Source organism: Pontibacter pamirensis, assembly GCF_010015475.1.
GTDB classification, from domain to species: domain Bacteria; phylum Bacteroidota; class Bacteroidia; order Cytophagales; family Hymenobacteraceae; genus Pontibacter; species Pontibacter pamirensis.
Window position 1 is genome coordinate 1 of sequence record NZ_SSNI01000017.1, and the last position, 115343, is coordinate 115343.

Genomic DNA, 115343 nt, shown 5'->3' on the forward strand with positions numbered 1-115343 from the left:
CTTTCTCCTGCAGCCATTCCTCCTTTTGGAGCTCGGCCTTTATCCGGGCCTCGCATTTGGCTATCTCGGTGTCAAACTTCTTTATCACCTCCTTGTGGGATTTGATGACAAAGGCCTGCGGCTCATGCGCGGAGAGCAGAGCGCTGAGCCTGTTGAGCAGCACCGTCCGCTCTTTCTTGAGGTCGGTGCAGTGCCTGGTCAGTTCCCGCAGGGCCTTGAACACCGGGGCCGGCGGTTGCCAGGCGGGCAGCTGGCGCTCCGCCCCCAGCCGGGCGATGACTCTGGCGTCGATGCGGTCTGTTTTGCTTTTGACGTTGAGGCTCTTGCCGAAGTGCTTGACCTTGTTGGGGAGGACAACTGAAACATTCTGCCGGATCCGGTGCAGGTGATAGGCCAGAGGCTCATAGTAAATACCCGTGGCCTCCATCACAAAGTTTACCGGCAAGGCAGGAGTTGTCTGCTTGCTCAGGCCATTTGAGCAGTTGGTTGAAGCCCCTGATGCTGTTGTCAAAGGATGCCACCTGGGAGAAGCACAGGCCGGAGTTGGGGAAGAGTTTGCAAACGCAGGCGGTGAAGCTCTTTTTGGCGATGTCGATGCCCACGCACTGTCTTTTGATCTGTTCCATAGCATGAGTGGTTAAAGTGAGCGACCTTCTTTCTCCCTCGTCTTGCCTTTTGTCTTACACTTGCTTATCCACGGTGATAGCATTAAGTACTGCCCAGACTCTCGGAGAAAAGGTAAGGGGGGAATGGAGCTTCCTTTTTTACGGTATAGTATTGCAGACTTACCTGGCCCTCAGTCTCTCATTCCCCTTGGTCAATGCACCTAGTCTAACTACGATGAAAGGACCATTTTAAAACCTTACATAAAAGTAAAAGGCCTCCAGCGTAAACTGGAGGCCTTTCGTGTAGCCCGTAGGGGAATCGAACCCCTGTTACTAGAATGAAAATCTAGCGTCCTAACCCCTAGACGAACGGGCCTTGTTGCTGTATTGCGATGCAAATATAGGAGGCTGTTTTTTAATTACAAGGGTTCCAAGGGAAAAATATCTCTTATTAGCTGAAAACGCTGATACACAGGTCGAAAATTTATAAACCGCACTGCTCCATCTTCTGTCACCACCTTACGAGGTCTGCCTATTTCTCAAAAGAAATCACGCTGTACAACTCAGGCTCTAAAAAAGGCCCTCCGGGGTGACTGCCCGTATAGTCAAAGTTAATCCAGAGATTGCCTCCTGTTTCGTGGAAGTGTATCTTGCCGCCGGCAATTTCATCCGGGAACAGTGTGCGGATGGCAAAGCTTATCTTCTCTAAATCATCAACAGTGCCAATCTTCACCTCTGTATACATGTGGCTTGGTGATATCACCACGCGGGCTTCGCCACCAATCGCCATGACAGAAGATGCCATCAGAATGGCGTAGTCATCGCAGTCGCCAGCCAGCAGGCCCATACTTTCTATTGGCGGAGAGTAATAATCCATGCCAAGCGGATCGTTCACGTACTTCCAGTTCAGGCGGATATATTTGAACAGAGAGAAGTAGCGGGTCAATTTGCCAAACTTCTGGTAGTACTCATCATGAAAATACCGGGTAGAGTTTTCTACGGCAAAAGCGCGGACTCTCGGGTCATTCGGTTGCATAGCGCTCTTTACCCGCTGATTCTGGAAATAGGTGCCGCGCACCGGTTTAAAGTAGGAAACCTTGTGGGGGTTGCTCGTCATGTTCACCAGCAGGGCGTTGTAGTCGTCGTACAGTCCTTCAAAAGTTTGGTTTTTGAAGGTGCTGTTAAAGCCAAACAGTCCTAAAATACTCACAAACAGGAGCAAAGTCAGTTTGGGGCTGTACCGGGTGACAACGACTGAGATAAAAGCAGAAAACAGGAGGCACAGCAGAAAGTGCAACTCGTAATCCATGGAGTTGTAAGGCGGAACATAAAAGCTAAACAATACCGCCATCGGGAACACAATGATGATCTGGATGAACCGCATGGTGAGGTTCATTAAGCGTAAAGAATGTAGAAACTGCAACATATGTTTCTAATATAAGGGTTTAGGCGGTATAGACAACTAAATCCTGCACAAGCAGTGGAAAAGCATCCTCATTAGCTATAAGTTATAACGCAAAAAACATTCCTTGTTTCACGCAGCCGCCGCTTTTTTTTGATTTTTATATTAACAGGTGGTGTCTATATAAATCAAAGGTTTTGAGACAGAAAAAATTCCCTGATTAAAGGCAAAGTTTTATAGCTGATTTAACCGCATTTTTAGATGAAGCAATCCTGGTGCCGTAATTGGAAATACAACTTAAATCCGGTTCGCTAAATCATCCCTATTCAGTTCATTTTAAAGCAACTACTTCATTTCCTTTTGCTGCAGAATCATCATAAGTAAAAAGCACCGCAGTCAATTTTCTCCTATGATGAAAGGAGCCACTTCTCAGAAAACAGGAATAGGCTGCATAGGTTTAAGAAAATTTTTTCTTTTCTAAAAGCATGTTCACTTCGCTCTCATTCAGAGCTTGATTTAAGATAGCGAAACAAGAAGAAATTTGCAAGCTTATTACCCTTGTTATCCGATGTGTAAAGTTCTTCTTTTGTGCCTTCGTTTGCCCCTTGTTGGTCTTCAGAACCGGGAGGAAGTGCTAACGCCTTGTGTTATAGGAAACAATGCAGGCGCTGTGCCCGGGCGGACAATGAAATGGCTTTAAACTGCTGCGCCACCTGCTATACTTAGCAGGTGGCGCAGCAGTTTAAAGATTATAAATCAGGTAAAATTATGGTGGAATAAAAGTCGTAACCGTTCAGGAGTACGCGTTTATATGTTGTTTACTGCACACCGGCAATTTCACTTACTGATACTGAATGTACAGGGGCTTCGGATTTAAAGAGAGTAATTCCTCAGGTGTCATCAGGCGCCCCGGTGGTTTTTTGAGGTCATTTTTATAAAATATTTTAAATCCCGTAAACTGCACAGGCTCTTTCTGGATGTAGGCGCGGTATGTGTCTTTCTTGAGCACAGGACCACCCCAGCCATCCATGTGCATAACTATTTGCACCTCCGGCCTTAAGGTAATGTTCTCTGTGTTGGTCACCATCCCCTGTGTGAAACGGTGTACCACAAGTATCTTAGGCGGCAGGTTGTGCTCTTTGGCTAAGTCAGCCAGGTACTTTGTTGCGTAGTTGATATCTTCGGCATCATACGTGCCAATGCGGCGGCCAGGTACTCCTCCTCTTTTCATGGAAAATTCAGGGTCTATACCCAGGTGTACGTGGGGCAATTTCAGGTATTTCTCCAGGGCAGGTATTTCCTCCTGTAATGTGCTCTGGCCTACCTGTATGTCCAGAAAGACAATAGCATCGCGCTGCTTGGCTATTTCCAGTACGTCGTCAATCATCTTGTCTGCCATGCGGAGCCTGTACTTTCCACCGGCGCTGGGATGCCCCTGCGCTGTTACCACAATGGCGTGCAGGGCTGGCTGCACTGGTGTACCTGGATCGGCTTCGTTCCATTTGGCCACCTCTTCGTCGAGCTTTTGCAGCATCTGTTCCGGGGGCAACTCTCCCAGTATGCCCATGCGCTTTGACAGCAGGTTGCCGTAGTAAGCAATAATGCGTTTTTGAGGCATTATTGCGCCTGCTAAAGGCCTTGGCCCCGGGTAATCATAGGCAGCGGTGTCTGGTATTGGTGTTTCCTCTACAGGGGCGGGGGCAGCAGCTATGGTGTCCTGCGGCTGTGCACTGCTATCTGCCGGCACGGCAGGAGCAGTAGTATTCGAATCTGCCTGTGCAGTAGCAATAACAGCTGAGTTAGTGTCACGGTCCTGGGTGCAGGCGCTTGTCAGCATCAAGCCGCATAGTAGTGCAGCTGCTCTGGAGGTATATTTTTTAAATTGAAAACGGGTGCTTTCCCCGTTAACAGTTGTTACTGGAAATATGTGTAGAAGGGTATTCTCACAAAACAATCGGCGCAGATTCATCAAAAATTATAATAGGTGTATAAGGTAGTGTTGAATATAGCTGTTTTACGGTTAGCCTGCTACAAAGTGTACATTTACTTAGTGAAAAAATCAGGAATGAGTGTAGTGCCGTTTCAGCCACTGGCTTAATCCGGATAGTCCTGGGAACAGCACCCGTTCTGTTATGTTGGCCTGGTCCAGTTTGTCGCGTACTTCCCATTTAAGTTTAGCAGGTATTATCACCCTGAAATAAAGTTCCGGGTGTTGCGTGAGCCACTGGCTCAGTCCTGCCTTCACATCCGACATCAGCGAGAAAAGGGCATACTGGTGTACTATTCGGGCATCAAGGGAAGGGGGCTCCAGAAAAACAACAAAATCTTCCTCCTTAAAGCTCTTCAAGGCCTTCAGAGAGGGCGCTATCGGTTCCAGCACTTCAGGCGTGAAAACGTTGGAGCCTTCTTCTTCCAATCCCCGCTTCAGGGGCGCAGGAAGATACTCGCTTGTTTTAACGTAGTTGATACATACCACACAGCCATCATGCTCATACTTAGACAAATCTTCTGTTGCGAAATGCAAGGCTACATAAGGGGAGTAGGTCCAGTCTAACAACCGCGTGGGCAGGCCGTGGTGCTGGGCAATAGCCAGCCAGTTCCAGATAGAGTCATCGGTAGGGTTGGAGTTGTTGTATGCATATTTCCGGAAGTTCCGGAGCAGGTGCGGTTCCAGCTTTTCATACTGGCTGCCAATGCGCATAATGCTGGTACTCAGGTCAAAGCTCTTGTTCCAGGTTCCGCGGTAAACGTAAGAGGACCTGAACCGGTTGATGTTCTCGTCCCAGGTATGGTCAAATAAAATCTGTTGCAACTCTATCCAACTGTCCACCACAATGTCTTTTCCCAGTTCCATCTCTGTGCCTTGTCTTTAAAATAATAAAAAAAATATGCTATGCGATTACATACTTCTATAAGTGCTATATGTTACACCTGCTTTGCCAGTAATGGGTTTGGGTAAATAAATAATAAGTTGAAGTTAGTGGTTTAAATATTTGTAAATAAGTGAGTTATATAAATTAAAGGGGTGCGTCTATAATATTATGTTATTGTACTATTTATATTATCAATTATACGTATCAATTGGAAGCAGCTCAATATTACGTGCTTTTTATATAGAAAACTGATAGGTAAGGGTCCCGTAATTTCGGATATGTTTCATATATAAATACAAAAAACTATGTTTTACCATGATAACAAACTACAGTACACAGTGAAAGTGGACAAACCTAATCCCGCTTTCGCCAATATGTTGCAACAAGCTATTGGGGGTATCGAAGGAGAGATAAGAGTCTGTATGCAGTACCTGTTCCAGGCCTGGGGCTTCAGAGGTGATGTAAAGTACCGCGATATGCTGATGGAGACAGGTACCGAGGAAATTGCACACATTGAAATGCTGGCTACCGCAGTTGCCCTGAACCTGGAGGGAGCACCACAGTCCCTGCAGGAAGAAATGGCTAAAGATAAGGTAATCGGAGCCGTGATGGGGGGTATGAACCCACGCCACGTATTGTCTGCTGGTATGAGTGCCATGCCTGTAGACTCTAACGGTGTTCCTTTCAACGGATCCTGGGTAGTGGGTAGCGGAAACATTGCCGCTGACATGTATGCCAACGTAATGGCCGAATCCACAGGAAGGCTGCTGGCTACCCGCCTTTGGGAGGCTACTGATGACAAAGGCATGAAAGATATGCTGGCTTTCCTGATTGCCCGCGACACCATGCACCAGAACCAGTGGCTGGCAGTGCTCGAAGAGCTCGGCGGACTGGAAGGGGTGCACCCGATTCCGAACAGCTTCCCGCAGGCAATGGAAAACCAGGAGGCGAACTATACCTTCATGTCGACTAGACTGGATTGCAAACCGGAGACTGACGGACGTTGGACACACGGGAAGTCTTTGGATGGCAAGGGCATGTTTAAATATGAGCTTGGCAGACCGCAAGGCCAGGAGCCGGAACTGGCAGCGCCTGCTCCGAAAGGACATGCTCAGAAAGAGCAGATGATGGGATCAGGAGCCAAAGGTTTATTTAATAGAGTGAAGAAAAACCTATAGGCATTTGTTATAGCCAATGACTTGTACAAAAGCGGAGGGAACAGCAGTTCCTTCCGCTTTTGTATTTTGACGGACCAATAAACTCTTTTAAATCAACATCCGGTATTTTTTGGTCTCCTTTTAAGGTAGGGCCGTTTTATTTTAGCAAATCCTCTACTTAAGGGTTAGGCTGTTTTATTCTCATCCGAAAGGCTTTACTGTCCTTAACTACGGAGCGAGCGAAGACACTCGCTCTATAAAAGATGAATGCAAAAGTCCTACCTTAAAAAGGGACTTTATTACAGATAGGCAATCCTCTCATAATCATCAGAACAAATCCAGCTGCTTGCCGCTGCGGGTGCAGAAGTGGCTGTAGTTATACGGCTTTGTACTGCGGTGCTGCATATACTTCTGCTTGCTCATCCGGAACAGGTTTGCAATGGCCTCTGCAAACTTGCCTTCGCCGCGCATGCGGGTGCCAAAGCGACTGTCGCTTAGCTGCCCGCCGTGGCAATCGGCAATCTGGCGCAGCACCTTTTCTGCCTTGTCGGGGAAAGCCTCCCGTATCCAATCCTCGAAGATAGGTCCAATGTTCCCGTTCAGGCGCACGATGGTATAGGCTGCGTTGCAGGCGCCTGCCGCTGCAGCCTGCCGGATAATCTGCGGGATTTCTGAGTCGTTGAGGCCCGGAATGACAGGGGCTACCATTACGTTTACTGGCAAACCGGCGGCACTTAGCTGCCGCACTACCTCCAGGCGCTTTGCCGCCGTAGCTGTCCGTGGCTCCAGTTTCTGCCGTAGTTTCTCGTCCAGGGTCGTGATGCTAATGTTTACGTGTACCAGGTCCAGCTTATTCAGTTCCTGCAGCAGGTCCAGGTCCCGGAGGATGAGCGCGTTTTTTGTAATGATACTAACCGGGTGGCGGTACTGCAGCAGCACCTCTAAGATCTGGCGCGTCAGTTGCTTCTTTGCCTCTATTGGTTGGTAGCAGTCGGTGTTTCCTGCCAGCATGATGGGCATCACCTGCCAGTTTTTGTTTTCCAGCTGCTTTGCCAGTATCTCAGGTGCATTCTCCTTTACAATTATCTTCCGTTCAAAGTCGAGGCCTGCGCCATAGCCCCAGTATTGGTGCGTGTTGCGGGCGTAGCAGTAGATGCAGCCATGTTCGCAGCCCTGGTAAGGGTTCAGGGAATAGCTCAGCCCCAGATCCGGGCTGTCTACCTTGTTTACGATTTTCTTTGGGTATTCTTTGAAGAATTCGGTGCTGGAGTTAGACAGCATCGGCTCATCCAGCCCCTCCACATGTTCCGATACATACTCCTGTTTCAGGTAAGGATTGGCGGGGTTTAACTGCGCGCCACGGCCTTTTATATATTCCTCTGCTTTCATAGTTGTTTTACGATTTGCTAATATAATTAGTTTACTAATATAATTGGTGATGTAGCTTCTGATTTATATTCTTTCTGATCTTCCTATTTGCTTTCACGAACCCCTGAACACAGCTTTAGAAACATAAGCCCCGCCACACCGTAATCCTATGCAACAGGCTTCAGTGCCTGCGCAAAGCCTATTCTAACTACAGTTAGTGCCAAAAATAAAAAACTATGAAACAGGAATCCGGAGCCACACTACCCATCTGGGACAAAAACATAACACTACCTAGCACCAAGCATCTGCCCGAAAACATGACATGCGATGTATGCGTGATAGGAGCGGGTATAACAGGACTCACGACAGCATACCTGCTGGCGAATGAAGGAAAACGTGTTATTGTGCTGGAATCTAAGAGTATTGGCGGAGGTGAAACAAGCCGTACAACTGCCCACCTTTCCAATGCCCTTGACGAACAGTATTACAACCTGATAAAGACTTTCGGCGAAGAAGGAGCAAAGCTTGCCTGCCAGAGCCATGCAGCTGCTATTGATAAAATAGAGGAGATAGCGAATGATGCCAGCATCGACTGTGATTTCGCCCGTGTAGATGGGTACCTGGTGGCACACAACAAGGAGCAGGAGAAGTTTGTGCTACAGGAACTGGAAGCCCTGCAGCAGATGGGTTGGGACGAGGTGGTATTGCGGAAGGAGAGTCCACTGAGTTCGCTGACAACGCTCCCTAACCTTCATTACCCGAACCAGGGGCGTATCCATCCTATGAAGTACCTGGCAGGCCTAGCAAATGCTATCATAGAAAAAGGAGGAAAGATATTTACGAATACGCATATTGTTGACTTCAAGAGCGGGCCTGTTACAACCGTGGTGTCAGAAACGGGCCATGCGGTATCGGCTAACCACCTGGTGGTGGCTACTAACACACCTGTAAATGATAAGGTGACCATGCACACCAAATTGATTCCATACCGCACTTACGCTATAGCGGCGAGGGTTCCGAAGGATTCGGTGCCCGATGTGTTGTTTTGGGATATGGACGAGCCTTACCACTATGTCCGGTTGCAGCGTAGCGAAGGGGAGGATGTTGACTATGACGTCTTGATTGTTGGCGGCGAAGATCACAAGACAGGGCAGGACGACCAACTGATGAAACACTTCAGAGCACTGGAAAGCTGGACACGCATGAAGTTTCCGATGGCTACGGAAGTGGACTACCTCTGGTCGGGGCAGGTATTTGAGCCTGTGGATGGACTTGCCTATATTGGGCGCAATCCCGGCGACTCAAACGTATACATTGCTACCGGCGACTCCGGCCACGGCACTACGCATGGCACCATTGCGGGCATGCTCATCACGGACCTTATCATGGACCGCAAAAACCCATGGACTGGGCTATACGACCCAAGCCGAAGTGGCTTAAAAGCTGCCGGCGACTACATGAAGCACAATGTGAATGTGGTGGCGCAGTTTAAAGACTATGTAACGCCTGGAGAGGTAGAAGATCCGATGGAGGTAACCCCCGGCACCGGCCGCATCATGCGCGACGGCACTACAAAGGTCGCCGTATACTGCGACCAGGATGGCGTTCGGCACAAATTCTCTGCTATATGCACGCACCTGGGGTGTGTCGTAAATTGGAACGAAGTTGAAAGCTCCTGGGACTGCCCATGCCACGGCTCCCGCTTCGACCCACTGGGGAAAGTGATTACAGGACCGGCTACCAAAGATTTAAAAGAGAAAAAGTAAAAGCTCCTTTAAATATAAATAATAAGCCTCTGTTGTATGGATACAGCAGAGGCTTATTATTTATGCGTTAATTTGATACCAAATTTCATAAACTAGGTTCTATAATGTTAGGTAGTATGCAATCTGTCTAAGCTGGCGTTGAAATTGTTCATCCTGCGGCATCTCACCCAGTGTTTTATAGTATTAACTCAAGTTGTGATTTAATATTCGCATCTGTAATGAACCCACCATTAACCCTTCCCGGGCTAATTTTGTAGTGAAAAATTCAGAGACTTTAGGATACTTGAAATCAGCAAATACGACTTCCTTTTTTGTCATCCTGGAAGGATCTTGTGGGCAAGCCGCAAAGCTTTACTTCCCAGGGGTAGGGACCTTCGATGTAGGAGGGGCAGGGGCAGGTCTTTAACGGTAGTGAAACAGGTATATGCTCATATCACAATGAGTTTTAGTCTTAGCTCTCAAGGCCGAGAGGCCTCGTCTTGGGGGAAGGGGCCCTCCTTAAGGGCATCACGCTGATAGTTTTTTTCGATGGGGCGCTGCCGCGCGAGCGGCACCAAAAATCTCCAAAGGCGCTCAACCCAAAGACTGGAAACCCCTTCACTACGTGCTGACGAGTAGAAAAGGATTGATTTTAAGGAAGAAGCTTCATGTGAATTGGTCAAAGCTGTGTTCATCAATTTATTGTTGTTACCAGGCACTGATGACACAACCATAGCACGCCTACTCCTTCAGGCTCCTGCTCTTTCGGACTTCTTAGTCCGAAAGCTAGCTGATGGGGATTTCCTAATCCCCGTACTGGTGATTTTGTTAACGTGGATTAGGAAATCCAGAACAGCGGTACGCAACCTCAATAAGAACTCAAAAGTTTCAGCTTACTTATACGACTCCAGTGCTCTCAGACGCTGGGCGATGGTGGCTGCCCACTGACGCTCTCTTTCTGCGTTCACCCCATGTTTAGAGGCAATATCAAAAGCATCCTGATCGGCTTTCCATTTCGTGAAGGCACGACTAACGGTGCCGTTTAGTTCCTCTTTCAGGTTTGTGCAGTTCAGTTTCTGTAACTCCCTTCGTAACAGCCTGGCGTGTACCTCCGTAAGGTCAAAGTGAAGCTGCTCATGCTTCAGCAGCTGCTGCGACTTCTTGTTCTTTGTCCAAGACTCTGTTGGCAGGAACACACAGTTCACCTCGTAAGTGAACCCTTGATTCTTGCAGTTGGCGTTTACGGCTAAGTTTGCAGCGGTTAAGGCATGGTGCGGATTGCCATCATCAGGCTGGCCTCTGAAATCTTCCCAGGACAAGCGGCGGTTAGCAGACCAGATAACCTGATCTACCACAATTTTTTCTACTGCAGGTGCAGTGATTTTACTTTCCTTTGCTGTAGTAGCATCAGGGAAGAGGAAAGGAAGCAGTATTCTTGCCCACATTGACAGGAATAAGGTAAAGGTGTACATTTTACTCCGGCTAAATTTAAAACATGCTAAACATAGTTGTTACGAGCCAGGGTGTAGCAAGAGCGAGTAAAATACCTAACCTCTGCTTTACGTGTGTATCAGGCGGCTGCTTAAGGCGCGGAACCGGAACGTAAGCAGCACAGCAGCTACTGACAAACCTGTTAACAGTCCCATCCAGATGCCGTTGACCCCGAAATCTGTTTTAAAGCACAGGAAATATCCAACTGGCAAACCAACTCCCCAATATGCTATCAGCGAGATCAGGCTCGGTACCTTTACGTCTTCCAGCCCGCGCAAAGCACCCAGGCCTACCACCTGTATGCCATCCGAAATCTGGAACAGGGCCGCTATCACAAGCAGGGAAGACGCAATACGTATCACCTCCGGGTCGTTAATGTACAGCATCGGAATCAGCTTACTCCCAAGTATCATCAATAACCCGCTACAAACCATAAACCCAACGCCCATCACTAAATTGCTGATGCCCGCCATGCGCATAGCTCTGTAATTGCCCAACCCTTTCTGATTGCCCACCCGGATGGTGGCTGCTGCCCCTATGCCACTCGCCATCATGTATGTCACGGAGGCCACGTTAATGGCTATCTGGTGGGCGGCCAGTTCTTTGGCACCCAGCCAGCCGATCATAACAGCAGAGAAACTGAAGGCTCCCATCTCAAAAATCATTTGACCAGAAATGGGCAGACCAAGCTTGAAGATGCGGTACATGTGGATGAAAGACAGGTGTCGCAGTCGCAGGAAATGATGATAAACTACAAATCGTTTCCCATACATCACGTACCCCGCCATCATCATGGCCATCACCACACGAGAGATTAGAGTTGCCCAGCCAGCACCTACCAGTCCCATTGGCTCGAATCCTAATTTACCAAAAATTAAAATATAATTGAGAAAAATATTTAAAGAATTTGCAACAATTGAAATCCACATGGCTTGCTTCGTGAGCGAGAGGCCTTCGGCAAATTGCCGGAAGGCCTGAAACACCATCAGCGGCACCATAGACAGGAAAAGGATGTTGATATAGGGCACTGCCAGTTCCACGACGCGGGGCGGCTGGTCGAGCAATGTGATGTAGGGCGAGAGAAAGTAACCAGCTATAAAAAGCAGAATACCTAACAACACGTTAGACACAAGCCCGTTTAGCAGCAGCAGCGAAATACGGGTGTAGTTTCTGCGGCCATCTGCTGCCGCAATTAAAGGTGTGATGCTGTACGACACCCCCAGGCCAAACACGAGCGTAATGGTAAAAATGCTGTTGCCAAGCGAAGCGGCCGCCAGGGGCAGCGTGCCAATCTGACCTACCATCAGGCTATCGAAGACACTTACCATAATATGACCCAGCTGGCTCAGCACTACCGGATAGGCAAGGGTAAAGTTTCTCGAAAAGTGTTGTTTATAAGTAAAGGAATCCATGGGTTACGGTAAATCATAAATCGGCCCGCAAAAGTAGCGCTTTTCTGCGGATGCAGCGTGGTATATTCGGGAGGTTGTGGGAGTGGGAGAGAAGTGAGAAATTATCTATTGCGCTAGCGTCACTACCTCAATTTGCTATCACGGAGCCTTCGGCAGCTTTAAAGCGCAACATGTAAATATTGGAAATCAAAATGATAAGAAAGTCTTTGTTCTAACAGCCCACTCATTGCTTTTGAGCCAAAGTAGTTTCATTGGGAAAGTTTCTACCAAAACAGCCTCTGCAACTTAAAGCTACAGAGGCTGTCTCTATTTAAATACAAATCAAATCTTTACTAAACCACCGGCCTGGCATACGCCTGCGCGTCTTCCAGGCTAATCTCGTGGCCGCTCATGATTACGAGGCGCTCTACCACGTTGCGGAGCTCGCGCACGTTGCCGCGCCAGTCGAGTTGCTGCAGAAACTGCACAGCTTCGGGGGTAATGGTTTTAGGTTTGTTGCCGTAGTCGTTGGCGATGTCGTTGAGGAACTTCTGCACCAGGTCCGGGATGTCTTCGCGCCGGTCGTTGAGGGCTGGCACGTGAATCAGGATAACGCCCAGGCGGTGGTAAAGGTCTTCGCGGAAGTTTCTGGCTTCAATTTCCTCCAGCAGGTTTTTGTTGGTGGCCGCCACCACCCGCACATCCACCTGTATGTCTTTGTCGCCTCCTACGCGTGTAATGCGGTGCTCCTGCAGGGCGCGCAACACCTTGGCCTGCGCCGACAGGCTCATGTCGCCTACCTCGTCCAGGAAGAGGGTGCCGCCGTTGGCCTGCTCAAACTTACCGATGCGCTGCTTCACTGCCGAGGTGAAAGAGCCCTTTTCGTGGCCGAACAGTTCGCTCTCAATCAACTCGCTCGGAATGGCGGCGCAGTTTACTTCTATTAAAGGGCCGTTGCTGCGGTTGCTGTTCTCATGTATGGCACGGGCCACCAGTTCTTTCCCGGAGCCGTTCGGGCCCGTGATCAGCACGCGGGCATCGGTGGGAGCTACCTTTTCAATGGCTCCCTTCACACGCCCGAGCGCAGCAGAACCGCCTACCATTTCGTAGGTTTTGGAGATTTTCTTTTTCAGGATTTTCGTCTCCGTCACCAGGCTGGATTTATCCAGGGCGTTGCGCACGCTCACCAGCAGGCGGTTCAGGTCCGGTGGCTTCTGCAGAAAATCGTAGGCTCCTTTTTTGGTGGCCTCCACGGCCGTGTCGATAGTGCCGTGGGCGGAGATCATGATGAAAGGGGAGTCCGGGGAAATTTCCATTGCTTTCTCCAGGACTTCAATTCCATCCATACCCGGCATTTTGATGTCACAGAGCACCGCGTCGTACTTCGACTTGGAAATCAGTTGCAGTGCTTTTTCGCCATCTTCGGCCTCGTCTACAGTATAATTTTCAAATTCAAGTATTTCTTTCAGTGTGCTACGGATGGCCCGCTCATCATCTACTATTAATACTTTGGGCATAGTTTTATTTTGTTATCAGGATGAATACACTGTTTAAATTCCATTTTGCAAGCGCAAAACAAGACACAAAAAGCAGTCTAAGTTTATACATTTTCAACGGCTTATTAAGGCAGCTGTTCGTTTTTACGCAAAAGCCCCTGTTACGATACCGCTTCAGGAGCCTGTAAAAGCCCTGCCAGATAACAACGTTTTATTCCTGATGTAAATTAAGCGTGTGCTTCAACTGGTTCGGAAGCTTTTAACAAAGGTGCTTCCTTCTGGTAAATCAAAAGGTACCCGCCTTCACAGCCGTTCATAGATTCCACGTGCTGTATGGCTGTATCCAGAGATTCCTTTGCGGTATGGCACAGGCCGTCGGCACTTTGGTTGATGTAGTTGCAAAACCTGTTTTGCCCCTCATGCGGGACGTGCTTTACAAAACTGTTCGCTTCTTCTTCTGTTATGTCATCATAAGCCAAAGCACATGCGACACCTATTCCTTTGGATTCGCACAAAGTTTTAGCCCGCTCCACTTCCTTCTGGCTTCTAAAGGACAGCATCATAAATCCTGTTCGAAGATCAATACATTCCATAAAATTTAAGCTTAATTAGTAAAATCGAATTGATAATATGTGGTTTTAATAGCAAGGGTAATACTTGTAACAGCTTCGTTTAGTTTTATTTAGCATGTAAAATTAGTTGCGGCGGCATCTGATTTTATCAGATATTTAGACTAAAAGTGCTTTATCTCCTGGTATACCTGCATTCAGGGAGTGTGGATTTTGTGCGATTTTATTTCTTAATTTCTAAAGCAAGGTAGAGAAAATTGCCAAACATAAAAGCTTTAGCAGAGAAAATAAATGGAATTCAATTCTCTGGTGGTGCAGCTGCTTTTAAACTTGTTGCATTCAATGCAGGTGGCACGGGCTAAGTGACGGCGGCCGGCTACCGTAAACAGGGCAGCCAGGGCTCGTGAAGCCAGCAGCAACAGGAAACGAACAACGGGCAACGAACAATAAATAAAGAAATTTCGCTTTATTGGCTCTGAAAACAAGCACTTCCTATGCAGCACCACATCCTGCGCCCGCGCCAGGCCCTGAACAAGGCTTACTTACGACTTAAAACTTCCCGCACCGACATAGAGCAGTTCAAAATAGGGCTGCGCACGCTTCTGGACAGCATTAACCTGCACGAAAGCGAGGAGCACGCCAAAAACCATCTGCGTGATTTTCTGCAGTCGGTTTTTTATGTTAAGTATGACATCAACACTAAAGGCAAAACCGACCTGGTGATTCATACCGGTGCGACCACCAAAACCAAAGCCGGGGTGCTGCTGGAGGTGAAGCGGCCCACCAACAAAGCCGATATGCCCGCACCGGACAACCTGAACGCGAAGGCGGTGCATGAGCTGCTGCTATATTATATGTGGGAGCGCGTGCAGGACAAGAACCACGACCTGCGCCACCTCATCGTCACCAGCGTGCACGAGTGGTTTGTGTTTGATGCCATAGAGTTCGACCGGTTGTTTTACCGCAACACACAACTCAAGAAGGCTTTTATTGACTGGCAGGAGGGGCGCAAAGCCAGCACCAGCACCGACTTCTTCTACAAAGAAATAGCCGCGCCCTTTATCGCACAGCTGCCGGAGCAGCTTACGTTCACACAGTTTAATTTGCTCGACTACAAAAAGCCGCTGCTGAACAAAGACATGAAAGACGATGTGAAGCTGGTGGCGCTGTATAAACTGCTCTCGCCGGTGCACCTGCTCAAAGAGCCTTTTGCAGCCGAACAATTTGAAGAGAATAGTAGTCCGGTATGTTATGCGAATGTAAAAGGGTTGCGGGAAGGGTTTGAAGGAGAGTGGTAATCAAAAAATTGAAGCGTTATAAATTTATTCTGATACACTATTGATTATAGATATCTGAGTAGAATATTCTACAGTAAATTAGTATTCAGTTAGTTATGTATTCCTGTTTCATTTAACTGACAGGCATAAAATAAAGCAAATTCTCATGATGAAGTTTATTTACCAGAATAAGGAATATTTACTAGCGGAATTAAAGGAAGAACAAAATGCTTTTGAAAAAGAGCTGGAGGTGCCTGATTACCTGAGAAAAGTTGAACATCTAAAACTGTTAGGTTTTGACTATGGGTATTGTATAGCTTATGATTTCTTCGATGACTTGTACAGCCAAGTAACTTCTGCCAGATATGCTTTACTTATGGGGCACAAAAAATTATATGATTCCAATTATATTAAATGGAGCAGTGGTGAAATTGGGCAGTAATAGGATAAGATATCAATTTCTGAAAAATTCTATTGTTTGGTATAGTGCATCTTACGAAATGCTATGGCAGGCTTTATGGTTTGGTTTTTTCTTGTTTCGAAAAAATAATTTTATCATCAAGAAAAAGCCTGTTACGTTTTATGATATAGAATCCAAGGATATATATCAACAGCTACTAACATTATGTACTTATCCTAATTTAGAAAGAGCTTTGCTTAAAGTTTCTACAGATCATTCAGCTTTGTTATTGGATAACCTACGAAAATTTCATGAATGCGAGGAGCAAAAAAGAGTGAAAATATGGGTGAATAAGTTAAAGCATAATGGAAACTTGAAGGCCAAAGAACTTTACTACAAAGACAGTATTGAACTGGAAGAAGGTAAGTTCAATTCAAATTACACTGAACCAGAGGTTGTAGCTATTGATGAAATGGTAAATGTTTTAAAAGGGTATCATATAAAATTTTGTGAACTTGTTCAGTATGTATATACTTTCTTTGACTTTGCGTCCTTCATTCCTGAAGATCGTAAGGTAAGGCGTATGGATGTAAGAGAGTATAAGAAGATAGTAATTGAGTAATGTGTTAGTGACTGCCAATAAATTATAGATGGAGGCGGAGATAGACCTGCTGGTGTACCGCCTCTACCACCTCACCTACGAAGAAGTACTGCTCGTAGAGCCTGAATTTGCCATGCTGAAGGAGGCGTATGAGGCGTGCGTTGTGATGGAGGAGCAGCTGAAGTCATGATGTTTAAATTAATGACTATATGATAATTAAGGTCAGTACAGGCTGCTGAGGGGTCTTTGGTAGTAGGGCTTGCCGGAGGAATAGCCATATTGTTTTATAAAAAGCTTATTTCCAGTCATTTAATTGCTGCATTCGTATAAGTAAAGGTATATTTTTCCTCATTATCATGAAAAACAAGATACTTTTATTATCATTAGTAACCGCCCTGTTTTCAGTAGTCGCCATGCCCGCTGTTGCACAAAGCACCGAAACAAAACAGGAACGGCAGTCAGCCAAAGCCGATGAAAAGCGTCTGAATGATGCCGTGGATTTAAGAGTAGATACTAAAGCCGATTCGGAGGCAGCCAAAGCAAGTCTGAGAGAAGCGAAGCGCGCAGAGAAAGATGCAAGAATTGCCCGAAGAGAAGCCAAAAAAGCTGCCAGGATGGAAGCCAAAACGCAGAAAAGCCGCATCGAAGCTGACAAACAAGCCCGCAAAGCTGCCAAAGCCACCGAAAAGTCAAACAACAACTAATGTAGGCGCTGGCCACGTTTAGGCAGCTGGTGCACCACACATATTAATAGAGCTCTCCCAGACATATTTGTCTGGGAGAGCTTTTTTGATTCTAGTGAGCCTACAAGATCCTTTACAGGTCGAAAAAAATGTAGCATGGAATAGCCCTACTCCTTCATTGCCGAAGCTTCTTCATATAATATCAATCAGTAATACTTATTTACTATTCTTATACACTTAAATAGATCGGACTTACAGATAGTAATACCACTACTTCACCCAGTTAATCAAGTATATACGACCGTAATTTACATTACTCGTATTTAGTATAGTAAGTATAAATAACATGTACCACTAAGTACTGAGGTTATGCTGCTATATACATTGGATTACATGGTTGCTGTAGATGAAGAATACCTGACGATACACTATAATCGGGATGAAAAATTGATGTGGAACCAGTGGCAAGGCGCTATACCCAGTCCGCAACTGCGGGAGGCAATGATTTCGGCCTGCCAGTTTATACTGGCAAACGACGTGGAGCTTATATTGGCAGACTTCACCCGGATGTGTGCCCCAACAGTGGAGGACCAGGTATGGATAGGCAAAAACTCCGCTGAACTGCTGCAGCATAGCAAACTGCGGAAGGTGGCGAACCTGATGGCCCGGGACATTTTTCAGCAGATGGCCATCGACAATATCTACGATAAAGCATCTGAACTACCGATGCCCTGCGAATCCAGGACTTTTGTTTCGAAATTTGACGCCATGGAGTGGTTGATGGCAGACGGAAGCGACTGAATACGGAGTCTAGCTACTCTTCCGGGGGTAGGGGAAATGCCGTCAACTTAAGGTGAAACAGTAGCTAGACTGTCATTTCGAATGCAGTGAGAAATCTGGGTTATTTCATGGCCCTGCAACATTTCAGTTTTCTCACTGCTACGCAGGTCCCTTTCGACTCTCGTATCAGGCATGTTCGAAATGACAAAATAAAGCTTAAGTTGACGGCATTGACCCTAGCCCCTCCGAGGAGGGGAATATCAGCTACAACAAAACTAATCACAACTTGAGTTACATTAATTTAAAATGGTCCTGCACCAGCTACGATGCCATTTTGCTGGTACAAACGCTGGCGTTGATGAAACTTTTAAGCGTGACATAGTCATAGGAATTATGCTCAATGGAGGACACGTCATAGAAGAAGATACGGAGAGAGGTTATCAGTTCCTGTATCAGGGCTACCTCTTTACTGACTCCGGAGCCTTCCGGCAATATAAGTACACCCTCTTGCTGGATATATACAGAGAAGGATCTGATGTTGCCACTTTCAACCAGTGCTTCATATTGGAGCAGCGCTGCATTAATTTTTTCGGTCATGTAAGCTTGTTCCATATAGTAGTGGCAGACTTATATCTGTCAGGTATTCAACGTATGTTCCTGAGCATAAAATTCCGAAATTTATACTGCTTTTGCGTGCGTGTGAATACTGAAAAATGACTAAGTATAAATAACAAATCGAATGTAATCAACTGAATTACAAAAGGGTATGCGGCTGGTGCAATAGCAGCTGATTAGCTGTGGGCAGGGCAACATAATTGGATGCTGTTTATGCCCTCGTTATACCATTATAAGTACGAAATGAGAAACAACAGCCTGTGAATTTCCTACTGAAAGCATCCTGAAGCCTTACTTTGCTTTAGAGCAGCAAAATATCGATGCGGTGGGCGTGCACCAACTGGTCGTGGGGCGACCAGGCAAAAATGGTGAAGCCGCCATCCTGCGAAGCCACGAGCGCAAAAGCATCCCGCTGGTCGTGCACGAACTGCGCTGCTGACAGGTGCCGGGTGCCGCCGTTCTGCGATGGAGCAATTACGGTAGGGCTGCTGCCAACCACCGGTTCTGTTACCACCACCTTCTCCACGGGGCTGCTTCCCTGGGGCCTGCCAATTTTTGAGCCGAACGCGAGCAGCTCATACTGGTCGCTGATAACGGTTGCCCCGTCTACTGCCGTTACACCCGCAATGCCCTCCACCGCTTTGTTGAGGGCACTCTGCCATTCGCTCCCGCGTTGTTCTTCCTCGTTTTCCCGCATTAATTCTGAGATCTTGTCAAAAGCAGGTGCTACAGAATACAGGATAGGATGTATAATAGACTTCCGCCAGGCCTGCGTGCCCGCCGGTACTATCAAAAGCGTACCTCCGCGCTTGTGGGCGCGCATCGACACGGCGAGCTGTACCAGCACATTAACAGAGTCTCCCCACGGGGAGGGCGAGGAAAAGCCGAGCAAGGTTGAGAGGAGGGGAGGGCTGTGCTGCAGAAATATTGTTTGCTCTTCCAGCACCTTTACCTGGTCTCCTTTTAGTACTGCAATGTTAGCGAACTTACCCATTCCGCCTGTTCTGCGGTACTTCACCACCAGCAGCCCCGGCTCCGACACATCCAGCACAAGGCACAGGCTTGGGATTTCGCGGGTGGCACCCCATACATACAGTTCATCTTCGTATTGCCATACCCCCAGGTGTATGCCGGGCCGCTCCACAGCTGGTGCAAGTTTTACAAGAACAGATGGGTTTAGCGGAAGCCGGTGTTCCAGCAGCAGCGGCTGCCCCGCGAGTTCGGGCGGGAGGAAGGCGAGGGAAATCTTTGGGGAGTGGCCTTCTTCCCGCCGCAGGCTCGCCCAAAAGGCAGTGTCGATGAGAATTTCTATTACCTTGGCATCAGGCTCTGGTGCCATTTTCTCTTCATTACCCTGGCGCGATGCAGCAAGATGACGCACAAAATGGCCTTCTACTGTTTTAGCCACTGCTTTGGCCGCTCTGTAAGTCGTGTGGTGTTTTAAAGGCATAGTTTTGCCGGTGTTAAAAGACAATGGGTGCCCTTAGGTTTTATATAGAACATGTTATTTCGAACACAGACCCTTTTCCATTTTCCCCTTGTACTTCCATCTTCCCCTGCAGGAGCTCTACCCGGTTCTGGATGCTGCTTAAGCCAATACCTTTCATTTTATTAAAGTCTTCTTTACTAATGCCAATACCATTGTCCTCTATGCGCAGGTAAATGGTAGCATCATCACACGTTATAACAATATTGGCTTCAGTTGCCTGTGCGTGTTTGATGATGTTGTTCAGCAGCTCCTGTATTATCCTGTACAGCGACAGTTCCACTGTATAGTCGAGCCGGTTTTCAATACCTTTTACTTCCAGGCTGATTTTAAGACCGGAACTGCTGATGCGCGAAATAATTTCTTCCACGGCAGTTTTCAACCCAAAAGTTTTCAAAACAGCTGGTGTAAGTTCAGAGGATATATCACGCGTAATCGTAACACTCTCTGAGAGCAGCTTATCTATTGTTTCAATTGTTTTCTCTTGCTTCGTGTTCTCCGCCTCCAGGGTGCTGAGGTTTAGCTTTGTTGCGTATAAAATCTGGCCGAGCCCATTGTGTAAGGCCTCCGAAATACGGCTTCGCTCAGCCTCCTGCGTTTGCAGAATGGCACTCAGGACCTCACGCTGCTGCAAGAGCCGAAGTTGTATGTTAGCTTCCTCCGCATCTTTCTGTACCTGTATGTCGGTGGCGGTGCCAATCCACATGGTTATTGTGCCAGCCTCATTCCTGATTGGAACATCTTTAATCAGGTGCCAGCAGTACTGGTTTAAAGCTTTGTTGAAAATACGTGCTTCGGCATTAAATATCTCCCCGGTTCTCAGCGAAATCATATAATCTTGTAGGAGTTCTTCCCTATCATCAGGATGAAAAGCATCTTCCCAGCCCCAATTAACTGATTTTTCCTCCGTTAGTCCGGTATAATCGTACCATAGCTGATTGAAAGAGGTGTTTTCGCCAGTTGGTGAATTTGTCCAGGTGATATGCGGTACAGCTTCCAGCAGGGTGCGGAAGCGTTCCGCATTGGCTATATTTTCTTCCTGCTGTTGCTGCAGAGCCTGTTCGTATAGTTTGCGCTCGGTTATGTCGTGCAGGGTCAGCACCAGGCCATCATCAAACTTAACGGCTACCAGGTGTAGCCAGTGCTGCTTGTTTTTATGCTGCTGCGGTAGTTCCTTATCCAGTTGCTCGCCTGTTTCCACTACTTTAATCAGACTGCTGAAAATGCCTTTCTCCAGTAAACGAGGATATTCTCCCCAGAGCGTTTTACCCACTAGTTTGCCTGCAGGGTGGCCGATGAACTCCTGTGCTTTCTGGTTTAATAAGCTAATGGTGAAGTCAACAATAGCCTTACTTTGGTTCCGGACCGCTTTTAGGGCAAGAATGGCATTCGGGGAGCTGTCCAGGATACCTTCGTGCAGCAGGTGCAGGTTTTTCAGCTCGTTTATCTGGATAAAGATGATGATGGCACCGTCAATCTTCCGATCCTGCGTGATGTAAGGCAGGATGCGCATCTGGTACCACAAGCCGCGTTTGTCCTGCACCTCTTTTTCGAGTGTATGATGGGTGGCGATGACATCCCGTACATCGTCAGTCAGCCTGTCGTAGCGCAGGTTATTGGATATATGGAATATGGAACGCCCGATGTCACTTTCTATCATGTTAATCAGGCGTATTGCAGCAGGCGTAAACTTCCGGATAACCAGCTTGCGATCCACAAATATCTGCCCGATTTCGGTGCTTCGGAAATAGTTGTTCAGGTCGTTGTCGAGCTCTACCAGCGCCTTTATCTTATACTGGTGCTCAGAGTTGATGGTATGCAGCTCTTCGTTCAGCGACTGCAGCTCCTCGTTGGTGCTTTGCAGCTCTTCGTTAGAAGATAGCAGCTCTTCATTTGTGCTTTGCAGCTCTTCGTTTGCCGTCTCCAGTTCCTCTACTACGGCCCGCAAATCTTCTTTCGTATGCTGTAGTTCTATTTCAAGTTCCTGTACCCGTTGGTCATATTGGTTATCAGCAAAGGGCACCTGCTCGTTCACGTTAAGCGGTTTGCTTGGCTCTTCTTCTGAGAATAACACCAGTATAAATTTCTGGCCGAAGTTTCTGTCCCCCAAGTGCGGCTTCACCACTATGTTTATATGACGGAGGCTATTGCCATCACGCACCTGTATGTTATGGGAACTTAGTTTTTCCTTTTCATGCATGGCTCTGCGCAGCATGGTTCCCAAGGAAACGGCCAGGTCCTGCGGCACCAGTTTAAGCAGGTTAAATGTAAAGTTGCGCTCAGGAAGGTCCAGGTAGTTCTTAAATTGACCAGCCCCGTGCAGCACATCATAATTTTCATCAATATATACAGCGGCGTAACCATACTCCTCCAGTACCGTCTCATTGAGTAGCTCGTTGAAACTGTGATATAACAGTTGCTTTGAGGACAGGTCACGGGTATAGCTTGGGACAGCTGACGGAATGGGCCTCTTAAGCAGGCCACTGCCCGAAAACGTTTCAGTCATGCCCAAGGAGCGGCCAGGCTCCGTGTTGCGGAAAATTTTCCACTTTTTATTTACCTCCTCAAAGTTTTTCCGGTCGCCGATGCTTTCGCTGGAACCGAGGAACAGGTAACCATAGACTTGCAAGGCATAATGAAACTTATCGATGACCTTTTTCTGGAGCAAGGGGTTGAGGTAAATAAGCATATTGCGGCAGCTAACAAGGTCAACCCTGCTGAAGGGCGGGTCAATGACCACATTATGGGGGGAGAAAATGACCATGCGACGCAGGCGCTGGCTCACCCGGTAGTTGCCTTCTTCCTTCAGGAAAAATTCCTGCAGCCGTTCTTCTGAAACAGATGTGAGCGTATTTTTCGGGTATAATCCTTTACTTGCAAAATCGAGTGCATCACGGTCTATATCGGTGGCAAAAATCTTTACCTCGATGTCTTTCTTCACCTTGTCCAGGTACTCCCTTAGCATGATAGCCATGGAATAGGGCTCCTCGCCGGAGGAGCATCCGGCAATCCAGATGCGCAGCTGTTCATTTTCCTTTTTGCTGTCTACCAGATCAGGAACTACTTTATCGGCAATTACCTGGTAAGCCTCCTCATCGCGAAAAAATTTGGTGACACCTATCAGAAACTCTTTGCTCAGTGTTTCTACTTCATCAGGGTTCTGCTTCAGGTAATCGAGGTAATCTGCCAGGTTGGTGATGTTCAGGACGGCCATCCGGCGGCTGATGCGCCGGATGATGGTTGGCCGCTTATAGCTACTGAAATCAACCCCTGTCCGCTTATGCACCATGTCCAGGACAGATAAGAAAGAGGCTTCCGTATCATTATTTACCAACTCTGCCAGGTTAAAACTGAGCAGTGCTGCCTTTACATAGTTCATGATCTCGTCGGGCATTGCCTCCGGGGACAGGACAAAGTCAGAGTGGCCGGTGTTAATGGCATTTTGGGGCATAGCATCGAAGGTGGCAGTATCAGGGTCCTGCACAATGACCATACCACCTGCTTTCTTTATGGCTACTACGCCTTGTGAACCGTCATTGCCAGTACCTGAAAGGATAATGCCGATGGCGCGGTGTTTTTTATCGGCGGCCAGGGAGGTAAAAAACGTATCTACGGTTCTGGCACGGCCGCTATTGGTTTTCTCAATCAGCAGTAAGTGATTATCCCGGATGGTCAGCTCCTTGGTATTTGGTATAACGTATACCTTGTTTGACTGCACAGGCATGTTGTGCTGTGCCTCCATTACTTCTAAGGTAGAATACTGGGAAACCAACTGTGTTAATAAGCTGCGGTGCTCTGCAGCAAGGTGCTGCACAATAACGTAGGCCACACTATCCTGGGGCACACTGCTGAACAAAGCTTCCAGTGCCTGCAGGCCACCGGCAGACGCGCCTATCCCTATCACGAAAATTTCCTCCTCCGTTTTTTTCCGTGTTTTGCTGCCTGGTTTTCGCTTTTTGTTCTGATTTGTTGAGTCTGCCATGCACTATTCCCTTTTATGGAGGATACGTAATATTCTTTTTCGATATGGTCAATTTACTTAATTATTATCTAACAAACATGTACTGGAGGAGGAGCAATTGCACAACTCAAGTTGCGATAGTTTTTTGTGCTCGAAATGAACCCAACCCTAACCCCAATGCCGTCAACTTAAGGGGAAACAGTAGCTATACTGTTATTTCGAACATTCTTGAGGCTTGAGCCGAAAAGAGCCAGCGAAGCTGTGAGAAATCTGGGTTGTTTCATGGCCCCGCAATATTTCAGATTCCTCACTGCGTTCGCAGGTCCCTTTCGACTCCCGTCTCAGGCATGTACGAAATGACAAATTAAAGCTTAAGTTGACAGCATTGAGGTTTAGGGGTGGGGCTTCAACGGTAGCGAAACAGAGAAACGTGTACATCGCAACCTGAGTTAATTAGTTGATAAAGGCAAGTGAAAATAGCAGCCGGGGGATGAGATAAATGGTATAATAGCCTAACACTTAAAGCAATGCATCGTAAACAAAGGTTCATGCTAGAGGGGCTATACCAGTCTACAGAGCAGAAGGCATACATTCTATCTATATGACACACAACGGCCCCAAAATCATTGTAATTGGCACCTCGGCAGGAGGTATGCAGGCATTAACGCTGCTGTTGTCAAAGCTTCCGGCAGATTTGCCGGCTGCACTCTTTATTGTACAGCATCTAAGCAAAGATTCTTCCGCGCCTTTCCTGGTGAAGCGGTTGAGCCAGTACACGAAACTCACTTGCAAAGTAGCGGAACACCAGCAGACTTTTGAGGCTGGGACAGTATATATGGCTCCGCCCGACAGGCATTTGCTTTTAAAAGGGAATGAGATGCTGGTAACGAGAGGCCCGCGCGAAAACCAGTTCCGGCCGTCCATCGACCCGCTGTTCCGGTCAGCAGCCGCCTACCATGGTGCAAGTGTAACAGGTGTGATATTAACCGGTTTCATGAGCGATGGTGTGGTAGGTATGGAGTCGATAAAACGCAGTGGTGGTGCAACGGTGGTTCAGGACCCGGAGTATGCGGAGTACCCAGCCTTGCCAAATAACGTGATCCGGCAGATTAAGACAGATCATGTTGTGCCTGTTAAAGAAATGGGGAAGATACTAGTGGAGTTGGCAAACCAGGCAGATGAGGGCTCAGTGACAGTGCCCACCGATATATGGCAGGAAGCACTGATAGCAGAACGAGTAATGAACAATAGTGGTATGAGCAGTATAGAAGAACTGGAAAAAGCGGGCTCCCGATCACCTTATAGCTGCCCTGATTGTGGTGGTGGTTTATGGGAACTTTCACAGCAGAATACTATCAAGCGTTTCAGGTGCCATTCGGGGCACGCTTACACAAAAGATTCGCTGCTGGATGGTATGTCGAGCGCCCTCGAAGAAACGCTTTGGGTAGCTTTGCGCACCCTGGAGGAGCGCCGTAATATTCTGGTGCAAATGTCGCAGGCGGATAACGATAGAGGGAACCGGCGCTGGGCAACCCTGCAGGAAGAACGCGCCGATGAAATGAAAGTGCATGTAGAGCGGCTCCGGGAACTTCTGGCAAAAACTGCGCTCGCCGACGAGGATCGCATAAATGAGGTAGGGTAGGTGTATGGCTTAGCAATAACAGCTTATCCCTGTTAGAAACAATCCTCTCCTTAAAAGTAAAGTTGTTTCATTTTTAATAAAAGATTTTACTGCCCTAATTATAACACGTATAGCGCGAGCGTCCTTGCTCGCGCTATAAAAAATGTAGAATAAAAAGGCCCTTCCTCCCCGGAGGGGAATTTTCTGCACGAGAGAAAAATAATTTAGCTTGTACTTCTTCTATCCACTTACATCAGTCAACCGCTGTCAACTCAACCAGCTATTTTCGTTTCTAACTCCTGATTTCTACAGCATAAGGGTGAAAATAGTCTTATCTTTGCCCCTTTATTTTTAGCCTTATGATATCAGTTGACGGAGTTACGGTCGAGTTTAATGGCTCGGCGCTTTTTAGCAATATTGGTTTTAACATCAATGAAAACGACCGGATAGCCCTGATGGGCAAAAACGGCGCGGGAAAATCTACGCTGCTCAAAGTTATAGCAGGCGCAAGCAAGCCTACCCGAGGCAAAATATCGGCTCCTAAGGATGCCGTCATTGCCTACCTGCCGCAGCACCTGCTAACAGAAGACGACTGCACAGTGTTCGAAGAAGCCTCCAAGGCCTTCGCGGAAGTGCTTGGTATGAAAGCGCAGATGGACGAGCTGAACGCACAGCTAGAAACCCGCACCGACTATGATTCTGACGATTACTATAAACTGATTGAGCAGGTATCGGAGTTAGGCGAGAAATACTACTCCATAGAAGAAATCAATTTTGATGCAGAGGTAGAGAAAACACTGAAAGGCCTGGGCTTTTCCAGAGCTGATTTTAGCAGGTCTACCAAGGAATTCAGTGGGGGCTGGCGCATGCGCATTGAACTGGCCAAAATCCTGCTTCAGAAGCCGGACCTTGTTCTGCTCGATGAGCCTACCAACCACTTGGACATTGAATCCATTCAATGGCTGGAGGATTTCCTGTTAAACAACGCCAAAGCCGTTATCGTGATTTCCCACGACAAAACCTTTGTAGACAACATCACCAACCGCACCATAGAGGTGACCATGGGCCGTATTTACGACTATAAGGTAAACTATACTCAGTACCTGCAGCTACGCAAGGAAAGGCGCGAGCAGCAACAAAAGCAATTTGAAGACCAGCAGAAAGAGATAGCGGACATCCAGGGCTTTATCGATAGGTTTAAAGGCACTTATTCCAAAACCCTGCAGGTACAGTCGCGGGTGAAGATGCTGGAAAAGATGGAAATTATAGAGGTGGACGAGGTAGATTCTTCTGCGCTGAGTCTGAAGTTTCCTCCTGCACCGCGATCCGGCAACTACCCTGTTATTGTGGAGGACCTTACAAAGAAGTATGGCGACCACACCGTTTTTAAAGATGCCTCTCTCACGATTGAGCGAGGTGAGAAAATTGCCTTTGTCGGGAAGAACGGGGAAGGAAAATCTACGCTTGTGAAAGCGATAATGGGCGAGATAGACTACGAGGGCAAACTCACACTAGGACATAACTGCATGGTGGGTTATTTCGCCCAAAATCAGGCCGCTTTGCTGGACGAAGACTTGACTGTTTTCCAGACGATTGACCAGATTGCCGTTGGGGATGTCCGAACCAAAATAAAAGACTTATTGGGAGCCTTCATGTTCAGTGGCGAAACGGTAGAGAAAAAGGTTAAAGTACTCTCCGGGGGCGAGAAAACGCGCCTGGCCATGATAAAGCTGCTCTTGCAGCCTGTTAACCTCCTGATCCTGGATGAACCTACCAACCACCTGGACATCAAAACAAAGGACATTCTGAAAGATGCGCTTAACAGCTTCGACGGCACCCTCATCCTCGTTTCGCACGACAGGGATTTCCTGGACGGACTGGCCACGAAAGTGTTTGAGTTCGGCAACAAACGCATCAAAGAACACTTTGAAGACATCAATGGCTTTCTGAGAAACAAAAAGATGGAGAACCTGAGAGAAATCGAGCGAAAAATTGCATAAAAACTGCGCCCGGTTTATAAATTATTAGAAATAAAATAGTACTGTTTTATTGGGAATCAAACAATGCCAAAAAGGCTTTTAATACTAGCTGTCAAGTAATTAGGGGAGTATAGGTGTTTTGTATATATGGGCATATCTATTTGAAAATCAATAATTTGGATGAGGTGTTTAGTAACCTTGCCTAGAGCCTGCCGTTTTATATAAAAGAAACAGAAGGGGTTTTCCTATATAGGGGCCTTGTATTGTTTTTTACTTGTTTGTTTATATTTTACTTAATTTTTACAGCTATGAAGAAATTTAATTGGCTTTTCTTATTTCTCTTTTCCTTTGCTTTTGTGGCGTGCGATGATGACGATGATGTTGTGTTAGACACTGTTGCACCGAATATCACCATTACCAATCCGGCTCCTAATACAACTTTTCCAGCAGGAAGCGATTTTACGCTGACAGCAGACATAACAGACAATGAGGGCCTTGAAGAAGTAAGGGTGTATGTGACTGGTCCGGACGGTAACCGCATCTCTCAGTACGATGATGAGGTCAGAGACTTTTTAAACGATAATAGAAACTATGATTTAGAAGTAGACTTTACACTACCTGCTGATGCAGCTACTGGCGCTTATACCATTACTGTGGAAGCGGAAGATGAAGCGACAAATACAACAAGAGCAACCGTTATGATGATGGTGAACGAGGCAGATCTCGACGCGGCAGCATTTAATACGACCTTTGCCTCTACAGCCTGGTTCGAGACTTGGGATTTGAACGATGATAACATGTTGGACGAAACTGAGTTTGGAACCACGTTCTTCCAGACATGGGACTTAGACGATGATGATACTATCACGCAGGCCGAATGGAATGAATTTGCAGAAGACTTTGGACTGGAAGTTGCTGACTGGGAAGAGTGGGATGCCAATAATGACGATATCCTTACCCAAGCTGAGCTAAACACAGGATTAACAGCCTCTGGTTGGTATACTGCCTGGGATGTAGACAATGATGGTTTTATCGAAGAATTAGAGTATACAGGGGGTATTTTTGGCCTTTGGGACGATAATGACGATAATACGCTGACAGCTGATGAATACGTTGACAGGTACGATACCTATTACGTTATTTAAATATAAAACTGCTATAAAATCAAAAGAGCGCCTCGGGTTGGAGGCGCTCTTTTGATTTTATAGCAGTTTTATAACTAAGAAAATAATAATGTGTGTAGGTATGTGGGCAATAGCTGAAAAAACCTAACTTATAGAATTGGTGTAAAACAAATTCACAGGCACATTTCGTGATTAAGACTTTTTTATATAGCCCCACTTCTAAATTCTCCTTTTGATAAGAAGTCTTTTCTCTAATGTTTTCCGGCCCGTCATTATATAAAGCAGGCTTACTCTGTCACAAAAACTGAAACATATTGTGATGCTGTATTTCCCTGATCGTCTATTGCTTCCACAGTCATAGAATAAGGGCCTTTAGGTGCGTTTGCATCCAGGATAACTTTTAAATCTAAATCCTTTTCTCTACCGTCATTCAGGAAAATATTCATGCCCTCCTCATTTAACTGACGCACCTTCAGTTTTGGGTCTGTTACATACACCCTTACCTCACTAAGGCCCACATTGTCACTTACCTCCGCTCTTAGCTCAATCACATCACTTCGCTTAAAAGTAGCACCAGCGGCTGGAGACGTGATTAGAACAGTAGGAGGAGTAGCATCCACTGCAACAACATCATCATCCTCGCAGGCAAGAAAGGACAGGGAAAACAGCACTACTAAAAGCATATTGATTTGTTTTATAGCATTCATAATTCTTAACAATAAATTAGTGTTAAATGTAGTAAGAGGCTTCTTTATGAAGAGCGGATTATAATAAGACAGGCGCCATACGGGTAGCGAGGTAATTCTTGATTGGTCTATCCTGTTCCGGGTTACGCTTGTGCTATCCAACCAAGGCAGCGTTGTCGCGCGACGGCAAAAGATTGAGACGTAAAAAAATTAAAAATGATGGTAATGTAAAACCTAGATATGCTTTCTCCCGCCCCTATAGGACGAGCAGGTATACTCTGTAAACTCCCCGCAGAGCCTTTTCCTGAAAATTTGAAGCTTCAAACTTCGAATCTTCCCAAACAGCATCCTGTCTTAGCTTTCCTCCTGAAGAACGGTCCGAACATAGCACAGCACCATCCCACAAAGCATGTAAGACTGATCTTAAATACGTTTGAGGACTGAAAAGGTGGTGTGCTTTATATGCTAAATGCGCTTATGAAGGAGCTTTTGTACTGGAAAAGCCTATATGTTGGCTCTGGCTCTTAATTGCACGATTTATACCGATAAAAGAACCAGTAAATATTCAAACCAAAAGCAGTACATTTTCGCAAATTTTCATCCTGGCAACGGAGTGAAAATATGTAGGCTTGATTAAATGACAGCTGAATTAAAGTAAGTGCTGTTCTGTTTGCCGACCCTGCAGTAAAACAATAAGAAAAGCATGGTGCTTGATCATAAGTCTCCCGCACAAAGTTTTCTTATGAACTGCAGGATAACATGGAGCAACCGGCTTTGTGACTTGCCCAATCTGGCCTTTTGACGAAGAGCTCGTCAAACTTATTTGAGTAAGGCTCCTTAATTGCTTGTTGTAGTTTAACAAACAGCTGGTCCTCGCCACGCTCCAGTTCTTCTATGGCCTGGTGCAGCAGGTAGTTCCTTAAAATAATGCGGGGGTTATTTTCACGCATCCGTTTCAGGGTATTTTCTCGGGAGGCTTTGTTCTCCTTCACCCGCTTGCTATAATTTGTTATCAGGCTATGGAGCGTATCGGAATCAGTTGGTGAAGGTTCCTGGTAGAAGCTGGCTTTAAAATGCTTCACAATATCCTCCGCATCTTCGAGATTGAGCGGCAGGTCGATGAGGAGCTGGTAAAAAATAGTCATATCAGGTTTTAAGTTTGAGAGTGTCGCCTCAAACTGCTCGATGAGGTCAACGTCCTCCGGTTTCACTTCGTCAAGTCCAAGTTTATCCCCCATCATGGCCAAGTACTTTTCTGCATATACATCGCCGTAACTCTCCAGCACCTCGATTAGCTCTTTTGTGTCGGGCAACAACGGGGCAATGGCGCTGGCCAGACAGCCTAAGTTCCAGTAGGCGATAGCCGGCTGTTTTCCGAAGGCATACCTTCTGCCCGGCAGATCAGTGGTGTTCGGCGTAAAATTTGGGTCATAATCATCCAGGAAAGAGAAAGGACCATAGTCAATGGTAAGGCCCAGGATAGACATGTTGTCAGTGTTCATCACGCCATGCACAAAGCCTACACGCTGCCACTCAACTATCATGCTTGCTGTGCGCTCCATCACCTCTTTAAACCATGGCAGGATCTTGTCTTCCCCTTGTATATGCAGGTAATAGCGGTTGATGGTCCAGTCAGCAAGTTTCTGAAGGCTTTCAATTTCTTTTCTGGCAGCAAGTATCTCGAAATTGCCGAACCTCAGGAAGCTTGGCGATACCCGCATCACGATAGCGCCCGGTTCATAAGCTGCGTTTCCGTTGTAAAACATATCCCGTAAGACGTGCTCTCCGGTGGCCACCAGGCTCAGGGCCCTGGTAGTGGGCACGCCAAGGTAATGCATGGCTTCGCTCATCAAGTACTCCCTAACCGAGGAACGCAGCACTGCACGGCCATCGGCACGGCGGGAATAGGGGGTAGGGCCGGCGCCCTTCAGCTGCAGTTCCCAGGAATTGCCTTCTGGCGCTTCCCACTCTCCCAATGTAATAGCCCTGCCATCGCCCAACTGTCCGGCCCAGTTCCCAAACTGATGCCCGGCATAACAGGCCGCATAGGGGTGCATAGAAGAAGTGATGTTGTTCCCTCCCAGAATTTCTATCTCCTCCTGGCTTTCCGGCTTTTGTATCCCCAGCTTTTTTGCCAGTTCATGGGACCAGGCCAGTAGCGTAGGCTGTTTTACCGGGGTAGGAATGGCTTTACTGTATAAAACACCCGGCGTTTTCCGGGCCTGAAGGTTGCCACTTTCATCCCCCTCAAAGGTGCTGACAAATTCACGCTTATATTCTTTGGAGCTAAGACTTTGCATAGGTATATGGTTATCATAAGGGTTGCTGCATTAATGATATGGGGTGAAAGAGCAGCTTGACCATCTTATTTAAACCCTGATTTAGTGGGAACGGTTATATTTTAATATAAACAGAACATAGTATAACTATTCCATTTGATTGGGTGAAGGAGTCAATTGCTACTGTTGGTCTAAATCCTATCAATTCTAATCTCAAGCTGCTGCTGATGAGACCTTGCGGCATTATCATGGCCTATTTCTTTTTCAGATTCAGTTTGTACTGGTATGTAGAACCTGCATTAGTAAATTGCCCCCTTGAGGAAGAGTCTTTACTACGGCTGGTGTTAATTGCTTGCTGGTCAAAAAACACAGCAAGGGGGCGTAAGGAGACTTAACAAGCAGATGTGTTAGAGTACTGTTAGCTTTTTCATCACAATGCCTTTGTCAGTTTGTATTTGTAGGATGTAGAGCCCTGCCTGTGCGAATGCGACTTGCATCTCCAACTTATCTGGGCGGGGACTTGAAACAGCAGTTGAATGTACAAACTTACCAACAGTACTGTACACTTGTACGGCCTGTACATCAAAATCGGCGTGTAAGAAACTGATGGTAAAGTGACCGGTGGTTGGGTTCGGGTATACTTTAATGGACTGCGTTGGCGTAAGTTCCTCTACTACAAAATTAGTTGTGCTGTATGCCACGCCACCAACACCAGTTAGTTTCACTCTACCGGTGGTCGCACCGCGTGGCACACGAACTTTATACATAGCATCTGATGCTTCCACCAGCAGCGCTTTTACCCCGTTAAAGTAAATCTCATCCTGCACACCATGCACACCAAAATTTGCGCCCGTTATCTCAACAGCAGTGCCTACACTTCCTTTGGAGGGTGTCATGGAGAGAAAGACAGGAGCCGGTATTACTTCAAAATAAGCGACGCTGGTCGCTTTGCCGCCCGGCGTTTCTACTGTTACAAAGCCAGACGTAGCGCCAACTGGGATTTTCACCGTTAGTTGCGCTGGTGTTGCCTGAAGAACCTGTGCCTGTGCCTGCCCGAACATCACGCTGTTTCGTGCTGCCGGGGCAAAGTGCGCGCCTTCTATGCTAATTGTGGCGCCTACAGTGTCTTTGGGGTTACTAAGGCCACTGATGGAGGGCTGATGCCATACCACAAACTCTGAAGCGCTCTCTGCCTCGCCTCCTTTGGTCATGATTTTGAATGTGGCAGTCACCGCCTCCGCAGGCACCCGTACCACAAACGTATTACTTGTATTGCTGATAATTTCGCAGAGCTTGGAGCCCAATGTTACAGTCTGGAGAAGGTCTGAAGTTAGTTGCTCGCCCTGCAGCGTGACGGTGGCGCCAACAATACCCTCTGCAGGGCTAAAACCGTTAAATACCGGCGGCTGGTATACCTCAAATGTTTCTGTTGTGCCTGCGACGCCGTCTGGAGTCACTATTTGAAGAGTGCCTGTAACTGCGCTTGCTGGCACCAGCACTTTTAATTCGGTTTCAGAGGCGCTCACAACGGGAGCCAACAGACCATTAAAATACACCTTATTACTGGCTGCTGTTGCAGAAAACCGCTTGCCATTGAGGGTCACTTCGGTGCCAGGTTTGCCTGCAGCAGGAGTAAAGCTCGTTATGGCTGGAGTGGCGATTATCTGCTCCAGGTTCAGGAGCACCGTTTCGTCTATAACCAACGGCATATCATAGATGTGGTTAATTGTCACATTAGTCCGGACAGGGGAATTGTAATCAAAGAAGATATCGGCGAAATTCTCCACGGCTGTTTTCTCCGGCAGGTCTGCTTTAGGTTTAATACTGAACTGGATATATCCGTGGCTACCCGGCTCATTGCTGGTGCTGTCGGGCAGCATGATGTTGTCGAACGTCCAGGTAAGCACTGGTTTTCCTTTCCCGCTTAATTCATACCGATAGGTATGGGAGGCTGAGCCGATTTGAAGCGTGCTCAGGTCCAGGTGTTCGGAGAGCGTATCCACCACTACTACCCGGTAAGCCACGTCGGTGCCGGTGTTCTGGAACCGTATTTTATACTTGAGCGCTACCCCGGTCGGTGTATAATTTTCTTCTGTTCGTCCGACAGGTAACACCAACTTGTCATTCGGGTCGAAAGAGTCGATGATGGGCAGGCATTCTTCTGCTACTTCAGCTTCTTCGTCATCAGAGGGCATGGTGTTCACAAAGCCGGTGCTGAAGGCGGTGGGGGTGGATAACGTACTGCAGGCTTCTACTGTCATACTGGCCATAGTGTTGTCTCCGTTTCCGTCGGGCTGGTCTGCTTCCAGCCGTACGGTTCTGCCACCTGCCGGCACCCAGAGTACCATGCTGTCGCCGGCAGCCAGCCTATAATCCTCTACCGTGGAAAGCAGTCCGTTGATGTACTTCCTGAATTGCTCGCTTTCTTCCATGTCAACTTGGCCCGTGTTCTTAATCACAAAGCGTACTTTGCCTGTTTCAGCGTTACACGTGCCGGTAATAGAAATAACAGGAGCAGGGGGTGCCGTTGGGCTCTGGTTGCCTGGTGTTATCCATACCTTGGTGCATACCGTCATGCCGCGTATACTTTCATCTCCGCACACCACTTTATCCTGTATGGTAATGACGCTGGTTTTTCCTGCTGCTACTGTGCCTGCTTCAAAAACATAGGTACCATTGGGCAGGCGGGTGTAGGGTTTGTCTGCCGACAGCAGTTCTACCTGCACCGGTAGCTGCAAATATACTTTCGCATTGTTGGCAGGAGCATAGCCAGTATTGGAGTAGGTGAGCTTTGTGGTGCTCTCAAAGCAACGGCGTCGGCGGTCGGAGGAGACGCTGACATAGAGGTAGGGGGAGAGGGTGACTTTGTTGCCGAAGTTATGGTTAAGAGAAGTGTTGCCTATGGAAGTAAAGCTTACGTGCTGTTCTGGGGTACAAGCCTCTGTTTTTTTACCTACCATGTTTGTGCCTGCAGGCAAAATTGATGCTATATTGTAACTGCCACTCTCTACTTCTAATGTATAATTACCGTCTTTGTCTGAAAGTGCATAATAGGGGCCTGGGGTCGCTTCCACTATGACACCTGCCATTCCTTTTTCTCCCATGTCCTTTAAACAATTTTTATTCTGGTCTAGATAGACGGTGCCAGAAATTCGGTTGTATGCTGTACTGTCTCCCTCAGTATTTATAGTAAAACAAGTTAAAGTACGGTGTATGCTGCGAATATATACCCGGGTTCCTGAAGCATTTACAGAAGGTTGGTAACTGATAAGGTTATCATGAAAGCTACTGATACCCATAATAGCTCCTGTAGTAGAATTACACTTTATCAGGTAACCTCTTTTGTAACCATCTTCCGTGAGATAAATATTATTTTCTGCATCAAAATCAATACCCAGTGCACTTATACCGTAGGGGTGATCGGCAGGTATGAAGTCACTTATATAATCACCATTCAAGTTGTATTTTTTTATACCGATTCGAAGCAAGATATAGAGTTGCCCTGTGTTATCAATATTAAAGTTAATCCCGTTAAAGTCATTATCCGAGAATATTATCGGACTTTCTGTTTCGTTGTTAATAAATGTTATACGAGTGACAAATACACCGGCTGGATTATACTTATATAGATAAGACTGATCAGAGATGTATATATTACCTTCATGATCAATGGCTATACGACCTGGCTCAGCTGGAGCGGTGGGGGTTACTGTGGTAGAACCATTACTTGGTGCAAACCGGGAAATGAATTCGCCACGAGAGCTAAATTTCTGAACAGAGCCCTTCACGTCTGGTGCCAACACATAAACATCTCCGTTCCTGTCGATGGCCATATCTCTTATATAATCCTTAAACTCACCGTCTACATCAGCTCTCCCCCCAAAAGTGAAATAATGCTGCCCGTACTTATTAAATTTTTTGACTAGTCCTGTAATATGGTCAGCTACAAAAAAATTACCTGTGGCATCTGATTCAGCCGCAACAGGATAATTAATCAGTCTGTCTTCGGTGCTGGGGTCTCCAAAACTAAGTAAGAAGACCCCACCTGGGGAAAATTTCTGAATACGTGTGGGATAAGAACTCTCTGCTACATATATATAACCATCATCATCTACCGCAATACTCAATAGCGGGCTAGTCATCTGACCTTTACCCGAGCCTTTTGACCCGAAACTGGAAATTAAATCACCTTCCGTATCAAACTTAATAACTCTATATGCTCCCACATCTGTTATGTATATATTGCCTTGTTTATCCAGTGCAACATCAGATGGGTGAAAGAGAACAGTAGAAGTATCTGATACAATCTGTTTTATAAAACCACCTTCTTTGTTTAGTACCTGAATTCTTTTATTATTTGAATCTACTACGTATAAGTTACCCGCTTCATTAAGCGCCAGCTGTGTTGGCATGTTAAATTGTCCTGGTTCTGCACCTAAGGAACCTATTACAAAAACAACATTACCTTGTTGATCAAACTTTTGAATTCTGTGATTTCTTGTGTCAGCAATGTAGATAAATCCCTCCTGGTCAACTACTATACCTTGTGGGTATTCAAATTGTCCTGGCAAATTGCCTCTTTCCCCCAGGTGGAGAATTGTTTCGCCAGCAGGGTTTATTTTTTGAACAGTTCCACTGAAAGATGTTAAGATATAGCAATTACCATCTTTATCGCGGCTGATCCGATAGTGGCGATTATAATCTGTCAGTTTCTTTTCCGGAAAATTAGGATCTGCATAATTCAGATATAATTCGTTTTTATAATTTCCAGAAGTATCAAATACACGGGTTGCATGAGAATCAGCAACATAAATCAGTCCATCATCCCCAATGACGAGATCAAAAGGGTCGTTGAGAGTGTTGCCTAATACATAAGCCGGAGAATATGTTGGCGTTTGAGCAGGAGCAGCTAAGTTGCAAGACATGAAGAAAAAGAAGAGTAGTAAAGCTGTTTTCATGAGCTGTTTGGATAGAAAAAGACAAAGTGTACTATATATGTATATATAGTACACTTTGTAAATATATAAAAGAAGCATTACTTAATAACACAAGCTCTATCTAAAACACGCTGCTTTTGCCGTACAAAAGGCAGAAAACCTGCTACAGCGTCAGGTATGATACAAAATGAACAGCAACAGCCCTCAAGAAACTATAATACAATCTTTCTCAGCCAAATCGCAGTATAAACACCGTTCCCACGCCTTCTTCTGATTGCACCTGGATGGTGCCACGATGAAGCATCACAATCTGCTTACACAAACTCAGACCGATGCCGCTGCCTTGCTTCTTGGTACTGAAAAAGGGGATAAAGATTTTCTCCTGTACTTCCCTGGACATTCCTGCGCCGTTGTCAATCACTTTAATTACAATCCTGCCGTCCGAGTCGATGCTGGAGCTCAGGGTTATTTCAGGTTCAGGAACATCTTTTACGGCTTCCATAGCGTTCACCAGGAGGTTAATCAGCACCTGGTCTAGCAGGTTAGGGTCGGCCTGGAGGGAGATGTTCTGGTCTGTGAGGACAATGTTAAGCCTGATTTGCTTTTGTGCAAGCGTGGGTTGCATGAGGTGCTGCAGGTTGGTGAAGAGTTCTTTGATGTTAACTTGGTTCAGGTGCAGCGTAGTGATTTTGCTGAGGTTGCGGTAGGTCTGGGCAAACTTTAACAATCCTTCGCTTCGCCTTTTGATGGTGCCAACACCTACTTCCAGATCTTCAAAGTCTTCGGTGGTGGCACCCGTGACCACTGCTTCCTTCAGGCGGTTCTTCAGTGTATCTGCCAGGGAAGAAATGGGCGCAATGGAGTTCATGATTTCGTGCGTCATCACGTTCAGCAGCTTTTGCCAGGCCTGTGACTCTGTTTCGTCGAGCGCCTCATTTACATTCTGGAAGGCCACCAGTTTATACCTGTTCCCGTCACTTTGCCAGGTTGTTGCCGATAGCAGTACTTTGAGTGGGGTTTTATCTAACTGTGACGTATGGGCCGTGGCTATTTTATTCTGCCCCGGCTTCAGGTTCATGAGTGCTGCGTACAAAACATTGTCTCTCTTTTGCAGGTAATGAATGGTTTTCATGAAAGGGACATGCAGGAGCTTCTTAATGGCCTCATTCATGAGTAGCACTTCACCGCTGTTCATATCGTAAGTGATGATGCCAGTGTCAACCATTTCCAGAATCTTCTGCAGGTGCTGGTGCTGGGTTTCTTTTTCCCGGTTGATGCTCTTGAAAGTGGTATTGATTTCATTAAAGCCTTTCCGAAGTGCATCTAGTTGGGCGGAGTCGTGCTTTTCGGTGAAGTACCTCGAGAAGTCACGGTAGTGGATGGATTCTACAAACTGGTTCAGTTCTTCCTGGGCCTGCTTCAGAAAGCGGATGAGCTCAAAAACCTGGTAAATGATAAGGGGCAGAAGAAATACTAGTGCCTCAGGCCAGCCTTTCAGAATAATAATGGCCGGGGTGCTCAGGGTAACACACAGCAGTATCACCCGAAGAATAAGCTTTCCTTCAAAATTCTTAAATATCATACTTGCCCAGTCGCCTGTATAAAGCTGTGCGCGTAATTCCTAACTCTTTGGATGCCCTTGACAGGTTGCCATGGTGTTTCTCCAGCACCCGCAGGATGGTGGTTTTCTCCAGCTCTTCGAGGTTAGTCTCCTGCTGTAGGTTTTCAGCTGCCGGCGCTGCTTCTATGGGAGAGAAGATAATGTCCTGTGCCTCCAGCACATCACTGTCAGCCATAATCACCGCCCGCTCTATGGCATACTGCAGCTCCCGCACATTGCCCGGGAAATGGTAGTTTTTGAGTTTCTCCAGCCCTGATTTAGCTAATTCCGGAGCAGGCTTCATGTACTTGTTGGCATACACCGTGATAAAATGACGCGCCAGCAGCGGGATGTCATCTCCCCGTTTGCGGAGCGGCGGAACTGTTATTTCAACGGTGTTAATCCGGTAAATAAGGTCTTTCCGGAAGCGGGCCTCGTTTGCCATTTCAGCCATTGATACATTGGTGGCACACAGCAGGCGCACATCTATATCCACGGGCTCGTTGGCACCCACCCGTATCACCTGCCGGTTCTGCAGCACGCTCAGCAGCTTCGATTGCTGGTGCAGCGAAATGTTGCCTATTTCATCCAGGAAAACAGTGCCTTTGTGCGCGGACTCAAAACGCCCGGCCCGGTCTTCCCGGGCATCAGTAAAGGCGCCTTTCTTATGGCCAAACAACTCGCTTTCAAAAAGTGACTCAGTCAGCGCGCCTACATCCACCTTGATGAAGGATTTATCAGCGCGCAGGGAGTGCTGGTGAATGGCTTTGGCTATTAACTCCTTTCCAGTCCCGTTTTCTCCTAATATCAAGATGTTGGCATCGGTGGGAGCCACTTTTTTTATCTTGAAGAAGATATCCAGCATCACTTCCGATTCTCCTAATAGTTCTGAACCTATTACCGATGTGCTGCCGGCAGGGGAGGAGGAGACTTTCGCACCATTGCTTTTTTTGCTGATGGCTTCCTGAATGGTGGTGAGGAGCTTTTCGTTGTGCCACGGTTTTACCACAAAATCGTAAGCGCCTTCCTTTAGGGAGCGGATGGCCAGGTCGATGTCGCCATAGGCGGTGATCATGATGACGGAGGCTTCGGACTTCAGCGCCTTTATTTTCTTGAGCCAGAAAAGCCCCTCGTTTCCGGTGTTAATGGAGCTGGCAAAGTTCATATCCAGCAGTATTACATCAAAAGAATGTTGGGCGAGCAGCGACTGGATATTTTCGGGGTTCTTCTCGGTCACGATCTCTTTTACATGCGGCCGCAGTAACAGGCGAACAGCCGTGAGCACGTCAGTATCATCATCGACAACAAGTACAGAAGCCTTCTTCAGTTGCATATATTAGATTTATAGCTAGAAAGAAACTACAATTATGCCATTATTACAATATGTTGATTCTGAATAAGAACCATTTTATATCAAAAGATAAAGTGTGCATTTTCGCACACTTATAGCGCGATTTTGCACGCTGTGGAAATGAGTTAAAAATATAAGTTGTTGATTATGAATGCTTTTGTGTTTTGGCATTTGTTCTGTTAATCTGTTTTAGCCATAGTACAAGCAAGATAAAACTGGAAAAATAATCAGAACAGCCTAACCGACTCCTGTATGTTTAGAAACTACTTTAAAACCGCCTATCGGAATATCTTCCGGCACAAAGGGTTCTCCTTTATCAACATTGCCGGGTTAGCGCTGGGCCTAACCGCCTGTCTGCTGATCGGCCTGTTTGTGCATGATGAACTGCAATACGACAAGTTTCTTCCGGAAGGAGAACGAATCTACCGCGTTTATAACGATATATCTGCTGAGGAAGCCGGTACCATACTAGCGGTTGTGCCTCCCACCTTTGGGTCTACTTTAGAGGAAAGCATTCCGGAGGTAGCGTCTGTCGTACGTATCCTGATGCTGCAGTTTGATGCCAATCAACTGGTAGAGGTGGGAGAGAAGAGTATTTATGAAAAGGGTCGTTTCTATGCCGAACCTACGTTTTTCGAGATATTTCAGCTTCCGTTTATTTATGGTTCTCCCGAAAAAGCACTTGCGGATCCTTCGTCCATCGTTGTCTCTGATGAATTTTCCAGGAGAGTGTTCGGCGACATAGATCCTGTGGGTAAAGAAGTATCTGTGAACAAGCAACCGTTTATTGTAAGAGGGGTTTTCAGTACGGAAGAGCGCTTCCATTTACCTGTAAACTTTGTGCTTCCTCTTGCCGCTGCAGAAATACCAGCTGAACGGATGAAAAACTGGGGGTGGCAGCAGTTTTATACTTATGTTAAATTAAAAGAAGGGGCCGATGCGCAGCTGGCGCAATCGAAGTTCCGGGATATTGTTGCAAAGCAGATTGATGAGGCAAGAAACGAACCATTCAGGTACCTCCCTTTCCTGCAGCCCCTGAACGAAGTATACCTGTATTCGGCAGGCTTCAAACATGACCAGTCTATCAAGGGTAACATTACATATGTGAGGGCGCTCAGCATTATCGCCGTCTTCATCTTACTGATTGCATGTTTTAATTTTGTGAATCTGGCTACTGCCAAGTCAATGCAGCGGGCAAAAGAAGTGGGGGTAAGGAAGGCGGTAGGTGCCAGCCGGAGCCAGCTTATGCTGCAGTTCCTGGGAGAGACCATCCTGCTCACGCTCATCAGTGTAATTTTTTCTGCGGCACTCACTTCTTTGCTGTTGCCGTCGCTGAACGAATTTACGGGTAAAGAAATGACATTTAACTTGTTCACAAATCCAGTTCTCCTAATACTGTTGCTCCTCCTGACGCTGGTGGTAGGTATTCTGGCAGGGCTTTACCCGGCCATGGTCTTGTCTGGTTTCAAAACTGTAAAGGTGCTGAAGAGTGCTGTTGTAGTGGATAGTAAAGTGGGTAAAATACAGTGGCTGCGGCATGGGCTGATTGTGGTACAGTTCTCTTTGTCTATCTTCCTTATTATATGTGCCGGCGTTGTTTACAAGCAGGTGGCTTACCTGCACAACAAAGACCTTGGCTTCGATAAAGAACAGATCATGTTCTTCCAGATGAGGGGAGACAATATGTTCAGCAACTACGAAACTTTCAAAAACGAGGTGCTGACAGGACCAGGCATAAAGGGGGTGTCGATTGGATACGGTTTTCCGGGAGATGCCACGGCAGGTGACGGCGTGAATGTGCCGCGAAACGGGGAGATGGTGCCCCAGTCCACGGCCATGCTCATGGTAGACTTTGACTACATCAACACACTTGATGTTAAGGTGGTAGCAGGAAGACCCTTTTCTAAGGATTTTAAAACAGACGCAAATCATGCTTTTATGCTTAATGAGACTGCTGTGAGAGAATTGGGGTATGGAACTCCGGAGAAAGCGCTGGGGCAGACGTTATTCTGGCCAAGATGGGATAACCAAGACTCTCTTAAGGAAGGCAAAATCATTGGTGTTGTAAAAGACTTTCATTTCAAAAGCCTGTATGATAAGATGGACCCGACGGTACTGCAGATTTATCCGGGTGCTTATATTAAAGTAGCCGTGAAAATGGAGTCTAAGAACATCACAGGTTCCATAGATCATGTAAAGCAAGTCTGGGGAGAGTTCTCACCTGATTATCCTTTAGATTATATTTTTATGGATGACAACTTCCAGAAGATGTACAAGGCAGAAGACAAGTTAAAAACCCTACTGACCATCTTTACTGGTATCGCAATTTTTGTTGCCTGCCTGGGCTTATTTGGCCTGGCTGCCTATGCGGCAGAGCGCAGGAAGAAAGAGATAGGTATCCGGAAGGTGCTGGGTGCTGAAACGTCTTCTATTGTTACCTTGCTTTCCAAAGATTTTTTGAAGCTGGTGGTAGTAGCGGCGCTTATCGCTTTCCCGCTGGCCTGGTATGCCATGCAAACCTGGCTGCAGGATTTTGCCTACCGCATCGATATACCGCTGTGGGTGTTCCTGGCAGCAGGTATTGTAGCTGCACTGTTAGCTTTCGTTACCATTAGTTACCAGGCCATAAAAGCGGCTTCAAACAATCCGGTCCTGAACCTGAAGATGGATTGAACAAGCTTACAGGAAAAGCTACCCGGCAAGGTAGCTCTTCCTGCTTAAATCCCAGGGAGATTAACTTCTACAGAAAAGCTTGGTTCAGTTGATTTTGAAACGATTTCTGTGCAGATATACTTTATACATTGGAGAGCAGGTGGTAACATTAACTGCCTTAAGACTCTTCCATTTAAAACTAAAGCATATCCGAAACAGGTATCAAATATGAGTAAGGTTTTCTGTTACTTTATAATAGCACTAACGGCTATAGTAGCGGCTTGTGATGCGCCGCAGCCCGCTACCAGTGTTGCAGCTGAGGCACTAATTGAAAGAAGTGATACAGCCGTAACAAATGTTATAGCCGACATGAGCCTGGACGAGCTACTGACGAAGCACCAGGAGTACGAGCGGATACAGTTAAAGAAGATGTCTTCCGGGCACCTCCAGATGCAGGTTTACCTGAATGGCGTGCGTGGGAATTTTATACTGGATACAGGAGCCGGGGCTACCATACTGGAGGAGAAAAGAAAGTCTGCGTTCCATTTAAAGTCCCGTAAATCAAATAAGCAGGTTACAGGAACAGGGGGTGGCACTATGGGAATGCAACTGTCAACCGGCAACAAGATGCAGATAGGGCAGCTTGAAATAAACAATTCGAGTATTTACCTGATAAACCTGGACCATGTGAATAAGGCTTTCCTGGACATGAAGCTGGAAGAGGTAGACGGCATTATTGGCGCCGATATTCTTTCTGCTAAGCGAGGGGTTATTGATTATACCAATCTTGTCCTGTACCTGAGGAAGTGATAAAGCATTTTTACGTCTGACTCAGCGCATAAATAAGGTTTACCTGTTCTTTCTGCCTTTTCCCTGTTTTTGCTTTCTGGCTTTACTTCGTTCGCTTTTTATCTGCTTGAAATCTTCGTTAGAGACTGTGATAGTGTAAGTGGCAGAGGTTAAAATGGCAACTTCTGCATCAAAGTCATAGTCCAGGGTGAGGGCGAGGTGCTTGTTCTCGTTGAGCTCGTAATCATCCTCCTCGGTTGTATCAAACACCTGAAATTCATACTCACCTTCTGCTGACTGTTTAGAGTTTGTGAGTGCCAGACAGTCGCCTGTGATGACGAGGGGTATATCTAATTCATCCACAAAGTCAAAAGCCTGGTAGTACTTGCCGTCTTTTTTCTGGGTGATGTATTCTACTGTGTTAATGTGCACAGCTATATCCTTGTTCCTGCTATCTCTGCTGTTTTTAATCTGGCGTATGTTGCCTGTTACTCTCATGTGCTTTTTTCTCCTTCAACACCTTTCCGGCAGCTGCTTTAATAAGTTACAGCTTTTGTGCGAATTTGCCTTCTGAACAGGCCCGGAAAGTAATTACATGCAAGGTACACATATGCGTTGAATAATACTGCCTGCCACCTGCTGCTGTACAATCTGAAGTTATGTTAGGCTGATAATGTTTATCAGCAATGCCATGTAAAAGCACTATTCTGATGTGTTGTCTTTATAATCCTGTATTCTTTTTTCTACAACTCTGATGGCAGTTTGTTCATCTAAGTCCAGGGCGGAAGATATATAACTGATTAGCTCTTTTTCTTTTTCAGCCAGTATGCCATCGGCAAGTACTAACTCGATAGTTAAAGCAAAAAGGTCGTATTTACGTTCAGCCGAAATATATTCCACGCTATTGTCAATCAACTGTTTGCTGCCGATTCCGGCATGAGCCAGTAAGACCGCTTTGTAATATTCCCGCACATCGTGCCCCTCGAACATTGGTTTATAAGCTAATGCCTGCGCTAACTCTTCCAACTCTTCATCTGCTACATCTTCATCAACAGCAATGCAGGCATGCATGATAGCAATCCATGCCTCCTGCTCGTTACCTGGTGTATAAGATGCTCTTGTCGCTTTCGGATATTTTTTGTCAAAGACTCCCATCAAATATGTCTACTTCATTCTATATAGTGAATTTTCTACTACATCTGATATATATCAAAGGTTGCGGTTTCTATGATTATTTCATTTAAAGTTGAGGCGAACCTAAACGCTCACCTTCCTCCACGTGCCCTGCCTGAATAACCACCAACTCACCAGCGCGTGCAGTGAGTGGCAGATGGCAATAGCGATGAATATACCGGTGGCAGCCAGATCGAAAGAAATGGCTAGCAAATAGGCAAGGGGAATCTCCAGTATCCAAAGCACCACGATGTTGATGATAGCGGGAGTTCTGGTGTCGCCGGCTCCGTTAAATGCCTGCACCATCACCATACCCAGACCAAAAAATATATAGCCCAGGGTGATAATTTTCAATGCTTCTGATGCCACACGTATCACTTCGGGCTCCACTGTAAAAAAACCGGCCAGGTGCTCGCCGAACAGAAGAAAAACCACCGTGACGGCAGCCATGAAGATAACATTATAACGTGCCGTCAGCCATACGGCAATTTCAGCTCTTTTCCCTTTTTGCGCCCCCAGGTTTTGCCCCACCAGCGTGGCTGCTGCTGAAGACAGGCCCCATGCTGGCAGGATAGTGAATATGATGATACGGAAAGCAATGGTATAGCCCGCCAGCGCCTGGCTTCCGAACTCGGCTATTATTCTTGTCAGGAAAATCCAGCTGGCTGAGTCTATCAGGTATTGCCCCATACCACCGGAAGAAACCTGAAGGATCCTTCTGATCATGGCAAAGCGAATCACTAGGTTTTCCCGCCCAATCTGCAGTAAATGCCTGCCATTGAGCAAGTGATACAGCTGGTAAACAACACCCAGGCTTCTGCCGGCAGTGGTGGCCCAGGCCGCTCCCTCCAGTCCTAAACCAGCTATCGGGCCTAATCCAAAGATAAGGATAGGGTCCAGTATGATGTTTGCTCCGTTCGCGATCCAGAGGGCACGCATGGCCAGGTGTGGAAGTCCTGCACCGCGAAAGGCCCCGTTTACCAGGAAGAGGACCATTATAGCGATGTTACCGGCAAAAATGATTTGAGCGAAAGTAAGGCCGGAAGAAATAACGTCAGGTGTGGCTCCCATCAAGGCTAGGATGTCTGCTGCAAAGTACGTGGCCAAAACACCCATCAGCAGCGCTAAAATGCTGCCGGTTACCAGTAGCTGGTAGGTAATATTCCCTGCTTCGGCATAATTCTTTTCACCGAACCTGCGCGACACCAGCGCTGTTGCGGCAATGCTGATACCCATACCTACAGCATAGATGATCATCAACACCGACTCCGTAAGCCCTACTGTGGCTAAGGCGCTGGAGCCAAGTCTTCCCACAAAAAATATGTCGACAACGGCAAACAGAGATTCCATCACCATTTCAAGAATCATCGGCACTGCCAGCAAAACGATGCTTCTCTTAATGCTTAAGGTGGTGTAGTCCTGTTCTATTCCCCTCACTGCAAGCCAGATGAGTGTCCATAGTTCTTTGAGACTGTTCATGCAGAGAAACTGTATAAGCCTTAGCTCTCAAACGGCAGCATATTCATTATACCTTGTCCTGGTCGGGGTGAACCCAAGGGTGCCGGTAAGGGCGTTGCAGCAGCGCACTTGCCTCCGGATCGCCTGTGATTTCGCGCTTTACAGGGTCATAGACCAGGGGACGCCCCAACTCCATGGATAAATTGGCTAGGATGCAGCTGGCCGTGGAAATGTGGCCCTGCTCAATGTCAGCCACCGGTTTGCTGCCTTTTTCAATGGCGGCCAGGAAATCCAGCATGTGAAGCCTGGTGGCCGGAGCCGCATGCAATTCCATACCTTCTTCTTTCAGATCCTCGGGATACTCTTCTTTTTCATAAACTGCATCGCGGTGAATCCTTTCGTCACCCTCTTCCACCGGAATGAAATCAAATTGATGGGGACTGGCTAATAACGTTCCTTTCTCACCATAAATGGTTAATCCCCAGGGATACTCAGGATTAACCGGTGTGCCCCAGGTGCGGTGCTGCCAGACGCAGTTGAGTTCATCATATTCGAATGTAGCAGTCTGGGTATCGGAAGTGTTGGCCGCTCCTTCTTTTTGCACGTAAATCCCGCCGGTGGAGTAAACGCGCTTCGGCCAGCCGAGCTGCAGCATCCAACGCACAGCATCAAACATGTGGATACACATATCCCCGACAATCCCATTACTATACTCCATAAAATTGCGCCAGCGACGGTGCGGCAGGCCATCGTAAGAGCGTAGCGGAGCCGGCCCTGTCCACAGGTTATAGTTCAGGAAATCCGGCACTGGTTTGATTGGCGGGTTTGCAGTGCTGCGCATGTGGTAATAACAATACATCTCCACATGTGACACTTTCCCCAGGAGACCAGCATCGACTATGTTCTTTTTGGCTTCTATCAGGTGGGGTGTGCTTCTGCGCTGGGTACCCACCTGCACCACACGGTTATACTTGCGGGCAGCAGCCACCATGGCTTCCCCTTCCAATACATCCACGCTAATCGGTTTTTGCACGTACACATGGGCTCCAGCTTTTAGCGCCGCAATGGTTGGCAGGGCGTGCCAGTGATCAGGGGTGCCAATCAGCACAATGTCCAGCTTGTTTTCGGCGAGCATTTTCTGGTAGTCTTCGTACAGCCGGGGCTTTTTACGCGATTTCAGGCGCTGGCTTACCAGTAATGCCGCCTCATCCAGCATGTGTTTATCTACATCGCAGAGCGCAACTACTTCCACCGGGGCCACCTGCATCAAACGGAATAAATCGCTTTTGCCGTACCAGCCGGTCCCGATTAAGCCTACCCGCAGCGTTTTTGCCGGATCGGCAAGGCTTATTCCGTTTGCGCCGAGCGCTGTCAGGGCTAGTGTGGCCGTTGCTCCTTTCAGGAAGTTTCGGCGGTTGATAGGAAGTAGATACATAGCTGTGGCTGGTTAAGGTTTCGCTAAGAGTCAAGGCAATGCCTGTGCGGTAGCGCTTGTCCGCGGGCAATTTTAAGCCTTCGCGAAGCAGTACCAGAAGCAATATAAAAATATTCCGGCTTTGATGTACCTTATTTTCAAGAATTCATGCATGTTTTGCTATCTGTTCAGGAGGAGGTAGGAAGCAGGCAGTGTAGTTACAGCCAATGTACGGTTAAGCCAGATAGCTAGAGGAGAGTTACTTTACAGGTAAAGGCAGGTGGCACTTTTCAGGAGTAGCGTCTAAAATAATAGTAAAGAAAAAGACCCGGGAAGTCCCGGGTCTTTTATATGTAGCAATGGTTTATGCTCTTGGGTTAATTCCATCAAAGGAGCTTAGCCTTTCTCGTTGCCCAAACCTTCATTGCTTTTGTGTCCTTTCAGTGTGCTGGCGTTAGGCTGGTCGGTACGGAACTCTTTGTCTGTACTATCTGCCCCGCGCGAAGTCGTGGTCAGGTTGGTGTGATCTTTATCGCCAGGCTTTCCCTTGCCTGGTTTTGCGCCGCCACCATGACCTTCACTACTAGGCTTGTTCTCGCCGCGCGTATTGTCAGCGCCGCCCTCTACAGGTCCGGTTTGATTCTTTGGCTGCTGTCCGCTAACGTTTCCACCCTTGCCTTCAGGGCTCTTTGATTCATTGCTAATATTATCTTTCTTATCTGCCATAGTTATTGTTGTCTTTGTTAAAATATAATTTAAATCCCCTTACATATTCGGGTATAGTAAGTTGTACGGACAAAGTAAAGGTTAAGGTTAAAGCTGTGTTTTTAGAGAGGCCTTGATACTAAATGAATTAGTATTATGCTTGTGGTGTGGCTATAAAGAAAAACAAAATTGACATGATTGCGTATTTTATTAGCAAATAGAGTTTATTAGCTTAAAAAAACGAGAATTATGAAACTGAAAATAGATGAAAAGCCTTTTCTGACTGATGGACGGCATGTAGTGCAAATAACAGAGGTGGAAGAAGGTAAAAGTGAAAACAAACAAGTGCCCTTTATTAACTGCCGCCTGGAAAATGAAGACGGGTTTGTTAACCAGCGTTTCTACCTAAGTGATCCAGGTCAACCTATCCTGGCTTCTTTCCTGAAAGCAGTAGGTATTGAGAAAGCCGAGGTAGACTCAAAAGAGCTAAAGGGAAAAACACTGTCAGTGGAAGTGGAGGAGCGCACTTATGAAGACGCTGATGGAAAAGAAAAAACCATTAAACAGGCCACTCATTTCGAAAAAGTGGGTGAAGCAGATGCGTCAGACAAGTTTTAGAGTAATAAATTCAAGCAAAAAAAAGGAGCCATGTGCTCCTTTTCTGTTTTAAATACTACTGCTGACACACAACTTTACCGGGTTTTTGCCCTCACTGTTAATAACTCCTTTTACACCTCACAGTAATTAATGCGTATCGTCCTGCCCCGCCACACGGTCGGCGTGGTAAGCACCGCGAGTACCCCTTGGTTCTTCCTTTCCAACAGTGGTGTCTTTGGCAGTTTGATGCTCCAATTCAGAATTGATTTCTGCACCTAAAAGTATAACGAAACTAGTCAGGTTAAGCCACAGCATGAGAATAATAACAGCAGCAACAGAGCCATACATCTCGTTAAAGTTGCCAAAATTGTTAACGTACCAGGAAAACAGCAGCGACCCTACTAACCATAAAACCGTTGCAATAGCTGATCCCCAACTCACCCACTTGAATTTAGGGTTGTCTCTATCTGGAGCAATTTTATAAAGCAGAGCCAGTCCGAACATCACAAATATTGCCAGCAGAAGCCACCTGCCCCATTGTATAACCGTCTCTAGCACACTCGGCAACCCCAGGCTATCTACCAGTGCCGGAAAGGCAATTACTGCAGCCAGGCACATGATGCCCAGCACGATACCACCAATGGTGAAAAGCAGCGTGATTCCGTTTAATTTAAAAAAGCTTCTTGTTTCCTCTTCATCATAGGCAATGTCAATGCCCTGGAACAACGATTTCGTCCCCTTGTTGGCACTCCATAAACTCAGGAGTATACTCAATGCCACACCCCAGCCTAATGTAGAACTTGAGCTTTGTGCAATGTTGTGCAGCCTTTCCGATAGCATTTCGTGCGCACTCTCTGGTAAAACAGAAGTGAGTTGCTCCATTTGCTGCTCTACTTCAACAGGATCTGTTACAAGTCCGTAAATTGAAATAGTGGCAGCCATCAAGGGAAAAATCGACAGGAAGAAGTAAAATGCTACACCAGCTGCAACAATGTTTAAATTGTCTTTTGTTAGTTGGTCTTTTACCCTTAACATCACCTCTTTCCATCCGCTCCCAGATATTTCACTGGGTTTTTTTGCATCTCTTCCTTTATTGTCAGCCATGATTTCTTTGCTTTTACTTATATATAAACTATAAAACGAAGTCCAATTTCATTGGTTAGCAGATTCTGCTTTTTTAGATACAAACGGTACAATTATGTAATCCATAAAAGCATCAATTGGTGTAAAGGGAAGGGGAGTAATTTTCAGTGCTACTCTTGTTCTGTTCTTATGCCTGAATACGGTGTGCGCATTATAGTATAAAGCACTTGTACTTTAATCAACGGTAGCAAATACCTCCGCTAATTTTTTCTGATACGCAGGATTATCATTCATTCCGTTATGCCCCTGTCCCTCCAGTAAAATTACTTTATCCCCTGGCTTCAGGTGCGCTTTCAGCTTTTCCGAAGAACCCGGATAAATTATCTCATCCTCTTTACCATGAAATATAACAATAGGAACCTCCGTGTTCTCCACAAAGCGGAATGTCTCGAATTTATAGTTTAGCAGAAAAGCAGGCACAAAAGGGTAGAGGTTCTGCATTAGGTTGTCAAGGCTGTAGTAGGGGGCCTGCAATAGCAATAGCTTCGGTTTGTTTACTGAGGCCAGCATGGCAGCAGGTCCTGTGCCTATAGAATAGCCCGCTATGACAATCTGGTTCTCAGGATAAATCGATTTCAGCTGGTCGTAAGCTGCCTGTACATCCTCATAAAATTGTCTTTCGCTGCTAATGCTCCCTTCACTCTTGCCGTAGCCGCGATAATCCAGAATAAAGATGTCATAATTTAAACCAGTATAAGTTTGGGCTATCATGCCCCATGTATCTACAGAGCCGGCATTACCGTGCAGGTAAAACACGAGTCCTTTTGGTTCAGCAGCCTTAAACAGTAGCCCATGCAGCCTCACACCGTCTTTAGTTGGTATATAAATTTCCTCGAATTCCTGGTTAAAACGAAAGGCATGATCTGCTGTAAGCTTCTGAGGAAAGAAAATCATTCGCTCTTGCTGAAATGATAAAAGACCCATGAGTAGAAGGTAAATAATGAGTAGTGTTGTCGCTGTCCTTAGAATCAACATACGCAAGAAATAAATTTAGCTCTGCACACCGGGTATGCTGCTATACGAGGTACGAAAGGCAATGCCGCGGAAGCACATGAAATAACGCTCATATACATTGGGTGAAAATGCAGCTTTACTTTGCCACAGCACCTGTTGCATTAGAAAGTATAGGATGAAGATACCCGAACTACTGGCTTCAGCAAGCGTAAACTAATAGAATTATTTTAAAGAGTCTGTTACACATATGGTGGCAGCGCGAGGACTGGGCAATAGGAGAGAGGCCATGCCTAAGCCTTTTTCAGCCGGTTTTGGTAGAACAGTATCACCCTGTAAAGATACTTAACCCGCTTATTTAGCCTGTTTCTGAAACTTTGACTAAGCAGACAAGTAACTACTTATACTTGATTTAGCGACTGCTCCTGCTATGGAACATCAGGAGCAGTCGCTAAGCCACAGGAATCACAAAAATCTCTTAATCAACACGAAGAAAACAAACTTATGCTGGCTATGAACTACCGGGGCCCTCAACGGGTCCGATTAGACCGTGACAAACCGATGCCCGAAATACTGCATCCCCAGGATGCCATTGTTCGGGTTACCCGCTCCTGTATCTGTGGGTCTGATTTGCACTTATACAACGGCAATGTGCCGGACACCCGCGTAGGGGAGACATTTGGACATGAATTCATCGGAGTGGTGGAAGAGATTGGGGCAGATGTAAACAAGCTGAAAGTGGGTGACCAGGTGATAGTGCCTTTTAACATAGCCTGTGGAGAGTGTACCTTCTGTAAGCAGGAACTGTACGGGAACTGCCACGAAGCGAATCCGCAGGCTACAGCAGTAGGCGGCATCTTCGGCTACTCCCATATAGCTGGTGGCTATAACGGGGGGCAGGCAGAGTATGTGCGTGTGCCGTATGCAAATGTTGGGCCCATGGTTATTCCGGATAACATGCATCCGGATGACGCCGTGATGCTGACCGACGTAGTGCCGACAGGTTACCAGGCGGCTGAAATGGGTGGCATCCAGGAGGGCGACACGGTCGTGGTTTTCGGTGCGGGCCCTGTGGGTATTATGGCAGCGAGATGTGCCTGGCTGTTTGGGGCAGGCCGCGTGATTGTGTTTGACCAGGAGGAGTACCGGCTTGATTTTGTGCGGAAGTATGCACAGTGCGAAGCCTATAATTTCAGGTCTATTGAAGATCCGGTGGTTTTCATGAAGAGAACTACTGACTCGCTAGGAGCTGATGTCTGCATTGATGCTGTGGGTGCCGAGGCAGCGGGCAGTGCCTTGCAAACCTTTACCGGCAGAAAAACGCTGATGCAGGCAGGTTCTGCCACAGCATTGCAATGGGCTATCAACTCCGCCAAAAAAGGAGGTATAGTTTCCATTGTAGGAATCTACGGGCCTACGCTCAACCTAGTGCCAATCGGTAACCTTGTAAACAAAGGCCTTACCATCAGGGCAAACCAGGCTTCCGTAAAGCGCCTGTTGCCGAAACTGATAGAGCACGTGCAAAGTGGTATTCTTAACCCCAAAGAGCTGATTACGCACCACTTCCCACTAGAGGAAGTATCCGATGCGTACCGCATTTTTGCAGATAAGCTTGATGACTGCATCAAGCCAGTTCTAATTCCACCATCAGCCAAAATATAAACAAACAGGACTATGGAAAAAACAGCAAAAGACTATTCACATATAAAAGGGTGGGGCATAGACGCAGATCCGAAGAACGACCCCACTTATCCCATGCGGAAACGTGCCAACGAAGACCATAGCGGCTACAGTTGGAAACGGCCGCCTCTGCAACCAGTTAATATAGAGGTGCTGCATTCTATTGAGCGCCCGAATATTACAGCCGTTTTCGGAACCTCTGCGCCACCGAGCGGATTGAGTGGCATGCTCCGGCGCTATGCTTTCCAGTATGGTGAAGGCAGTTTTGGCCACTGGTTACCTCTGTTGCTGGCAGACCGCGTAAATGTGGTAGAAGGTATTCTGGATGACCTCAAACAGGGTCAGGCTCCTAATATATGGGCTGAAAGGGGCATGAATGCAGAGTGGAACTATAACCGGAAGGGCTTATTGCAGAACCTGGCTATAGGAGCCATTGTGATTTCCGCAGCAGCGGTTTACTTTTCCAGAAACAAAGATTAGCAGGATTGGAGAACTAAAGAATCCTTTGCAGCCATAGGGTTCCCATTTAGAAATGCTTTAAAAAAGAAGCACAGCAGAGAAGGCTTAAAGAAGCCTTCTCTGCTGTGCTTCTTTTTTGGTTAGTACTGAAATCTGTCTTTGCCTCTGAGGCTAATTCACAACGACAGGAGCTTTTACGTGTAGCACCACCTCTTTCATCAGGTTTAAGAGCTGATGAATACAAAGAAAAATAAAAATATTATAACGCATACAACCCTTTTCAAAACCCACTTGTCTTACCATCAGAACAAAGCTCGGAGCTGATAAAGAGAGAATAGGCTGTAGAGATGCATGCAAGAGAAATCTTAAATAATAAATCATCATTCGGGAACAGGCAAGATGCATCCTGGGAGTCAGAAATAAGCAGAAGTTCAACTATAATATTTTTTACTTACACTTATCACTACCAAAAAACTATGTATAACTCATCATTAAAATCAGCTTCTTTTCTGGCAAAAAGTACGCACCACCTGCATGGTATTGGCAGTATGCATCTACTGAAAACACTTAGCCTCTATTCGGGCGGAAAATTTCTTTTTCTTTTGGTCTCTTTTCTCTTTCTCCTGACTGGTTGTGAAAATGAGAAAGTGGAACCAGCTCCAAGAGCAGGTACAGTAACTGCAAATGCTGGACCTGACCAGACTGTGCAGGTAGGCCAGACAGTAACGCTGGATGCCTCCGCATCAAAAGATGATCAAAATAAAACGCTGAGCTTTAATTGGGCAGGTACAAAGAAGCCAGCAGGAAGTAATGTAACGCTGACGAATCCTACACAGGCAAAGCCCACTTTTATCCCTGATCTGCCAGGTGAATATGAGTGGGAGGTAACTGTATCCAGCGCGAACGCGCAGAAGAAAGACAAGGTGGCTGTTATGGCTATAGCAGATAATACAGCACCTTCAAATGGTATTCTATCAGAAGACATCACTGAATTTACTGTGCTTGAAAACAGAGAGGCAGACCCAGCAAAGCCTGATTACATTGTCACCAATAATATACAGGTGAAAGCCCGGGTAGCCATAGCGCCAGGTGTGGTAATTGAGTTTGAGGCAGATAAAGGACTAGAGGTTCTCCCCCAGGGTTATATTACTGCCCGAGGCACAGCTACCCAGAAGATTGTATTTACAGGCAAAACCAAGACTCCCGGTTTTTGGAAAGGTATACTTTTCGATTCTAACAATGCACTAAACGAACTTACTCAAGTAGAAGTAGGGTATGCCGGAAGCAGTACGATGCGTGACATGCCCGAAAACGTTAAAACGAACGTCGGCATAACAGGTACCGCTATAACAGCTGCATCTTTGAGCGTAAAAAACTCCTCTTTCACAAACGCGAACGGATATGGGATGTACGTGCTGGGTGAGATACCCGTTTTCTCTGATAACTCCTTCAGCGATAACAGCAGTCTGCCCTTGTTTGTAACCGCAAACCAGATACACAAACTTGATGCTGCCTCTACCTTTACAGGAGCTGCCGGTTCGAATATGATAGGCATAGGAGGCACTGTGCATCAACAGACAACAGGAGTTACCTGGCCGCTTATGCAGGACGGCACCAAATACGTGGCTATTCATGACCTGGCTATTGAAGGAGGAGTAACAGTGGCTCCGGGCGTTAGCATTGAATTTATGTCAAATAAGGGGCTGTCTGTAAACTGGACTGGCTATTTGAAGGCAAAAGGAACAGCAGCCAACAAAATTACTTTCACTGGCCTTGATAAAATGAAAGGATTCTGGAAAGGTATCATCATTCAGTCTAACAATAGTATGAATGAAATGGATCATGTGGAAGTTTCTTATGGCGGGAAAGGTGATTACGCGACGGGAAATCAAGCTTTTAAAGCAAACGTAGTCCTATGGGGTGATTTTAGCATGATAGGGCAGGAAGGTACCCTGAAAGTGAGCAATTCTTCGTTCACGCACAGTGGCGGCTACGGTATGGCGGTGCAGTCTGCAGGGGGTACGCTGGCTGCGTTTGGGAATAACAGCTTTAGCCATAATTTGGGTGCCGCCATGTACGTGGATGCGAGCCAGGTGCATAAACTGGATGCTGCTTCCCGCCTCAATGACAGCAACGGCTATAATGGATTAGAAACAGCAGGATATGTTGTATATGATCAGGAAGTGGCTTGGCCTGTTTTCAATGATGGCGCCAGGTACCATATTACCGATGATCTGTACATCCAATCAGGGGTAAAGATACAGAACGACGGTACAGCGAATGCCATGCTTGAGTTTGCGGCTGATAAAGCCCTGTATGTGCAGGATGACGGATATATGATTGCGAAAGGGAACAGCGAGACAGCTTTAGTTTTATTCAGCGGGAAGAATTATATATCTGGCTCATGGAAAGGCATCCTGATTGACAGCAACAGTCCGCTGAACCAGTTTGATTATGTTGGTATGAACTATGGGGGTAGCAATAAGCTGAATGGCATTCATCAAAAATCGAATTTGGGTGTTCGGGGGAGAATCAGTGTTACGAATTCAGAATTCAGAAACAGTGGTGGCTATGGGATTTTTGTAACACAAGGCGCTACTATCAACGCTGATGCTGCTACAGTAAACGAATTTCAGGGTAACTTGCAGGGGAACTACCACCAGGAATAGCACTACATGACGCAGCGAAAGAACAAACAGACAGGTATACCCCTGAAACATAAAAAGGTGCAGGACATCAGCCTGCACCTTTTTATGTTTACCTAAATAAGCCTTCTGTTTCAGGGAAAATATTAGATACTAACTTGGACTCTCAGCCACCTTCTCTAACCGGGCATTGCTCTTAAACCTGAAGTACTTTTCTATTGTCACAATGATAAGAAGGACTACTCCGGCACCAAAAATACGCAGCACCTGCATGGCGTCCAGCGGACTTGAGCCAAAGAGGGTGTTCATAAAAGGGACGTAAATGAACAGTGCCTGGAATAGAAACATAGCCCCAATGCCATAGTATATCCACATGTTCGTGAAGAGGCCGATTTCCCGCATAGGCCTTACAAGAGAGCGGCAGCTGAACAGGTAAAACGCCTCCAGCACCACTAAAGTGGTTGTGGCCACTGTGCGTGCCTGCGCTGCGGTAGCGCCTTGCTCCATTTCGTAGTAGTACAGGCCAAAAGAAGCAATCAAAAGTAATACGCCCACCAGCAAGGTGCGCATAATCAGGTCTCTTGTAAGAATAGGTTCTCCTGATGGTCGTGGTGGCCGGTCCATTATACCCGGTTCTTTGGGTTCAAAAGCCAATGTAAGTCCCAGCATAATCGCTGTTGTCATGTTCACCCAAAGAATCTGCACCGGCTGCACAGGTAGCTGCGAACCGATAATAACAGCAACTAACACGATGAGTCCCTCGCCAAGGTTTGTGGGCAGTGTCCAGACGATGAACTTGGTCAGGTTATCAAAGACGCTCCGGCCTTCCTCCACAGCTCCTTCTATAGAAGAAAAGTTATCGTCGGTGAGCACCATTTCCGCCGCGTCTTTGGCAACCTCGGTACCTGTTATACCCATGGCAATACCTATATTCGCCTGCTTCAGGGCAGGCCCGTCATTGACACCGTCGCCCGTCATGGCCACTACTTTATCACGGGACTGCAGTGCCTTCACAAGCCGCAGCTTCTGGTCCGGGGAGACACGGGCAAAAACAGAAGTCTTCTCCGCTACATCTTCCAGGTCGTGGTCCTGAATCTGCTGCAGTTCCCTGCCTGTAATGGCGACCAATTTACCATTTTCCTTGCGGCCTGTTAAGCCTATCTGGGTGGCAATAGCCGAGGCGGTGATGGCATGGTCGCCTGTTATCATCTTCACATCTATGCCTGCCTTCTGGCACAGCTTTACGGCCTCCACGGCTTCCTTGCGCGGGGGGTCAATCATGCCCTGCAAACCCAAAAAAACAAGTCCTGAGCTGGTGTCGTTGTGCGTGATGTCTGTTATGCCATCAGGCGCTTCGGCCATGGCACAGGCCAGTACGCGCAAGCCTTCGCTGGCCAATTCCTCCACCTGTTTTTCTATTGCCTCCCTGTCTACCTCCATAAGTTCGCCATCGGGCTGCATGGCTTTGTTACTTCGCTCCAGCACAGCCTCTACTGAGCCTTTCAGGTAAATAACAGGGCGGATGCCAGCGTGAAGCGTGGCCATGTACTGGTATTCGGATTCGAAGGGAATGGTGTCTTTACGCGGCTCTTTCTGTTCCAGTTCCTCTAATTTGAAACCCGCTTTGCGTGCCGCCACCACCATGGCTCCTTCGGTGGGGTCACCTTCGATAGTCCAGGAGCCTTCTTTTTCTTTTACTGAACTGTCGTTACATAGTATTCCTGCTTTCAGGCACAGTTCCAGCGCTTTGTTGGCTCCCAGGTCAGCTGGTTGGTTGTTATCCAGAATTTCTCCCTCCGGGCGGTAACCGAGTCCTTTCACAAAGTATGCTTTGCCTCCTGCTACCAGCTGCTGTACCGTCATCTGGTTTTCAGTGAGGGTGCCTGTTTTATCAGAGCAGATAACGTTGGTGCTGCCGAGTGTTTCTACAGCCACCAGTTTGCGTATGATGGCTCTGCGCTGCGCCATTTTAGAAACCCCCAGCGCCAGCATAATAGTAACTGCCACAGGCAAACCTTCCGGTATGGCGCCCACTGCCAATGCAACGGCTACCATAAAGGTTTCGCCTATACCTTCACCGCGGAGCATACCAACGGCAAAAACGATAACAGAAAGCCCCAGGATTACCCATAGCAGCAAATGGCTAAACTCTTTGATTTTTATAGTAAGAGGTGTCTCCAGCTCCTGAGCACCTGAGATAGACTGCTGTATTTTACCTACCTCTGTTTCGTCTCCTGTTGCTACCACCACTCCCTTGCCTTGCCCATACGTAACCATAGTAGAGGAGAAGCCCATGCTCAGGCGGTCGCCTAACACATCATCCGGGGCTACGGGTTCTGCGTTTTTCTCCACAGCCACAGACTCTCCCGTCAATGCCGACTCGTCCACTTTCAAGTCGCGCTGCTTCACCAGGCGCACGTCGGCAGGGAATTTGTCACCCGACTGTACCACCACAATATCCCCCGGTACCAGCTCCTGCGCATCAATATCCTGTTTTTTTCCATTGCGGATAGCTTGCGCTTTGGACGTCATGCTTTTAGCCAGGGCATCAATCGCCTCCAGTGCCTTCGACTCCTGCACATACCCGATAATGGCGTTGACGAACACAACGGCGAAAATAACAATGGCATCTGTGTACTCTTTCAGGAAAATGGTGACCACTGTGGCGGCAAGCAAAATGTAAATCAGCGGCTGATGAAACTGCAGCATAAACCGTACAAAGGCGCTCTGCTGCTTTTTTGGAGTCATTACGTTGCGGCCATACTGCTCCTGGCGCGCTGTCACCTCTTCATCGGACAAGCCATTTACCGGGGAGACTTCCAGCAGTTCCATCACCTCCACAGGATCCATACTATGCCACGGATGCTGTTTTTCAGATGGAAAAGCCTTGCTTCCTTTCTCTTTTTCTTCTGTTAGTTGCATGGCAGGGGATGTCTTTTCTTCAACAGTTACCATATAGTCTTACGCGGTATGGTGTAAACAAGCTATATTTCAATTGGTTGCGTATCCGGATTGATAGGTGATACCAAAAATGAAAATCTGGCCTGATAAACCAATCGTTCAGCAGGCCAGGGAAGAAAATATTGTGGTGAAGACAAATTGATCGGTCTAACGCGCCAGGTAGCCACCGTCTACGGCATAGTAGGCACCTGTCACAAAGGAGGCTTTGTCAGAACTCAGCCATACCACCAGTTCGGCCACTTCTTCTGACTCACCCAGTCTGCCGATAGGGTGCAGACCGGCCAGCATCTGGAAAGATTCTTCATTCATTCCTGCATCGGATAAGAGCGGCGTTTTAATAAAAGCCGGGCCAACTGCATTCACCCGTATACCTTTGGCAGAATATTCCACCGCACCGTTTTTAGTGAGCCCCACCACGCCGTGCTTGGAAGCCACATAGGCAGCTGAGTTGGCAAAACTAACCTGACCCAGAATAGAAGAGTTATTGACGATGGCACCTCCTCCGTTCTGCAGCATTTGCTGTATCTGGTATTTCATGCAGTAGAACACACTGCTCAGGTTAACGGCAATTACGGTGTTCCAGCCTTCAATGCTCATGTCACCTACCGGGTTAGCTTCTCCGCCAATCCCTGCATTGTTGAAGGCAATATCAAGCCGGCCATATTCCGCTGCAGTTTTTTTCACCATGTTTTCACAATCCTCTGGTTTCGCAACATTCGCTTTTACAAAAATGGCGTCGCCACCCTGGCTTTTGACTTCCTCCACCACCTGGATTCCTTTTTCTTCGTTGATATCAGAAACAACTACTTTTGCACCTTCCCGTGCATATTGCAGAGCTGTTGCCTTACCGATGCCTGATGATGCCCCGGTTACGAGCGCTACTTTTCCTGCGAATTGGTTTTGAGCGTTTACTGCCATTTCTTTATAGTTTAGTTTGTAAATACAAGATTGTCACCTTATTGCGGTGGTATGTTGCAAAGTTCAGCTTTTCCCTTTAGAGGTAATATGACAAGTGTCAATTAGTAAAATGTTTGATGTCAGTAATTAACACCGCCCTGTGCGTTTGATTTGTGTTCTGGAAGCTTTGCTGGTTACAGGGTGAAGACCTTTGTTTTTAAATCCGGAAACCTGGTATAAAGAGTGATTTCCCTGCTAATTTAAGGCCTTAACTAAAGTTAGGTTGAACAATGTATATAGTTTATAACTTTTTTAAGTTATATATGAATTATAAACGTGGTGGTAAAGAACAGGGTCTTTGCGTGTTTATACGTTTAAAAACAGTACCAGCACAAGACAAGATTTTAACATGATAGTGATATGTTAAGAAAAATGAAATTATTTCTGCAACTGGTCCTTGTCATGCTGCTATTTGTTTCCTGTACAGAAGAACAGGAAACAACCCAGCCTACTGTAGAAAATATCTCTGAGTCAGTGTACGCGTCGGGGGTGGTGAAGAGCCAGAATCAGTACTAGGTTTTCCCTATGGTAAACGGCGTTATTCAGCAGGTATTGGTTACGGAGGGAGATGTGGTGCAGGCGGGAGAACCGCTTTTAAAAGTAGAAAATGAGGCTGCCCGTTTAAGCACCGAAAACGCCCGGCTTGCCGCCGACTATGCCCGCGTAAGTGCCAATGATGAGAAGCTGAATGAACTGCAGGCAGCTATTGACCTGGCCGAAAGCAAAAAGCAAAACGATTCGCTGCTGCTGGTAAGGCAGCGAAACCTTTGGGCCGACCAGATTGGCACCCGTGTAGAACTTGAGCAAAGAGAGCTTAACTATAAAAATGCTGTGACAGCTTATCGATCAGCTTTGCTGCGGTACAATAACCTGAAAAAGCAACTTGATTTCGCTGAAAGGCAGTCAGAGAAAAACCTGCAGATAAGCCAGACGAGAACAGATGACTATACCGTAAAAAGCGCAACGGACGGCAAGGTATACAGTGTGCTGAAGGAGAAGGGGGAAATGGTAAGCCCGCAGAGCCCGGTGGCGGTGATTGGAGACGCAGACGAATTCATGCTAGAGCTGCAGGTAGATGAATATGACATTTCCCGCATCAGGCCGGGGCAAAAGGTGCTGCTGAACCTGGACAGTTACAAAGGGGAGGTGTTTGAAGCCGAAATAACGAAGATAAACCCGGCAATGAACGAGAGAACCCGGTCTTTTACCGTAGACGCTAATTTTGTAACCACACCACCGGCACTTTATCCAAACCTCACCACAGAGGCTAACATCATCATCCAGGCAAAAGACAGTGCCCTTCTTATTCCGCGCGAGTACCTGCTGGACGGCTCTTTTGTGTTGAAGGAAAACAATGAAAAAGTGAAAGTAAGCACGGGGCTCAAAGACTACCAGAAAGTAGAAATACTGGACGGGCTGACGAGGGAGGACGTTATCGTAAAGCCAGTCCGATGAACAGCAAACTCATTTTAGGGTTAGCAAAATCGCTGCTGCTGGCCCGGTGGCGACAAACTTTGGTGGCTGCTGTAGGAGTAACCTTCAGCATTGCCATGTTTATCACGCTGCTCAGTTTTATGAACGGCCTCAACGACCTGCTGGATGGCCTGATCCTGAACCGGACCCCACACGTGCGCCTGTATAACGAGGTAAAACCAAGCGAGAACCAGCCGGTCAATATGTCTTCAGAGTATAAGGCCTCCTATAATTTTATAAAGTCGGTTAAGTCAGGCATAAGCCGCAAAGAACTTTACAACAGCGGCCCCATTATGCAGGCAGTAAGAGCAGATAACCGGGTAGTGGGCGTTGCTCCCAAACTAACCGCGCAGGTGTTTTTCAATGAAGGCACTATTGACATAACGGGAGTAATAAATGGAATAGATGTGGAGGAGGAGAGCAGGCTGTTTAACTTCCAGGACTATGTAACCGCCGGTTCTGCCATAGATGCGAAAAATGTTTCGAACAGCATTATACTCGGCAAAGGACTTGCTGATATTTTAGTGGCTGATATAGGTGATGTAGTGCAGGTAACTACAGCGCAGGGAGAGCGCTTTTCGCTGAAGGTGGTAGGGTATTTTCAGTCAGGTATACAGGAGATTGACAAAGTCCAGAGCTATGCTTCTATTGGCACGACACAGAAACTACTGGGCCAGCCAGCCAACTATATCACCGATATCCAGGTAAAATTAAGGGATTTAGCGATGGCCCCAGCCGTGGCAAAGGAGTACGCACAACTGTTTGGGGCTGATGCCGAAGATATCCAGACCGCCAATGCGCAGTTCGAGACAGGCAGTAATATCCGTACGCTGATTTCGTATGCCGTGGGTGTTACCTTACTAATAGTGGCAGGCTTCGGGATATTTAATATCCTGAACATGATGATTTACGAAAAGATGGACTCCATCGCCATACTCAAGGCCACCGGTTTCTCTGGCCGCGATGTGAACCGAATTTTCCTGGTCATAGCTCTGAGCATTGGTTTCTTCGGTGGGTTCCTGGGGCTGCTGATTGGGTTCGGATTCTCCCTTATCATTGATAACATCCCCTTCAACACGGCTGCACTGCCAACCATTAAAACATACCCGATAAACTACAGCCCTGTATTTTACTTTATAGGTGGATTCTTTTCTTTGATTACGACTTATTTTGCAGGTTACTTCCCGGCGCGCAAAGCAAGTAAGGTAGACCCTGTAGAGATAATAAGAGGCAAATAGAAACCGGACTATCAGGGTTGGAAGATTGACAGGATAAAGAACTTTGGTTGATTTTCAGGAAAATATGACATTAGTCGCATTTACGCGCAGCACCTTCTCAACAATTTAGTATATGCAGGACATTATACTGGAAGCAAGGCATATCAACAAACAGTTTCATGACCCGGTAACGGTGCAGGTGCTCACCGACATTACCTTTTCTATTGCCAAAGGTGAGTTTGTGTCTGTTATCGGTAAGTCAGGTTGCGGAAAGTCTACACTGCTATACATTTTGTCTACCATGGATACGGATTATGATGGAGAATTGCTCATAGATGGCGCGTCGATGACTGGGAAGAACGATGCGGCGCTGGCGCGTATCCGCAACGAGAAGATTGGGTTTGTATTCCAATTTCATTATCTGCTCAACGAGTTTTCAGTGCTCCGAAACGTGATGCTGCCGGGTATGAAGCTGAACAAGTTTAGTGAGCAGGAAGTGGAGCACCGGGCCCTGGAGCGGCTGAAGATGTTAGGTATAGAGCAGCTGGCTCATAAAATGGCCTACAAAGTCTCTGGTGGCGAAAAGCAGCGGGTAGCCATTGCCCGTGCCCTAATTAACGACCCATCCGTTATCATGGGCGATGAACCTACAGGCAACCTGGATGTAAAGAATAGCGAAATGGTGTTTGATATCCTTCAGCAGCTGGCGGCAGAACATAACCAGACGCTGCTGATTGTGACCCACGACCAGAGCTTTGCCGAAAAAACCGGACACATTATTGAAATGGAGGACGGGAAAATCATCCGCAATTAGACCGAACTTTAAAAGGCAGGAGCCGCAAAGGCACGACTGAAAGTAAAATTACTGGCTTACTTGCGGAAAATCTTTGTAATGCTCCGGGCGGTAAGCATGACTAGAACACCACTTATCGCAAATATTTTGATTATTGTCTGAGGGTCCTTTATGGAGCGAAACCGCGTACTTCCTTCGCTTATTTCAATATAGCCGACAGGAGTAAGCACCATACCGCCGCCGCCACCCGAGCCCTCTTCTCCTGTTTTCATGCCAGCCCCGCCACCAAAGCCATACACCGCCTTGGAAACTGGTATAACAGTAAAGCCATTTCGTTCTACAGGTTCTCCATAAATTCGCGCAGCGTTGGCTGCACCACCAAGTTTTTCTGCTATTCTTTCAACAAACGAGCTGGATGCGCTGCTTTGAGTATCTTGATTTTCCATTTTGCTTTCAAATTAACGGTATAGGAGGGATAATTTTCTAATGCTGTGGGATTAATACGACCTGATTTGAATATAAGAAAAATTCATATAATAACCTGAAAAAGCCATTGATTAAGTTGTAAAGGAGAGCATGATGTATGGTTACAAAGTTAACAGCAGATATGAGCTGCTGTAGTAGCAGATTTAAATTCAAGACTTTACCTTTGCGGCTTAAATTAGCTTTTTTAACCCTTTACATCCGGCATGTTTATTACTTCTACCAAATCAGGTATTCTTTTAAATAAAAAGTCTTTTCTACTAATACTGTTTTTTGCCCTCTCACTGCTAATTAACAGGCAGGCCGAGGCGCAGGTAATTTACCAGGGAGGTTCTAATGTGCAGCTTCTGTACGGCCGCAACTTAAAACAACCCGGTGATTTAGCGACTGTCACGGTAGAACATTTTGGTTCTTATGGTGCCCTAGAGCAGTTTGTTTTTGGTGATTTGTTTAATGATGCTAGTTTGGCAAGCCCGAACCTGTATATGGAGTGGTACCCGAAAGTGAGCCTGAGCCGTGCTACTGGGCGGGAGATAAAGTTGGGACCCATCAGTGATGTACTGCTGTCGGGCGGTATAAATGTCTTGTTCGGAGGCACGGAAGATTTCTTTGTTTACACGGCGGGTCCTGCTTTCAAGTTTCGGATTCCGGGTTCCGGTCTGCTGCAACTCGAAACATACTACCATAAGCAACTCGGTGAGGAATACGATGGCACCTATCAGCTAACGCCTAGTTGGGATGTTGCATTGCCTGTTTCGGAGAAGGTGCATTTGAGGTTCCGTGGCTTCATGGATTTTATAGGTGATCGTGGGCCTGGCAGCACACAGTACTTAACGCAGCCGCAACTTTTCTTGGACCTGGGGAACACCTGGGGCAAGCCCGGCAAAACGTACATCGGTTCTGAGTGGCGCTACTGGAACAATGTGGCTGGCATTGAGGGGCTGGAGGAGTCTTTCCTGCAGGCGAACCTGCTCATTAGCTTATAGAGAGCAGCCACAGCAGGGGAGAAGAAGCCCGTTTCATCACACTTTGCTGTGCCTGAGGCCGGAACAGCAGGAGAAAGGCCCACTATTTTATCTCTTTTTTCTGGAATTGTATATCACCACGAAGCAACGTTTGAATGATGTATGCGCATATCTTTTATACTGGTTACCTGAGACTTTAACCTACGTATGTATACCATTGCAATAGCTACCCTATTACATTTACTGCCTGATGTACACATGGAAAGTTGAACCGACACCTACCTCACTTTCCACTTCAATTCTGCCATCGGCATTTTCCACTATCCGCTTCACCATATAGAGGCCAACACCAGAGCCTTCCACGTGGTCGTGCAGGCGACCGAACATTTTAAAGAGCTTGTTGTCTTGACGCAAATCCATGCCAAGCCCATTGTCCTTGACTGAAAGAACGACAAAATCTCCTTCCAACCGGCAATTAATTTCTACCCTCGGCGCACAGTTGAGGGATCTGTATTTGATAGCATTGGATACTAAGTTATAGACTACGGAGCGCAGGTTCTTTTCAGAAAAGCGAATGGAAGGACAGGCGTCCACATTTACGTCCAGTTGTGCCTCTGCCGCTTCCAACTGTTGGGAAAGGTCCAGTTTTACTTCCCTGATTACTTCTGATAGATCGACCACAACAGCGTCCTGGCTGTTCTCCTTTTGTAGCTTGGTTACATCTGTCAGGTGCTCAATCGTGCGCTTGAAGCGTTCAATAGAGTCTTCAATCATGCCAGTTACTCCTTCGAGTCCCTGTGATTCTATTACGTGAGATGGCAGGGAGTCCACAAGTATCCGCAAGAGTCCTTCAATGTTAAAGATAGGTGCTTTCAGGTCGTGGGAGGCCGCGTAAATAAAGTTATCCAGGTCTATGTTGGTGCGGGTGAGTTGCTCATTTGCTATGCTCAGATCCTCATTCGTTGCGGCCAGCTCTCGGGTAAGTTCCTGTAGTGCTGCCTCCTGCTCTTTTCGTTCGGTAATGTCAATGATGATGGAGGCCAGGCCCAGCAACTCCCCACTTGAAGGATCCCTAATAGAAAAGCTATCATACTGCACTTTTATGGTTTCCCCTGTTTTAAAGTGCCGCAGACGAAACTCGCACACCCAGCGATCTTTATCTGCCAGGGCAGGCAGCATTACTTCCTTTACAAATGCTTTATCCTCTTCATGAAACAAATCGGCCATATTAAAATCTTCTACCTGTTCTTTTTCCAGACCTACCAGCTTCAGGCCGGCCGGATTGATAAAGATGCCCTTGCCATCGGGAGTTGCAAGCCCGATAAAGTCGGTGCTGTTCTCTACGAGGGTTACCATACGCTGCTGCTGCTGAGTTAGCGTTTGAAGTGCCAGATTTGAAGCAGACAACTTTTCATTTGAAGCCTTCAGTTCCTCAGCCAGGTCTTGTGCCTGTTTTTCCCTTTCTTCAATATGTTGCCGGGCCTCCACTTGCTCTGTAATGTCTTGCACAAGGGTATAAAATCCATCCAGTTTCCCATCCCTGAAATCAGGGACATAACTGGTCCGGATGTGTTTAACGAAATTTTCCCGGTAGGGCATTCTGCTCTCGAAATCCAGTCGCTCCCCAGCCAGTGCCCGTTTAATGTACTGTTTCACCTCCTGATATGCCTCTTCCCCGACTACTTCCCGTACGGGTCTGCCCAGCAGTTCTTCTGATTTCAAATTAAACCAGGCTTCGTATGCCTTGTTTGCAAAGCGGTATTTCTCTTCCTTATCCAGGTATCCTATCAGCACGGGTAGGGCATCGGTAATGAGCTTTAACTGTTCAGCGGTTTGTTCAACCTGTTGCCGGGCATGTACCTGATCGGTTACATCGTGGGCAAAGACCAGCACCCCATCCACGATGCTTTCTTCGTTGCGGCGGGCCTGGTATGTAAAGGTACTGTAAATCTCCTCCGGAGGAGCTCCCTCGTAGCGGGACAGCATCAGGGGCAGTTCCTGGACCACAATGGTTTCTCCCGTCTGGTAAACCTTGTTCAGCATACTCGGAATGGGGGAAGCTTTTAGTTCAGGTAGTGCCTTTAGCAAAGGTTTTCCCAGTAGCTCCCTTCCTGGAAAAATCTGCTGGTATGCCGGGTTAACCAGATCATACACCAAATCAGGACCGTTGAGAATGACAATGGGAGCGGGTGCCTGCATAAAGAGCTGGTGCAGCTGGTGGCGTTGAGTTTCTGTTTCGGCTTTAGAGAGCTGTAGTTCTCTTGTTCGCGCCAGCACCTGATCTTCCAGTTTTCGGTTCAGGTTTTGAAGTTCCTGTTGTGTATGTGAAATCTCTTTGTTCGCCTTTCTTATCTCCTCGTTTGCTGAGGCCAGTTCATCGTTCAGTTCTTGCAGGGCCTGCTCCCTCTGTTCCACCTTCTGCCGGGATAGTACCAGATCAGTCACTTCATAGGCAAATACCATAATTTCTTCTATGCTACCATCAAGACCATGTATAGGCTGATAGGTGAAGTTGTAGTAATTGTGCCCTAATCCACCGGTGTTGTCGTGGTCAAGCTGTACTTTCATTTCGTGTGCATGCACACTTACGCCGGTGCTAAACACGCGGTCCAGCAGCCCGAAAATAGGTTGCCCGGCCAATTCAGGCATCGCCTCGGCAATGGGTCTGCCCAACAGGGGGCGATCTCCTACTACCTGCTGGTAAGGTGGGTTTACCAGCTTAAAAACGTGCTGCGGTCCTTTAAAAATACAGATCATCGCCGGCGCCTGCATAAAGATATTGTACATCTCTTCCCGCTGCAGATCGGCTTCGGCGCGGGCAGCAACTAATTCTGCCCTGGTTATTGCCTGCTTCGCTGTACCGTTTTGAGTCTCCTGACCTCGCTGTTCCATTCCCTTAAGAGCCATAACCTGCTCCGTCACATCCTCCACCTTATAGATGATGTACAGGATATTTTCTTCGCTGTCAAGAACCGGAGAAATAGAAGCGTCCCAGTATTTCTCTACAAAATTGACTGACTGCTTCGGCTGAGAGATGTCGTAACGCTGCAGCCCCATTGGGTGTGGTTGTTTATGCTGGAGAACCCACTCCAGGGCGCGCCTCATGTTATCAATAGCATCTGTATTGTGCAACGTCGGGTTCGCGGGAAACACTTCGAAAAAAGATTTTCCCTGGATTTCTTCGCGTATTCTGCATGTGGCCTTCAGGTAAGCGTTACTGGCATTTAGAATGTTAAAATCAGGAGAAAGAATCAGGTATAAATCGGGTATGGTCTCAAACACGTGAAGTAGTTCTGGCGAGAGAGAGGTAACTTGTGTCATTTAGTAGTTAAATTAGGACGAAGGGGGGTGGCCAGCGCTAACCATATATACTAGTAACGTGGATACTATGGCCTTTGTTGACAAGAATTGAGGTATATAAAGCAGGGAAAGTGGTGTGTGGTATGCGGTATGCTTCAACTATAAGATTTTGCAACTAATTAGTAGTACATATAGAAGTTAAAGCGGGACAAAAAGCTGCTTGCGAAACGTCAATAATAAAAGGTAGATTGTAGAATAATAAAATGATGTAGATAGATTGGTATGAAGGCATTATCTATTCTGTTTCTGGCTTCTTTCCTGGCGGTCTTAAGGTCCACAAGTTTTGAGAGTCTCCCGAATGGTACTGCTTATATTAAAAATGCATGGGAGCAAGATGGCTTTGATACTGCCTGGGTGCAGACGCTGGATGAAAATTCGGCTGTAGATGATACTTATGCAGCCTCAGGTAACAAGTCGCTCAGAATCTCCTTCCCGAAAGGGAAGTTCGGGCCTTCGGAAAGTGGAGGCCAGGCTAAGCTAATGCTGAAGCCGCAATCAGAATATTACGCTTCCTACAAACTGCGCTTTAGCGAAAACTTTAGTTGGGGAGGTAAACACCAGGGTGGGAAATTACCCGGTCTGGCTGGTGGCGAGAACTGTAGCGGCGGGCAAAGCTGCGACGGAACCAATGGCTTTTCGGCCCGCTTCATGTGGAGAGAAGGCGGAAAGGCCGTACTGTACCTTTACCACATGGATAAGCCCGGACAGTGGGGAGAGGATCACCCGCTCAAACACAAGGACGGGTCTGAGGTAGTGTTCCCAAAAGGTGCCTGGATAAATCTGGTTGAGAGAGTGAAGGTAAATACGGTGCGCAATGGTCAGGCAAACAGCGACGGCGAGGTGCAGGTATGGTACAACGGAGAAGAAGTGCTGCACCTCTCAGGGCTTCGATTTGTACAAAACAGTAATCAGGTAGATAACTTCTATTTCTCCACTTTCCATGGCGGCAATACACAGGAGTGGGCTCCCATCCATAACAGCTGGATTTGGTTTGATGATTTGACTGTTACAGATGAGCCGGCAAAAGTGTTTTAGCCTTAGATTTTTTTGACTCTAACTGAAATCTGCTATGATTCGCGCTGCTATAAAAGAGAAGTGTTAGGACACTAACAGTTCATTTTGATTAGAGCAAACTAAATCATCAAGGTTTGAAATAGTAGCTTCAATAATAAAATTCATCCACATCGTCTGAAAAGTCTATCTCTTCGCCCAGCAGTTTATCCACTACGGCCTGCTGCATCTCTTCATATATCAACTCACCCTTCATTAGATATCTATTTGCATCCAGCATCACCTCATATATAGGCGTGTGTATGTGTTTGGGTATTTTGAAAATGCGCGGGTCATGTTTATCGAAAGGAGTGGGGACCTTCGAGTTAAACAGATATGGGATAAGAGTCTTGGAACAGCTGATAGCAATTCGGTGCACTTCGTGTTCCTCAAAATACTCCTGCAGCCGTTCGTTTATATTTTCAAAGAATTCTACCGTTTCCCCTAAACGAACCCTTGAACCGGCCCGGGACTTGCCTTTGGTTTTCAGGTATTTAATCTGGCTTTTTCCCTGTTTTTTCCGCACCATGTAAGAGCGGAACACTTTATGATAGAGGTTAACGCCGTTCTCAAAATAACCCATCGCACAGTTTCCGGACTGAATAAGCACAATCACATAGTTCACCTGAATTTCTTCCTCTGGTGTGTTTGCGCCAGGAGGGGGAAGCACAATGGGAAGCCTGAAATATACCTGCTCATTTCCCGCGTCATCTGACAGCACCATCCTGTGTTTATCCCTTTCATACGCAGTCGCAAAGGCACTGCTCCGGATACGTTGCAGCACTTGTTGTGATCGTTCCAGTGATATAAAACGGTTCATAGGTATTGGCGGCAAAACCTGAAATTAAAGAAAAGCATTCGTAATTTTAATGCTCCTGCTGTTTCTTTGTGAGGATGCGAAGGTTCTGTTGATGCAAAGGGACATTCAAAAACAGGTATAGGAGGAGAATTAAAGCAAAGACGCGGACTTTTGTCCGCGTCTTTGCTTTTTATAGATGATAGCTAATGTTTAAAACAGCTGTTGTGCCAGTGCATTGTCATGGCCGTACAGGTCATCTCTGAAATGAACCGTTCCATCGGCTTCCACCCATGTGGTGAAATACACCAGGTATACCGGCACGCTTTCTTCTAGGTCTACACGCTGTTGGTTGCTTGCATTCATAGCACTTCTAACACGGCTCGCGTCCCAGCCCGGCTTATCCTGTAGCAGGTATGTAGCCAGGTCGGCAGGGCGCTCCACACGCACACATCCATGGCTGAAGTCACGGTCTCTTTCATCAAAAAGGTGGTTGGCAGGCGTGTCGTGCAGGTATACGGCATATTCGTTTGGAAATATAAATTTAACACGGCCTAAGGAGTTATTCGGACCCGGACGCTGCCGGATGCGGTAATCAAAGTTATGCTGCGTCATGGTGTTCCAGTTTACATTATGAACAGATACCCGCTTTGCATTAGGACCAAAAGTATTCACCATCTCCATGTCCTGCGTTTCCAGCCAGTTGATATTTTTCTGGAGATGCGGTTTAATATCATCCTCTACAATGCTGTTTGGCACGTTCCAGTATGGGGAAAACATAAGGTACTGAATCTGATGACTGAACACAGGCGTGGAGTGCATTGTTTTACCGACCACGGCCTTCATTCGCATCATTTCCTCTCCGTTTTCCATCACAGTCACACGGAAGGCAGGTATGTTCACCATCACGTAACGGTTGTCGTCTCCTTTCGCAAGGTCTTTGGGTAGCCACCTCCAGCGCTCCATGTTCAGCACAATCTGGTCGATGCGCTCGTCCACAGGTACATTGAGTGACTTATACGTCTGCGGGCCCAGCACGCCATCTACTGCCAGTCCGTGCTGCTTCTGGAAAGTAGTTACAGCGTCCTTTACCTGCTGGTCATATACAAAATAGACAGAATCCTGCTCGTTTACCCGCTGTTGTGGAAGCAGGCGCCTGCGCACATCCAGCACGACTTCAGATGTATCGTTCAATTTTATAACACCTTCGCCATCCACTTTAGGCCAGCCACCACGTTCCTGTATCTGGCGGTACTGCAACAGAGCGTTCCGTAGCTTCAGGTAACCCTCGTGCAGGGCCTCAAACTCGTAATAGGGGTAGGTGCTTTCTCTTTCCTGCAGGATTGTCTCCAGCGCCTTGTTCAGCTTTATTTTATTTCGCTTAACCTCCCACTCAATGGATGCTGTGCTATGTGGGTCTACGGCACCTTTGTAAAAGTCAGAGGCATAGTTAAAGTAAGAAGCTGTCAGAGCCAAGTCAAGTTCCTGCTTCTTTTGCTGCTTGGTTGGGTCTTTTGCCGGTATGGCTTCATATGCCCTATAATTTTCCTGTAGGTCTATAACTTTATAATCTGCGGCAGTCAAACCTTCCTTGTGTGCTTTATCGATTGCTTGGATCAGCTTATCGGCCTGAGGTATTAGTGCATTGTTTTTAAACCAGGCCAGTTGAAAGTCCCGCTCCTCGTAAAACTGCTTTACCAGTTCCAGTTGATGCCGGTATTCGTTTTCATTGCCAATATACTCCTGTATATAATGGCGGTCGAACTTTGCCTTTTCGTTGCCGTTGGCAACATTAAGCGTATCAGAAGCAGTAGGTAGCGAGTTATTACTTGCTGCTGCCAAAAATGGCAACAGGAGCAACAGCATGCTTAAAGCTGCTTGTGGTAAGGGTGTATTCGTAAGTATTTTCTTCATTCGTTTTTTCTCTAGTAATGTTATTTTGTCTGGCTCCTGCACATCCGCATTCAAATGGAAGTATGTGCTGCTTATTGCACAGAAGAGTTGTACACTTGTATATACAAATATCAGGCCGTAAAAGTTTAAATATATCTGCAGTGGGATTGGTGTTATAGGGCTGTAGAAGGTATAGGAGGAGGTCGTCATTGGTACTTCGCTAAGGCTACCTTTTAGGTTGTACTGTTACGGGTTTATGAGGCGCAGCTGCAGAAAACAAAAATTTGCACAAGCTGTCATCCAGCACCTGCGGGGATAGCAGGGGAGGGAGATACTTGCCAATTTTAACTTTATCTCTTAATATACGTTTTTGCCATATATAAACACCTGCCTTATAATAATTTATAGGTTTTATTTATAATTCCACCTAAAAAGAAAAATGATATGGACAGATTCATAGGAAATTACAGCCCACACCTCTTCGCTGTTTTACGAATTGTTGCAGGACTCATGTTTGCGATGCACGGCAGTCAGAAGTTATTTGGCTGGCCGGGGGACGGCAACACGGTGGAACTGGTGTCAATGATGGGACTGGCAGGTATTATAGAATTCTTCGGAGGTCTTATGATTGCCTTTGGGTTGTTTGCCAGTTGGGCTGCCTTTATTGCCAGTGGTCAGATGGCAGCGGCCTTTTTTATGGCGCACGCCCCACAAGGCTGGAATCCTGTTATGAATGAAGGAGAGAAAGCTGTACTGTACTGTTTCCTGTTCCTGTACATTGCCGCGCACGGGGCTGGCATCTGGAGTATTGACGGTGCCCGAAACAAAGGGAAGAGACAAGAAACTGCTGCCCACCACAGGTAGCTAAATTGATGATTTAACTCAATTTATATACAGAAAAGCTGATTAGGATAACAAAACCAAATCAGCTTTTCTTCTGCTCAGCTCAAAACTAGGCTTAGGTTTAAATTCTTTTGTCCTTCTACTTTTGTCTCCTTACTTCCCGCTACTCCCAGCCGCCGCCGAGGGCACGGTACAGGTCTACTATGGCAAGAAAGATCTCTTTTCGGGTGTTCGCTTTGCTTAACTCGGCATCTAGCACACTTCCCTGCGCTGTAATTACTTCGAGGTAGGAGGCGTAGCCAGCCATAAACAAGTCGTTAGAGGTGCTCACTGCATTAATAAGTACTTCCGCTTCCTCTTCTCGAAGCGCATAGGCTTTCTTATAGTTTTCCACCCTTTGCAGGTTCGTTACCACCTCCTGATATCCCGTCAGGATGCTTTTCTGATAGGAGTAGAAGGCTTCCTTGTTCAAGGCTACGTTGCGGTTGAATTCGGAACGTATGACTCTGTTCTGGAAGATAGGGGCTGTGATGCCGCCTAAAAGTCCTAACACCAATGATTCCGGCGTATTGAAGATGGAAGGAAGGTTTCGGGTGTGTGCGCCGGCATATGGCGTGATGGTGAAGCTGGGAAGGAAGGCTGCCCTGGCCGCTTCCAAATCAGCTTTGGCGGCGATCAACTCAAGTTCTGCCTGCTGTATATCCGGCCTGCGAAGCAGCAGGTCAGAGGGTACCCCGGCATCGACTATAACGGGTAAATGCTGCCGCAGAATGGATTCACCCCTGGCAATGGGTTGCGGGTATCTTCCCAGCAAAAGATTCAGTTGATTTTCTACCTCTACTATCCGTTGGCGCTTCTCAAATCCCAAGCTTTGCGTGCGCAGCAGTTGGGCATGAAATTGCTGCACGGCTAGTTCGGTGGCTCTACCGCCTATCTTCTGTATCTTAATGATTTCGAGAGCTGTTTCCTGCAGCTCAATGTTATTTACAATCGCCTCCAGTTCATTATCAAGGCCCAGCAGCTCATAATAGAGGCGGGCTACCTCGGCCACGAGGGTGGTGGTGAGCAGGTGCTGCCCTTTCTCAGAGGCTATAAAGCGGGCGTAGGCGGCTTTTTTGCGGTTCTTTAGCCTGCCCCACAGATCAATCTCCCAGGTGCTTTGCAGCCCCAGGAAATAGTTCTGGGTTTGAGTTACCGTATTCCGATCGCCGTAGATGGTGCCGCTGAGCAAATTGTTATAGATATTGCCTGAGCGCGCTCTGAAACGGGCATCCAGCGAGGGCAGCATTGCGCCGCTGGCGATGTTGTAGTTTGCCCGGGCCATTTCAATGCGTTGGATGGCAGCCAGCTGGTCCAAATTGTTTCGGAGAGCTGTATCAATAAGACCTACCAGGTGCTTGTCATTAAAAAATATTTTCCAGGAAACGTCTCCCAGGCTGGTACTGTCGGGACTGTTCCCGAAAGCCAGCGGCATTTTGGCTGTGGCAGGTAGCTGTGGCGGCTTTGGGGGTTCAAAAACCTTACAGCTGGTTACCAGTGATAGCAGGAAAAAGAAGCATACATATTTATTTAAAGGTTTATTGATTGACATATAGCGGTTTAACTTAATTATGGGATACGGATACTTCAATATCTTCTGTAATAGGTTCAGGTTTCTTCTTAAGTTTTTTCTTACCCATCATCCCGGCAAAAAGAACATAAAGTCCCGGAATCAAAAACAAGCCGACGATGGTACCGATAAACATACCTCCGGCAGCGGCCGTACCAATGGACCTGTTACCCAGGGCACCGGCACCCGTGGCCATACACAGCGGTATAAGACCGGCAATAAAGGCAAAGGATGTCATCAGAATGGGGCGGAGTCTGGCATAAGAACCTTCTATGGCCGCTTCCAGCACCGACATTCCTTCCTGCCGCCGCTGGACAGCAAATTCCACAATCAGAATAGCGTTTTTACCTAGGAGGCCAATCAGCATAATCAGGGCTACCTGGGCATATACATTGTTCTGTAGCCCGAGCAGGTGCAAGGCAGCAAAGGCTCCGAACACACCAGCAGGCAAACACAGAATAACAGGCAGCGGGAGCAGGAAGCTTTCATACTGAGCCGCCAGCAGCAGGTATACAAACACCAGGCAGATGATGAAGATATAGATAGCCTCCTGCCCGGACGACACCTCCTGGCGTGTCATGCCATACCAGTCGTAGGTGTAGCCCCGTGGCAGTGTCTCTGCGGCAATCCTTTCGATGGCAGCAATGGCGTCACCGCTACTGTAGCCGGGGGCCGGGCTTCCTTTCACTTTGGCGGAGGTATACATGTTGTGGCGGGAGAGTTGTTCCGGACCGTACATTCTTTCCATGGTGATAAAGGTAGAGTAAGGCACCATTTCACCATTATTATTTTTCACCTGCAGGTTCAGCACATCTGCCGGCTTTGCACGGAAGCTTGGGTCGGCCTGTACCATCACATCATACATCTGCTCGAAGCGCACGAAATCCGATACATATAAACCACCTACAAGGGTTTGCAGCGTGCTCATGGCCTGGCTGATTGTTACTCCGTTTTTTGCAGCCATGTCCTGGTCTACATGAATCATATACTGAGGGAAGGTAGGGTCAAATTCAGAAAATGCACCAATAATTTCAGGGGCCTCTTCCAATGCCAGTACAAACTGCTCTGTCACCTGATCCATCTTCTGCATATTGCCGCTACCCGTGCGGTCAAGCACCTTCATCTGAAAACCACTGGAGTTACCGAATCCCGGTACGGTAGGAGGGAGAAAGAAACTAATCTCCGCGTCGGTAATATGCCGTGTTCTTTCTTCTAGTTTTAGGATTGTTTCATGGATAGATGCTTCCCGTTCGTTCCAGGATTTCAAGTCTATCATACCCATACCAAAAGAGGCTCCTGATAGCCCGGTGGAGAGGCTGTAGCCGGCGAGAGAGGAAAAGGATTCCACTTCCTCTATATCCGCTGTACTCCGGTTTATTTCGTCCAGCACGCGCTCGGTACGCTCCACTGTGGCACCGGCTGGCGCAGTCACATTCAGGTACACCACACTCTGGTCTTCAACCGGAATAAATCCGGTTGGTAGTATGGTAGCAATTCCCCAGGTGGCGGCAAAGAAGAACAGGAGCATCGCCACTGTAATCAGCCTGCGGCTGGCAAGAAAGGCAATGCTGCCTTTATACTTATCTGCAAAAGCATTATAACCACGGTTAAACCCGCCGAAAAAGCGCTGCAGGATGCTCTTTTTCTTCTTTTTGTCCTGGTGCGAGTTTTTTAGGATGATGGCGCACAAAGCCGGTGTCAGCGTCAGCGCATTCACTCCGGATATCACAATGGCAATAGCCAGGGTAAGCGAGAACTGGCGGTAAAAGACACCTACCGGACCTGACATAAAGGCTACGGGCACAAACACCGCAGACATTACCAGGGTAATTGCCAGAATGGCGCCGCTTATTTCATGCATGGCGGCAAAGGTGGCCTGGCGCGGTGGCAGGTTTTCCTCTTCCATCTTAGCATGCACTGCTTCTACTACCACAATGGCATTGTCCACTACAATACCAATGGCCAGCACCATCGCAAATAAGGTGAGCAGGTTAAGCGAGAAGCCCATGAGCTCCATAAAGAACAGCGTACCAATCAAGGCTACCGGCACAGCCAGGGCCGGTATAAGAGTAGAGCGAAAATCCTGCAGAAAAATAAACACCACTATGAACACGAGGATGAAAGCCTCTAAAAGTGTTACCAGTACGTTCTCAATGGAGGCATCCAGGAAACGGGAAACGTCATACGTGATTTTGTATTCCATGCCGGGAGGGAAGGAGCTGGCCTTTAGCTCCGTCATTCGTTCCTTTACCCGGTTTATCACATCCCGGGCATTGGACCCGGGCCGCTGAATGATCATGAGCGAAGCGGCTGGCTGTCCGTCAGTTTTCGAGATACGGCCATAGTTCAGGTTCCCCAGTTCTATGTCCGCTACATCTCCCAGCCGCAGCACAGAACCGTCCTCGTTGGCCCTGATAACTAGTTTTTGATACTGATCCGGCTCGAAAAATTTACCGGTGTAGCGCAGCACATACTGTAGCATCTGCGCATCTTTACCGGAGCTGATACCTAACTGGCCTGGAGCAGCTTCTATATTCTGGTTCTGGATGGCCTCAATTACCTCATCAGTAGACACCTTGTAGGCTATCATGCGATCGGGCTTCAGCCACACCCGCATGGAGTAATCCTTGGTGCTCATGATTTCGGCAAAGCCCACACCGTCTACCCTTCGTAGCTCCTGCAGTATGTTCAGGTCGGCAAAGTTGTAGATGAACTTCTCATCAAGCTCCGGGTCATCACTCATCACGTTGATGTAGAGCAGCAGGCCTTCCACCTCTTTCTCCACCGTAACCCCGGCCTTAATCACTTCTTCCGGTAAGTCACTTACAACTGTTGTTACACGGTTCTGCACTTCTACTGCAGCCAAATCCGGGTCTTTGCCGGCTTCAAAATATACTTTAATAGAAGCCGTACCCCTGTTACTGGACACGGAAGACATATACGTCATGCCCGGCACACCATTTATCGCTTTCTCTAGGGGAGTGGTCACGGTGTTTGCCACCACACTGGCGTTGGCACCCCGGTACTTGGCCCTGACGGAAACAGAAGGAGGGGCAATATCAGGAAAGAGGGCTACAGGTAAGGTAAAAAAGGCAAGTGCTCCCAGCAAAACGAAAAAGAGGGAAATAACAAGGGAGAGTACCGGTCTTCGTATAAAAATATCAAACATTCTGTCTAATTCTAAAAGCTATCGTCTCTTAATTAACTATAGTGTGGCTGCAATCAGACTATCCATGCCCACTGGTTTAGGCGTAATCTGCATACCACTTTCAATACTTTGAATGCCTTCCAGCACCACTCTGTCTCCTGGCTTCAGTCCGGACTCTACGATATAAAAGTTAGAGAAGCGGGTGCGGGGTACAAAACTCTTCATGCTGACCTGGTTTGTAGAATCTACCAGGAAAACATAGTTTTTGTCCTGGATTTCGAATACGGCTTTCTGGGGCACCAGCACAGCACCTTCTACTGCATTAGACAAAACGATATTACCTGAGGCACCATGCTTCAACGTTTTGTCAGGGTTTGGGAAACGGGCTCTGAAAGCAATAGAACCAGTACCGGATTTGAATTCGCTTTCCACGGTCTCGATATTTCCCCCGTAAGGGTAAGGGCTTCCATCAGCCAGGATTAACCGTACTTTGTTGTTCTTTTTCTCAGGGTCCTCTGCCTGCGTTTTCATATACTGCAGGTATTCATTTTCAGAAACGTTAAAATAAACATAGATGGCGCTGATATTGGAGGCTGTGGTTAACAGGGTGCCGTGATCTATCAGACTTCCGGTTCTATGCGGTATCCTGTCGATGATCCCGTCAAACGGTGCTCGGATGCTTGTGTAGGATAATTTAATGGCGGCATTCGAGATGGTGGAGCGGGCTGCCCCGATTCTGGAGTTGGCGGCGTCGAGTTTGGCTTTGGCGACATCGATTTCTGTTTCGGAGATCACGTTTTTGTCTACCAGCATGCGCAGCCTGTCAATCTCGAGTTTTATTCCTTTCGCTTCGGCGAGTGCGCCTTGCAGGTTTGCCCGGGCCTTTGCCAGTTCTTCTTTGTATTCCTCATCATTGAGCTTAAAGAGCAGCTGGCCTTTTGTTACCTCCTGTCCTTCGTCTACATACACCTTCTCTAAAAATCCCGGTACACGTGCCCGAAGTTCCACATTCTGGACCGCCTCTATATCAGCTACATATTGATGATGGAGTACAGTGTCTTTCGCAATGATTTGAGTGACAGGCAAAACCTGGTTTGCTTTTTTATCAGTAACCACCTGACTTTCGGCCGAACACCCCGCTATAAATAGTGCAACAATTAAAAAAAGTAGTGTAGGAAAGGCCTTTGTCTTATTATTCATAATTGAACGATATGGTTATAAGTGGTCTTCAGAGGTTTAATGCTTGCTCAAGCACTATCAAAAAAGACTAAAATCATTACCGGGGCGGTATATTTGAAGTCATATAAAAGCGTAGCATCCTCAGGATGCAAGCTTGTAAAGATGATATATAACTTTTCTAAGTCTCTATTTGACTGTTTACAAAAGCAAAGTCAACCTCTAAATTCCAGAAACATTAAAGAGATACTAAAATAAACGTCAGTTCACGCTTATTTGTTCAGCATAATGTATCAAATATAAGAAATAATGTAGGTTATGGCAAGGTGCTGTATGAATAGTATAATATGTAGATATAAGGCTGTAGCTATTAATATTAGAAGAAGCTGCACCCGCTGTTGGCTTTTGAGTATAATTTTTTAAAGATAATGTAATTTTTGTCTTGTTTGTTCCTCATGCAGAAATGTCAAAAAAATGCTCATTTGTGATAGAAATTTTTGCGTCCCGTGGTTGAGATCGGTTTCTTCTTAAATAAGATAAGCCACTCTCAAAGCTGAAAGTGGCTTATCTGTGCACTAACTGGAAACTGATTACATACCCGGCTGTAGCAGCTGGTTAAAAAAAGGCACCAGTTCCTGAGCCAGTACAGCATGCTCTTCCACGCTTGGGTGCCCGGTGCAGCCACTTGCCTGCATCGGCTGAAAGAAATGCAAGGCAACCGGCTTGTCAGCAGGATACCGGGCATCAATTCGTGACTTTACCTCTGTCAGCGCTTTTTGTAATGTCAGTCTGTTGTTACCGTTCACCATCGGACTGCTCAGCAGGGCGATTTGGGCCTGCGGGTACTTTGATTTTACCAGCTGCACGAATTTCACATATTCGTTTATGAAGCGTGTGCTGTCGAAAGGGAGTCTTTCTCTTTTGCCGTCGCCCTGGCTGAAGTCGTTTGTGCCTAAGGCAATGCTGACCACTTGCGGCGTATAGGTGCCAAAGTTCCAGCGTTGCGGGTTGCTGTCCTGGAAATTGATTTTCTCATATACCTGCGGCATGGCAGGGCCATCGCTGTTCCAGTTGCGGTAGGCGCCGATGCCGCTCACGCAGCTAATGATATAGTTGGCACCCACTGCCTCCGCCACCCTGGGGCCGTAAGCCATTAGGGCATTGTGCTGGTCGTGGTACTCGCCTGTGCCACAGGGCACCTCCGACGGATCGGCAGCGGCTCCGCAGGTAATACTGTTCCCTATAAATTCGATGACCGGGGCAGCAGGCTTTGAAACAGGCTGCACATTTACGCCCGTTACCTTCTCTATTGCAATGGGGCCGGTATGGGCTTCGGTTGCTTTATACACCCACACCGTATGCTTGCCACCTGTAGGCGCTTTGATAACAATGGGTTCTGCTGAATTCCCGGATACTTTAACTCTATTCTGGTAAACCCCGTCCAGCTCATACTGCAGGTAATTATGCCCGTTGCCATTCGGGATGGAAGCGAAAATGCGGCTTTCGTCTCCTTCAAAGGTATACCCGAAATGTACCGCAGAACTTATCAGCTCCAGATCATGAGCTAAATTCAAACTATGTCTCCCATAGGGCTGCAAGGCGGTTGCCGGTAGCTCCCCGGTTTCGACTGTGCTGCTTTTTATAGCCGTACAGCTCAAGCAGAACAGGCTCAGAGCGGCGGCAAGGTGTGTGTATTTCGATTTCATGCTGAAGTTTGACTGCTATGTATTCGGATGTGCAAGATGCACCACATTTTTTGGTGTTACAATGCTTTTGTAGCGAATTAGCTTGCGTATCGGGTGCAGCCATTAGTATAGCAGCCGTTCCCTCTATCTCCTAAAGTAAATGAGAGGGCTATAAGTTATTTCCGAATGGCTTAGGACAGGCAGGAAAAGTTTTTAACAAGCGGGTGCTACTGCCGTACAAAAAAGGGGTAACAATTCATTTTACTACAACACTTATACTATGGCAAACGAAGCAACATTTTCAAAAACATATACTATTGGCGGAGATCTTACCGTGAACAGAATGGGATTTGGCGCGATGCGCATCACTGGAGAGGGCATCTGGGGACCACCAAAAGACCATGATGAAGCGATACGTGTGCTGAAGCGCTCGGTAGAACTCGGTATCAACTTTATAGACACGGCAGACAGTTATGGCCCCCACGTTTCAGAGGAGCTTATTGCAGAAGCACTATACCCTTACCCCGAGGACCTGGTGATTGCGACAAAAGGAGGCCTCACACGCACCGGCCCTAACGTGTGGCCGATTAATGCGGACCCTGATTACCTGCAAAAGGCCTTAGAGGGAAGCTTGAAACGACTGAAGCTCGACAGGATTGACCTGTACCAGCTGCATCGTATAGATCCGGAGGTTCCATATGAAAAAACACTTGAATTCCTGCAACGGGTACAGGAGGATGGGCTTGTGAAGCACATTGGTCTTTCAGAAGTAACGGTGGAACAGATAGAGGAAGCACTGGAATATTTTGACGTGGTATCGGTGCAGAATAAGTATAGCGTCGACTTCAGGAAATGGGAAGATGAAGTGGAGTATTGTATAGACAAAAACATCGCTTTTATTCCCTGGAACCCGATAAACGCCGGTAATGTAGGTGCTTTAGAAAAACTACAGGAGATAGGGCAGAAGTACGATGCCTCCGCGCACCAGATAGCTCTGAGCTGGCTCCTGCACCGGGCACCGAACATCCTGCTGATTCCCGGCACATCCAAAGTGAACCACCTCGAAGAGAACTACAAGGCACAATCCATTTCTTTGTCTGAAGAAGACCTGGAGGAACTGGATGAGATAAAGCAGTCGGATAAATAAGACTTTCCAGCCTTATGGAGCAGTAACATAAATTTCTGATACAGAAGCGCCGCCCTGATATCCATCGGAGCGGCGCTATTTTATTTTCTAAAATTATAACATTTTACTTAAAATATAGATTTAATAGTGGTATTTGTTGTAAAGGATACTTTAAAGTAGCACGGCTATGAATGCGCATGCTTAGTATTGGGAAACATGTTTTTAGTGATAACGCCATAAACAGTGCTGTTACAAATTAATTATCAGGACCTGCTACAGCTTTTGTAAGCGCAAAGTTGTAGTGTATTCATGAATATCAGTATAGTAACTATATAAGTCCTAAAACCATGAAAAGATTAAACTGCCGCGATGCCGGTTTCGACTGCGAAGGCGTGATTCGTGCTGAAACCGATGAAGAAGTACTAAAACAGGCAAGCCAGCACGCAGGTGAGGTGCACGGTGTAACTGTAACAACAGAACAGGCTGCACAACTAAGAACGCTGATTAAAGACGAGGGTATAAGAAATGGCGTACATTGAGCAGGTTCAAAGGAGTATCATCTTAAATATTATTTAAATTATAATGTGTACAGACCCTGCATAAGATGCCACTCCTTAAAACAGTATGTAAAACGACAGATGAAGTAATTGCAGCCCTTGACGATATCATCCAGCATAGTATCAGCACCAACGACAGGGCTGGATATTTTGCTGTGCTGTACTACCTCGTGACCTGCCGTGTGAAGGAGGGAATCATCCATAATGAGTTTGATGATGGACCACGTATGGAGCGGCTCGATGTGTTATTTGCAAACCGATACCTAGAGGCATGGCACCTCTGGAAGGGAGGCAAACAAACAACTGCCTCCTGGGGCGTTGCTTTCAGAAGTGCTACGCTTGCACCGGCTATCATCCTGCAGCATCTTCTCTTGGGTGTAAATGCACACATCAATCTGGACTTAGGTATAGCAACCGCTGAGACAATGAAAGGTCAGCACCTGCCGCTCATCAAGGGAGACTTCGACAGGATAAACGCCATACTCAAGGCAATGGTAGACAAGGTGCAGGACAACCTGGGAAAAGTGTCTCCGTTGATGGGGCTGCTGGACATGTACAGTAAAACGCACGATGAGTTGCTGGTAGGGTTCAGTATAGTGGCAGCCAGGGAAGGCGCCTGGTTATTTGCAAATGAACTGAGTCATAAAACAGGAGAAACCTACCAGGAGTGTATTCTTAACCGCGACAGACGAATAGCTGGTTTAGCCAGGCGCCTGGCAAGCCCCTCCAGTTACTTTATAGGGCTGGTTCTGAAAGCCATCCGGGCTTCTGAATGGCGAACTCCTGCGGCCAACATTCAACTCCTTAACATTATCTGAGGTAACGTCGACTGCAAATTCGCAGCACAAAAGTTTATAATTGTAAATTCATAACAGCTAATAAAAGTTAGTGAGATAGGTGCGAACAGAGCACAGCAGCAAATTCTTTGAATTTTAAAAAATACTTTTTGCTGTTGTGTTAGATTCTATATATTGTATCGTTAAAACAATATATAACTATGTACAAACTTAAACAACTTCTGATTTTCTGCCTGATAGCAGGCGCACTGGTATCATGCGGCAAAGAAAGTGATCCGGAACCGGCATCAACTGCAGAGCAGGACTACCTTCCAACCACAGTAGGTTCTACCTGGGGGTACGGGGGTATCTCGCCCTACACCTTAACTGTTACGGGGGAAACCAAGGTCATCAATGGTAAAACCTTTCACGTGATGGAGACGACGCAAGGTACTGAGAAAAGAAAATCCTACCTATTGAAAGAGAAAGGAGTTTACACGGGCATTGGTATGCATCCTGATCTGGGAGACGTGGAGATTGCAATCTTAAAAGAGGAGACGCCAGTTGGGAAACCCTGGGAGCAGACGAATATAATAAACGATGTAGAGACTAAGATGACTTTGAGCATTGTTGAAAAGGGCATTTCTAAAACGGTAGAAGGTAAAACATATCAAAACGTAATTAACGTGAAAATGGAAACCTCCTATATTTTCATGGGTATAGAAGTAGAGTCAGGCGTTGCTACCAACTATTACTTTGCCAAAGGTGTAGGAATTATACTATCAGATTTTGGTGCTATGGGACAGGTTCCTTTGCTGACCTATGATGTTAAATAAAACCCTTTACCGATTCTGTCTGTAGTTTTGCTGACTTTCAGTGAAACAGAAAGAACTGAAAACTAATGCAAAGAGAAAAGGCAATGGCATTTTAGGGCTGTTGCCTTTTCTGCTTGTAAAATACATGATGAAAGCGGACAAGCAGATTGCGGATTACAAACCCACTTCTCATTATTTTCAGTTTATTAATCCAAAACAGCTTTAAACAGCAGAATAGAATGTGCAAAATGCACCTGTGGCAATCAGTCCTCTTTTCCCATAGCAATTAGAGTATCTGCTAAATCAGAAAGGGTAGGGGCCGATAATTCCGGTGCCGGGGCCAGCGGGTAAAGCACCTGGCCAGAGCGGGAGATAAAGGCGGCCCTGGCACCGGCACGGAGTGCGCCGGCCATATCCCAGCCATGGGCAGCTACCATCATTACTTCTTCCAACTTTACGCCCAGCTTGTCTGCTGCATATTGGTAAGGGCTGGGATGGGGCTTGAATTTTTCCACGGCATCCACACTCAGTGTCGCTTCAAAAAAATCTTTCAGGCCTACTTTCTCCAGGTGCGGTATACTTGACTTAGCGGGAGAGTTGGTAAGTGTCGCCATTCTGAAACCCGCCTCCTGTAGCTTTTGCAGCCCCGGAATCACATCGGGGTGTGGTTGTGTGTCCTTTACCATCGCCACCAGTTCTTTTTGCTTTTCCTCTGACACATCCTGGCCTATCACCGCTGCCGTCATACGCATTACCGCCTGGCCAACTTCACTGAAGGTGTGGTATTTATCTGTTACATTTTCAACGAGCGCGTACTCCAGGAGCTGCGCAAACCAAAATTTAAAGGCCAGTTCATTTTTAAAGGCTTTGTTTACTGCCTCCTGCATGTCAGACATGTCCAACAAAGTTTCATTAACATCAAAAAGCAACAATGCAGGTCGTTTATTGGAATTATTTTGCATCTGGTTTGATTAAGGAATTTATACATCCTGATGTCTCTATACGAAGCATGCTGCTCTGGAGTCCTTTTTCGTGTCTGGTTTTCCGTGAAGCATAAACCAGAGTAGGTTGTTGATAGGAAGCAAGAAGTGCAAGGCGTAGTGTTTCTCCGCCGTGCACCCTGGTAATACACCATAAAAGGCAACGGTGGTTTTTTTTATTTTCCTATTTCTTTTAATCAAAGGAATAATATATTCAAATAAGTCTTATGTTATGGCAATAGCTTCAGCATAGGGTGGTATATTTATACTTGAATTTTAAAACTGACAAAATCAATGAGAAAACCAATGCTCTACGCCTTCTCCTTCTTGTGGGTATTATGCACCATGGCGGGATGTGGCAAAGATGAAGAAACTGTAGAACTGGAAACAATGGTCGACATTACGGTGAAGAATGCAGCTGGCAGTGCCGAAGCAAACCGGGATGTATACCTGTTTAAAAACCCTTCCACAGAGGCAAGCGGCCGTACACCTGCAAACGCATTAAGAAAAATTGCCACCAACACCAATGGTGTTGCTAAATTCGACTTACAAACAATCCCGGATCTGGCATCAACAGGCACTTTGCATTTTACAGTATTGGACGGAGCTCAGAATGATGTGTTGGGCTCAGTTGCTATAAATTATACAAAAGGCCAGTCAGTGGCAAAAGAGCTGGTACTCCAGGATAATAGTACACCTGACCCTGAACCTGTTTCTGCCTACGAATATGGTTTTATGCCCACCACCGTTTCGCATGAGCTTGCCATGAGTGAGTATGAACGCTGGAAAACCACACAGGTAGTGCCTTGTAATGGCGGCCTGCGGGTAGTTGCAGCACCTGCCAACGAAAGCAAAGTGGAAGCCATTGGATTCGGACTTATGCTGGCAGCTTATGCGCAGGACAAAGAGACGTTCGATGGTATACACAGATTTTACAACAGCAAGCGCACGGTGCAGGCAGCAAACATGATGGCCTGGTCGGTTACCTGCAGTGGGGTTCTGGACCCAGGCAGTGCAACTGACGGCGACATTGACGTAGCCTTTGCACTGATTGTAGCTAGCAAGCACTGGGGCGACACTTACTTAGATGCTGCCAAGGAAATTCTTCAGATCATCAGAACAAACCTCATTGTGCAGTGCAGTGTGAACGGGGAAAACATGTACATACTGGCTCCAGGCTATTCGAACGGAGCCTGGGGTGGATGCGGCATGACAGACGTGATGTACCACACCCCTGCCTTTTTCAGAGTATTTGCAGAGGTAACAGGAGACAACGTGTGGGAGCAGTTAGCAGATGACACCTACAAGCTGTTAGAAAATGGTGCGCACCCGACAACAGGCTTAGTGCCTGACTGGCAAACTGCCAGCGGCACTCCCGGCCCTGGTGGGCGGGCAGGTCACTTTGGCTACGACGCCTGCCGTGCACCTTGGAAGCTAACTTTAGACTATCTCTGGAATGGAAATACGAAAGCCGAAGAATGGACAACTAAAGTATCGGGATGGGCAAATCAGGTGGGCCCTGCTAACATTGTGGATGGCTACGAACTAGACGGTACGCCAATCGGTACAAACGGATTGAACAGCTCTTTCCTGGGTGGCTTTACCGTTGCCTCCATGAGCCACAGCCAAGACCGTGTAAATAGGTTTGGTACAGAGTTAAGTAAGCTCAGAGACACCTACTGGTTTAACATCAACACAAGGGTGCTTTACCTGTTTACCTTAACAGGCAATTTCTGGAACCCGCTGGATAGATAAATTTTAAGTGCTATAGCGGAAGTGCTTTTCGCTCACACAGCGAATACTCTCGCTGAAAGCATGAAAAGAAACAAAGAGGCCCGGTGTCATGCATTGGGCCTCTTTGTTTTTAGATCATTTTCCTGTTAAGCGCAAGGCAGTTTACATACACTTTTTTCTGTTTCCTTCGTTTTTACATAAGTGTTTCACTTTCAGATTTATACTTATGATACTAGCTGCCAAACTACTACTGTTTCTATTCTTGCCGCTGTCTGTAGCCTTTTCAGCTTTACATCACGGATGGGCAAATTACGACCAGACCAATACGCTGGATTATACCGGCCAGGTAGAAGAAATCACCTATGAGAACCCCCATGGCATGTTGAAACTACAGCATGAGGATGAAACCTGGACGGTTGTACTGGCCCCACCCAGCAGAATGAACTCCCGCGGCCTGACAAATGATATGGTCCATGTTGGCGATGAGGTGCGGGTAGTGGGGTATCCGCATAAAGAAGAGAAAAATGAGATGCGTGCAGAGCGGATATATGTAGGAGAAAAAAAGATAGAGCTACGCTAGCGGTGCCCATTGCCCTGGCAGGGCTGATGCAGGACCTGGAGGCTTCAGCGCTGGCCAGTGCCATCCGGCAATCTAACTGGTTATACCCTTTTCTGGAGATTCTGCACATCCTGGGCATCGTATTGCTGGTAGGTGCCGCCTTTCTGTTCGATCTGCGCTTGCTGGGCTTCTCCAGAAACCTGCCTGTCCCGGACCTGGCCCGTCATGTATTGCCCTGGTCCAGGAGGGGCTTATACCTTATCGTTCCTTCTGGTTTATTGCTGTTCAGTACCAATGCGGTGGCCCTGGCAAGCGATCCCGTTTTTCATATCAAGCTGATCATGCTGGCGGTAGGCGGTATAAATGCAGGGTTATTTCATCGGTACATTTTTTCTACGGCACAAGGCTGGATGCATGGCAACACACCTGGGATGGCTAAAGCAGTGGCAGTATGCTCCATCGTGGTGTGGGTGGTCGTGATTGCCTGTGGGCGTTTGCTGGCTTATTAGTATTACTTTTCCGCTTTTACTGCTTTTTGCAACTCGGCTTTGTTCATTTTGCTGCGGCCGCTGATGTCCAGCTTCCGGGCTTCTTTCATTAGATCTGCTTTGGTGGGCGTATTATCCTGCTCTTTTTTTACTTCTTTTAAGGCTTGTTTCACTGCAGGGGTATAGGCTACATGCTGATTTCCTTTTTTGGAGCCTTTCGCTTTCTTTTGCTCGGCCTCCTTTTTCTCCTTTTCGCTCAGTTTTTCCCATGCTTCTTTGGGTAGATACTGGCTGGTTTTGCCATCGTGGCGGGCGTCAGCATCACCGTCCTTCGTCTGCCAATCCTCTTCCGTCCATTTCTCCAGCGACTTTGCCTCCTTGTCTTTTTCGCCTTTGTAGCCGCCACCCTGCTTTTCGTACTCCTGCACCAGCAGCTGGCTCTTGCGTGCCGACCATTGTCCTTTCTTGCCTCCCTTATCCGAAGCCACTAACTCGTCTTTGATTTTCTCCCGCAGCTCCGGCTTGGTGTACTGCGCCTCGTTTCTGCTCTTTGTCATAGCTTATTTTGATTGTTTTACTTTCAGTAAACAATGCAGAAAGGTATAAGTTTTGAATGCAGGGGTTGTATGGGATGAAATGAAGGTGCGTTAATCCCGCTGCTCCTGTATGTATTTTCAGTTACGCACCCGGAAGAGAAGTGGACTTAATTTAAAGCAAAAGATGCATTACCCTTACATCTATACTTGCTGTTTCTATAGAGTATAACACAGCAAATTATTACAACTCGCGGGAAAGACTAATCAGTACGTCACTCCCTTAACTACTTAGCAGCTATGAAGTATACTAATTCAACAATTCAACAATTCAACAATGGCACATACAGATTTCGATAAGGAAGAGCGCGAGCAGATTTACCAGGACTTTAAAGAAGCCGTGAACATGACTCCTTCTGAACTGGAGAAATGGTTAAAAACCGAAGAATCTAAAGAAGTAGGTTATAAGGAAGATGATGCTGCTGAATCGGTAGGGCACGAATCTGGGAGGAAAATCATTAAGATTCTTCACACAAAAAAAGCAGACCTGACAGATACAGACTATGCACACATGCGCAAAGTAGTAGGCTATGTGCACCGGCATACAGCACAGCGACCTTCCGGTGACATCGAAAATACGCCGTGGCGATACTCTTTGAAAAACTGGGGCCATGAGCCAAAGAAGAACTAAAGTATAAGGACTGGGCCTGGTGGTGACATGCTCCGTTAGCGCCAGCTAGTGCTACTGTTACACTTGCTGCATGTGCTGCAGCATACCATACGAGTGCTAATGTAAGCTTATAGCTCGTACTAGCACTCGTGCTGGAGGTATGTATAGCTGCGTAGAGAAGAAAAGGCACGAGCTGCAAGAACGCGCTAGCGGGGGAAACAAATAAGGCTACAAATTCGCGCTAGCAAGGCAAGTAGCAGGTAAGGAAAGTATCTGCTATTTAAATTAAAAGTAGAAAGGGAGCTTGTACCGGAAAACTACTTTCTTTTTGTTCTGTACCCCAGGTTCAAATTTGGGGAACAGCCTGATAACGCGTAGCACTTCTTCGTCCAAGCCGTAGCCTAGTCCCTTAAATACCTCCGGAAACCGCACTGTGCCATCATCATCTACTAAAAAATAAGCTATAAGCTCCCCATGCACGTTGTTGGCAGTGGCCTCTGCTGGTATATGGAGGTGCTGAGAAATAAATTTTTGCATAGCAGCATCGCCACCCTGGAACACTGGAGGTTGTTCTATGCCTGTATAAATAGGTTTCCGGAGAATAAGGTGCGCGGAGTCGGTTACCTCATCACAGTTGATGGGTGGTGGAGATACGTCTAGTGTAAGGGTGATCGGGTCGGGGAAAAAGACTAGTTCTTTGGAACGTTTGCTTTTGGCAGTTAGCTTTTTATTGTCTTTTTTAAACGCCTGGTCTACCTCCGGTTCTTCGCGGTCGGCTACTTTGAACATGAATGGGATTAGGAGGCGTGAAGGCACTGGCTTCTGGTTGATTTGCGCCGGTTCCCAGGAGGGCATACGACGCAGTGTCGATAGCAGTGCCTCAGCAAACACATCTTGGCTTGCTTTCAGAACCTTCAAGTCCTCCAGCCTACCGGTTTCGCTGACGCTTACCTGCATTAAAACATACCCCGAGAGATGAACCGCCACGTCATGGAACGGATAGGTGTAATGCGTGCCCATGAACTCTCCCAGTTTGATGTCTCCTCCCGGGAACGCTGGTTTAAGGGTATCTGAAACAATGGCACTAGTCTTTTCAATAGCTCCGGTACGTGCACGGCTGTTTAGGAGATCGTACACTTTCAGTTGCTTTCGGAAGGGTGCAGGAGCCTTCATTCCTGTAGCCATGCCCATACCAGCTAGCGGTATGGAAATACATAAGCCAAGGGTAAGCGCAAAAGCGATGTTTTGGAGAGGGTGCGGCCTTCGGCTGTATTGGAGATAAGGGTGTAGGGTCAGGAACATAAATAGTATAGTTTGCTTCAGATCATTGTGTTCTGGTACAAATTTTTGCAGAAGGAGCGGCACCAGCGTGAGAAGCTATATTTAGAGGTTTGCTAATACACCTTCTCTATTTGCCTGTATTGCCTTAGTTCCTTACGACGCACAGCTTCAGGGTTGTTGTCATAGTCCATCAAGGCCTGGTGCGTATAATTTTTTGCCGTTCGTGTTCGAACGGTAAGAAGAATGATTTGAGAAAGGTTCTTCCCTTCCAATTTATCTGCCTTTAGGTTTTCTAAGAAATCCTTCGGTTTGAAAGAAGCTTCTTCCGGAGAAATGTAAATATCCCACCCTGTGTCAGGCGTTATCCAATTCATGTAGTAGGTGCTTGGCTTTTCAGCTCCGAAAGTGATTTGGAAGTCGTTGGTCTCTCTTTTGTTAACTGTAAAATCCGGTTTGGACAGAAGGCCGAAATCTACAGGTGGAATTACGCCTACATGGTGATAAGTATAAAGAGAGCCTGCTGGGTCACTATAGCTTACTTCAGTCTCAAGTTCCGCCATACCACTTGGAGGGTATAAGAGGTCATAATCATTGCCCCCAGCACCAGTAAAGAGGATTAACCCACGCTCATAGTTTCCTGCTGTTGGATAACCACGTAATACAGATGAGAAAGATGGAACTCCACTTGGTTTGTTAAACATGTGTTTGGCGATAGTTTTTGCATTTGAAAAATCTACAAAGGTTTCGGAAGAATCTACTTTCGCAAAGATGTATTTATTCAGATCAGCCAGGAACAGGTAAGCATGGTCCTCTGGTAGTATCCTTTGATAGTAATAGCCCAGAATTCCCTCATAGTAGGTGCCGCTATTTTCGTGTAAAGTGTTCATAGTCTGAAACTTCATATCCATAAAATTGCTTGAAGGAACATTCCTGTAGATGATCTTCGCTGGCTCTACGGTAAACTGTTCTTCTGTAGCTGGCTGCTCCATAATATGCCAGTTCTCCGGCTTCACCTGAATGTAGGTCTTGATAGCAGTCCATTCAGCGCCTGGTTGTTTGCAGATAGTAGTAATATCAAGTTTTTCATCTTTTGACTTTACCTGCAGTTCGTGAGGCGCTCTGGTAGCTAATAAAGTATCAAGTAATACCTGCCCGTCTTTCTGGGAGACGATTAGCTCAACTTCAACAGCCACTTCCGCTGCATTATCATACCTGAAGTTAAATTTAACTTCAGGTATCTGAGGTTCGGGCAGAGGTGTGATTCCCTCATCTTCTTTGCAAGAGGTAAGCGCAAGGCATAGGAACAGAGGCAGGAGGTTTAGTTTTTTCATCATATAAGTTTGTTTTCTGTGGTGCAAGTATAGGAGTATTGCGATATGTAGTGCAAATAATAATGGTGCATAAGGCAAAGATTGGAAGGGTACAGTCATTAAATGCTGATAATCAGATGAAAAGATTTGAGATAAAATCTGGAACTAGACTTGAAGAAGGAGTGGCCAGTACTTCTTTTGTTATATAAGGTAACAGCATATCCGCTGTTGCATTTCTAAGCGCTGGCCAATTATTGCTGGCGTTCTGTTTCGCACCCGGAATAGAAATGAGAATAGTTTACAGCAATAGCTGCATGTACTTGTTACCTATTCCTGCTTAGTCTATGTGGTAAATGCACATGAGTAAGTAAAACCTGCGGAAATGACTCAGAATGATGTAGCTTTTCTTCCGGTGACATCGATGATACGCCGTGGTGTTACTCTTTGAAAAACTGAAGCCATGAGCCAAAGAAGAACAAAAGATAAGGCATGAATTTTTCATGCCTTCATGCTTTCTTTGATAGGAAAGGCTGTCAGTCAGAACAGCAAAACACACCCGTAAATGCTCTTATAATTAGAGAAGGCTAAATAGGAGACGGTAAAACCACGTTACTTCATAAAAGCTATTCAGAAGATTGCCCACCTATGGCAATAAGCACAGCGCCGATGGCCATGAGCGTGGCACCGGCAATTACCATCCAGTCTACTTTCTCCTTGAGAAATATAACGGCAAAAACGATGGCAAACACTAAAGATAAACGTTCCAGCGGCGACACGCGCGAAGCGTCAGCTAAACTTAGGGCGTAGAAACTCAGCAAAGAAGAGACGCAGGTGATAATGCCCGCCAGCACCAGGTAAACCCACACCTTCTTTTCGATGGTGGCTACTTCCGTCAGGTTACCCTGCCAGGCCACCACTCCCCATGATACAACCAGTATCAGAACGGCTTGTATGGCAAAGGCAAGGCTGGAATTCACATGCCTGATCCCGGCTTTGGATAGCGTAACAACAACCGCTGAAGTGATGGCGGCCATCAAAGCAAAAGTAATCCACATAAGCGTCTTGTTCATTTAAAGCTCGTAGTAATGGTAAGTAGCGAAGTCTAAAGGTACGGTGTTTCTATGATGCAAGTTATTGGGTATCGGTTTGTTATCCGGTTTTTATTTAAGATGGCGGTAAATGGTTTTACGCGCGAAAGCTGCCAATTAGCACCAGCGGGAGCGGGGTAATTCATCTTTGTTTCTGTACTTCCCAGGGCATTTTCGGGCATTCGCCCACATAATCAACGCCCACAAAAGCTGGTCGGTTGGTTTGGTTATCTGCTGCACAGAAAAGCACGGCTACCCTGGCAGCGTTGCCGTACCGGGCCTTTATGAATTCCGTCGTACCACCTGTTTCTGTGGCATCATCAATAAACAGCACGTCCTCAAACTGGTGGCGGCCCGTCAAGCTGTCGCCATCAAAGCCATAGGCACGGTTGTAGTTCACGTAATCCACCACGTTGATGCCCAGCTTATGCGCTACCAGGGCGGCTGGTATACAACCGCCACGCCCGATGGCCGCAATACAGGTAAACCCCTTGTTTTGCAAAGCAACGGACAAGGCATCCACGGCATCCTGTACTTCTTCCCAAGTATAGCTCTCCTTCATGCTGGTGTTTGTGGCGGTTGTACTGCTTAAGATGATATACAGCTTTTAGAAACTACTCCTCCCGCGTAAACACATCTATCTAATACGCCACCGCAAAACAAGATAATATATAGCCCTGTCTTTTATGGAAATATTTACTTTCTGCTTATGATCCTGCTAATATTTATCACAGCAGTTTCTGTGTTTTGATCAGGCAATAAGTCCACTAGTGCTAGCTTATAAATTATAAAGTTACTCTTGCTGTGGTATAGCTGCGTGGAAAAGAAAAGCCACGAGCTGCAAGCGCGTGGCAGCGGTAATGGAATTAGTTTAAGTTTAGAAAAGCTGAGGAATTGTAAAATTCATTTAAATTCAATATTGATCTTCTTATAGATCTGTAGTCATTGATTGGTACCTCAACCAATTCTTCTCCGTTTTCTGTTTCAGCATAAAATAAACCTCTTGGTTCGTCTGTAGTATTGATGAGATGCACATAAGTTCCATAATCAATAGCGTAAACATTGTACCTCTCACCTGGATTATCTTTAGATGATATATTTTGCTTAATCAGATGAATAACTCTGTTATCATACAAATATTCAATTAGCTCGTCTTCAAGGTCACTACTTATCAAAAAAGCCCTTGAATTCCTTTGTCCTATAACTTCATCGATAATCCACCTCAAAAGTAAATTTGCCTCTTGTTTTGAACTTATTGCTTTCTGCTTGTCGGTTGTAAACCAATTTCTTGCAGCTGTTCTTATGTTTGGGATAGAAATTTTATTCTGGTCAGCTTTAATAGCAGCATGTAAAACAATATTTATTGCATCTCTAGGAACACCTTCTGAAGCCCTTACTAATTCCTCAAATGCAGCATTTTGTGTAAATGCGGAATTCAGGAACAAATCTTTATTAAAGTGGGTGTATCCTCCTTCTACTAAGAATTCATTAATGTGATTGAATAATAGATTTTGAAAGAACTCTTTTGACTTTACAGCATCATTATCAAACACCATAAATTCGTCTAAATTCAAGCTTGTAGATATATCAGCCCCTGTTTCAATACCTATATAGGAGTTTGGCATATCAACTTTAAAATTTGTCCTTTTTTCTATTGCCCCAATTTTGATAGTTATGCCTTGAATAGGAAACAGTGTTCTTCTTAGTAGATCAGATAAATAAGGCTGTAAGTCCAATGGGATTTCTGCCCACTCATCTAGAAGAATCCAAATATCTTTACCTTCTAACAACCTTACTATTTTAGTGAAAATACTGTTAACGGTAGTAAAGTGTACTCTATGTCTTCTGGCCCCACTTACTTTTTGTCTCCTTGTTGATCCAGTTTTGTCGTTATTTTCAATTCCAAAGTTCAGAGATAAATCCTTTAATGAGGCTGAGAAACCAAAATTCTCTTTAACTGAGTTTTCATTATTATTTGTTTCTTCTACTTCAAGATTTCCAATTACTTCGATTTCAGAGATAGAATCAACAAGTTCGTCCAAAACAGGCCCAAATTTTGATAAATCATATACTTCATCATTATTAAGTACATAGTATAAAATTTGCTCATGAATTACAGAGAAAGTATCAATTAATAATCGTGTTGCCCTTTCAGGAACAGAAAGCGTGTTGTCTGAATAAATCCCACCGTTTGAACCTATGTTTCTCATATCAAGATATATAGAAACAGAGTTTTTTTTATTTAACTCCCCCTCAAGAAACCTTAAAGCATGTGTCTTTCCTGTTCCACGTCTTCCATATATAATCTGATGATCTGCACTCTTAAGTAGTGTCAAAAGTGGGCCAACATCAACAAAAGTCTTAACTAGATGTTCTTTATCATATTTCTCTGCTCTTTTGATTAGTTTATAGATAGCTGAATTAATAATTGAAGGCATAAAATAAATGATATAATATCCATAAAAATATTTGGCACTAAATTACCACTGGTTATTGATAGTTATAAAATTAAAATTCACTACACTGAAAATAAAAATGCTTCAATATCCAATTTAGCTTAAATTCACTTTTTCGCTGTGATTTGATTGAGTATTATATTCTATTTATCAGGGTATATGCAAAGCACTTAGGATTTTCTACACATCCCAGGCTTTTCTGCCTATAAAGTAAACTTCTTTTTTACTCAGGTAGTGCAAGTACAAGGCATCCGTTTATATCTGGCGTGTAGCCTTAAAGATATATTTGCTTTGAATTGCAGTCCAAATAAAATAACTGTCTCCAATCGTGATTATAAACTTTTCCAACTTGCTCTTCAACCCATTCACTATAGACATACCCGTTCAAAAATAACACTTGCTGTGCGGATGAACCTGGCGACGCAGAATAGGATGCTAGTAAACGCCCCTCCTGGAACCGGTAAACACACCTTGCTGCCGCTGGCATTGCTGGACTAAGTTTGGCTGAAAGTGCAATATATCTTAATGCTGCAGCTCCGGATCTTCATACAGCTTGATATCCTGAACAATAATACCTGCAACCTTAAATCAAAACCACCATACTACATAGTATGAATCTAACGGTCGGTTGTAAAGTAGAATGGACAGAGTCGGTGTATACGCCTTACGTGGAAGGGGAGGTATCGGAATTTGTTGGGGAGAGAACCATCACCGGTAGAATTACGGCAGAGGGGTATGCGAAGAAAACGAATTACCATTTCTTCACGATACATGTGTACGGCGCAACGGGTGTTAACGCCGATAAGATAGAAACTGGAGGTAAAATTGTACGGCGGGGTGTGGTGCTATACCCAAAATGCAGCATACTCAGTTCGCCAGATAATTATGAGGAGCTGGTACAGGAAAAGGCGCTACGGAAAACCGGAAGCAGCTGAATTTAAAAAGCCCCTGTGTTGCGCAGGGGCTTTAGTATTTATTTCACCGGTACAGGTACCAACTCACGCTCATAATAAACCAGGTCCTTCTGCGAAGGATTGTTGTTTACGGTGCAGTAGTAGATACGTTTCAGGTAATGTCTGATGGTTAATTTCAGATCAGGATTCACCTTGGCGAACACTTCTGATCCTTTTGGGAATAAGTTTTCTAACATACCTTCTATACGCAGTTAAATCACTTCACAACGGGTTATTCCTGTGTATTTAAAGTAATGTGCCATGAGGTGTGATCAGGTGCCTTTCGAAGCCCGGTTCAGCTGTAAATGTGATGACTGCATATCAAATAAGGCCTAGGTACGTATCTATTACTAAACGTATAAAATAACCTAACAGAAAACGCTATGGATAACAAAAGCAAAACGAGCATCAAAAACCTGGTGGATGAACCATCACAGATTAAAGATATCATGAATGACCCTGCCGAAAAGGGTATCAATTTTTACCAGAAGCTTCCTTCTAAGCAGAAGCAGTACCTGCTTTTTGCCGCTGCTGCAGGCCTGGTAGGCTATGGCATCTATGTAGGGCAAAAGGGTTAAGAACTCTTTCGATAAATATAAAAAATCGGCAGATGGTAAGTCTGCCGATTTTTTTTGCCTTTTCTGCACCACTATTTACTATTCTGCCTTTTGATGCATACGCGCTACAGGCCGCATACTATTGTATGTCGCCTGCTTCATCTAACTGAAGCAGCACAGGTGCATCAATGTAGCGATAGTTTTCTCCTTCCATTGGATCTACGCGGTTTGCCAGAGTAATAGAACCTCCGTTCCTGAGCGCATGAACAGCGATTGGCCGAATATTGGAGCAACAGCGGATGCCGCCATCCTTAAGTTTTTGTGAATCATCTATGTATACACCCCAATTTCCGATGCCTTCGGCACTCAACCCTGACACAAGCGTCCTGTAGCCATTTCCCCAATAATGATTCAGCACCACCAGGTTGCCGCCTTTTGTACCTGTTTGGTGACGGATAGCAGCGCTAAGTATTTTCCTGTCAAGGAGTGTGCCGGTTGCGGAAAAGAAGTATAGCCCGCGTGTATCGGCGCTGATGACAGTGTATTGCCCGTTCTGCAGTTTGGATATTTCTGTATCTCCTAAGCCTGAATTAATAGCTCCGGCAATGGTGTTTTTCCAGGTAAGGTCTCCGTTCGTGTTAAATTTAGCTATAACAAGAGAATCGCAGGTATAACAGGCAGGTCCTTCAGCACCTTTCAGTTTTACACCGGCAAGCACATAGCCATCACTTTCCACTAATGTATTCTGAGCTTGCTGCATCACCGTTTCCCCGTTCAGTAGTTTCTCCCAGACCTTGTTACCTGCTGCGTCTGTTTTCACGATTACAGTCCGTGGTCTTTCGTTAGCCCCAATCTGTATTTGTCTGGCACCTGTCAGAAGATAGCCGTTGTCGGGCGTTGGCGTTGCCTCATAATAGCTGTTGTTCTCTCCGACTTCCCGCGACCAGAGTATGTTTCCATCAGGGTCTATTTTAATCAGATGTCTCCTTAATCCCAGGCCCGTTGTGCTTCCGGTAAGTATAAAGTTGCCGTCGTTTGTAGCTGTAATGGAGTTAAGCTGGGTATCGGTTGGGTAGGTTTTCATGCTGACCTGATCCATGTTCTCGTCCAGCTTCATGATATAGCTGGTGCCAACAACAGGAGGAACAATTGCATCGTATTTGCTACCCACAAGCAGGAATCCCGTTTCGGTTTCCACTACATCAATTGGCCAGTTACTTACAGTTTCCCCCAGGTAGATGTTTTTCTGCCCTACAATGGCAGATACAGTTACATGAGCTGTATCGAAGGCAAGGTTTCTGTTTGCTGTAATCAGCTTTACATCATATTTCCCTTTTTTAGTATAAGTGTGCTCAGGGTGCCGCTCCGTTGACGTGGTTCCGTCTCCAAAATCCCATAGGTAGCTGATGGTTTGAGAAGAGTCAGAGAGGTTTTTGAAGTATATGGTAGAGTCCAGCAGCACTGAAGTCGATTTTCTCTTGTTAAAATGGTAGTCTCTCCACCTGGTGTATGTTTCAAAGCTACTGGAGGGCTTGTCTACCTTTACAATAATATCTTCTTCTTTTGAGCATCCAAACCACATGGCAGCCATGGCTAACAGCAGTGCAGTGAAAAGTTTGTTTTCGGCTTTAAGGCACATATACTTCTACAGGTTAATTTTCTCGACAAAAAAGTAAGGTTCATAGTATGACTGCGGTATCGTCAGGCAAATGAGCTGGCTGCCATCTCTGAAGAGCCAGTATGGCTTAAACTGAGTGGGATAGTTCTTTGTAACAGTACCTGATGGGTAAGCTATTTCTGCGATTTTATGCTCATCGTTCAACACGCCATAAATCAGGCTGCCACTGCTGTTAAAGGCAAAATCACGGTATTGGCCATTATAAGTATGATAAGGAAGTAAGTCTTTCTCATGCTCCAGGTTTTTGGTATAAATGGCTCCGCTGCTGGAGGTAATTAACCGCTGCCCATCCGGGAAAGCTTTCACGAGGGCAGGGTCGAGGGGGTGGTCTCCATGATACTTATCTTCTCGTTTGGCAGTCACTTCTCCCGAAGAATTAAACAAATAATAAGAAAGGTCTGTAGGGATGATGTTCGTGGTGATTTCGACTAACTCAATGTCGGAGGTCTGGCTGGCGAGGTTTTCCAGCAGAACCAAACGGGTGTTCTCCCACTCGCCGGTTCTGCTAACAAATTTGAGCGTGGCCCTGTCATACACCTTCAGCGAATTATCATTCATTCCACTAAAGCTTTGGTCAGACGAGGAAACAAAGAGCTTTCCGGCCGCAGCCACCACTGAAGTAACCTGAAAGCCTCCTACATAAATCTTATCTTTTGTTTCCAGGGTAAGGGCATCCAGTATGTAGACCCATCCGTGCTCGTCCGGTACATAAAGCTCGTTTTGAGTGCCGCCATAGTTGCCAAGGGCACTATAGCCTATCTTGCTCTGTAAGCTGATTTTTCTGATCGCCCGGTTATTGCCGTAGTCATACAGCATAATAGCACCTGTGCTCATATTATACAGGTAGAGGTAATCTTTGTCTGTGTTGATCAGGACATTGCTAAAAGAGCCGATATTGGTAATATCCGGCCTTGTATAGGTAACGCTATTGGGAGAAAAAGACGCTGTGTCGGTGATGAGATGAATTTGGTAGCTCACCCGCAGCGCATGAGGCATTTCTCGCTCTGTATAGGTGACAGAGTCAGTACTGGTAAAGCTTTTGATTTCCTCATGCTGTTGCTCAAACCGCCCGTTGTGAAGCACGCTGGCATACCTGAACAGGCTGTATTTCTTAAAATCACTTGCTTCGTATTTATCCCATCGCAGGCTGATTGTTGAATCGTTATAAACCTGTTCCACTTTTATGGTGAGGTCTCTTGCGTCAGGATTGATTTCAACTATTTCATTTTCTGTTACTTCGCAGGAAGAGAGTAGCAGGATGCCCAGGAGCAGGTATAAGTTTTGTTTCATAGATCTTTTGCATATATCACAAAACAAATATAATAACAAAATTATATAATAATACAAAGATGTTTTCCAGGCTTAATCTGTCATTATATTTTCCACACTTTTGCAATGATGTAGAATAGCTGACAACATAATTTGAGCTTATCCTCTTGCTTTAAAGAAAAAGAAGTTTAGCCAAAAAAGCTTTCAATTCAGGAAGGAAGTCAGTGCTGTTATGAATTATATAGCTTCTACTGACACAGAATCCATGTAAGCTCCCATTATAATCTCTACTGACTTTTTGTAAATTGCAGGCAAGTACCAAAGTTTACTTTTTTTATACTTTACTTAAAACTTCCCCTTGCCCTTCAACCCCTTCACCATAGACTTACCCGTTCGGGAAATCATACCTGCCGTGCGGGAGCACCTGGCGGCGCAGAACACGCTGATTGTAAACGCCCCTCCCGGAGCCGGTAAAAGCACCTTGCTGCCGCTGGCTTTGCTGGACGAGGCTTGGCTGAAAAACCAAAAGATTGTGATGCTGGAGCCCCGGCGCCTGGCAGCCAAAACCATTGCCGAGCGCCTGGCGCAGCTGCTGGGCGAGGAGGTAGGCCAGACCGTCGGCTACCGTATCCGTTTTGAGACGCGCATTTCCGCGCAAACCCGCATCGAGGTGGTCACCGAAGGCATCCTCACCCGCATGATCCACAGCGACCGCTCGCTGACGGGGATAGGCATTGTCATTTTCGACGAGTTTCATGAGCGCAGCATTCATGCCGATGTTGCCATGGCCCTGAGCCGGGAGGCACAGCACACGCTGCGCCCGGACCTGCGCATTATGGTCATGTCGGCCACCCTGGATATGCCCCAGCTCACGAGCCTGCTCAAGGCCCCGGTGGCTCAAAGCATGGGGCGGCAATACTCTATCAAAACCTTTTATACCGGCGATGCCGACGACCGCCACCTGCCTGAAATGACGGCCAAGGTGGTGGAGCAGGCAGCCAGGGAGCAGGAGGGAGACATTCTCGTGTTCCTGCCCGGCGAAAACGACATCAGGAAAGTGGAAACCATTTTGCGCAAACAGCTGCGCAATTTCCAGGTACACCCGCTGTTCGGGATGCTGCCCTTCGGCAAGCAGTATGCCGCCCTCATGCCCGACCGCCAGGGCAGGCGCAAAGTCGTGCTGGCCACCAGCATCGCCGAGACCAGCTTAACCATAGAAGGCATTTCGGTGGTGGTAGATACAGGCTTCGGCAAAACCTCCCGCTTTGATCCGAAGTCCGGTTTGTCCAGGCTCGAAACAGTGCGCATCTCCAAAGACGCCGCCAACCAGCGTGCCGGTCGCGCCGGACGTTTGGGCCCCGGCACCGCTTACCGCATGTGGAGCAAAACCACGCACGAGCGCATGGCCCCGCACCGCACCCCCGAAATCATGGAGGCAGATCTGTCCTCGCTGGTGCTGGACATGGCGCAGTGGGGAATAACCGACATCCGTGGCCTTACCTGGCTGAACCCGCCGCCGCGCGCTGCCCTGCAATATGCCACCGACATGCTGCACCAGCTGCAGGCGCTGGAGCATGGCCGCATCACAGCGCATGGCAAACGCATGCACGCGCTGCCCTGCCACCCGCGCATTGCGCACATGCTGCTCAAAGCCGAAGAAACAGACCAGGTGCCGCTGGCCTCTGATATTGCCTCTGTCCTGGAAGAGCGCGACCCGCTGGACCGCAACGCCGGTATCGACATTAACTTAAGAGTTGAAGCGCTGCGCCGATACAGGAAAGAGCAGGGGCAGGGCAAGCGCTTCGGCAAGATCGAAAAGATAGCCCGCTCGTACCGCCAGCTGTTTGAAGTAGAGGCCGACAACGGGAAATTTGATGAATATGAAACCGGGGTGCTGCTGGCGCATTGCTACCCGGAGCGCATCGCCTACGCCCGCCCCGGCAACAACGCGCAGTTCCAGCTGGCCAACGGCAAGTATGCGGCCGCCGGCCACCGCGACGACCTGGCGCATGAGCCCTGGCTGGCCATCGCACATCTTCACGCCGGCGGTGAAGATAATCCGGGCCGTATTTTCCTGGCTTCGCCGCTTAACCCCCGCGACCTGGCCCCGCTCCTGAAACAGCAGGAAGTATACCACTGGGATGTGAACGACGGCGAACTCACTGCTTCTCTGGATACCCGCATCGGCAGCATCGTGCTGCAAAGCAAACCGCTGCCACTACCCGACGAGAAGCATCTCGTGCCCGCTATTTCCGAAGCCATCAAACAGGAAGGCGAGCATCTGCTGGACTTCAACGAGGTCGTGACTCAGTGGCAAAACCGTATGCTTAGCTTAAGAAAATGGCGCCCAACAGAAGGCTGGCCTGATTTAAGCACCCCCACCTTGCTGATGACGAACGGGGAATAGCTGCGTCCACACCTGTTAAATATCGAGCATCCGGATGAGCTGATGGAACTGGAGCTCCTGCCGATCTTGGAAGCAAAGTACCTGGAGGAGGCACAGCGTACCCGACTAAACCAGTTAGCTCCCGCCAGCCTGGTGTTGCCGGATGGTTCATCAATAGAATTGGAGTATAAGCCAAACGGCGAACAACCAACACTGGAAATACGCTTGCAGGATATACTGGAGTGGGAGGAGAGCCCTGCCGTGGATGGGGGAGAAATGAAAGTGGAGCTTCACCTGCTCAACCCAGACCTTAAACCGATTACAAAGGTGGCGGATCTTGCATCGTTCTGGAAAGGGAATTACCGCGTCATCAAACGGCAACTAGAGGCGGTGTTTCCGCAGGTAAAATGGGAGAGAGCGTAGTACTGGATGACCCAGGGTGTTCATTTGTCTTTGCCGCGTATAAACCACTCTTCAATTATACTATACAAACCAATGCCCCTGCTCCACCTTTAAACCAAAGGGAACAGGGGCATTTAGCTGTATTAGAATTTACTGTATTGAGAGTTTGGTGTTAGATGTCCCGGTAGGTGAAATTGCTCTTATGATGTAGACGCCCATACTCAACTTCTTGCCTGGTCGCATCTCTATGCTAGCTTTTCCCAGTGCATCTGTCTCTGTTTTCTGTTCATGCACAAGAAGCCCGGAGACGCTGTAAATGGAGAGGCTAATAACCTCATTTTGGCCGAAGTTAGCAAGATCTACATAGACTATATCACCTGGGTTAGGGTTTGGATATGCCGTAATGGACATGGCATCAAGACTGTTTTCTGTTGGGACTCCTATCAGTGATCCAGCGCTGGCAGGTACTATTTCAATAGCACTTATAGTGGGTGTGTTTACCTGCCGGTTGAAATCAATGGTTATGTTGCCATCGGTTATGGTTACCGGTATCTCCCGCATAAGGACCGTTTTCAGTCCCGCTTCCTTCACTATGTCTAAACTGCTTAGCTCATTTATGCCGCCCTCTATGTTTACATCAAACACCCGCTGCCCTTCTGAGATGTTATCCAGCTCCACAAAATAGAGCCGAACAAGGTAATCACCGCTTGTCACTGGAATGTTATAAGTAAATGCAGTACTATTTATCTCTTGATTCGTATCGACTGTATTTTCCCAGCCAGTTTGAAAGATTTCCTGGTCCATGTACTGAGGAATACCTGTGACAGTAGTACTTGTATTGACATAGGAGTTACCGCCAGTTACATAGTTATTGCAGCCAGCTGCGTCAGGGCACCCTGTCCATATCATTCCTGAAATCTCTTTCGCAGGTCCACCGGCGTTTATTCTTACAGTACTGCTAGTCATTACCTTGGCGGTAAAGTTTGCTGTAACTGACTTATCGGAATCCATCGTGATGGTGACCGTGTTAAGGGTGCCGGAAACATCGCCAGACCATCCGGAGAACTGTGAATCTGCATCCGGTGTTGCCGTCAGCGTTACGACGGCACCATACGCATAGCTTGTAAGAGCAGGATCTGTTGAAACACTTCCACCTGGCCCTGCATTCGTCGTCAGCACATACTGCTTCAGCCTGAAGTTTGCTTTGATGGTGATGCTTTCGGTCACCGTGATTTCCAGTGGATTACTGGTGCCTGTTATGTCGCCTGTCCATTCCACAAACTCATAGCCAGGTTCCGGAATAGCCGTTATACTTACTTCATCTCCATACCCATAAGCAGTTTTAGAGGGGCTATTGCTTGTTAAACCTCCTACTCCCGCCTCTACGGTGAGGAAGTATGGCTCCGGCTCAAAGTGGGCCGTCACCATCTTGTCGCTATCCATTGTTACCACAAGCGGGTTGGTTCTGCCGGATACATCGCTGCTCCAGCCTGTAAACCGGTAACCTGTAGCAGAAGTGGCCGTGAGTGTTACGGTTGTTCCTGCCTCGTAGCTGTCGAGCTCGGGGCTGCGGGTAACTGTGCCGCTGCCTTCCATGCCTACAGTAAGGGTATAACTTGTCTGTTGAACCTGAGTGAAGGTAGCCGTGATGCTCTTGTCGCTGTCCATGGTCAGGGTGAGCGGGTTCTCTAGACCGGTGGCACCGCCTAGCCAACCTGCAAACTCATACCCTGCGGCCGGAGTGGCGGTGAGTGTCACGCTTGTTCCTGCAGCGTAGCTGTCCTGGTCAGGGCTTCTGATGACTGTGCCACTACCGGTGGCATTCACGTTTAGTGCATAGTTGGTAGGAGTAGAAGCCTTCGTTATTTCTATTGCCGAGATGATAGCATTATCTTTTACAGAGGAGAAGTCAATATTTAGTTCTCCGTCAGATATGTTTACCCCGTCAAAAATTTTGATAATGGCCTTGCCTGCCCCGTCCTGGGCATAAATGTCATAGTTGCTCAGCACCCGCTGCCCCTCTATGTCCACGTGGAAGATCCTGGCTCCGGCTTTCCCCGTGCCTCCGCCCGGTGCCCCAAAGTATGGCTCCAGGAAGTGCAGCTTCACGGTGTAAGTGCCCGCCTCGCTCATTGGCAGGCTGTAGCTGAAAGGTGCTCCTGAGGAAGCGTAGCGGTAGTTTCGGTACAGTTCATCATCTGTCGTGCCGGCCACGTCAAAGGTTTTAGAGGATGTGACTCCGCCAGAGAAGTGGACGTCTGCCGACCAGCTTTTGCCGTCAACATCAGTGTGCTGTGCACCACCGGCATTCACTAACATAGTATTCAGGTTTGTTATCACCTCAAAGTTCGCCTTGACAGATTTGTCGTCATCCATTGTGACTGTAACAGGGTTTTCCGTGCCGGTGGCGCCGCCACTCCAGCCTGTAAACCGGTAACCTGTGGCAGGCGTGGCCGTGAGTGTGACGGTGGTTCCTGCCTCGTAGCTTTCCTGGTCAGGGCTGCGGGTAACTGTGCCGTTGCCTTCCATGCCTACAGTAAGCGTATAATATGTCTGTTGAACCTGATTGAAGGTAGCCGTGATGCTCTTGTCGCCGTCCATGGTCAGGGTGAGCGGGTTCTCTAGACCGGTGGCACCGCCTAGCCAACCTGCAAACTCATACCCTGCGGCTGGTGTGGCGGTGAGTGTCACACTCGTTCCTGCAGCGTAGCTGTCTTGGTTCGGGCTTTTGGAGACTGTGCCGCTACCGGTGGCATTCACGTTTAGTGCGTAGTTGATAGGCGTGGAGGCCTTGGTTATTTCTATGGCCGAGATGATGGCGTTGTCTCTTACAGAGGTGAAGAGAAGGTCCAGCGAACCGTCTGTAACATTTATTCCATAAAAAGTTTTCACAACGGCCTGTCCCGCTCCTTTTTGCGCTAAGATGTCATAGTTGTTCAGCACCCGCTGCCCCTCTATGTCCACGTGGAAAACTCTTGCACCAACCCTTCCCGTACCTCCGCCCGGTGCCCCGAAGTATGGCTCCAGGAAGTGCAGCTTCACCGTGTAAGTACCCGCCTCGCTCATTGGCAGGCTGTAGCTGAAGGGTGCTCCTGAGGAAGCGTAGCGGTAGTTTCGGTAAAGTTCATCATCGGTCGTGCCGACCACATCAAAAGTTTTGGAGGATGTGATCCCGCCAGAGAAATGGATGTCTTCTGACCACGTGCGGGACTGACTGTCAACTAGTTGGTTGCCACCGGCGTTTATAAGTTTAACAGCAATTTGTGGTTCCGTTTCAGCTTGCCCTACCCGCAGCAGGGTAATGCGCGGCTGCCCATCACCGTTTCCGTCGAAGTATTCTGAAATGTAAAGGTTTCCTGTACGCGTATCCTCAATTACATCCAGAGGGTTGGCATACGGGCGGCGCAGACCAGGTACTTCACTACCCTCCGTAGCACGTATAATGTCCAGGTTGCTCGTTCCCGGTTCCAGTACTATAATGTCATCACCGCCGCTAAAGCGGCACACCAGCAGCTTTCCTTGCAGCTTGCCTTCAAAAGCACTGCTCTTATACTCAATCACACCGTTCGGAGATTTATTCAGACCAAAGTCAAAGGCCCAACCTTTGTAGGAAGGTTCCTGTGGCGTTCCTACCGGATAGCCATAAGCCTCACCATTCTCTGTCCAGGTGATTTCTCCTGGATCTACTGCTGCTGTTGGGTTACCCCCGTTCATGATGTACTCGTTGCGTGTAACGTTAGGGTGTCCGTAATATCCATCTTTTTCTATTCTAAACAGATAATCGCTTTGCGTAAGGCGTACGTCACTCATGGCTGGTACATCTGGACCAGTATAAATTTCCCCGTTCGACCACACGCTGCCTGATTTTAGTGCTAGGGTGTTGCCGCCCGCCGCTGAGCCGTTTGTTGGCACATAAAGTTGCCCATTGGAGTGCCATACCAGATCATAGGCGTTTCTGATACCAGAGGCATAGACTGTTAAAGGAGCGTTTGTGGCTTTGGGGTTATAAGTACCACCTTCTGCTGTTTTGGCATCAAGAGGCAGCGCAAGCTGCTGTGCCTTCTGTACATCCAGTCGCAACACTGCTGCCGAAAGTAAGCTTTCCTGTCTAAAGCCCCAGGCAGCGTCAGGTGCCCCCATGGCTGTGTTGCCACCCTGCAGGAAGTATAAAGCGCCATCCGGTCCGAAATCAATACCGTTGGTGGCATGATCTTTAAAAGAACGGGGCAGGTTGATGACATAATCCGTAACCTGCGGGCTGGAAGGGTTACTTAAGTCAATTTGAGATAGCTTACCAGCCCAGTCAGGCGCATTCGTAAATTCAGGTGAAGAGTGGCTGATCCAGGCAATGAGTTTATTCTCTGATGCCGAAGGATCAAACCGGAACCCTATGAGCAGGCGTCTGGAGGCTCCAAAAGGAGAGATGGTGACATTGTTGGTAAGGGTGCCGTCTACTTCTATGTTCCAGCGCTCAATTTTACCGCCCGATGTAGTGGCATACAACTTATGATCCGGGCCGACCACCAACGATGTAAAACCATCACTGCCAAAGGAGTTGTCAACTAATATTTGTTCTTTGAATGCTATTCCTTCAAGGTCTGTCGGAATATCGCTGGTGGAGCTGATCGTCTTAAAGCGCGAGGTGAACGGTTTCATCATGTACCCGTTTCCATCCTTTACCTTTTCGCTGATGAAAAACTCGTACGTAGTGTTTAAGGCAAGGCTGGCTGATAGCGTGATCGCATCTCCGGCTGCTGTTGCATTCACCGCTGTTCCGGTCACTTCTGTTTTTGTAGTTCCCTCTACCTTATACAACTTCACTGTGGAGGGGTTTACGGTGTTGCCATCTATCGATTTACCGCTTGGGTAGCGCACATCAACTGAAATGGACTGACCTAAAGACACGCTAATGGCTCCATCAGCAGGACGTACTGCAGTAACATAGGGCCTGAGTCCTTCTTCGTAGCTGTCTACTTCTAGTGTAACAACAAGCTCTGCCGGTGTAAAGCCTGTTGCAGCTGCTTTTACAGTTGCCGTATAAGTGCCGGCGGCAAGCGTGGTGGCGTTGATGGTGAAAACTACCTCATTACCTGATTCTCCAAGGTTATAAGTCAGGTTGTTTGCTTCAGACAGAGGCTTGTCACCATAAAGTAGCCAGTTTGGAGCATTAGTGCTGTTTTCTTCTGTTGCCGTAAGCTGTACAACAACAGGGTCTTCGTCAGAGTTATTAAGGTTTACTTTCAGTTCTTTCTGTTGTCCGCTGGGTAAATTTACAGTTGTAGAAGTGGGTGTAAATAATAGCATTGCCAGGCTTCCGGGGTTGGTAGGAGTGAAGCTGGCTGTAATGCTTTTATTGCCGTCCATCGTTACGGACAGCGGGTTTACCGTGCCCGAGGCGTCTCCGCTCCAGCCACTGAAAGCATAGCCTGAGGCTGCTGTCGCAGTTAAGCTGACGCTGGTGCCTGGGGAGTAAGTGGTCTGGTCTGGATTTTTGATGACCGTGCCACTGCCGCTTACGCTTACGGCGAGATTATAACCTGTATGTTGGTCCTGCTCAGCCTTTGCGATTACGAAGTAATTGTTTTGGGCACCGGCAGCAGGGCTCTGCAGGTTGCCCCCTAGTGTGACAGTGCCCGCAGGGAAGGTTTTGCTGTAGAGCTCCATGTAGCCGATCTTCGCGTCGTCGACCCCGACCCTGTCGGTAAGCTTCTGCCAGCCGCTCAGCCAGGAGGGCAGCGCCGAAGCACGCGGGTCGTAGGCCACGTACACGGTGGCGTTCTGGCTCAGGTTGAAAGATAGTAAGTTGGTGCTGGTGCTCTTCTTGTCGTCGTTGGCAGTCCGGATCAAGGAGGTGCCGGCCAGCGAGGAGGGTAGGCTCGTCACCTGATAGGTGCGGTCAGTGTAATGATTTACTCCTACGGCCAGGTCAGCCAAGATATAGTTCAGGCTGCTGCTAGCTGTGACGGAACTAACTAAACCCATTGAGGTTGCTGCCTCTTTTGCGATTACGAAGTAATTGTTTTGGGCACCGGCAGCAGGGCTCTGCAGGTTGCCCCCTAGTGTGACAGTGCCCGCAGGGAAGGTTTTGCTGTAGAGCTCCATGTAGCCGATCTTCGCGTCGTTGACCCCGACCCTGTCGGTAAGCTTCTGCCAGCCGCTCAGCCAGGAGGGCAGCGCCGAAGCACGCGGGTCGTAGGCCACGTACACGGTGGCGTTCTGGCTCAGGTTGAAAGATAGTAAGTTGGTGCTGGTGCTCTTCTTGTCGTCGTTGGCAGTCCGGATCAAGGAGGTGCCGGCCAGCGAGGAGGGTAGGCTCGTCACCTGATAGGTGCGGTCAGTGTAATGATTTACCCCTACGGCCAGCTGTGTTTCAGTGTAGGCTTTGCCTGAGGAGGCAGTGATGTCGGAAATAAATTCGCCCGCAGGCTGTAAGGCTGGCATTAGCGTTCCATGCGCATGAGCAACGTAGGGCTGCAGCAGCAACAGGCATAAAACAGGAATAGTAAATTGGAGAAGTTTTACCCCCCATTTCTTTAATATGCTAACAAGACAGATCTTAAGGGTGAATTCAGTGTAGATTTTGTCCATAAATAGGGCCCGGGGTTTTGAATTTTCTTTGACTTAGTAGAAGTATATGCTAGTACTGACTGAAAAATTAATTGGATTGGTTTCCGGGAAGAATACTTTGTATTTTTAAATTATGTTTCAACATAGGTGAAATAAAATGTTATTTATATAAAACATATGCTATGTTGAATAGAGGAATGACGCTGCAATTGTTTTTAATTGCTTGTTTTATATTAGATGAGGTAAAAGTACAACTATAGCAAAATGATAGATTCATTTTGCTATTACTTAGCGGTATTTCTATAGTAGGTACTTCTTATATTGAGCTGAAATACAAGTAGAAAAAGGGTCGAAACGAAATTCAGGTTTAACAAACCTGCGCAGCTTAATCTCGACAATAATTAGGACACATCATTCCCATGCTTCGAGTTTTCAACCTGCGTGGGTGTGAAAAGTGCTCAGGTAAATCATATGGTCTTACCTCCGGCAAGTTCACTTACATTAGCACTGCCTTCTAACGGATTTTCCTTAAAAAACAAGAGAGCGCCTCTGACCTTTCATCCTTGCTTTGCATGGTGCACCCTGAAGACCTGTATGATTTAGAAGAGAAGTATCGGCAGGTGCTGAAAGGGAAGCTTCTAAAGGATATAGCTTCGCATACTGTTAGCTGACCAAAGGGAGCGGTGGCTGTGCCTGACGCCTTTCCTGCTTGAATAAGAATCATGTCAAAGGCAAATAGTTAATTTTGCCGATAATATCACCCGCATAAAAAATCACAGCAACTATCTAAAGCGATTTTCAGATAAAAAAAACGCCGTAAAGGGATCCAGCAAGACCAATCGCTTCCTTTCCTCCAGCGAAAGCATCTACATTGAACTGGACGACAACAAGTTTATGCTGTGCATCAGCAATCTTATATCCAATGCGATGAAATTTACGCCTGACGGTGGAACAATTACTGTCAGCGTAGAAAAAGATCAGGAAACCTTGCTGTTTATGGTGGCCGACAATGGAATAGGCATACCAGCAATATACCATGGCTTCTTGTTTGACAAAATCACCGAAGCCCGTAGGCCCAGCATCAAAGGTGAGCCTTCTATCGGTTTGGGTATGTCTAGTATTTAAACCATTGTAAAGTGGCACAAGGGCCAGATATGGTGTGAGAGCAAAGAAGGCAAAGGCTCCATCTTTTACATCCGCCTTCCTAAAAAATTAGAGCTATTGAACCCTTAAAATGCGCAGGAGCCTCAATTAAATTGCTAATTCCTGCACATAGGTACACATAAGTGTTGTTGTCTATATATAATATTGGTATATTTATAAACTAAATAAATTTTTATGCTCCTGGATGTTGTGCCATGCTGAAGGTACGTGCAGGGGGTTAATAAACATGCAGATTCAAGGTGCTTGGGGGGCTGACCTAAAGTGCGGTGTTTTGCCTGAACTTGTCAGAGCCTGAGGAAGTAGTTTATTAGCCTTACATAGCACGAGAAAGGAATCTTATGAGAAATGACAGCACCCGCACCAACAGCAGTTCTGATTTTCAGAAAGCACTGGAACAGAACCAGGTTGATGTGCAGCAGGAGTATAAAAGCCTCCTGAAAATAATAGCGGCTGCACCGGATGCTTACCTCATTTTGTCTCCTGACCTGAAAATTCAGTTTGTATCCGATGCTTATCTGGCGGCTACTAAATCTGTAAGGAAAGACTTGCTTGGGAAGTATATTTTCGATGCTTTCACGGAAAGCTCCGCTACACCAGATGCAAATGCTGTTAAGAACCTGCACAGTTCTTTAAAGAAGGTGCTGAATACGAAGAAACCGCACCAAATGGAGCTACAGCATTATCATGTGCCCAAGCCCACGCATCTTGGCGGTGGCTTTGAAGAAAAGCACTGGAGCACTTCAAATACCCCAGTGCTGAACGACTCAGTTGAGGTTTCCTATATCATCCATAAAGTTACGGAAGTTACAGAACTTGTCAGGAGCCAGGAGAAAGTAAAGGACCTTAAAGGCAAACGGCTTTCGCTGCAGGCGACGCTGAATAAACTCCAGAATATCCAGCAGAAGTTGGAAGAAGAGCAGCGGCGACTTGAGGATGCGCAGACACTGGGGCATATTGGTAGCTTTGAGGCTGCCTACCCGTATGATGCTATTAGTTGGTCGGATGAATTGTACCGTATCCACGGATTGGAGCCACAGAGCGAAAAAATAACCTCTGAGGCATATGCCGCTTACGTTCACCCGGATGACAAGGAAATGTATGCGAAAGCTTTAGATGAGTTCTATAAAGGGAACAAGTCACTAAACCATATCTACAAAATTGTCCGGAGAGATAAGGTGGAACGGGACCTGCACCTGAAGGGGAAAGTAGTGCGCGATGCAACTAACAGGGCCATCATCGTGATGGGTACGATACAGGACATCACTGAACAGGTGCAGGCCCAGCAGATATTACGCGAAAACGAAATGCTGCTGCGCGAGACAGAGCAGGTGGGCCATGTTGGGAGTTACTATGGTGATATTGCCACGCTAACCTTCCGCTTTTCAGAGGGTATGTTCCGTTTATTGGGGCTTGTACCTGAAGACAAAGTTATTTCTCTGGAGCAGATCGATGCTTCTTCACACCCGGATGACGCGCTGGTGGTACGGCAGATACTCGAACAGGCTATCCGCGACAAGCAGCCTTACGAGTACTTACGTCGCATTTACAGGCGAGACGGTCAGATGCGGTATTTGCACAGCACAGGCAAGGTAAAATGTGACAGCGATGGCAAGGCAGTCAGATTTGTTGGTATTGTGCATGACATTACGGAGCAAAAGCAGGCAGAAGAAAAGATCCGGCAGAGTGAACTGCACATTCGCACGCTGATAGATAACACGCCAGATGTTATTACCCGCTGGGACAAGGACCTCAGGATTATTTTTAATAACCAAAGCTTCGTTACAAGTACTGATTTGCCTGTTCCGCTGTTGCTCCTGCAGGAAACTGTTGAGACAGAACAGCCTGAAAATATGCGCCTGTCTTTAAAAGAAAAAGTCATGCAGGTATTACAGACGGGTGAAACACCCGACCACAATAATTCCTATGCCTTGCCTCATGGCAGGGTATATTATCATTCTCAGCTTGTTGCTGAGTTCTCTGAAGACGGCACAATAGAAAGTGTGTTGGTAATTACCCGTGACATATCCGCCCTAAAGCGGCTGGAAAAGGAAAACCTGGAGCTGCGGCTAAACCAACAGCGAGAGCTGCTTTTGGCAATTATGGAAACGCAGGAAGCAGAGCGAAGGCGCATTGCGGAAGCCCTGCACAACGGTATAGGTCAACTGCTGTACGGCGCTAAACTCAACCTGGACAAACTCACAAAGGAGGAGATAGCACAGGATGTTAGCAAAGTAAAGGCCTCTGTTATGAAAACAGACCAGATGCTGGAGCAGGCAATCACACAGGTCCGCAGTATCTCTCATGAGCTTACCCCATCCGTTTTAGAGCACTTTGGGCTGGAAGTTGCCATGAAGCAGATTTGTGCTATATTCAATACAGAAAAGCTGGAGTTCCAGTGCCTGGTTTTTAGCCTTCGGAGCGATTTGGAAAGGCATCTGCAGATAAGTACTTATCGCATGGCACAGGAACTGGCAAACAACATTGTAAAGCACGCCCAGGCTACAGAGGCAAGTTTGCTGCTGCGTGAGCATAAGGATTCTCTGGTGTTGCTGGCCGAAGACAATGGAAAAGGCTTTGAGTTGGAGCACATCCAGACAAAGGGGATAGGCATCAAATCCATCCAGGACCGGGTGAAGCTATTGAGTGGCACCATACGCATTAATTCTGCACCAGGCCAGGGAACACTGATTCAGATTACCTTACCAATTACGACCCCTGGGCAGATTCAGCCTTATCATTAATGCCTTGCTACAGCATTTTCAGCAAGCTCTTAACCTTCTATCAGCGCTTCATAAACAGGAGTATCACCAATTCTGAATCAAAAGAGCGGTGAAAGATACTTTCCTCCTTTAGCGCAGCCATGGTGGTTCTGGCTACATCTTTCCGGAGTATAGAGCCTAACGATTTTCATTAACATTGGTTTTTTGAGGACCTGCCGATAGCTTTATGTATTCTCTAAAAGAGGATAAATGACACCTGCTCTAGAGATGTATTGATTTATAATAACATCTGCAGCATGTAAAGCAGAATCTCAGGTTCCTGAAGCATAATGCGTATAGCCTATCGCTATGTTTTGCGTATATCAGCAGATAGCAATCAATAAAAGTATTTTATTTTGTTAAATTAAAACAATACTTATAGAAAGAAAACTGCGAATTAATGGCAGCTGCTTTTTCCTTCTGGATTTATGTTCTATCAGAGCCATCAACTCTTCTCTTAGTTTCTGTCAAAAGAGGAGTTTGCGTGGAGGGTTTGAATCAAGTAAAGAAACCTGAGTGGAGCTTTGGCTTCGTCCTGCGTTCTGCATTTCTGAGTGAAATACGACAAATAACATCTTTAAATAAAGCTAGTTATGGCTGAGAATAATAAAGGATTGATGCGCCGCATTGGGGATACCCTTAGGGATTGGGGTCCATTCCGTCGTGATTTCTGGTACAGTCCCATCCGTGGTCCTTGGCTTACATCCTTCTTTAGTCTCATGCTACTGATTGTCCTGCCAATCGTATTCATCACCGGGCTTATAGACCACGTTGCCTGGAACCCAGCACTTGGGGGCACCAACAACCGGACACCAGACATGGGCCTGCTTGGATTTCTGACGGGATTAGAATGGCCCACCCGACCTATCTGGCTCTACCGGCTCACAGAAGGAATTCATGTTGTATTGGGTATATCGCTTATTCCTTTGGTGTTCGCAAAGTTGTGGTCCATTATGCCGAGCCTGTATAAGTGGCCATTGGCAGATTCGGTGGGCCAAGCCTTAGAGCGACTGAGTATCCTGTTCCTGATAGGAGGGATTCTTTTCCAGATGTTCACGGGATTACTATACATACAGAACTTTGTTATCATCAATAACTTCAAATTCAACCAACTGCATTTTTATAGTAACTGGATTTTTATAGCCGGTTTGGTCCTGCACGTGCTCGTAAAATTCCCGGTAATGGTAGAAGGGTTAAGAGCCAGAGGCGTGCGTAATGAATTGCAAAAATCCCTTTCTGAAACAGAGCCGGAGCCAAGGGAAGAGGGCAGGCTGGTGAGTACAGATCCTGCACCCCCGACCATCTCACGTCGGGGAGCCATTGCCGTGGTGGCAGGAAGCTCGCTTACAATGTTCGCCTTGGCTATAGGGCAGACACTGGGGCAACGGTGGAGTTGGCTCGCCATACTCTCCCCCCGTGCCCAATCCCCGGGAGAAGGGCCCAACGATTTCCGGGTAAACAAAACTGCAGAAAAGGCAGGAATAAGCCCGGAGCAAGTCGGGCCGGGTTGGCGCCTGGAGTTGGTGGGCAATACACACCAAATGCTGAGTCGGGAAGATTTACTCGCAATGCCGCTGTATACTTCCTCTCTGCCCATAGCATGCCTGGAGGGTTGGTCTACGGGCAACCAGGACTGGGAAGGGATACGCATGCGGGATCTCGCGGATCTGGCAGGTATGCCGAATGCAGAAAAGGTCCTTTTCGAGTCACTTGAATCAACAGATGCAGTGGCCCGCATGGCTTTTATGCGGCGAAATCAGTTTCAGGATCCGCTTTCTTTGCTGGCGCTTCGCGTGAATGGCGTTGACCTCTCTTTAGACCATGGTTACCCCGCCCGGGCTATTGTTCCGGCGACTCCGGGCAATCGTAACACAAAGTGGATTTACCGCATGACATTTATGGAGGAGGTCTGATATGAAAAATATACCTGGTTATGGGCGTGGTCCGGTACACTTACTGGGCGTAATCTTCTGCTATATACTTGCCATATATGCAGGTGTTAAGCTGTTCAGTAATGTTTCTTTGTGGATTGCTTTGGCATTCCCGGCGGGCATATTCCTGCATGATTTTGTGCTTTTCCCGCTGTATTCTGGTATAGACCGTGGCCTGAAGCATTTACAGCGCCGGCAGCAGCGGGAGGAGAAGGTATCGGTGGGCTGGGTTAACCATGTACGGGTACCGGTGATGATCAGTTTTTTCCTGTTACTCGCCTATTTCCCAATTATTCTCAGGCTGTCAGATGACCGATACCTTTACTTCGCTAACCACAGATACTTATCTATACCGCTGGCTTCTGGTTACAGCGGTACTGGCAGCTGGCTCCGCCTTCAGTTATTATGTTCGGAAGCGGCGTTATAAAAAACGGTTTTCTCTTGATAAGGAAAATGACTGAATAGGGACAGCAATTGAGTACTTTTCTTGCAGGAACAGTCTTTTGTAACTGTTAATGTTGAGAAAGCTTTTCTCTCACGGCTCTGCCTCGGAGCCCCGTAGTAGAGGGAGGTAATTTATTGTTAGGAGGAATTTGTTTCGGCTGCAGTTGTTACAATGTAGAATAGAAAAAGGCTTTGAACTTACCGCTGTTCAGCGTTAGGTTCAAAGCCTTTTATAGCTTTTATCTGTCCCTTCTGCACCCGTCTTAATGGACGTAATTTACCTGTTCTCGCTTTGTAGTAGCTGACAGACAGGCTGGGCAAAAGGTATTTATTTGATCAACTTCACGTTTACGGCATTCAGGCCTTTCTGGCCCTTCTCAACTTCGAAGGTAACTTTGTCATTTTCTTTCACCGACTCTTCTAAACCGTTCTGGTGAACAAAAATGCTATCCTGAGAATCGTGGTCCTTAATGAAGCCGTAGCCTTTAGAGGTGTTGAAGAAAGTTATTGTTCCCTTTCTGATTAAGTCTGCCGGATCCACTTCTTCATGCTTCGGCACACCTATTTGTATATCCTCCTGCTTTACTTCTTTCTTCTTCTTAGTAGGATCCGGAGGAGTATCTGTAATATTACCTTCGTCATCTACATAGGCTAGCATTTCGTCAATACCTTTTCCTTTGTTGGAATTCGCTAAGCGCTCTTCCTTCTTTTGCTCCTTGTCCTGTCTTTTCTTTAGTTTTTTCTTTTCTTTTTCTTTTTTACTAAAAGTTTCTTGAGATCTACCCATATATTATTCTTGATTTTGGTGTTGCATACTATTTATTCTACGAAAATGGAGGCTTTTCAGTCTAGTTTAGTAGCGGAACAAAAAGTTTGTGCCGTTACGTATCCACTTTTCGAAGAAAGAATTGTCGTTATATTCGCCCGACACTAACTCAAAGTCCGAGCGGTTTTTATTGGCCCGGGAGCCCATAAAGCTTTCAAGGGAGTCCTGGTTATTTGGTTCCCATTCTTGTCCTTTTTGCAATGCTACACAAAGGTATTCGCGCGTGGTGGTATCTACTAAGTATTTTCTGTTCATTGTAGTAATTTAAATGGCCCTATTTTAGTTGAAAACGGAGCAGGATTATGAGAGACAGAGGCTGAAAACGATCAAGCAAATAAAAAAGCCTTACTGCATGTAAGGCCTTTTTATGCATCTTATAAGTTAAGACTAAGAACGCTTAACGTTAACTGCGTTTAGTCCTTTTCTGCCTTCCTGCAGTTCAAAAGTTACTTCGTCGTTTTCTTTAATCTCATGCACCAGTC

At 46.8% G+C, this 115343-nt stretch carries 89 protein-coding genes and 1 tRNA gene (1 of these 90 running past the window's edge); 41 read left to right on the forward strand and 49 right to left on the reverse strand.

What is annotated here, in order from left to right:
* The 5 genes from E1919_RS14855 to E1919_RS14875 form a co-directional block, all read right to left on the reverse strand.
* Positions 1-511: IS110 family transposase (locus tag E1919_RS14855; protein ID WP_162054197.1), on the reverse strand; the 511-nt coding region annotated here is incomplete at its 3' end.
* 398 nt (positions 512-909) lie between these two features.
* Positions 910-981 (reverse strand) — tRNA-Glu (locus E1919_RS14860).
* A gap of 156 nt (positions 982-1137) precedes the next feature.
* Positions 1138-2031 carry a transglutaminase-like domain-containing protein gene (locus tag E1919_RS14865; RefSeq protein WP_162054198.1) on the reverse strand — a complete coding sequence of 298 codons (894 nt, stop codon included), beginning with the start codon at positions 2029-2031 and terminating at the stop codon, positions 1138-1140.
* Positions 2032-2848: 817 nt separating this feature from the next.
* Positions 2849-3844 carry a hypothetical protein gene (locus E1919_RS14870; RefSeq protein WP_237144453.1) on the reverse strand — a complete coding sequence of 332 codons (996 nt, stop codon included), beginning with the start codon at positions 3842-3844 and terminating at the stop codon, positions 2849-2851.
* Between the two features lie 222 nt (positions 3845-4066).
* Positions 4067-4861: an FRG domain-containing protein gene (locus tag E1919_RS14875; RefSeq protein ID WP_162054200.1), complete on the reverse strand. Its 795-nt coding sequence runs from the start codon at positions 4859-4861 to the stop codon at positions 4067-4069.
* 324 nt (positions 4862-5185) lie between these two features.
* Between E1919_RS14875 and E1919_RS14880 the strand changes: the two genes are divergently transcribed.
* A complete protein-coding gene (locus E1919_RS14880) occupies positions 5186-6058 on the forward strand; it encodes a manganese catalase (protein ID WP_162054201.1) in 873 nt (290 codons plus the stop codon).
* A gap of 306 nt (positions 6059-6364) precedes the next feature.
* Here the strand turns inward: E1919_RS14880 and E1919_RS14885 are convergent, their stop codons facing one another.
* Positions 6365-7426: a PA0069 family radical SAM protein gene (locus E1919_RS14885; RefSeq protein WP_162054202.1), complete on the reverse strand. Its 1062-nt coding sequence runs from the start codon at positions 7424-7426 to the stop codon at positions 6365-6367.
* A gap of 215 nt (positions 7427-7641) precedes the next feature.
* On the opposite strand from E1919_RS14885, the gene E1919_RS14890 reads away from it, so the two are divergent.
* Positions 7642-9171, forward strand: coding sequence for an FAD-dependent oxidoreductase (locus E1919_RS14890; RefSeq protein WP_162054203.1), 1530 nt, complete (start codon positions 7642-7644; stop codon positions 9169-9171).
* An 872-nt stretch (positions 9172-10043) separates the two neighbouring features.
* On the opposite strand, the gene E1919_RS14895 is transcribed toward E1919_RS14890, so the two are convergent.
* The 4 genes from E1919_RS14895 to E1919_RS14910 all read right to left on the reverse strand — a co-directional run bounded on the left by E1919_RS14895 (position 10044) and on the right by E1919_RS14910 (position 14121).
* Positions 10044-10595, reverse strand: a complete 552-nt coding sequence (locus tag E1919_RS14895) for a DUF922 domain-containing protein (protein ID WP_237144406.1) — start codon at positions 10593-10595, stop codon at positions 10044-10046.
* A 114-nt stretch (positions 10596-10709) separates the two neighbouring features.
* Positions 10710-12053 carry an MATE family efflux transporter gene (locus E1919_RS14900; protein ID WP_162054205.1) on the reverse strand — a complete coding sequence of 448 codons (1344 nt, stop codon included), beginning with the start codon at positions 12051-12053 and terminating at the stop codon, positions 10710-10712.
* Between the two features lie 332 nt (positions 12054-12385).
* Positions 12386-13549 carry a sigma-54-dependent transcriptional regulator gene (locus tag E1919_RS14905; RefSeq protein ID WP_162054206.1) on the reverse strand — a complete coding sequence of 388 codons (1164 nt, stop codon included), beginning with the start codon at positions 13547-13549 and terminating at the stop codon, positions 12386-12388.
* Between the two features lie 206 nt (positions 13550-13755).
* Positions 13756-14121, reverse strand: a complete 366-nt coding sequence (locus tag E1919_RS14910; protein ID WP_162054207.1) for a hypothetical protein — start codon at positions 14119-14121, stop codon at positions 13756-13758.
* A 470-nt stretch (positions 14122-14591) separates the two neighbouring features.
* Here E1919_RS14910 and E1919_RS14915 point away from each other — a divergent pair, with 470 nt between their 5' ends.
* The 6 genes from E1919_RS14915 (at position 14592) to E1919_RS14940 (ending at position 17859) form a co-directional block, all read left to right on the forward strand.
* Positions 14592-15395, forward strand: a complete 804-nt coding sequence (locus tag E1919_RS14915) for a DUF7149 domain-containing protein (RefSeq protein ID WP_162054208.1) — start codon at positions 14592-14594, stop codon at positions 15393-15395.
* Between the two features lie 145 nt (positions 15396-15540).
* Entirely contained in the window at positions 15541-15816 is a 276-nt protein-coding gene (locus tag E1919_RS14920; RefSeq protein WP_162054209.1) for a hypothetical protein, read from the forward strand.
* Positions 15770-16396, forward strand: coding sequence for a hypothetical protein (locus tag E1919_RS14925; RefSeq protein WP_162054210.1), 627 nt, complete (start codon positions 15770-15772; stop codon positions 16394-16396). The genes E1919_RS14920 and E1919_RS14925 overlap by 47 nt, the downstream gene beginning before the upstream one ends.
* Before the next feature lie 28 nt (positions 16397-16424).
* A complete protein-coding gene (locus E1919_RS14930; RefSeq protein ID WP_162054211.1) occupies positions 16425-16565 on the forward strand; it encodes a hypothetical protein in 141 nt (46 codons plus the stop codon).
* A gap of 166 nt (positions 16566-16731) precedes the next feature.
* Positions 16732-17079, forward strand: coding sequence for a hypothetical protein (locus E1919_RS14935; RefSeq protein ID WP_162054212.1), 348 nt, complete (start codon positions 16732-16734; stop codon positions 17077-17079).
* A 348-nt stretch (positions 17080-17427) separates the two neighbouring features.
* Positions 17428-17859 carry a hypothetical protein gene (locus E1919_RS14940; protein WP_162054213.1) on the forward strand — a complete coding sequence of 144 codons (432 nt, stop codon included), beginning with the start codon at positions 17428-17430 and terminating at the stop codon, positions 17857-17859.
* 300 nt (positions 17860-18159) lie between these two features.
* Here E1919_RS14940 and E1919_RS14945 read toward each other — a convergent pair whose 3' ends face one another.
* The 3 genes from E1919_RS14945 to E1919_RS14955 form a co-directional block, all read right to left on the reverse strand.
* Positions 18160-18435, reverse strand: coding sequence for a hypothetical protein (locus tag E1919_RS14945; protein WP_162054214.1), 276 nt, complete (start codon positions 18433-18435; stop codon positions 18160-18162).
* A 319-nt stretch (positions 18436-18754) separates the two neighbouring features.
* Positions 18755-19903: a putative sensor domain DACNV-containing protein gene (locus E1919_RS14950; RefSeq protein WP_162054215.1), complete on the reverse strand. Its 1149-nt coding sequence runs from the start codon at positions 19901-19903 to the stop codon at positions 18755-18757.
* Between the two features lie 40 nt (positions 19904-19943).
* A complete protein-coding gene (locus E1919_RS14955) occupies positions 19944-23921 on the reverse strand; it encodes a CheR family methyltransferase (RefSeq protein ID WP_162054216.1) in 3978 nt (1325 codons plus the stop codon).
* A 580-nt stretch (positions 23922-24501) separates the two neighbouring features.
* On the opposite strand from E1919_RS14955, the gene E1919_RS14960 reads away from it, so the two are divergent.
* The 3 genes from E1919_RS14960 (at position 24502) to E1919_RS14970 (ending at position 28645) form a co-directional block, all read left to right on the forward strand.
* Positions 24502-25542: a chemotaxis protein CheB gene (locus tag E1919_RS14960; protein WP_162054217.1), complete on the forward strand. Its 1041-nt coding sequence runs from the start codon at positions 24502-24504 to the stop codon at positions 25540-25542.
* A gap of 338 nt (positions 25543-25880) precedes the next feature.
* Positions 25881-27521, forward strand: coding sequence for an ABC-F family ATP-binding cassette domain-containing protein (locus E1919_RS14965; protein WP_162054218.1), 1641 nt, complete (start codon positions 25881-25883; stop codon positions 27519-27521).
* A gap of 287 nt (positions 27522-27808) precedes the next feature.
* On the forward strand, positions 27809-28645 hold the full coding sequence (locus tag E1919_RS14970; RefSeq protein WP_162054219.1) for a DUF4625 domain-containing protein: 837 nt from the start codon (positions 27809-27811) through the stop codon (positions 28643-28645).
* Between the two features lie 266 nt (positions 28646-28911).
* Here the strand turns inward: E1919_RS14970 and E1919_RS14975 are convergent, their stop codons facing one another.
* From E1919_RS14975 to E1919_RS14995, 5 genes are all read right to left on the reverse strand, one after another.
* The gene (locus E1919_RS14975) at positions 28912-29331 is read right to left on the reverse strand and encodes an Ig-like domain-containing protein (RefSeq protein WP_162054220.1); all 420 of its coding nucleotides are present in this window, start codon (positions 29329-29331) and stop codon (positions 28912-28914) included.
* 719 nt (positions 29332-30050) lie between these two features.
* Entirely contained in the window at positions 30051-31610 is a 1560-nt protein-coding gene (locus E1919_RS14980; protein WP_162054221.1) for a protein adenylyltransferase SelO, read from the reverse strand.
* A 386-nt stretch (positions 31611-31996) separates the two neighbouring features.
* Entirely contained in the window at positions 31997-36547 is a 4551-nt protein-coding gene (locus tag E1919_RS14985; protein WP_162054222.1) for a DUF7619 domain-containing protein, read from the reverse strand.
* 208 nt (positions 36548-36755) lie between these two features.
* Positions 36756-38108 carry a sensor histidine kinase gene (locus E1919_RS14990; protein WP_162054223.1) on the reverse strand — a complete coding sequence of 451 codons (1353 nt, stop codon included), beginning with the start codon at positions 38106-38108 and terminating at the stop codon, positions 36756-36758.
* Positions 38098-39459, reverse strand: a complete 1362-nt coding sequence (locus E1919_RS14995) for a sigma-54-dependent transcriptional regulator (protein WP_162054224.1) — start codon at positions 39457-39459, stop codon at positions 38098-38100. The genes E1919_RS14990 and E1919_RS14995 overlap by 11 nt, the downstream gene beginning before the upstream one ends.
* 270 nt (positions 39460-39729) lie before the next feature.
* Here E1919_RS14995 and E1919_RS15000 point away from each other — a divergent pair, with 270 nt between their 5' ends.
* The gene (locus E1919_RS15000; protein ID WP_162054225.1) at positions 39730-42150 is read left to right on the forward strand and encodes an ABC transporter permease; all 2421 of its coding nucleotides are present in this window, start codon (positions 39730-39732) and stop codon (positions 42148-42150) included.
* Positions 42151-42357: 207 nt separating this feature from the next.
* Positions 42358-42939 carry a retropepsin-like aspartic protease gene (locus E1919_RS15005; RefSeq protein WP_162054226.1) on the forward strand — a complete coding sequence of 194 codons (582 nt, stop codon included), beginning with the start codon at positions 42358-42360 and terminating at the stop codon, positions 42937-42939.
* Positions 42940-42978: 39 nt separating this feature from the next.
* On the opposite strand, the gene E1919_RS15010 is transcribed toward E1919_RS15005, so the two are convergent.
* The 5 genes from E1919_RS15010 to E1919_RS15030 all read right to left on the reverse strand — a co-directional run bounded on the left by E1919_RS15010 (position 42979) and on the right by E1919_RS15030 (position 47689).
* A complete protein-coding gene (locus E1919_RS15010) occupies positions 42979-43416 on the reverse strand; it encodes a hypothetical protein (protein ID WP_162054227.1) in 438 nt (145 codons plus the stop codon).
* A gap of 204 nt (positions 43417-43620) precedes the next feature.
* On the reverse strand, positions 43621-44073 hold the full coding sequence (locus E1919_RS15015) for a TerB family tellurite resistance protein (protein ID WP_237144455.1): 453 nt from the start codon (positions 44071-44073) through the stop codon (positions 43621-43623).
* A 102-nt stretch (positions 44074-44175) separates the two neighbouring features.
* Entirely contained in the window at positions 44176-45570 is a 1395-nt protein-coding gene (locus E1919_RS15020; RefSeq protein ID WP_162054229.1) for an MATE family efflux transporter, read from the reverse strand.
* Positions 45571-45616: 46 nt separating this feature from the next.
* Positions 45617-46984 carry a Gfo/Idh/MocA family protein gene (locus E1919_RS15025; protein ID WP_162054230.1) on the reverse strand — a complete coding sequence of 456 codons (1368 nt, stop codon included), beginning with the start codon at positions 46982-46984 and terminating at the stop codon, positions 45617-45619.
* A gap of 375 nt (positions 46985-47359) precedes the next feature.
* A complete protein-coding gene (locus E1919_RS15030) occupies positions 47360-47689 on the reverse strand; it encodes a hypothetical protein (RefSeq protein WP_162054231.1) in 330 nt (109 codons plus the stop codon).
* Positions 47690-47917: 228 nt separating this feature from the next.
* Here E1919_RS15030 and E1919_RS15035 point away from each other — a divergent pair, with 228 nt between their 5' ends.
* Positions 47918-48286 carry a hypothetical protein gene (locus tag E1919_RS15035; protein WP_162054232.1) on the forward strand — a complete coding sequence of 123 codons (369 nt, stop codon included), beginning with the start codon at positions 47918-47920 and terminating at the stop codon, positions 48284-48286.
* 126 nt (positions 48287-48412) lie between these two features.
* Here the strand turns inward: E1919_RS15035 and E1919_RS15040 are convergent, their stop codons facing one another.
* Both E1919_RS15040 and E1919_RS15045 read right to left on the reverse strand, forming a co-directional pair.
* A complete protein-coding gene (locus E1919_RS15040; RefSeq protein WP_162054233.1) occupies positions 48413-49369 on the reverse strand; it encodes a YihY/virulence factor BrkB family protein in 957 nt (318 codons plus the stop codon).
* Between the two features lie 213 nt (positions 49370-49582).
* Positions 49583-50302 carry an alpha/beta hydrolase gene (locus E1919_RS15045; RefSeq protein ID WP_237144408.1) on the reverse strand — a complete coding sequence of 240 codons (720 nt, stop codon included), beginning with the start codon at positions 50300-50302 and terminating at the stop codon, positions 49583-49585.
* A 561-nt stretch (positions 50303-50863) separates the two neighbouring features.
* On the opposite strand from E1919_RS15045, the gene E1919_RS15050 reads away from it, so the two are divergent.
* The 3 genes from E1919_RS15050 (at position 50864) to E1919_RS15060 (ending at position 55167) form a co-directional block, all read left to right on the forward strand.
* Positions 50864-52021 (forward strand): zinc-dependent alcohol dehydrogenase, encoded by a 1158-nt coding sequence (locus tag E1919_RS15050; RefSeq protein ID WP_162054235.1) that lies wholly within the window; start codon positions 50864-50866, stop codon positions 52019-52021.
* A gap of 12 nt (positions 52022-52033) precedes the next feature.
* Positions 52034-52519: a hypothetical protein gene (locus E1919_RS15055; RefSeq protein WP_162054236.1), complete on the forward strand. Its 486-nt coding sequence runs from the start codon at positions 52034-52036 to the stop codon at positions 52517-52519.
* Between the two features lie 455 nt (positions 52520-52974).
* On the forward strand, positions 52975-55167 hold the full coding sequence (locus tag E1919_RS15060; RefSeq protein WP_162054237.1) for a PKD domain-containing protein: 2193 nt from the start codon (positions 52975-52977) through the stop codon (positions 55165-55167).
* Positions 55168-55296: 129 nt separating this feature from the next.
* Here E1919_RS15060 and E1919_RS15065 read toward each other — a convergent pair whose 3' ends face one another.
* Together E1919_RS15065 and E1919_RS15070 are read right to left on the reverse strand one after the other, a co-directional pair.
* Positions 55297-58098: a cation-transporting P-type ATPase gene (locus tag E1919_RS15065; protein WP_237144410.1), complete on the reverse strand. Its 2802-nt coding sequence runs from the start codon at positions 58096-58098 to the stop codon at positions 55297-55299.
* A 153-nt stretch (positions 58099-58251) separates the two neighbouring features.
* Positions 58252-59022, reverse strand: a complete 771-nt coding sequence (locus tag E1919_RS15070) for an SDR family NAD(P)-dependent oxidoreductase (protein ID WP_162054238.1) — start codon at positions 59020-59022, stop codon at positions 58252-58254.
* A 411-nt stretch (positions 59023-59433) separates the two neighbouring features.
* On the opposite strand from E1919_RS15070, the gene E1919_RS27575 reads away from it, so the two are divergent.
* The 4 genes from E1919_RS27575 to E1919_RS15085 all read left to right on the forward strand — a co-directional run bounded on the left by E1919_RS27575 (position 59434) and on the right by E1919_RS15085 (position 62565).
* The gene (locus E1919_RS27575; protein ID WP_237144411.1) at positions 59434-59577 is read left to right on the forward strand and encodes a hypothetical protein; all 144 of its coding nucleotides are present in this window, start codon (positions 59434-59436) and stop codon (positions 59575-59577) included.
* A gap of 9 nt (positions 59578-59586) precedes the next feature.
* Complete coding sequence (locus tag E1919_RS15075; protein WP_237144418.1) at positions 59587-60516, forward strand: efflux RND transporter periplasmic adaptor subunit; 930 nt, start codon at positions 59587-59589, stop codon at positions 60514-60516.
* On the forward strand, positions 60513-61772 hold the full coding sequence (locus tag E1919_RS15080; protein ID WP_162054239.1) for an ABC transporter permease: 1260 nt from the start codon (positions 60513-60515) through the stop codon (positions 61770-61772). The genes E1919_RS15075 and E1919_RS15080 overlap by 4 nt, the downstream gene beginning before the upstream one ends.
* Before the next feature lie 112 nt (positions 61773-61884).
* Positions 61885-62565 (forward strand): ABC transporter ATP-binding protein, encoded by a 681-nt coding sequence (locus E1919_RS15085; protein WP_162054240.1) that lies wholly within the window; start codon positions 61885-61887, stop codon positions 62563-62565.
* Between the two features lie 56 nt (positions 62566-62621).
* On the opposite strand, the gene E1919_RS15090 is transcribed toward E1919_RS15085, so the two are convergent.
* Complete coding sequence (locus E1919_RS15090) at positions 62622-62990, reverse strand: GerW family sporulation protein (RefSeq protein WP_162054241.1); 369 nt, start codon at positions 62988-62990, stop codon at positions 62622-62624.
* A 243-nt stretch (positions 62991-63233) separates the two neighbouring features.
* Here E1919_RS15090 and E1919_RS15095 point away from each other — a divergent pair, with 243 nt between their 5' ends.
* Positions 63234-64013, forward strand: coding sequence for a hypothetical protein (locus E1919_RS15095; protein ID WP_162054242.1), 780 nt, complete (start codon positions 63234-63236; stop codon positions 64011-64013).
* Positions 64014-64232: 219 nt separating this feature from the next.
* Here the strand turns inward: E1919_RS15095 and E1919_RS15100 are convergent, their stop codons facing one another.
* Positions 64233-67313 carry a PAS domain-containing protein gene (locus tag E1919_RS15100; RefSeq protein WP_162054243.1) on the reverse strand — a complete coding sequence of 1027 codons (3081 nt, stop codon included), beginning with the start codon at positions 67311-67313 and terminating at the stop codon, positions 64233-64235.
* A 261-nt stretch (positions 67314-67574) separates the two neighbouring features.
* Between E1919_RS15100 and E1919_RS15105 the strand changes: the two genes are divergently transcribed.
* Positions 67575-68387 (forward strand): polysaccharide lyase, encoded by an 813-nt coding sequence (locus E1919_RS15105; protein ID WP_162054244.1) that lies wholly within the window; start codon positions 67575-67577, stop codon positions 68385-68387.
* A 127-nt stretch (positions 68388-68514) separates the two neighbouring features.
* Here E1919_RS15105 and E1919_RS15110 read toward each other — a convergent pair whose 3' ends face one another.
* Positions 68515-69222: a hypothetical protein gene (locus E1919_RS15110; RefSeq protein ID WP_162054245.1), complete on the reverse strand. Its 708-nt coding sequence runs from the start codon at positions 69220-69222 to the stop codon at positions 68515-68517.
* A gap of 189 nt (positions 69223-69411) precedes the next feature.
* Complete coding sequence (locus E1919_RS15115) at positions 69412-71112, reverse strand: L,D-transpeptidase family protein (RefSeq protein ID WP_162054246.1); 1701 nt, start codon at positions 71110-71112, stop codon at positions 69412-69414.
* A gap of 423 nt (positions 71113-71535) precedes the next feature.
* On the opposite strand from E1919_RS15115, the gene E1919_RS15120 reads away from it, so the two are divergent.
* Positions 71536-71955 (forward strand): DoxX family protein, encoded by a 420-nt coding sequence (locus tag E1919_RS15120; RefSeq protein ID WP_162054247.1) that lies wholly within the window; start codon positions 71536-71538, stop codon positions 71953-71955.
* Positions 71956-72097: 142 nt separating this feature from the next.
* Here E1919_RS15120 and E1919_RS15125 read toward each other — a convergent pair whose 3' ends face one another.
* The 4 genes from E1919_RS15125 to E1919_RS15140 all read right to left on the reverse strand — a co-directional run bounded on the left by E1919_RS15125 (position 72098) and on the right by E1919_RS15140 (position 79573).
* On the reverse strand, positions 72098-73525 hold the full coding sequence (locus tag E1919_RS15125; protein WP_162054248.1) for a TolC family protein: 1428 nt from the start codon (positions 73523-73525) through the stop codon (positions 72098-72100).
* A gap of 13 nt (positions 73526-73538) precedes the next feature.
* Complete coding sequence (locus E1919_RS15130; protein ID WP_162054249.1) at positions 73539-76712, reverse strand: efflux RND transporter permease subunit; 3174 nt, start codon at positions 76710-76712, stop codon at positions 73539-73541.
* Between the two features lie 36 nt (positions 76713-76748).
* Entirely contained in the window at positions 76749-77891 is a 1143-nt protein-coding gene (locus E1919_RS15135) for an efflux RND transporter periplasmic adaptor subunit (RefSeq protein ID WP_162054250.1), read from the reverse strand.
* Positions 77892-78457: 566 nt separating this feature from the next.
* Positions 78458-79573, reverse strand: coding sequence for an SGNH/GDSL hydrolase family protein (locus tag E1919_RS15140; RefSeq protein WP_162054251.1), 1116 nt, complete (start codon positions 79571-79573; stop codon positions 78458-78460).
* Positions 79574-79832: 259 nt separating this feature from the next.
* Here E1919_RS15140 and E1919_RS15145 point away from each other — a divergent pair, with 259 nt between their 5' ends.
* The 5 genes from E1919_RS15145 (at position 79833) to E1919_RS15165 (ending at position 83052) form a co-directional block, all read left to right on the forward strand.
* Entirely contained in the window at positions 79833-80699 is an 867-nt protein-coding gene (locus tag E1919_RS15145; protein ID WP_162054252.1) for an aldo/keto reductase, read from the forward strand.
* Between the two features lie 326 nt (positions 80700-81025).
* Positions 81026-81217 (forward strand): DUF1059 domain-containing protein, encoded by a 192-nt coding sequence (locus E1919_RS15150; protein WP_162054253.1) that lies wholly within the window; start codon positions 81026-81028, stop codon positions 81215-81217.
* Between the two features lie 65 nt (positions 81218-81282).
* Positions 81283-82053, forward strand: a complete 771-nt coding sequence (locus tag E1919_RS15155) for a DUF5995 family protein (RefSeq protein WP_162054254.1) — start codon at positions 81283-81285, stop codon at positions 82051-82053.
* 179 nt (positions 82054-82232) lie between these two features.
* On the forward strand, positions 82233-82847 hold the full coding sequence (locus tag E1919_RS15160) for a hypothetical protein (RefSeq protein WP_162054255.1): 615 nt from the start codon (positions 82233-82235) through the stop codon (positions 82845-82847).
* Positions 82848-82887: 40 nt separating this feature from the next.
* The gene (locus E1919_RS15165) at positions 82888-83052 is read left to right on the forward strand and encodes a hypothetical protein (protein WP_162054256.1); all 165 of its coding nucleotides are present in this window, start codon (positions 82888-82890) and stop codon (positions 83050-83052) included.
* 37 nt (positions 83053-83089) lie between these two features.
* Here the strand turns inward: E1919_RS15165 and E1919_RS15170 are convergent, their stop codons facing one another.
* A complete protein-coding gene (locus tag E1919_RS15170; RefSeq protein WP_237144420.1) occupies positions 83090-83788 on the reverse strand; it encodes a haloacid dehalogenase type II in 699 nt (232 codons plus the stop codon).
* A 312-nt stretch (positions 83789-84100) separates the two neighbouring features.
* Between E1919_RS15170 and E1919_RS15175 the strand changes: the two genes are divergently transcribed.
* The 3 genes from E1919_RS15175 (at position 84101) to E1919_RS15185 (ending at position 86608) form a co-directional block, all read left to right on the forward strand.
* Complete coding sequence (locus E1919_RS15175) at positions 84101-85561, forward strand: glycosyl hydrolase family 8 (protein WP_162054258.1); 1461 nt, start codon at positions 84101-84103, stop codon at positions 85559-85561.
* A gap of 205 nt (positions 85562-85766) precedes the next feature.
* Positions 85767-86120, forward strand: coding sequence for a DUF6152 family protein (locus E1919_RS15180; protein ID WP_162054259.1), 354 nt, complete (start codon positions 85767-85769; stop codon positions 86118-86120).
* A 2-nt stretch (positions 86121-86122) separates the two neighbouring features.
* On the forward strand, positions 86123-86608 hold the full coding sequence (locus E1919_RS15185) for a DUF6644 family protein (RefSeq protein WP_237144427.1): 486 nt from the start codon (positions 86123-86125) through the stop codon (positions 86606-86608).
* A gap of 2 nt (positions 86609-86610) precedes the next feature.
* Here the strand turns inward: E1919_RS15185 and E1919_RS15190 are convergent, their stop codons facing one another.
* Complete coding sequence (locus tag E1919_RS15190) at positions 86611-87144, reverse strand: hypothetical protein (RefSeq protein ID WP_162054260.1); 534 nt, start codon at positions 87142-87144, stop codon at positions 86611-86613.
* Positions 87145-87457: 313 nt separating this feature from the next.
* Here E1919_RS15190 and E1919_RS15195 point away from each other — a divergent pair, with 313 nt between their 5' ends.
* Positions 87458-87811, forward strand: coding sequence for a DUF3140 domain-containing protein (locus E1919_RS15195; protein ID WP_162054261.1), 354 nt, complete (start codon positions 87458-87460; stop codon positions 87809-87811).
* 264 nt (positions 87812-88075) lie between these two features.
* On the opposite strand, the gene E1919_RS15200 is transcribed toward E1919_RS15195, so the two are convergent.
* The 5 genes from E1919_RS15200 to E1919_RS15220 form a co-directional block, all read right to left on the reverse strand.
* Positions 88076-89092 (reverse strand): energy transducer TonB, encoded by a 1017-nt coding sequence (locus E1919_RS15200; RefSeq protein WP_162054262.1) that lies wholly within the window; start codon positions 89090-89092, stop codon positions 88076-88078.
* A 92-nt stretch (positions 89093-89184) separates the two neighbouring features.
* A complete protein-coding gene (locus E1919_RS15205) occupies positions 89185-90405 on the reverse strand; it encodes a hypothetical protein (protein ID WP_162054263.1) in 1221 nt (406 codons plus the stop codon).
* A 599-nt stretch (positions 90406-91004) separates the two neighbouring features.
* Entirely contained in the window at positions 91005-91451 is a 447-nt protein-coding gene (locus E1919_RS15210) for an EamA family transporter (RefSeq protein ID WP_237144430.1), read from the reverse strand.
* A 160-nt stretch (positions 91452-91611) separates the two neighbouring features.
* Positions 91612-92031 (reverse strand): phosphoribosyltransferase, encoded by a 420-nt coding sequence (locus E1919_RS15215; RefSeq protein ID WP_162054264.1) that lies wholly within the window; start codon positions 92029-92031, stop codon positions 91612-91614.
* Between the two features lie 304 nt (positions 92032-92335).
* Positions 92336-93907 carry an ORC-CDC6 family AAA ATPase gene (locus tag E1919_RS15220; RefSeq protein ID WP_162054265.1) on the reverse strand — a complete coding sequence of 524 codons (1572 nt, stop codon included), beginning with the start codon at positions 93905-93907 and terminating at the stop codon, positions 92336-92338.
* 629 nt (positions 93908-94536) lie between these two features.
* On the opposite strand from E1919_RS15220, the gene E1919_RS15225 reads away from it, so the two are divergent.
* Positions 94537-94860 carry a hypothetical protein gene (locus E1919_RS15225; protein ID WP_162054266.1) on the forward strand — a complete coding sequence of 108 codons (324 nt, stop codon included), beginning with the start codon at positions 94537-94539 and terminating at the stop codon, positions 94858-94860.
* A 38-nt stretch (positions 94861-94898) separates the two neighbouring features.
* On the opposite strand, the gene E1919_RS27345 is transcribed toward E1919_RS15225, so the two are convergent.
* Positions 94899-95075 (reverse strand): hypothetical protein, encoded by a 177-nt coding sequence (locus tag E1919_RS27345; RefSeq protein WP_202915917.1) that lies wholly within the window; start codon positions 95073-95075, stop codon positions 94899-94901.
* Between the two features lie 186 nt (positions 95076-95261).
* Here E1919_RS27345 and E1919_RS15230 point away from each other — a divergent pair, with 186 nt between their 5' ends.
* Positions 95262-95456 (forward strand): hypothetical protein, encoded by a 195-nt coding sequence (locus E1919_RS15230; RefSeq protein WP_162054267.1) that lies wholly within the window; start codon positions 95262-95264, stop codon positions 95454-95456.
* A 118-nt stretch (positions 95457-95574) separates the two neighbouring features.
* Here E1919_RS15230 and E1919_RS27920 read toward each other — a convergent pair whose 3' ends face one another.
* Entirely contained in the window at positions 95575-97074 is a 1500-nt protein-coding gene (locus E1919_RS27920) for a PKD domain-containing protein (RefSeq protein ID WP_162054268.1), read from the reverse strand.
* Between the two features lie 6 nt (positions 97075-97080).
* Positions 97081-98403 carry a YncE family protein gene (locus E1919_RS15240; RefSeq protein WP_162054269.1) on the reverse strand — a complete coding sequence of 441 codons (1323 nt, stop codon included), beginning with the start codon at positions 98401-98403 and terminating at the stop codon, positions 97081-97083.
* Positions 98404-98740: 337 nt separating this feature from the next.
* Between E1919_RS15240 and hrpB the strand changes: the two genes are divergently transcribed.
* Together hrpB and E1919_RS27585 are read left to right on the forward strand one after the other, a co-directional pair.
* Positions 98741-100789 (forward strand): ATP-dependent helicase HrpB, encoded by a 2049-nt coding sequence (gene hrpB / locus E1919_RS15245; protein ID WP_237144437.1) that lies wholly within the window; start codon positions 98741-98743, stop codon positions 100787-100789.
* Between the two features lie 12 nt (positions 100790-100801).
* Positions 100802-101191, forward strand: coding sequence for an ATP-dependent helicase C-terminal domain-containing protein (locus tag E1919_RS27585; RefSeq protein ID WP_262888722.1), 390 nt, complete (start codon positions 100802-100804; stop codon positions 101189-101191).
* Between the two features lie 129 nt (positions 101192-101320).
* Here E1919_RS27585 and E1919_RS15250 read toward each other — a convergent pair whose 3' ends face one another.
* Complete coding sequence (locus E1919_RS15250) at positions 101321-107758, reverse strand: InlB B-repeat-containing protein (protein WP_162054270.1); 6438 nt, start codon at positions 107756-107758, stop codon at positions 101321-101323.
* Between the two features lie 855 nt (positions 107759-108613).
* Here E1919_RS15250 and E1919_RS15255 point away from each other — a divergent pair.
* The 4 genes from E1919_RS15255 to E1919_RS15270 all read left to right on the forward strand — a co-directional run bounded on the left by E1919_RS15255 (position 108614) and on the right by E1919_RS15270 (position 114018).
* Positions 108614-108862 carry a sensor histidine kinase gene (locus E1919_RS15255; RefSeq protein ID WP_262888723.1) on the forward strand — a complete coding sequence of 83 codons (249 nt, stop codon included), beginning with the start codon at positions 108614-108616 and terminating at the stop codon, positions 108860-108862.
* Positions 108863-109239: 377 nt separating this feature from the next.
* Positions 109240-111642, forward strand: coding sequence for a PAS domain-containing protein (locus E1919_RS15260; protein ID WP_162054272.1), 2403 nt, complete (start codon positions 109240-109242; stop codon positions 111640-111642).
* 611 nt (positions 111643-112253) lie between these two features.
* Positions 112254-113573, forward strand: a complete 1320-nt coding sequence (locus tag E1919_RS15265) for a molybdopterin-dependent oxidoreductase (RefSeq protein ID WP_202915918.1) — start codon at positions 112254-112256, stop codon at positions 113571-113573.
* A 1-nt stretch (position 113574) separates the two neighbouring features.
* Positions 113575-114018 (forward strand): hypothetical protein, encoded by a 444-nt coding sequence (locus tag E1919_RS15270; protein WP_162054273.1) that lies wholly within the window; start codon positions 113575-113577, stop codon positions 114016-114018.
* Between the two features lie 345 nt (positions 114019-114363).
* On the opposite strand, the gene E1919_RS15275 is transcribed toward E1919_RS15270, so the two are convergent.
* The 3 genes from E1919_RS15275 to E1919_RS15285 form a co-directional block, all read right to left on the reverse strand.
* Positions 114364-114822 (reverse strand): cold-shock protein, encoded by a 459-nt coding sequence (locus E1919_RS15275; RefSeq protein WP_162054274.1) that lies wholly within the window; start codon positions 114820-114822, stop codon positions 114364-114366.
* Positions 114823-114888: 66 nt separating this feature from the next.
* The gene (locus E1919_RS15280) at positions 114889-115116 is read right to left on the reverse strand and encodes a hypothetical protein (protein ID WP_162054275.1); all 228 of its coding nucleotides are present in this window, start codon (positions 115114-115116) and stop codon (positions 114889-114891) included.
* A 132-nt stretch (positions 115117-115248) separates the two neighbouring features.
* On the reverse strand, positions 115249-115343 hold the final stretch of the coding sequence (locus E1919_RS15285; RefSeq protein WP_115566233.1) for a cold-shock protein. Its footprint extends 97 nt past the window's final position; the window shows 95 of its 192 coding nt (coding positions 98-192); its start codon lies off the right edge, out of view — the gene reads right to left on this strand; it ends in the stop codon at positions 115249-115251.

Coding starts and splice junctions, on each gene's coding strand:
- E1919_RS15025 (WP_162054230.1), bottom strand. CDS start 46,984: ATGTATCTACTTCCTATCAACCGCCGAAACTTCCTGAAAGGAGCAACG.
- E1919_RS15155 (WP_162054254.1), top strand. CDS start 81,283: ATGCCACTCCTTAAAACAGTATGTAAAACGACAGATGAAGTAATTGCA.
- E1919_RS15265 (WP_202915918.1), top strand. CDS start 112,254: ATGGCTGAGAATAATAAAGGATTGATGCGCCGCATTGGGGATACCCTT.
- E1919_RS14905 (WP_162054206.1), bottom strand. CDS start 13,549: ATGCCCAAAGTATTAATAGTAGATGATGAGCGGGCCATCCGTAGCACA.
- E1919_RS15010 (WP_162054227.1), bottom strand. CDS start 43,416: ATGAGAGTAACAGGCAACATACGCCAGATTAAAAACAGCAGAGATAGC.
- E1919_RS15100 (WP_162054243.1), bottom strand. CDS start 67,313: ATGACACAAGTTACCTCTCTCTCGCCAGAACTACTTCACGTGTTTGAG.
- E1919_RS15140 (WP_162054251.1), bottom strand. CDS start 79,573: ATGAAATCGAAATACACACACCTTGCCGCCGCTCTGAGCCTGTTCTGC.
- E1919_RS14875 (WP_162054200.1), bottom strand. CDS start 4,861: ATGGAACTGGGAAAAGACATTGTGGTGGACAGTTGGATAGAGTTGCAA.
- E1919_RS15280 (WP_162054275.1), bottom strand. CDS start 115,116: ATGAACAGAAAATACTTAGTAGATACCACCACGCGCGAATACCTTTGT.
- E1919_RS27575 (WP_237144411.1), top strand. CDS start 59,434: ATGAAATTATTTCTGCAACTGGTCCTTGTCATGCTGCTATTTGTTTCC.
- E1919_RS14980 (WP_162054221.1), bottom strand. CDS start 31,610: ATGCAAAGTCTTAGCTCCAAAGAATATAAGCGTGAATTTGTCAGCACC.
- E1919_RS15125 (WP_162054248.1), bottom strand. CDS start 73,525: ATGTCAATCAATAAACCTTTAAATAAATATGTATGCTTCTTTTTCCTG.
- E1919_RS15145 (WP_162054252.1), top strand. CDS start 79,833: ATGGCAAACGAAGCAACATTTTCAAAAACATATACTATTGGCGGAGAT.
- E1919_RS15160 (WP_162054255.1), top strand. CDS start 82,233: ATGTACAAACTTAAACAACTTCTGATTTTCTGCCTGATAGCAGGCGCA.
- E1919_RS15270 (WP_162054273.1), top strand. CDS start 113,575: ATGAAAAATATACCTGGTTATGGGCGTGGTCCGGTACACTTACTGGGC.
- E1919_RS14935 (WP_162054212.1), top strand. CDS start 16,732: ATGAAAAACAAGATACTTTTATTATCATTAGTAACCGCCCTGTTTTCA.
- E1919_RS15090 (WP_162054241.1), bottom strand. CDS start 62,990: ATGGAAAATCAAGATACTCAAAGCAGCGCATCCAGCTCGTTTGTTGAA.
- E1919_RS15195 (WP_162054261.1), top strand. CDS start 87,458: ATGGCACATACAGATTTCGATAAGGAAGAGCGCGAGCAGATTTACCAG.
- E1919_RS14965 (WP_162054218.1), top strand. CDS start 25,881: ATGATATCAGTTGACGGAGTTACGGTCGAGTTTAATGGCTCGGCGCTT.
- E1919_RS15030 (WP_162054231.1), bottom strand. CDS start 47,689: ATGGCAGATAAGAAAGATAATATTAGCAATGAATCAAAGAGCCCTGAA.
- E1919_RS15020 (WP_162054229.1), bottom strand. CDS start 45,570: ATGAACAGTCTCAAAGAACTATGGACACTCATCTGGCTTGCAGTGAGG.
- E1919_RS14990 (WP_162054223.1), bottom strand. CDS start 38,108: ATGATATTTAAGAATTTTGAAGGAAAGCTTATTCTTCGGGTGATACTG.
- E1919_RS14870 (WP_237144453.1), bottom strand. CDS start 3,844: ATGCTGACAAGCGCCTGCACCCAGGACCGTGACACTAACTCAGCTGTT.
- E1919_RS15055 (WP_162054236.1), top strand. CDS start 52,034: ATGGAAAAAACAGCAAAAGACTATTCACATATAAAAGGGTGGGGCATA.
- E1919_RS15135 (WP_162054250.1), bottom strand. CDS start 77,891: ATGAATAATAAGACAAAGGCCTTTCCTACACTACTTTTTTTAATTGTT.
- E1919_RS15210 (WP_237144430.1), bottom strand. CDS start 91,451: ATGAACAAGACGCTTATGTGGATTACTTTTGCTTTGATGGCCGCCATC.
- E1919_RS15200 (WP_162054262.1), bottom strand. CDS start 89,092: ATGTTCCTGACCCTACACCCTTATCTCCAATACAGCCGAAGGCCGCAC.
- E1919_RS15095 (WP_162054242.1), top strand. CDS start 63,234: ATGTTTATTACTTCTACCAAATCAGGTATTCTTTTAAATAAAAAGTCT.
- E1919_RS14910 (WP_162054207.1), bottom strand. CDS start 14,121: ATGGAATGTATTGATCTTCGAACAGGATTTATGATGCTGTCCTTTAGA.
- E1919_RS15000 (WP_162054225.1), top strand. CDS start 39,730: ATGTTTAGAAACTACTTTAAAACCGCCTATCGGAATATCTTCCGGCAC.
- E1919_RS15250 (WP_162054270.1), bottom strand. CDS start 107,758: ATGGACAAAATCTACACTGAATTCACCCTTAAGATCTGTCTTGTTAGC.
- E1919_RS14995 (WP_162054224.1), bottom strand. CDS start 39,459: ATGCAACTGAAGAAGGCTTCTGTACTTGTTGTCGATGATGATACTGAC.
- E1919_RS15105 (WP_162054244.1), top strand. CDS start 67,575: ATGAAGGCATTATCTATTCTGTTTCTGGCTTCTTTCCTGGCGGTCTTA.
- E1919_RS15060 (WP_162054237.1), top strand. CDS start 52,975: ATGTATAACTCATCATTAAAATCAGCTTCTTTTCTGGCAAAAAGTACG.
- E1919_RS15050 (WP_162054235.1), top strand. CDS start 50,864: ATGCTGGCTATGAACTACCGGGGCCCTCAACGGGTCCGATTAGACCGT.
- E1919_RS15150 (WP_162054253.1), top strand. CDS start 81,026: ATGAAAAGATTAAACTGCCGCGATGCCGGTTTCGACTGCGAAGGCGTG.
- E1919_RS14950 (WP_162054215.1), bottom strand. CDS start 19,903: ATGCCTTTAAAACACCACACGACTTACAGAGCGGCCAAAGCAGTGGCT.
- E1919_RS14880 (WP_162054201.1), top strand. CDS start 5,186: ATGTTTTACCATGATAACAAACTACAGTACACAGTGAAAGTGGACAAA.
- E1919_RS15220 (WP_162054265.1), bottom strand. CDS start 93,907: ATGCCTTCAATTATTAATTCAGCTATCTATAAACTAATCAAAAGAGCA.
- E1919_RS15085 (WP_162054240.1), top strand. CDS start 61,885: ATGCAGGACATTATACTGGAAGCAAGGCATATCAACAAACAGTTTCAT.
- E1919_RS15205 (WP_162054263.1), bottom strand. CDS start 90,405: ATGATGAAAAAACTAAACCTCCTGCCTCTGTTCCTATGCCTTGCGCTT.
- E1919_RS14985 (WP_162054222.1), bottom strand. CDS start 36,547: ATGAAAACAGCTTTACTACTCTTCTTTTTCTTCATGTCTTGCAACTTA.
- E1919_RS14920 (WP_162054209.1), top strand. CDS start 15,541: ATGATGAAGTTTATTTACCAGAATAAGGAATATTTACTAGCGGAATTA.
- E1919_RS15015 (WP_237144455.1), bottom strand. CDS start 44,073: ATGGGAGTCTTTGACAAAAAATATCCGAAAGCGACAAGAGCATCTTAT.
- E1919_RS15110 (WP_162054245.1), bottom strand. CDS start 69,222: ATGAACCGTTTTATATCACTGGAACGATCACAACAAGTGCTGCAACGT.
- E1919_RS14900 (WP_162054205.1), bottom strand. CDS start 12,053: ATGGATTCCTTTACTTATAAACAACACTTTTCGAGAAACTTTACCCTT.
- E1919_RS15175 (WP_162054258.1), top strand. CDS start 84,101: ATGAGAAAACCAATGCTCTACGCCTTCTCCTTCTTGTGGGTATTATGC.
- E1919_RS27345 (WP_202915917.1), bottom strand. CDS start 95,075: ATGTTAGAAAACTTATTCCCAAAAGGATCAGAAGTGTTCGCCAAGGTG.
- E1919_RS14890 (WP_162054203.1), top strand. CDS start 7,642: ATGAAACAGGAATCCGGAGCCACACTACCCATCTGGGACAAAAACATA.
- E1919_RS15065 (WP_237144410.1), bottom strand. CDS start 58,098: ATGGTAACTGTTGAAGAAAAGACATCCCCTGCCATGCAACTAACAGAA.
- E1919_RS15225 (WP_162054266.1), top strand. CDS start 94,537: ATGAATCTAACGGTCGGTTGTAAAGTAGAATGGACAGAGTCGGTGTAT.
- E1919_RS14925 (WP_162054210.1), top strand. CDS start 15,770: ATGATTCCAATTATATTAAATGGAGCAGTGGTGAAATTGGGCAGTAAT.
- E1919_RS15075 (WP_237144418.1), top strand. CDS start 59,587: ATGGTAAACGGCGTTATTCAGCAGGTATTGGTTACGGAGGGAGATGTG.
- E1919_RS15120 (WP_162054247.1), top strand. CDS start 71,536: ATGGACAGATTCATAGGAAATTACAGCCCACACCTCTTCGCTGTTTTA.
- E1919_RS14915 (WP_162054208.1), top strand. CDS start 14,592: ATGCAGCACCACATCCTGCGCCCGCGCCAGGCCCTGAACAAGGCTTAC.
- E1919_RS14960 (WP_162054217.1), top strand. CDS start 24,502: ATGACACACAACGGCCCCAAAATCATTGTAATTGGCACCTCGGCAGGA.
- E1919_RS14975 (WP_162054220.1), bottom strand. CDS start 29,331: ATGAATGCTATAAAACAAATCAATATGCTTTTAGTAGTGCTGTTTTCC.
- E1919_RS15130 (WP_162054249.1), bottom strand. CDS start 76,712: ATGTTTGATATTTTTATACGAAGACCGGTACTCTCCCTTGTTATTTCC.
- E1919_RS15275 (WP_162054274.1), bottom strand. CDS start 114,822: ATGGGTAGATCTCAAGAAACTTTTAGTAAAAAAGAAAAAGAAAAGAAA.
- E1919_RS15230 (WP_162054267.1), top strand. CDS start 95,262: ATGGATAACAAAAGCAAAACGAGCATCAAAAACCTGGTGGATGAACCA.
- E1919_RS15080 (WP_162054239.1), top strand. CDS start 60,513: ATGAACAGCAAACTCATTTTAGGGTTAGCAAAATCGCTGCTGCTGGCC.
- E1919_RS14940 (WP_162054213.1), top strand. CDS start 17,428: ATGCTGCTATATACATTGGATTACATGGTTGCTGTAGATGAAGAATAC.
- E1919_RS15045 (WP_237144408.1), bottom strand. CDS start 50,302: ATGATTTTCTTTCCTCAGAAGCTTACAGCAGATCATGCCTTTCGTTTT.
- E1919_RS15035 (WP_162054232.1), top strand. CDS start 47,918: ATGAAACTGAAAATAGATGAAAAGCCTTTTCTGACTGATGGACGGCAT.
- E1919_RS15215 (WP_162054264.1), bottom strand. CDS start 92,031: ATGAAGGAGAGCTATACTTGGGAAGAAGTACAGGATGCCGTGGATGCC.
- E1919_RS15005 (WP_162054226.1), top strand. CDS start 42,358: ATGAGTAAGGTTTTCTGTTACTTTATAATAGCACTAACGGCTATAGTA.
- E1919_RS14930 (WP_162054211.1), top strand. CDS start 16,425: ATGGAGGCGGAGATAGACCTGCTGGTGTACCGCCTCTACCACCTCACC.
- E1919_RS15070 (WP_162054238.1), bottom strand. CDS start 59,022: ATGGCAGTAAACGCTCAAAACCAATTCGCAGGAAAAGTAGCGCTCGTA.
- E1919_RS15115 (WP_162054246.1), bottom strand. CDS start 71,112: ATGAAGAAAATACTTACGAATACACCCTTACCACAAGCAGCTTTAAGC.
- E1919_RS14970 (WP_162054219.1), top strand. CDS start 27,809: ATGAAGAAATTTAATTGGCTTTTCTTATTTCTCTTTTCCTTTGCTTTT.
- E1919_RS15040 (WP_162054233.1), bottom strand. CDS start 49,369: ATGGCTGACAATAAAGGAAGAGATGCAAAAAAACCCAGTGAAATATCT.
- E1919_RS15190 (WP_162054260.1), bottom strand. CDS start 87,144: ATGACAAAGAGCAGAAACGAGGCGCAGTACACCAAGCCGGAGCTGCGG.
- E1919_RS15170 (WP_237144420.1), bottom strand. CDS start 83,788: ATGCAAAATAATTCCAATAAACGACCTGCATTGTTGCTTTTTGATGTT.
- E1919_RS14955 (WP_162054216.1), bottom strand. CDS start 23,921: ATGGCAGACTCAACAAATCAGAACAAAAAGCGAAAACCAGGCAGCAAA.
- E1919_RS14885 (WP_162054202.1), bottom strand. CDS start 7,426: ATGAAAGCAGAGGAATATATAAAAGGCCGTGGCGCGCAGTTAAACCCC.
- E1919_RS15180 (WP_162054259.1), top strand. CDS start 85,767: ATGATACTAGCTGCCAAACTACTACTGTTTCTATTCTTGCCGCTGTCT.
- E1919_RS14865 (WP_162054198.1), bottom strand. CDS start 2,031: ATGTTGCAGTTTCTACATTCTTTACGCTTAATGAACCTCACCATGCGG.
- E1919_RS14945 (WP_162054214.1), bottom strand. CDS start 18,435: ATGACCGAAAAAATTAATGCAGCGCTGCTCCAATATGAAGCACTGGTT.
- E1919_RS14895 (WP_237144406.1), bottom strand. CDS start 10,595: ATGTGGGCAAGAATACTGCTTCCTTTCCTCTTCCCTGATGCTACTACA.
- E1919_RS27920 (WP_162054268.1), bottom strand. CDS start 97,074: ATGTGCCTTAAAGCCGAAAACAAACTTTTCACTGCACTGCTGTTAGCC.
- E1919_RS15260 (WP_162054272.1), top strand. CDS start 109,240: ATGAGAAATGACAGCACCCGCACCAACAGCAGTTCTGATTTTCAGAAA.
- E1919_RS15240 (WP_162054269.1), bottom strand. CDS start 98,403: ATGAAACAAAACTTATACCTGCTCCTGGGCATCCTGCTACTCTCTTCC.